At 43.7% G+C, this 115,343-nt stretch carries 109 protein-coding genes and 2 pseudogenes (1 of these 111 running past the window's edge); 45 read left to right on the forward strand and 66 right to left on the reverse strand.

Annotation, left to right across the window (positions count from 1 at the left end; all coding sequences use genetic code 11):
• Positions 1 to 609: 609 nt before the first annotated feature.
• Complete coding sequence (locus tag NI455_RS07745; protein ID WP_228305192.1) at positions 610 to 1,413, reverse strand: hypothetical protein; 804 nt, start codon at positions 1,411 to 1,413, stop codon at positions 610 to 612.
• A 91-nt stretch (positions 1,414 to 1,504) separates the two neighbouring features.
• Entirely contained in the window at positions 1,505 to 1,621 is a 117-nt protein-coding gene (locus NI455_RS07750) for a hypothetical protein (protein ID WP_086044934.1), read from the reverse strand.
• A 268-nt stretch (positions 1,622 to 1,889) separates the two neighbouring features.
• Between NI455_RS07750 and NI455_RS07755 the strand changes: the two genes are divergently transcribed.
• Both NI455_RS07755 and NI455_RS07760 read left to right on the forward strand, forming a co-directional pair.
• Entirely contained in the window at positions 1,890 to 2,870 is a 981-nt protein-coding gene (locus tag NI455_RS07755) for an MBL fold metallo-hydrolase (protein ID WP_191112549.1), read from the forward strand.
• 448 nt (positions 2,871 to 3,318) lie between these two features.
• A complete protein-coding gene (locus NI455_RS07760; RefSeq protein WP_243475188.1) occupies positions 3,319 to 4,506 on the forward strand; it encodes an ammonium transporter in 1,188 nt (395 codons plus the stop codon).
• A 69-nt stretch (positions 4,507 to 4,575) separates the two neighbouring features.
• On the opposite strand, the gene NI455_RS07765 is transcribed toward NI455_RS07760, so the two are convergent.
• A complete protein-coding gene (locus NI455_RS07765) occupies positions 4,576 to 5,199 on the reverse strand; it encodes a LysE family translocator (RefSeq protein WP_004645862.1) in 624 nt (207 codons plus the stop codon).
• A gap of 103 nt (positions 5,200 to 5,302) precedes the next feature.
• Positions 5,303 to 5,485, reverse strand: coding sequence for an NF038215 family lipoprotein (locus NI455_RS07770; protein ID WP_243475187.1), 183 nt, complete (start codon positions 5,483 to 5,485; stop codon positions 5,303 to 5,305).
• 180 nt (positions 5,486 to 5,665) lie between these two features.
• Between NI455_RS07770 and NI455_RS07775 the strand changes: the two genes are divergently transcribed.
• Positions 5,666 to 6,547: a 1-aminocyclopropane-1-carboxylate deaminase/D-cysteine desulfhydrase gene (locus NI455_RS07775; RefSeq protein WP_253113424.1), complete on the forward strand. Its 882-nt coding sequence runs from the start codon at positions 5,666 to 5,668 to the stop codon at positions 6,545 to 6,547.
• Here NI455_RS07775 and NI455_RS07780 read toward each other — a convergent pair.
• Entirely contained in the window at positions 6,544 to 6,867 is a 324-nt protein-coding gene (locus NI455_RS07780) for a DUF4870 family protein (RefSeq protein WP_253113426.1), read from the reverse strand. The two genes, NI455_RS07775 and NI455_RS07780, sit on opposite strands and share 4 nt — an antisense overlap.
• A gap of 187 nt (positions 6,868 to 7,054) precedes the next feature.
• Here NI455_RS07780 and NI455_RS07785 point away from each other — a divergent pair, with 187 nt between their 5' ends.
• Positions 7,055 to 8,254 carry a BaiN/RdsA family NAD(P)/FAD-dependent oxidoreductase gene (locus tag NI455_RS07785; protein WP_253113428.1) on the forward strand — a complete coding sequence of 400 codons (1,200 nt, stop codon included), beginning with the start codon at positions 7,055 to 7,057 and terminating at the stop codon, positions 8,252 to 8,254.
• Between the two features lie 29 nt (positions 8,255 to 8,283).
• Here NI455_RS07785 and NI455_RS07790 read toward each other — a convergent pair whose 3' ends face one another.
• From NI455_RS07790 to eat, 7 genes and pseudogenes are all read right to left on the reverse strand, one after another.
• A complete protein-coding gene (locus NI455_RS07790; RefSeq protein WP_253113429.1) occupies positions 8,284 to 8,433 on the reverse strand; it encodes a hypothetical protein in 150 nt (49 codons plus the stop codon).
• A gap of 129 nt (positions 8,434 to 8,562) precedes the next feature.
• Entirely contained in the window at positions 8,563 to 8,730 is a 168-nt protein-coding gene (locus NI455_RS07795; protein WP_005106221.1) for a hypothetical protein, read from the reverse strand.
• A gap of 68 nt (positions 8,731 to 8,798) precedes the next feature.
• The gene (locus NI455_RS07800; protein WP_253113430.1) at positions 8,799 to 10,745 is read right to left on the reverse strand and encodes a mechanosensitive ion channel; all 1,947 of its coding nucleotides are present in this window, start codon (positions 10,743 to 10,745) and stop codon (positions 8,799 to 8,801) included.
• Positions 10,746 to 10,946: 201 nt separating this feature from the next.
• The gene (locus NI455_RS07805; RefSeq protein ID WP_253113431.1) at positions 10,947 to 11,279 is read right to left on the reverse strand and encodes a hypothetical protein; all 333 of its coding nucleotides are present in this window, start codon (positions 11,277 to 11,279) and stop codon (positions 10,947 to 10,949) included.
• A 138-nt stretch (positions 11,280 to 11,417) separates the two neighbouring features.
• Positions 11,418 to 12,233, reverse strand: a complete 816-nt coding sequence (gene eutC / locus NI455_RS07810) for an ethanolamine ammonia-lyase subunit EutC (protein WP_253113432.1) — start codon at positions 12,231 to 12,233, stop codon at positions 11,418 to 11,420.
• Positions 12,234 to 12,242: 9 nt separating this feature from the next.
• Positions 12,243 to 13,628: an ethanolamine ammonia-lyase subunit EutB gene (locus NI455_RS07815; protein WP_253113433.1), complete on the reverse strand. Its 1,386-nt coding sequence runs from the start codon at positions 13,626 to 13,628 to the stop codon at positions 12,243 to 12,245.
• A 25-nt stretch (positions 13,629 to 13,653) separates the two neighbouring features.
• A pseudogene (eat, locus tag NI455_RS07820) lies at positions 13,654 to 15,088 on the reverse strand (ethanolamine permease).
• A gap of 149 nt (positions 15,089 to 15,237) precedes the next feature.
• Between eat and NI455_RS07825 the strand changes: the two are divergent.
• The 5 genes from NI455_RS07825 to NI455_RS07845 all read left to right on the forward strand — a co-directional run bounded on the left by NI455_RS07825 (position 15,238) and on the right by NI455_RS07845 (position 19,102).
• A complete protein-coding gene (locus NI455_RS07825; protein WP_004280758.1) occupies positions 15,238 to 15,660 on the forward strand; it encodes a hypothetical protein in 423 nt (140 codons plus the stop codon).
• Between the two features lie 280 nt (positions 15,661 to 15,940).
• Positions 15,941 to 16,873, forward strand: a complete 933-nt coding sequence (locus NI455_RS07830; protein WP_253113434.1) for a transporter substrate-binding domain-containing protein — start codon at positions 15,941 to 15,943, stop codon at positions 16,871 to 16,873.
• Positions 16,874 to 16,935: 62 nt separating this feature from the next.
• Positions 16,936 to 17,679, forward strand: coding sequence for an amino acid ABC transporter permease (locus NI455_RS07835; protein WP_253113435.1), 744 nt, complete (start codon positions 16,936 to 16,938; stop codon positions 17,677 to 17,679).
• Positions 17,679 to 18,362: an ABC transporter permease subunit gene (locus tag NI455_RS07840; protein WP_219308631.1), complete on the forward strand. Its 684-nt coding sequence runs from the start codon at positions 17,679 to 17,681 to the stop codon at positions 18,360 to 18,362. The genes NI455_RS07835 and NI455_RS07840 overlap by 1 nt, the downstream gene beginning before the upstream one ends.
• A gap of 14 nt (positions 18,363 to 18,376) precedes the next feature.
• Positions 18,377 to 19,102: an amino acid ABC transporter ATP-binding protein gene (locus NI455_RS07845; protein WP_219310128.1), complete on the forward strand. Its 726-nt coding sequence runs from the start codon at positions 18,377 to 18,379 to the stop codon at positions 19,100 to 19,102.
• Positions 19,103 to 19,177: 75 nt separating this feature from the next.
• On the opposite strand, the gene NI455_RS07850 is transcribed toward NI455_RS07845, so the two are convergent.
• Positions 19,178 to 19,939, reverse strand: coding sequence for a ferredoxin--NADP reductase (locus tag NI455_RS07850; RefSeq protein WP_253113436.1), 762 nt, complete (start codon positions 19,937 to 19,939; stop codon positions 19,178 to 19,180).
• A gap of 85 nt (positions 19,940 to 20,024) precedes the next feature.
• Here NI455_RS07850 and gigC point away from each other — a divergent pair, with 85 nt between their 5' ends.
• On the forward strand, positions 20,025 to 20,903 hold the full coding sequence (gigC, locus tag NI455_RS07855; protein ID WP_004280761.1) for a LysR family transcriptional regulator GigC: 879 nt from the start codon (positions 20,025 to 20,027) through the stop codon (positions 20,901 to 20,903).
• 39 nt (positions 20,904 to 20,942) lie between these two features.
• On the opposite strand, the gene NI455_RS07860 is transcribed toward gigC, so the two are convergent.
• The 17 genes from NI455_RS07860 to ndhC all read right to left on the reverse strand — a co-directional run bounded on the left by NI455_RS07860 (position 20,943) and on the right by ndhC (position 38,632).
• A complete protein-coding gene (locus NI455_RS07860) occupies positions 20,943 to 21,665 on the reverse strand; it encodes a cold shock domain-containing protein (RefSeq protein ID WP_044111069.1) in 723 nt (240 codons plus the stop codon).
• A 161-nt stretch (positions 21,666 to 21,826) separates the two neighbouring features.
• Complete coding sequence (locus NI455_RS07865; protein WP_180101196.1) at positions 21,827 to 22,186, reverse strand: hypothetical protein; 360 nt, start codon at positions 22,184 to 22,186, stop codon at positions 21,827 to 21,829.
• A 193-nt stretch (positions 22,187 to 22,379) separates the two neighbouring features.
• On the reverse strand, positions 22,380 to 22,673 hold the full coding sequence (locus NI455_RS07870; RefSeq protein ID WP_004732065.1) for a cold shock domain-containing protein: 294 nt from the start codon (positions 22,671 to 22,673) through the stop codon (positions 22,380 to 22,382).
• A gap of 84 nt (positions 22,674 to 22,757) precedes the next feature.
• Positions 22,758 to 23,393, reverse strand: a complete 636-nt coding sequence (upp, locus tag NI455_RS07875) for a uracil phosphoribosyltransferase (protein ID WP_004280765.1) — start codon at positions 23,391 to 23,393, stop codon at positions 22,758 to 22,760.
• A 123-nt stretch (positions 23,394 to 23,516) separates the two neighbouring features.
• Positions 23,517 to 25,061: an NADH-quinone oxidoreductase subunit NuoN gene (gene nuoN, locus NI455_RS07880; RefSeq protein ID WP_005247890.1), complete on the reverse strand. Its 1,545-nt coding sequence runs from the start codon at positions 25,059 to 25,061 to the stop codon at positions 23,517 to 23,519.
• Positions 25,062 to 25,064: 3 nt separating this feature from the next.
• Positions 25,065 to 26,678, reverse strand: coding sequence for an NADH-quinone oxidoreductase subunit M (gene nuoM, locus NI455_RS07885; protein WP_004280767.1), 1,614 nt, complete (start codon positions 26,676 to 26,678; stop codon positions 25,065 to 25,067).
• Position 26,679: 1 nt separating this feature from the next.
• Positions 26,680 to 28,575: an NADH-quinone oxidoreductase subunit L gene (nuoL, locus tag NI455_RS07890; RefSeq protein ID WP_253113438.1), complete on the reverse strand. Its 1,896-nt coding sequence runs from the start codon at positions 28,573 to 28,575 to the stop codon at positions 26,680 to 26,682.
• A complete protein-coding gene (gene nuoK, locus NI455_RS07895; RefSeq protein WP_004280769.1) occupies positions 28,572 to 28,880 on the reverse strand; it encodes an NADH-quinone oxidoreductase subunit NuoK in 309 nt (102 codons plus the stop codon). The genes nuoL and nuoK overlap by 4 nt, the downstream gene beginning before the upstream one ends.
• Positions 28,880 to 29,398 carry an NADH-quinone oxidoreductase subunit J gene (gene nuoJ / locus NI455_RS07900; protein WP_253113535.1) on the reverse strand — a complete coding sequence of 173 codons (519 nt, stop codon included), beginning with the start codon at positions 29,396 to 29,398 and terminating at the stop codon, positions 28,880 to 28,882. The genes nuoK and nuoJ overlap by 1 nt, the downstream gene beginning before the upstream one ends.
• Complete coding sequence (nuoI, locus tag NI455_RS07905; protein WP_004280771.1) at positions 29,398 to 29,940, reverse strand: NADH-quinone oxidoreductase subunit NuoI; 543 nt, start codon at positions 29,938 to 29,940, stop codon at positions 29,398 to 29,400. Before nuoI ends, nuoJ begins: the two co-directional genes overlap by 1 nt.
• 18 nt (positions 29,941 to 29,958) lie before the next feature.
• The gene (gene nuoH / locus NI455_RS07910) at positions 29,959 to 30,975 is read right to left on the reverse strand and encodes an NADH-quinone oxidoreductase subunit NuoH (RefSeq protein WP_004280772.1); all 1,017 of its coding nucleotides are present in this window, start codon (positions 30,973 to 30,975) and stop codon (positions 29,959 to 29,961) included.
• A 3-nt stretch (positions 30,976 to 30,978) separates the two neighbouring features.
• Entirely contained in the window at positions 30,979 to 33,657 is a 2,679-nt protein-coding gene (nuoG, locus tag NI455_RS07915) for an NADH-quinone oxidoreductase subunit NuoG (protein ID WP_213687597.1), read from the reverse strand.
• 11 nt (positions 33,658 to 33,668) lie between these two features.
• Complete coding sequence (gene nuoF, locus NI455_RS07920) at positions 33,669 to 35,000, reverse strand: NADH-quinone oxidoreductase subunit NuoF (RefSeq protein ID WP_005106202.1); 1,332 nt, start codon at positions 34,998 to 35,000, stop codon at positions 33,669 to 33,671.
• The gene (nuoE, locus tag NI455_RS07925; protein ID WP_004280775.1) at positions 34,997 to 35,506 is read right to left on the reverse strand and encodes an NADH-quinone oxidoreductase subunit NuoE; all 510 of its coding nucleotides are present in this window, start codon (positions 35,504 to 35,506) and stop codon (positions 34,997 to 34,999) included. The genes nuoF and nuoE overlap by 4 nt, the downstream gene beginning before the upstream one ends.
• Before the next feature lie 14 nt (positions 35,507 to 35,520).
• Positions 35,521 to 37,308, reverse strand: a complete 1,788-nt coding sequence (gene nuoC / locus NI455_RS07930) for an NADH-quinone oxidoreductase subunit C/D (protein ID WP_253113440.1) — start codon at positions 37,306 to 37,308, stop codon at positions 35,521 to 35,523.
• Positions 37,309 to 37,399: 91 nt separating this feature from the next.
• Positions 37,400 to 38,080 (reverse strand): NuoB/complex I 20 kDa subunit family protein, encoded by a 681-nt coding sequence (locus NI455_RS07935; RefSeq protein WP_253113442.1) that lies wholly within the window; start codon positions 38,078 to 38,080, stop codon positions 37,400 to 37,402.
• Positions 38,081 to 38,086: 6 nt separating this feature from the next.
• Positions 38,087 to 38,632 (reverse strand): NADH-quinone oxidoreductase subunit A, encoded by a 546-nt coding sequence (gene ndhC, locus NI455_RS07940; protein ID WP_004280779.1) that lies wholly within the window; start codon positions 38,630 to 38,632, stop codon positions 38,087 to 38,089.
• A 572-nt stretch (positions 38,633 to 39,204) separates the two neighbouring features.
• Here ndhC and NI455_RS07945 point away from each other — a divergent pair.
• Positions 39,205 to 39,561: a hypothetical protein gene (locus NI455_RS07945; RefSeq protein ID WP_180039025.1), complete on the forward strand. Its 357-nt coding sequence runs from the start codon at positions 39,205 to 39,207 to the stop codon at positions 39,559 to 39,561.
• A gap of 68 nt (positions 39,562 to 39,629) precedes the next feature.
• On the opposite strand, the gene bfmS is transcribed toward NI455_RS07945, so the two are convergent.
• Both bfmS and bfmR read right to left on the reverse strand, forming a co-directional pair.
• A complete protein-coding gene (gene bfmS / locus NI455_RS07950; protein ID WP_253113444.1) occupies positions 39,630 to 41,303 on the reverse strand; it encodes a sensor histidine kinase BfmS in 1,674 nt (557 codons plus the stop codon).
• A gap of 42 nt (positions 41,304 to 41,345) precedes the next feature.
• Complete coding sequence (gene bfmR / locus NI455_RS07955; RefSeq protein WP_004280782.1) at positions 41,346 to 42,062, reverse strand: response regulator transcription factor BfmR; 717 nt, start codon at positions 42,060 to 42,062, stop codon at positions 41,346 to 41,348.
• Positions 42,063 to 42,629: 567 nt separating this feature from the next.
• Between bfmR and NI455_RS07960 the strand changes: the two genes are divergently transcribed.
• The 4 genes from NI455_RS07960 to NI455_RS07975 all read left to right on the forward strand — a co-directional run bounded on the left by NI455_RS07960 (position 42,630) and on the right by NI455_RS07975 (position 47,803).
• The gene (locus tag NI455_RS07960) at positions 42,630 to 45,467 is read left to right on the forward strand and encodes a ribonucleoside-diphosphate reductase subunit alpha (protein ID WP_180086405.1); all 2,838 of its coding nucleotides are present in this window, start codon (positions 42,630 to 42,632) and stop codon (positions 45,465 to 45,467) included.
• Between the two features lie 143 nt (positions 45,468 to 45,610).
• Positions 45,611 to 45,739: a hypothetical protein gene (locus tag NI455_RS15605; RefSeq protein WP_257225578.1), complete on the forward strand. Its 129-nt coding sequence runs from the start codon at positions 45,611 to 45,613 to the stop codon at positions 45,737 to 45,739.
• A 226-nt stretch (positions 45,740 to 45,965) separates the two neighbouring features.
• Positions 45,966 to 46,202 carry a DUF2188 domain-containing protein gene (locus NI455_RS07970; protein ID WP_219308621.1) on the forward strand — a complete coding sequence of 79 codons (237 nt, stop codon included), beginning with the start codon at positions 45,966 to 45,968 and terminating at the stop codon, positions 46,200 to 46,202.
• A gap of 317 nt (positions 46,203 to 46,519) precedes the next feature.
• Entirely contained in the window at positions 46,520 to 47,803 is a 1,284-nt protein-coding gene (locus NI455_RS07975) for a ribonucleotide-diphosphate reductase subunit beta (RefSeq protein ID WP_004645882.1), read from the forward strand.
• A gap of 99 nt (positions 47,804 to 47,902) precedes the next feature.
• Here the strand turns inward: NI455_RS07975 and NI455_RS07980 are convergent, their stop codons facing one another.
• The 3 genes from NI455_RS07980 to NI455_RS07990 all read right to left on the reverse strand — a co-directional run bounded on the left by NI455_RS07980 (position 47,903) and on the right by NI455_RS07990 (position 54,251).
• Positions 47,903 to 50,044: a TonB-dependent receptor gene (locus NI455_RS07980; protein ID WP_253113447.1), complete on the reverse strand. Its 2,142-nt coding sequence runs from the start codon at positions 50,042 to 50,044 to the stop codon at positions 47,903 to 47,905.
• A 392-nt stretch (positions 50,045 to 50,436) separates the two neighbouring features.
• Entirely contained in the window at positions 50,437 to 52,839 is a 2,403-nt protein-coding gene (locus NI455_RS07985; protein WP_004645898.1) for a glucose/quinate/shikimate family membrane-bound PQQ-dependent dehydrogenase, read from the reverse strand.
• A gap of 170 nt (positions 52,840 to 53,009) precedes the next feature.
• The gene (locus tag NI455_RS07990; RefSeq protein ID WP_100357948.1) at positions 53,010 to 54,251 is read right to left on the reverse strand and encodes a carbohydrate porin; all 1,242 of its coding nucleotides are present in this window, start codon (positions 54,249 to 54,251) and stop codon (positions 53,010 to 53,012) included.
• 482 nt (positions 54,252 to 54,733) lie between these two features.
• Between NI455_RS07990 and NI455_RS07995 the strand changes: the two genes are divergently transcribed.
• Positions 54,734 to 55,342 carry a DUF805 domain-containing protein gene (locus NI455_RS07995; protein WP_253099954.1) on the forward strand — a complete coding sequence of 203 codons (609 nt, stop codon included), beginning with the start codon at positions 54,734 to 54,736 and terminating at the stop codon, positions 55,340 to 55,342.
• 24 nt (positions 55,343 to 55,366) lie between these two features.
• Positions 55,367 to 55,882: a hypothetical protein gene (locus NI455_RS08000; RefSeq protein WP_004645901.1), complete on the forward strand. Its 516-nt coding sequence runs from the start codon at positions 55,367 to 55,369 to the stop codon at positions 55,880 to 55,882.
• A gap of 148 nt (positions 55,883 to 56,030) precedes the next feature.
• On the opposite strand, the gene NI455_RS08005 is transcribed toward NI455_RS08000, so the two are convergent.
• Positions 56,031 to 56,678, reverse strand: a complete 648-nt coding sequence (locus tag NI455_RS08005) for an HAD-IA family hydrolase (protein WP_004281744.1) — start codon at positions 56,676 to 56,678, stop codon at positions 56,031 to 56,033.
• 98 nt (positions 56,679 to 56,776) lie between these two features.
• Here NI455_RS08005 and NI455_RS08010 point away from each other — a divergent pair, with 98 nt between their 5' ends.
• Positions 56,777 to 57,544 (forward strand): hydroxymethylpyrimidine/phosphomethylpyrimidine kinase, encoded by a 768-nt coding sequence (locus tag NI455_RS08010; RefSeq protein ID WP_004281743.1) that lies wholly within the window; start codon positions 56,777 to 56,779, stop codon positions 57,542 to 57,544.
• A 78-nt stretch (positions 57,545 to 57,622) separates the two neighbouring features.
• Here NI455_RS08010 and NI455_RS08015 read toward each other — a convergent pair whose 3' ends face one another.
• The 15 genes from NI455_RS08015 to acnD form a co-directional block, all read right to left on the reverse strand.
• Positions 57,623 to 58,681 carry a DUF1176 domain-containing protein gene (locus tag NI455_RS08015; RefSeq protein ID WP_005252694.1) on the reverse strand — a complete coding sequence of 353 codons (1,059 nt, stop codon included), beginning with the start codon at positions 58,679 to 58,681 and terminating at the stop codon, positions 57,623 to 57,625.
• Positions 58,682 to 58,684: 3 nt separating this feature from the next.
• On the reverse strand, positions 58,685 to 61,123 hold the full coding sequence (locus NI455_RS08020; protein ID WP_253113450.1) for an AI-2E family transporter: 2,439 nt from the start codon (positions 61,121 to 61,123) through the stop codon (positions 58,685 to 58,687).
• A 121-nt stretch (positions 61,124 to 61,244) separates the two neighbouring features.
• Complete coding sequence (locus tag NI455_RS08025; protein ID WP_253113453.1) at positions 61,245 to 61,685, reverse strand: YybH family protein; 441 nt, start codon at positions 61,683 to 61,685, stop codon at positions 61,245 to 61,247.
• A 426-nt stretch (positions 61,686 to 62,111) separates the two neighbouring features.
• Positions 62,112 to 62,474 (reverse strand): 5-carboxymethyl-2-hydroxymuconate Delta-isomerase, encoded by a 363-nt coding sequence (locus NI455_RS08030; protein ID WP_253113456.1) that lies wholly within the window; start codon positions 62,472 to 62,474, stop codon positions 62,112 to 62,114.
• A 134-nt stretch (positions 62,475 to 62,608) separates the two neighbouring features.
• Positions 62,609 to 62,947, reverse strand: coding sequence for a zinc ribbon domain-containing protein YjdM (locus NI455_RS08035; RefSeq protein ID WP_005247934.1), 339 nt, complete (start codon positions 62,945 to 62,947; stop codon positions 62,609 to 62,611).
• A gap of 124 nt (positions 62,948 to 63,071) precedes the next feature.
• Positions 63,072 to 63,518 (reverse strand): SRPBCC domain-containing protein, encoded by a 447-nt coding sequence (locus tag NI455_RS08040; protein WP_004732106.1) that lies wholly within the window; start codon positions 63,516 to 63,518, stop codon positions 63,072 to 63,074.
• A 250-nt stretch (positions 63,519 to 63,768) separates the two neighbouring features.
• The gene (locus tag NI455_RS08045) at positions 63,769 to 64,158 is read right to left on the reverse strand and encodes a ribonuclease E inhibitor RraB (RefSeq protein WP_004645916.1); all 390 of its coding nucleotides are present in this window, start codon (positions 64,156 to 64,158) and stop codon (positions 63,769 to 63,771) included.
• 261 nt (positions 64,159 to 64,419) lie between these two features.
• Positions 64,420 to 65,352, reverse strand: coding sequence for an SNIPE associated domain-containing protein (locus tag NI455_RS08050; protein ID WP_253113459.1), 933 nt, complete (start codon positions 65,350 to 65,352; stop codon positions 64,420 to 64,422).
• 585 nt (positions 65,353 to 65,937) lie between these two features.
• The gene (locus NI455_RS08055) at positions 65,938 to 66,603 is read right to left on the reverse strand and encodes a pseudouridine synthase (RefSeq protein ID WP_253113462.1); all 666 of its coding nucleotides are present in this window, start codon (positions 66,601 to 66,603) and stop codon (positions 65,938 to 65,940) included.
• An 84-nt stretch (positions 66,604 to 66,687) separates the two neighbouring features.
• Positions 66,688 to 67,401, reverse strand: a complete 714-nt coding sequence (locus NI455_RS08060) for an SIMPL domain-containing protein (protein ID WP_253113464.1) — start codon at positions 67,399 to 67,401, stop codon at positions 66,688 to 66,690.
• A gap of 122 nt (positions 67,402 to 67,523) precedes the next feature.
• A complete protein-coding gene (locus NI455_RS08065) occupies positions 67,524 to 67,772 on the reverse strand; it encodes a DUF6868 family protein (RefSeq protein ID WP_004645921.1) in 249 nt (82 codons plus the stop codon).
• A 531-nt stretch (positions 67,773 to 68,303) separates the two neighbouring features.
• Entirely contained in the window at positions 68,304 to 68,567 is a 264-nt protein-coding gene (locus NI455_RS08070; protein WP_253113467.1) for a hypothetical protein, read from the reverse strand.
• 113 nt (positions 68,568 to 68,680) lie between these two features.
• Positions 68,681 to 68,902 (reverse strand): hypothetical protein, encoded by a 222-nt coding sequence (locus NI455_RS08075; protein ID WP_004732115.1) that lies wholly within the window; start codon positions 68,900 to 68,902, stop codon positions 68,681 to 68,683.
• Positions 68,903 to 69,066: 164 nt separating this feature from the next.
• Positions 69,067 to 69,210: a zinc ribbon-containing protein gene (locus tag NI455_RS08080; RefSeq protein ID WP_004645925.1), complete on the reverse strand. Its 144-nt coding sequence runs from the start codon at positions 69,208 to 69,210 to the stop codon at positions 69,067 to 69,069.
• A gap of 503 nt (positions 69,211 to 69,713) precedes the next feature.
• Positions 69,714 to 72,332: a Fe/S-dependent 2-methylisocitrate dehydratase AcnD gene (acnD, locus tag NI455_RS08085; protein ID WP_253113471.1), complete on the reverse strand. Its 2,619-nt coding sequence runs from the start codon at positions 72,330 to 72,332 to the stop codon at positions 69,714 to 69,716.
• A gap of 514 nt (positions 72,333 to 72,846) precedes the next feature.
• On the opposite strand from acnD, the pseudogene NI455_RS08090 reads away from it, so the two are divergent.
• Both NI455_RS08090 and ygfZ read left to right on the forward strand, forming a co-directional pair.
• Positions 72,847 to 74,979: pseudogene (locus tag NI455_RS08090) on the forward strand (multicopper oxidase family protein).
• A gap of 114 nt (positions 74,980 to 75,093) precedes the next feature.
• Entirely contained in the window at positions 75,094 to 75,819 is a 726-nt protein-coding gene (ygfZ, locus tag NI455_RS08100; protein WP_005266014.1) for a CAF17-like 4Fe-4S cluster assembly/insertion protein YgfZ, read from the forward strand.
• A gap of 51 nt (positions 75,820 to 75,870) precedes the next feature.
• On the opposite strand, the gene NI455_RS08105 is transcribed toward ygfZ, so the two are convergent.
• Positions 75,871 to 76,116 carry a hypothetical protein gene (locus NI455_RS08105; RefSeq protein ID WP_004645929.1) on the reverse strand — a complete coding sequence of 82 codons (246 nt, stop codon included), beginning with the start codon at positions 76,114 to 76,116 and terminating at the stop codon, positions 75,871 to 75,873.
• A 263-nt stretch (positions 76,117 to 76,379) separates the two neighbouring features.
• Here NI455_RS08105 and NI455_RS08110 point away from each other — a divergent pair, with 263 nt between their 5' ends.
• The gene (locus NI455_RS08110) at positions 76,380 to 77,177 is read left to right on the forward strand and encodes a tetratricopeptide repeat protein (RefSeq protein ID WP_005104142.1); all 798 of its coding nucleotides are present in this window, start codon (positions 76,380 to 76,382) and stop codon (positions 77,175 to 77,177) included.
• Positions 77,178 to 77,258: 81 nt separating this feature from the next.
• Here the strand turns inward: NI455_RS08110 and NI455_RS08115 are convergent, their stop codons facing one another.
• The 3 genes from NI455_RS08115 to NI455_RS08125 form a co-directional block, all read right to left on the reverse strand.
• Positions 77,259 to 78,185, reverse strand: a complete 927-nt coding sequence (locus NI455_RS08115) for an AEC family transporter (RefSeq protein WP_004732131.1) — start codon at positions 78,183 to 78,185, stop codon at positions 77,259 to 77,261.
• Positions 78,186 to 78,245: 60 nt separating this feature from the next.
• Positions 78,246 to 79,355: an NADH:flavin oxidoreductase/NADH oxidase gene (locus tag NI455_RS08120; RefSeq protein WP_253113480.1), complete on the reverse strand. Its 1,110-nt coding sequence runs from the start codon at positions 79,353 to 79,355 to the stop codon at positions 78,246 to 78,248.
• A 92-nt stretch (positions 79,356 to 79,447) separates the two neighbouring features.
• On the reverse strand, positions 79,448 to 80,716 hold the full coding sequence (locus tag NI455_RS08125; RefSeq protein ID WP_253113482.1) for a carbohydrate porin: 1,269 nt from the start codon (positions 80,714 to 80,716) through the stop codon (positions 79,448 to 79,450).
• A gap of 400 nt (positions 80,717 to 81,116) precedes the next feature.
• On the opposite strand from NI455_RS08125, the gene mutM reads away from it, so the two are divergent.
• Both mutM and NI455_RS08135 read left to right on the forward strand, forming a co-directional pair.
• On the forward strand, positions 81,117 to 81,977 hold the full coding sequence (mutM, locus tag NI455_RS08130) for a bifunctional DNA-formamidopyrimidine glycosylase/DNA-(apurinic or apyrimidinic site) lyase (RefSeq protein ID WP_129717587.1): 861 nt from the start codon (positions 81,117 to 81,119) through the stop codon (positions 81,975 to 81,977).
• Positions 81,974 to 82,258 carry a peptidylprolyl isomerase gene (locus NI455_RS08135; RefSeq protein ID WP_004281718.1) on the forward strand — a complete coding sequence of 95 codons (285 nt, stop codon included), beginning with the start codon at positions 81,974 to 81,976 and terminating at the stop codon, positions 82,256 to 82,258. The genes mutM and NI455_RS08135 overlap by 4 nt, the downstream gene beginning before the upstream one ends.
• A 163-nt stretch (positions 82,259 to 82,421) precedes the next feature.
• On the opposite strand, the gene mscL is transcribed toward NI455_RS08135, so the two are convergent.
• Together mscL and typA are read right to left on the reverse strand one after the other, a co-directional pair.
• On the reverse strand, positions 82,422 to 82,859 hold the full coding sequence (gene mscL / locus NI455_RS08140) for a large conductance mechanosensitive channel protein MscL (protein WP_253113485.1): 438 nt from the start codon (positions 82,857 to 82,859) through the stop codon (positions 82,422 to 82,424).
• Between the two features lie 176 nt (positions 82,860 to 83,035).
• Positions 83,036 to 84,874, reverse strand: a complete 1,839-nt coding sequence (typA, locus tag NI455_RS08145; protein WP_004281716.1) for a translational GTPase TypA — start codon at positions 84,872 to 84,874, stop codon at positions 83,036 to 83,038.
• Between the two features lie 174 nt (positions 84,875 to 85,048).
• Between typA and NI455_RS08150 the strand changes: the two genes are divergently transcribed.
• The 3 genes from NI455_RS08150 to NI455_RS08160 all read left to right on the forward strand — a co-directional run bounded on the left by NI455_RS08150 (position 85,049) and on the right by NI455_RS08160 (position 88,983).
• Positions 85,049 to 86,419 (forward strand): uracil-xanthine permease family protein, encoded by a 1,371-nt coding sequence (locus NI455_RS08150; RefSeq protein ID WP_253113487.1) that lies wholly within the window; start codon positions 85,049 to 85,051, stop codon positions 86,417 to 86,419.
• A gap of 66 nt (positions 86,420 to 86,485) precedes the next feature.
• Positions 86,486 to 87,520: a methyltransferase gene (locus tag NI455_RS08155; protein ID WP_253113489.1), complete on the forward strand. Its 1,035-nt coding sequence runs from the start codon at positions 86,486 to 86,488 to the stop codon at positions 87,518 to 87,520.
• Entirely contained in the window at positions 87,520 to 88,983 is a 1,464-nt protein-coding gene (locus tag NI455_RS08160; protein ID WP_121980021.1) for an amino acid permease, read from the forward strand. Before NI455_RS08155 ends, NI455_RS08160 begins: the two co-directional genes overlap by 1 nt.
• A 51-nt stretch (positions 88,984 to 89,034) precedes the next feature.
• Here the strand turns inward: NI455_RS08160 and NI455_RS08165 are convergent, their stop codons facing one another.
• Positions 89,035 to 89,568: a cysteine peptidase family C39 domain-containing protein gene (locus NI455_RS08165; RefSeq protein WP_253113491.1), complete on the reverse strand. Its 534-nt coding sequence runs from the start codon at positions 89,566 to 89,568 to the stop codon at positions 89,035 to 89,037.
• Positions 89,569 to 89,672: 104 nt separating this feature from the next.
• Positions 89,673 to 90,809, reverse strand: a complete 1,137-nt coding sequence (gene omp38, locus NI455_RS08170) for an outer membrane protein Omp38 (RefSeq protein WP_253113493.1) — start codon at positions 90,807 to 90,809, stop codon at positions 89,673 to 89,675.
• 375 nt (positions 90,810 to 91,184) lie between these two features.
• Between omp38 and NI455_RS08175 the strand changes: the two genes are divergently transcribed.
• From NI455_RS08175 to NI455_RS08185, 3 genes are all read left to right on the forward strand, one after another.
• A complete protein-coding gene (locus NI455_RS08175; protein WP_253113496.1) occupies positions 91,185 to 91,706 on the forward strand; it encodes a GspH/FimT family pseudopilin in 522 nt (173 codons plus the stop codon).
• Positions 91,707 to 91,817: 111 nt separating this feature from the next.
• Entirely contained in the window at positions 91,818 to 92,993 is a 1,176-nt protein-coding gene (locus tag NI455_RS08180) for a thiolase family protein (protein WP_253113497.1), read from the forward strand.
• Between the two features lie 159 nt (positions 92,994 to 93,152).
• Positions 93,153 to 93,602 carry a VOC family protein gene (locus NI455_RS08185; RefSeq protein ID WP_253113500.1) on the forward strand — a complete coding sequence of 150 codons (450 nt, stop codon included), beginning with the start codon at positions 93,153 to 93,155 and terminating at the stop codon, positions 93,600 to 93,602.
• A gap of 64 nt (positions 93,603 to 93,666) precedes the next feature.
• Here NI455_RS08185 and NI455_RS08190 read toward each other — a convergent pair whose 3' ends face one another.
• The 3 genes from NI455_RS08190 to NI455_RS08200 form a co-directional block, all read right to left on the reverse strand.
• Positions 93,667 to 94,152: a DUF934 domain-containing protein gene (locus NI455_RS08190; protein ID WP_005106136.1), complete on the reverse strand. Its 486-nt coding sequence runs from the start codon at positions 94,150 to 94,152 to the stop codon at positions 93,667 to 93,669.
• The gene (locus tag NI455_RS08195) at positions 94,145 to 95,788 is read right to left on the reverse strand and encodes a nitrite/sulfite reductase (protein WP_005106135.1); all 1,644 of its coding nucleotides are present in this window, start codon (positions 95,786 to 95,788) and stop codon (positions 94,145 to 94,147) included. Before NI455_RS08195 ends, NI455_RS08190 begins: the two co-directional genes overlap by 8 nt.
• Positions 95,789 to 96,042: 254 nt before the next feature.
• Positions 96,043 to 97,164 carry a CaiB/BaiF CoA transferase family protein gene (locus NI455_RS08200; protein WP_213687620.1) on the reverse strand — a complete coding sequence of 374 codons (1,122 nt, stop codon included), beginning with the start codon at positions 97,162 to 97,164 and terminating at the stop codon, positions 96,043 to 96,045.
• A 213-nt stretch (positions 97,165 to 97,377) separates the two neighbouring features.
• Between NI455_RS08200 and NI455_RS08205 the strand changes: the two genes are divergently transcribed.
• The 4 genes from NI455_RS08205 (at position 97,378) to NI455_RS08220 (ending at position 102,447) form a co-directional block, all read left to right on the forward strand.
• A complete protein-coding gene (locus tag NI455_RS08205; RefSeq protein WP_004645946.1) occupies positions 97,378 to 98,388 on the forward strand; it encodes an AraC family transcriptional regulator in 1,011 nt (336 codons plus the stop codon).
• A 197-nt stretch (positions 98,389 to 98,585) separates the two neighbouring features.
• A complete protein-coding gene (locus NI455_RS08210) occupies positions 98,586 to 99,791 on the forward strand; it encodes an acetyl-CoA C-acetyltransferase (protein ID WP_253113501.1) in 1,206 nt (401 codons plus the stop codon).
• Between the two features lie 11 nt (positions 99,792 to 99,802).
• Positions 99,803 to 101,938 (forward strand): 3-hydroxyacyl-CoA dehydrogenase NAD-binding domain-containing protein, encoded by a 2,136-nt coding sequence (locus NI455_RS08215; RefSeq protein ID WP_253113503.1) that lies wholly within the window; start codon positions 99,803 to 99,805, stop codon positions 101,936 to 101,938.
• Positions 101,939 to 102,099: 161 nt separating this feature from the next.
• Complete coding sequence (locus NI455_RS08220) at positions 102,100 to 102,447, forward strand: hypothetical protein (RefSeq protein WP_253113505.1); 348 nt, start codon at positions 102,100 to 102,102, stop codon at positions 102,445 to 102,447.
• 69 nt (positions 102,448 to 102,516) lie between these two features.
• Here NI455_RS08220 and NI455_RS08225 read toward each other — a convergent pair whose 3' ends face one another.
• Both NI455_RS08225 and NI455_RS08230 read right to left on the reverse strand, forming a co-directional pair.
• Entirely contained in the window at positions 102,517 to 102,948 is a 432-nt protein-coding gene (locus NI455_RS08225) for a GNAT family N-acetyltransferase (RefSeq protein ID WP_253113507.1), read from the reverse strand.
• Positions 102,942 to 104,165: a class I SAM-dependent methyltransferase gene (locus NI455_RS08230; RefSeq protein WP_219308553.1), complete on the reverse strand. Its 1,224-nt coding sequence runs from the start codon at positions 104,163 to 104,165 to the stop codon at positions 102,942 to 102,944. The genes NI455_RS08225 and NI455_RS08230 overlap by 7 nt, the downstream gene beginning before the upstream one ends.
• A 102-nt stretch (positions 104,166 to 104,267) precedes the next feature.
• Here NI455_RS08230 and trhA point away from each other — a divergent pair, with 102 nt between their 5' ends.
• The 3 genes from trhA to NI455_RS08245 all read left to right on the forward strand — a co-directional run bounded on the left by trhA (position 104,268) and on the right by NI455_RS08245 (position 106,896).
• Positions 104,268 to 104,912, forward strand: a complete 645-nt coding sequence (trhA, locus tag NI455_RS08235) for a PAQR family membrane homeostasis protein TrhA (RefSeq protein ID WP_153566436.1) — start codon at positions 104,268 to 104,270, stop codon at positions 104,910 to 104,912.
• 142 nt (positions 104,913 to 105,054) lie between these two features.
• Positions 105,055 to 106,362 carry an MFS transporter gene (locus NI455_RS08240; protein WP_004281697.1) on the forward strand — a complete coding sequence of 436 codons (1,308 nt, stop codon included), beginning with the start codon at positions 105,055 to 105,057 and terminating at the stop codon, positions 106,360 to 106,362.
• A gap of 132 nt (positions 106,363 to 106,494) precedes the next feature.
• Complete coding sequence (locus tag NI455_RS08245; protein ID WP_253113512.1) at positions 106,495 to 106,896, forward strand: hypothetical protein; 402 nt, start codon at positions 106,495 to 106,497, stop codon at positions 106,894 to 106,896.
• A gap of 24 nt (positions 106,897 to 106,920) precedes the next feature.
• Here the strand turns inward: NI455_RS08245 and NI455_RS08250 are convergent, their stop codons facing one another.
• On the reverse strand, positions 106,921 to 107,931 hold the full coding sequence (locus NI455_RS08250; RefSeq protein ID WP_253113516.1) for a metallophosphoesterase: 1,011 nt from the start codon (positions 107,929 to 107,931) through the stop codon (positions 106,921 to 106,923).
• A 101-nt stretch (positions 107,932 to 108,032) separates the two neighbouring features.
• On the opposite strand from NI455_RS08250, the gene NI455_RS08255 reads away from it, so the two are divergent.
• Entirely contained in the window at positions 108,033 to 109,667 is a 1,635-nt protein-coding gene (locus NI455_RS08255; protein WP_253113517.1) for a phospholipase D family protein, read from the forward strand.
• A gap of 36 nt (positions 109,668 to 109,703) precedes the next feature.
• Here NI455_RS08255 and NI455_RS08260 read toward each other — a convergent pair whose 3' ends face one another.
• Positions 109,704 to 110,513: a lysophospholipid acyltransferase family protein gene (locus NI455_RS08260; RefSeq protein WP_005106120.1), complete on the reverse strand. Its 810-nt coding sequence runs from the start codon at positions 110,511 to 110,513 to the stop codon at positions 109,704 to 109,706.
• 189 nt (positions 110,514 to 110,702) lie between these two features.
• Between NI455_RS08260 and NI455_RS15495 the strand changes: the two genes are divergently transcribed.
• The 8 genes from NI455_RS15495 to NI455_RS08295 all read left to right on the forward strand — a co-directional run.
• Positions 110,703 to 110,834 (forward strand): hypothetical protein, encoded by a 132-nt coding sequence (locus NI455_RS15495; RefSeq protein WP_004645957.1) that lies wholly within the window; start codon positions 110,703 to 110,705, stop codon positions 110,832 to 110,834.
• 77 nt (positions 110,835 to 110,911) lie between these two features.
• A complete protein-coding gene (gene hflX, locus NI455_RS08265) occupies positions 110,912 to 112,252 on the forward strand; it encodes a ribosome rescue GTPase HflX (RefSeq protein ID WP_253113520.1) in 1,341 nt (446 codons plus the stop codon).
• Between the two features lie 40 nt (positions 112,253 to 112,292).
• On the forward strand, positions 112,293 to 112,664 hold the full coding sequence (locus NI455_RS08270) for a hypothetical protein (protein ID WP_004281691.1): 372 nt from the start codon (positions 112,293 to 112,295) through the stop codon (positions 112,662 to 112,664).
• Positions 112,665 to 112,673: 9 nt separating this feature from the next.
• Positions 112,674 to 113,348, forward strand: a complete 675-nt coding sequence (locus NI455_RS08275; protein WP_253113522.1) for an LrgB family protein — start codon at positions 112,674 to 112,676, stop codon at positions 113,346 to 113,348.
• A gap of 86 nt (positions 113,349 to 113,434) precedes the next feature.
• Positions 113,435 to 113,881: a DUF2147 domain-containing protein gene (locus NI455_RS08280; RefSeq protein WP_005106118.1), complete on the forward strand. Its 447-nt coding sequence runs from the start codon at positions 113,435 to 113,437 to the stop codon at positions 113,879 to 113,881.
• A 204-nt stretch (positions 113,882 to 114,085) separates the two neighbouring features.
• Positions 114,086 to 114,535: a DUF2147 domain-containing protein gene (locus tag NI455_RS08285; RefSeq protein WP_253113524.1), complete on the forward strand. Its 450-nt coding sequence runs from the start codon at positions 114,086 to 114,088 to the stop codon at positions 114,533 to 114,535.
• A gap of 60 nt (positions 114,536 to 114,595) precedes the next feature.
• Entirely contained in the window at positions 114,596 to 115,045 is a 450-nt protein-coding gene (locus tag NI455_RS08290; RefSeq protein ID WP_253113526.1) for a DUF2147 domain-containing protein, read from the forward strand.
• A gap of 148 nt (positions 115,046 to 115,193) precedes the next feature.
• Positions 115,194 to 115,343, forward strand: the 5' portion of a protein-coding gene (locus NI455_RS08295) for a DUF2147 domain-containing protein (RefSeq protein WP_005266049.1). 297 nt of this gene lie beyond the right edge of the window; 150 of the gene's 447 nt are visible here — the first part of the coding sequence; its start codon is at positions 115,194 to 115,196; its stop codon lies off the right edge, out of view.

The following is a 115,343-nucleotide window of genomic DNA, read 5'->3' on the forward strand; positions in this document are numbered from 1 at the left end:
CCGATTTGATAAGCTTGCACGAAATTACCAGTCTATGATTTACATTGCTTGCATATTTATTTGGTGTAAAGCCAAATGAGGACACGCCCTAAATAAATTTTTGTGTAGTTCCCTCTCCTTATAGGAGAGGGTTAGGGAGAGGTCAGAAACTATTGCCTTACTTTTGAAAGATCAAAAGTAACAAAAATCTTTTGTTAACTTGATGATACTTCCATGTATCACAAGTGAACGGCGACATCCATGTCGCCTCCAACTAAATTAATACCATCATTAAGTCAACTTTTTTATTACATCGAACAGACCAGATGTTTAAATAAAGTATTGGCTTAACACTATTTTTAGTTTGAAATCATTTTAATTTGAGCCAAAAAACTTGAGTTGCAATATTTAAATACTCATATGCAACATTAGTTTTTTGCGCAAAGGCTTCATCACGAGTGATTAGATATTCACAAAAACAACCATAAGATGCATGTGACATGTCACTGAATGATACAATAAAACGCTTTTCTTTATGTAATCCTTCATCTTGATAATAACCGATCAGATTTAATATAGTATAAATTTGATTTACTTTTTGAAAAATATAGTATTCCTGCTCTGAACCAATTAAATTTTCAATTGAAAGAAGTCATCTAACTCATTATTTTCCAATTCAGGATTGTTTTCTTGAAGTAATTTCCATATTTGATTTAAAGCATTTGGTAATTTAATTTTTTGTAAGTTATCATGATTGATATTCAATGATTCTCGTAAAGATTTATGAGATGATTTTTCTTTATTAGACTCTTCTAAATGCCTTACCGATCTCTGAATATATGATTTATATTTATCTCGCTGATTCATTAGGTTCGGGATTTTAACTTTAAATTTTTCTATTTCTGATAAAAGATAGTCATCTTTGTATGTACTGTTCTTAAGATCACTTAAAGATTTTTCTAAAAATAGTAATAAATTATCAAAAGCTTCAATTTGTTTGTATTCAAAAGTTTTAAAATCCTTTACACCACCATATAAAGCAAATAAATTCTTAGTTGATGGATTAATCATTTTGTTTAAAAAATTATTTTCAATATAATTATTAAAATGAACTAGTGGATCATCCCAGGATCTAAAAATAGTATTTGTTAAAGTCCCATGCTCATTAGTAGTTAAGGCGATATAGTGTGCATTTAACTCCCTTAAGATATCTAAAAACTCGACACAATATTTACTGCTTTTCCCCTTTATTACTGATCTGTAAATTTCTTCTAAAGTAATGGGTGAATAAACAGCTTGTACTTCTTCTTTTAAATATCTAAAAAAATCTGAATCTCTACTAAGCAATGGCTTTTCTTTATATTCACTAAATAAGTCTAGAATATTTTGATCTAAATAAGCTAGAGGTTTTCCTGAGTGCTCTGGTTCGCTCATACAATGCTCTCATTAAGTAATTATCTATTTTCTTCGAAATAATCCATCAAAAAAGCCTCTATCTCTAGAGGCTTTTTTATTGCTGGGTCACTTAGCCTTGCAACACAAATTCCCAAATCACATAGCCCAGTCCAAAACCAAGTAGTGAATATAAGGTAATAATGAAAAATACAAAGCTGGCATTGTTTTTTCTTTTCCAAAAACTCATCGCGACACCCAAAGCTTGTTCGTAATACCCCATGTTAACGAGCTTTTCATAAAAAGTGAAATGTATCTAAGCATTTTATTTATAATAATATTTTAATTAAAAATAAATTCTTTACTTTCAAAAAATCAATATACAGATTCAGACTGATTTTTTAGTACAGATGACAAATCAGCACTTCCATTTTAAAAAATGGTAAATATATTCATATTCTTTTTTGCTGGCATCCGTGCTAATACATAGAATTGACTTTAATTACATAAGAATAGCTATGAAATACTTCACTTCTTCTCTCGTCGTGTCATTGCTTGCTTTAGGTTCAATGGCGGGTATCTCTCAAACACATGCACAATCCGTTTCTAGCACCCAACAACAAAAACAGGTTCCCGGTTATTATCAACATAACTTCGGGGATTACCAAATTACTGCCCTGCTAGATGGCACCAATTATCTGTCCAAAGCCTTATTTAAAGATATTCCAGCAGCTCAAGCAGACCAGATATTGAAAAAATACTACGTCGATCAAGCTAAAGGCATCCAAACCTCCGTGAATGCCTTTCTGGTCAATACAGCCAAGGAAATGGTTCTGGTCGATAGCGGGACTTCAAGCTGTAATGGTCCACACCTAGGTTCAGTGTATTCCAATTTAAAGGCTTCAGGGCATAAACCTGAACAGGTCAATGCCATCCTGCTCACGCATTTACATCCAGACCATGTATGCGGTATAAGTAATAATAGTGTTGCCAATTTTCCCAATGCCAACATTTATGTGTCTCAAGCTGAACTGGATTTCTGGATAAATCCCACAACGGTAGAAAAATTACCAAAAGCCAAGCAGGCAGGTTTTTTGGGCACAGTCGATAAAATCAAGAAAGCCATTGCACCCTATCAGGCCAAGAATCAGCTCAAAACCTTTAAAACTGGCGATCAAATCCATGCTTTCGATGTTATCAGTTCGGCTGGACATACACCGGGGCATTTTGGTTTTAGCTTAAAATCTAAAGGTCAGCAGATGGTGTTTATTGGAGATATTGTGCACTCACATACGCTGCAGTTTGATCGCCCACAGACCGGCGTTGACTTTGATGTCGATCCGAAAAAGGCGATCGAAACCCGCTTAAAATATTTTGCTGAATATGCGAAAAATGGTCAGACGGTAGCAGCACCACATTTGCCATTTCCGGGGATTGGACATATTTATTCTAAAGACAATAAAAGCTATCAATGGATTCCGGTACATTTTAAAGATTAATTGAATACTTCAATAATTTTATCTAAGCATGAAACCCTAATTTTTTAGGGTTTCATTTATTTTAAATATCCTTCAGCCAGATTCCCTATGACTTGGTAAATTTAAAACTTGAATGACGCTTTGAAATTTAAAAGCAATAGTTTCGTTTATTTTTAAATTTTTTCTTAAAAATCTTTTACTTTTTACGTGCACCTTTAGCATGCTTTTTTAGCACCGTTTTTCTTACGATAAATATAAACACCTAAAAATATAATATAAATCTGAATTTTATGAACTCTCGCCATGTCTTAGTTTGGTGCAAAAAAATAGTAACGTGCTTTATATCGAGTCTTATCAATTTCAAGAAATTCTTCATCAAAATTTCCCTTGCTTAGCCCTCTTCTACAATCAATTTGCCTCTATATACTGATTTTCTTTTGTGATCCCGCGCACTAAATTGGAACGCACCATGCAAAATATAGACTTATTATTTCTTCTTCTCGGTGCAGTTCTAGTGCTTGCCATGCATGCTGGATTTGCTTTTTTAGAGCTTGGAACAGTTCGACATAAAAACCAGGTCAATGCCCTAAGTAAAATTCTAACCGACTTTGCCATCTCCGCCATCGCCTATTTTTTAGTGGGCTACTATATTGCCTACGGTCAGCACTTTTTCCATGATGCTGCAACCTTGTCTGCCGATCATGGCTACAATCTGATGCGCTGTTTTTTCCTGTTGACTTTTGCTGCAGCAATTCCAGCGATTATCTCTGGAGGGATTGCAGAGCGTGCCAAAATGCGTTCACAGGCTTTAGCGACATTATTTCTGGTTGCGCTGATCTATCCGTTTTTTGAGGGTATGATCTGGAATGGCAACCTTGGTTTTCAGGATTGGCTGACCCATGCATTTGGTGCAAGTTTTCATGATTTTGCCGGTTCAGTTGTCGTTCATGCAATGGGCGGCTGGATCGCACTGGCCGCAATAATCCTACTTGGTGCGCGTCATGGCCGTTACAAAAAAGATGGCCGGATCACCGCGCATCCTCCTTCATCAATTCCTTTTTTGGCTTTGGGTTCCTGGATTCTGATTGTGGGATGGTTCGGCTTCAATGTCATGAGCGCGCAGCGGCTGGATGCCATTTCTGGACTGGTCGCCATTAACTCTTTGATGGCCATGGTTGGTGGAACAATAGCAGCCAAAGTTGCGGGGAAAGATGACCCGGGCTTCCTGCATAATGGTCCCTTAGCAGGTCTGGTGGCGATTTGTGCCGGATCAGATGTTGTTCATCCCTTGGGTGCTTTTTTTATCGGGATCAGCGCCGGTATTATTTTTGTGAAACTTTTTACCTATACCCAAAATAAACTTAGAGTGGATGATGTATTGGGAGTCTGGCCTTTACATGGTGTTTGTGGTGCTTTTGGTGGATTAGCTGTGGGTATCTTCGGTCAGCAATGGCTTGGAGGAATGGGAGGAGTGTCTTTAATTTCACAACTCATAGGTACAGTGCTGGCGATTGTCATTGCTTTGGCGGGTGGTTTTTTGGTGTATGGCCTGCTTAAGGTTTTGATGGGTATTCGCCTGACTGAGGAAGAAGAGTTCAATGGTGCAGACTTGTCGATTCATCGTATTTCTGCTAATTCGGAAGAAAATACTTTTTAATAGACATAAAAAAAGCCTCTACGACTATGGGCTTTTTTTATTTATAAGCAGCACGTCTATACGAGATAATTACTTCATACCAAAGATCAGTTTTAAACCAAGTACCGTCATAACTGCGCCTGCGGCGCGGTCAAACAAAGCTTTAAACTTCAAATAAACACGACGTGGCTTTTCCGCAGATAATGCAACTGCGACCAGTGAACACCAGCCCGCATCAATAAAGAAACATAAGACAGGTAAAACAAAATAAAAATACGTTGGAATTTCTTTGGGCAATAACGCGGTAAAAATACTGGCCAGCACAATCGCAATTTTAGGATTGGACAACTGTGTAATTAAACCTGTGGTAAAGGCACGGCGTAAAGACATCTGTTTGGCAATGGCGACATCCGCTTCGATCGGATCTTTGGCATGTTTAATAATTTTAAACGCCAGCCAAAGCAAATATAAACCACCACAAATTTTTAAGGCCAGATAAGCCGAAGGTACAGCCAGCAAAAATGCCTGCAAACCCAGTACTGCCAGCAGACCAAAAATCGCTGCACCGAGACCAGTACCCAATGCAGTAAATAAACCATGTTTACGTGAAATGGCAATTGAATTTTTTGCCACATAAATAGAAGTCGGCCCGGGACTCATTGCACCTAACATCAGGGCAAAAGCAATCGAACCTAAAATCCAGAATGATTCCACGAGATAACCTGACTTAAAAATTGAAGAACTATTTTAAGCACAAACCTGAAAATTTGCTGTAAAAATTTCTGGATTTGTCATGAATTTTAACTATTGCAATTACTTAAGGTTTCAACTGGTCCTGAGCACTCAAATGCTTGTCTAGCAGTTGATAATCCTGCTCATGTACAGGTACGCCACCAATAATCATGGTGCGGGTTTCTGTTTTAGGCTTATTCATTGCATCATCACAGCCCGACAGACTGAGCAGCATGCCGACCAACACAGCACAGGATAATATTTTCATTATTCTACCCTCCTCAGGGTTTCCTCTGTTTAGATTAGCATTATTGTTTAAATAATCAGCGGAATATTTGTGACAATCTACGACCAATTCGATGGTGATCAGCTAATAATGGGCTATTCAAAAGCTCTGATTTTTAGCACTTCCGCTATAATGCTTACATCATGAACTTTGCGAAATTTTATGTTTGAAACCATTGCCCAAAATATTCCAGATCAACAAATTAATTTTCACGATATTACTTTAACAATACGTCGTCTGGATCTGGTGCATCCGCAAATTTCGGGCAACAAGTTTTTTAAACTGAAATACAATTTTCTTGAAGCCAAAAGACAGGATTATCAGCATATTCTGAGTTTTGGAGGTGCTTATTCCAATCATATTGCCGCTACTGCATTTGCCGCACAGCAGTTTGGTTTTCAGAGTGTTGGTATGATTCGAGGTGAAGAACTGGCTGATCGACCATTGAATCCAACATTAGCCACCGCCCAGCAATTCGGGATGCAGTTGCATTTCGTCAGTCGTGATGAATATCGACGCAAGCAACAGCCTGAGTATTTGGCCGAACTCGCTCGACAATTTCCTGAACATTATATTATTCCTGAAGGTGGAACCAATGCTTTGGCGATTCAAGGTTGTCAGGAAATATTAAAAGATGGCGATGCGCAATTTGATGTGATTTGTTGTGCAGTAGGCACCGGTGGCACCATCAGTGGATTGATCGAAGCCAGTCATGGGCATCAACAGGTTTTAGGATTTTCTGCACTGAAAGGTTCATTTTTAAAAGATGAAATCGCTCAACTAACGAATAAAACCAACTGGAATATTCTCGATGATTATTGCTGTGGTGGCTATGCCAAAACCAGTGCAGCCTTAGTGCAGTTTATCCGGGATTTTGAAGCTGAATTTTCAATTCCACTGGAGCAGGTCTATACGGCTAAAATGCTGATGGGGATTTTTGATTTGATCGAGAAAAATTATTTTCCAGATGGATCAAAACTGTTGGTGATTCATACTGGTGGTCTGCAAGGCCGTAATATTCCCTTTGGTTTTACAGCAACCTAAGCTTCAATCGGTTGATTATTATTTAAGGCAATTAACCCTTTGACCAAGCGGTAGATATGCCAGATAAAGACCAGAAATACAATCAGGAAACCAATCAAGATCACAGTCAATAAGCCACCGACGATATAGCACAGCAAACTGATCCAGAAGGTTTTAATTTGCCAGTCGACATGACTTTCCAGCCAGGTACCGCGCATTTCATCACGCTTGATATAATTCATCACAATCGCAATAAATGGGGTCAGACCAAGAAAAAATCCTAAAATATAAAGAATATAAGTAATGAGATTATATTGTTTTAAATCTTCCGCGCTTGCCATTCGCTTTTCCTTGTTATTATGTTTTTAGTTTGTACAAAAACTATGCATGAGTTTTAGACAGCTTTCAAATATTTTATGTTTAAAATCCACTGTGAATCTGCAATCACGGAACTGATTTTTCTGGAATAGAGAAAGCTGAAATAAAATTGTCTATAATGCTTCCCTTTTCTTCTCCCTTGAGTGTGTGATGTCTTCCAAGCAATACGATGTTCTAGTCATAGGTGCCGGTGCCTCAGGTTTAATGACGGCGTATATGGCTGCGCAACGTGGGCGTAAAGTCGTGGTAGTGGAAAAAGCCAATAAGGTTGGCAAAAAAATCCTGATGTCTGGCGGTGGTAAATGTAATTTCACCAATCTGGAAGTCGAATCGAGCAATTATATTTCACACAATCCACATTTTGTGATTTCAGCTTTAACGCGTTATACCAACTGGGACTTTATCGGCTTGGTATGTGAATATGGCATTGCCTATGAAGAGCGCAAACATGGGCAGCTATTTACCTTAAATGGTGCAAAAGATATCTTGTCGATGCTGCTAGCGGAATGTGACAAAACTGGGCTGGTTGATATTAAAACCAGCTGCGAAGTGAAAGCAGTGAATCCAGTCGATAATCAAGGCTTTCAGGTGGCGACCTCACTGGGATATTTTGAAGTTGAATCTGTAGTCGTCGCATCCGGTGGTTTATCGATTCCTACGCTTGGCGGTTCAGGCATTGGCTATGAGATTGCAAAACAGTTTGGACATCACGTCTATCCAACCCGTGCCGGACTGGTTCCATTTACCTTCTCTGACGGATTTAAAGAAGTCACCACGCGCTTAAGCGGTAATGCCGTAGAAGCAACACTCTCCAATGAACTCAACAGCTTTACCGAAGCACTACTATTTACCCATCGCGGTTTAAGTGGGCCAAGTTCCCTGCAACTTTCCAATTACTGGAATGTCGGGCAGAGCTTTAAGGTAGATTTTCTTCCAAGTGTTGATCTGTTGGATTTCTTCAAATCCAAAAAACAAAGCCAGCCCAAAGTCTTGTTACGTACACTACTCAATGAATATTTACCGAAAAGTGTGGTGGCTGAATTACAAAGTCTGATCTGGACTGAAAGCGCTGAAACTGCCATTGGTAATATCAGCGATGACAAGCTGGAACAGATTGCGGCACGCCTGCATGGCTTTGAAGTAAAACCTTCAGGAACTGAAGGCTATCGTACAGCGGAAGTGACTTTGGGTGGTGTAGACACCACGGAAGTATCCTCAAAAACCATGGAAAGTAAAAAGCAGAAAGGCTTGTATTTTATTGGTGAAGTACTGGATGTTACCGGACATTTGGGCGGTTATAATTTCCAATGGGCATGGTCATCGGCACATGCCGCATCGGAATATATTTAATCAATAGATAATCTGGATTGCTACTTAACTCATTCCAGATAATCTGTTTTAAACAGGTTAAGATTGGCCGTATTGGTTAGACGGTCAATCGCCAGCTGCATTTTTTGCGCTTCTCGCAGACATAGCGGCACTTCATTTGCTGAAAATGCCATGAATTTATGTTGCAGTGCTTTCCACATATTGTTGATCTCCTTTTCTTTATATTTTTAATGCAAGAAAAATACCAAAATCATTTTAGTATTCACTTGAATATTCTATATTTTTTAAAAAATAAATTCTATTCCTAGCGACTGAGCAGGATTGACTTCTCAGTTAAATTCGTCTGCCTCTGGTATTTTCTTATCCAGCTCCCGCTCAGACTGCTCGTCCTGCTTGCTCTTTACAAAAATAAATCGATAGGCAGCGGTAAAAAAGCCAATCGTAATTCCTGCAATGACTAAAGGCGCCAGAACTTTGTTAGGTTTCTTGGTATTCATTCATTTTTCCTTATGACTGAACAAAATCGACCACATGAGCGTGGTCGATTTTGCTTAAAAATAAAAGGTTATTTCAGGTCATCTTTTTTCTGAGTTGAACGGTCAATATCGACATCTGGCTCTTTTTCTCCGGTTGAACCAAATGGATTATTGGCTGGTGGATGAGTCGGATCGACTTTTACTGAATCTGGTACGGCCTGATCCGCATCCGGATTGACAGGATCAATACCTAATGACTCATCATCCTGTGGTGCAGTGGTAAGGATTGCCGGGGTAGTATGGGATAAATCCGTACTCATAGGCGTACTCTTGTCTGAATCCTGATTTGGCACGATGCCTGCTCCTGGAGTTGTGATTGAGGAATCGCTAGTACCCGTAGCAGTTTGCGAACCACCAGAGGACTGGCTCATTGAGCTATCTGTAGAACTCATACCCATCGCCGCACCTGTAGTACCTGACATGTCGGCTGCACTTGTACCTGTGGTCTTGCTACCTAATCCAGAAAATATGCTGTTCTCAGCTTTTTCTTTGACTGGATTGGGTTCTTTAGCTTCTCGTTTGGCTTTATCAATCAAATCTGTGAGTACACGCTCCGCAGGTTGACGACCACCCAAACCAAATGCCAAGGCAAATGCCACTGCTACAGCACCCAAAGTTAGACCAAATGCCAAGTTAACAATTGAATCGGCAATACCCATGGCACGCAGACCCATTGCCACAACGAGTCCCATGATCAGAACACGAACCAGATTGGCTAACCAGCGTGAGCTGTTATATTCACCACGTTGTACGATATTCGCAACAATATTTGCCAGCCAGAAACCGATTACCAGAATCACCGCACCGAGCAGGATATTGGCACCGAAGTAGATGAACATTGCAATAAGACCACTGATCTGTTCAAAGCCCAGACGGTTCGCTGCTTCAGATACCGCAAATAGCATGGTGAATAAAACGATCAGGAAACCGACTACACTGGAAAGTTTAGTCGTGCCTAAAAAACGCTGGATATCCAGTTTGGCAGGAATTTCATCAACACCTGTACCGGCAACTACTTCAACTACCAGACGTGCTACCAGTTTAGACACCACATACGCCAGAATCAGAATCAACGCAGCAGCGATGATATTCGGAATGGCATTCATGATTTCATACAGCATGGCTGTAGCAGGCTGAGAAATGGCCTCGATACCCAATGCTTCAAATGCAATGATCAGTGCGGTAATGATCACCACGGCGAAGATAAATGAACCAACTACCTGAGAAATATTTGAGCTTTTGAAGATACCTACTTTTTCAGCATGTTGCTGTACATTCAGACTGTTTAATAGCCCTTCAACAATACCGCGCACAATTTTCGCCAGGATATAACCGACAAAAATGATCACTGCAGCAATAAAGATGTTTGGTAAGTAACTTACGACATCGGTCAGCATATTTTGAACTGGTAACAGCAGACCGTTGAGACCCAGAATAGACAGCACGATTGGCAAGAACAGCAATAAAATTAACCAGTAAGCAATTTCACTGATGTTTTTACTAATCGGACTAACACCGACTTCAGCACTGAGTTTTTCATCGAGTTGCGTTCGATCCAGCAGCTTTTGTAGCCCTATCTTGACCAAATTGGCCACAATCCAACCTATGAATCCGACTGCAATTGCACCTAGTAACTGCGGGATAAATAACAGGAACTGCTGGATCATATTACTGAATGGACCGCTGACACTGGTAAGATTGAGCACGTTCAGCGCACCAATCACGGCAATAATCAGAATAATCCAGAACACGACGCGGGCGATAATGCTCTCCACATTGGAGTGATGACCTGTCGCCGTATTTAAATGTGTATTGGTGCCCAGTTTTTGCAAGAGCTTTTTAACGCCTGCCGAGACCAGTAACGCAATGATCCAGCCAATTACTAATATGGCAATTGCACTAAGAATGGGATGGAACTGATCCCAGTAGTACATGGCATCGAAGCCACCACGCGGGCTTCTCATATAATCATTCATGTTGTTCTACCCTCTTTGTTATTAAGCTATTTATCTGAAATCGGGGGCATCTCCCTGAAACAATCAGCCCCTTCTTCTTCCGGATTCATATTAGATTTGATGTTTTCAGACTCAAGCCAGGTAGATGGCACTACCTTAAAACATCACCATCCATTGCAAAAAAGCCCCAGTGGTTCACTAGAGCTTTTCAGGTATTTTCAGTTATTGAGTCGCCTGTCCATCAGTCGCAGTTGCTGTTGCTTCTGTGCCATCACCCACGGTTGCTGTAGCTTCCGTTCCATCATTCATGGTGGCGGTGCCTTGTGTAGACTCACCGACCGGAGTTGAATTATTTGGGGTAGCAGGCTGTACATTCGGATTTGGATGTCCTGCAGGAGCATCATTCGCATCTGGATTCATGTCAGCAAACATATAGAACAGTAGTGCGAGTAAAAAAATACCGACCAAAATCAAGATATAAACAGGGATACGCTTTTTCTGCGTCACGTCTGTCTGATGATTTAAAGGTGGTTTTTTATTGAAATCATCGACCATAACCATCCTCACTCTTTGTTATTCATAAGTAGATTTTTAGAATAACAAGCTGTGAATAGGGCTTCTGTGACAAAACATGGTGAGATGGTGACGGGATGTAAGTCACTAATCCATCAGAATTCTCTGCTGGATGCTGCTTTAAAATAGCCGTTTGGCCGGGCTATGCTGCATGTCGACTGGGGTTTGGTGTTCATCTTTCAACTGCACCCCTGAGAGCTGTAACTCACAGGATTTACGCATCAATGCCACCAGTCGCTGGATGGCAATTGGATAGGCCAAGCCCGCAGGACGGACATTGGAAATACAGTTACGCAAGGCATCATGACAGCCCTTAAAAGCATTATAAGTGTAGTAAATTCCCATACTGTCCGGTGAGCTCAAACCTGGCCGTTCGCCAATCAGCATGACCAGCATTTTTGCCTGTAAAATTTCTGCCACTTCATCGCCTAGTGCCACACGACTGCCACGGGCAATCATTAAGGGGGCAATCTGCCAACCTTGTTCTTTGTATGCCTCCAGCAACGCTGGAATAAAATGCAAGCTGTTTTCCTCAATGGCACGTGCCGACAGCCCATCTCCTACAATGATGACCACATCCCAATGTTGCTGATGTTCGGCCCGGTATTGCCGCAACATCATTTTGGATTGTTCTGAAAGCACACGCCCAAGATCGGGACGTTTAAGATAAAGGTCCTTTTCCACAGCCTGACTTTCAATATCCAGAATGGGTAGTCCTGTTTTACTCAAACCAGCTTTTAAAGATTCAACATCAAGTGGCTTCAGTACCGCATCTTTGGCTTGCGCATGTGCCAACTGAAATTCCAGACTTGGTCGAGTCGGCAAGCTGCCCCCAGTTCGGCCCATGGCAATCCGCGCATCGGTAAAAGCTTTTAACTTCTGCCAAGGATTATCCTGTAATTGGGACTCAAATTTCACATCGGCAATCAGTTTCATAGTACTTCCTCAAGACAGGATTAGACGTGAAAATTGCTTCGGTAGCTCGGTCGGCCAATGCAGCTGATTGGACTGTTGTGCCAAAATGCCTTGCTGTTGTAGCCAGTGGTCAAATTCAGGAGCTGATTTTAATCCCAGTAATTGCCGGATGTAGAGCGCATCATGAAAGGAGGTCGTCTGATAATTCAGCATCACATCATCTGAACCGGGAATACCCATGATAAAATGCAGTCCGGCATTGGCGAGTAAGGTCAACATTACATCCATATCATCCTGATCGGCATCGGCATGATTGGTATAGCAGATATCGCAACCCATTGGCACACCGAGCAGCTTGCCACAGAAATGATCTTCCAGCCCGGCCCGGATAATCTGCTTGCCGTTATATAGATATTCCGGCCCGATAAAGCCGACTACAGTATTGACCAGCAAGGGATTAAACTTACGCGCTACAGCGTAGGCACGCGCTTCCACGGTCTGCTGGTCCACGCCATGATGGCCATTGCTGGATAAGACACTGCCCTGTCCGGTTTCAAAATACATGACATTTTGGCCCACGGTGCCGCGTTGCAGGCTTAAAGCGGCCTCATAACCTTCCTGCAACAGCGCCAGATTGATCCCGAAACCGGTATTGGCTTTTTCGGTTCCCGCAATGGACTGGAACATCAGATCAATCGGAACATTTTTATTTGCCAGCTGAATGCCAGAAGTAATATGGGTCAAAACACAAGATTGAGTCGGAATCTCATATTCCTGAATAACGTGATCGAGCAGTTTGAGCAGCTCAGTCAAATTCTGCAGATTATCTGTGGCCGGATTAATCCCGATGACCGCATCTCCATTACCGTACATCAGCCCATCCAGAATAGATGCAGAAATTCCCATCAAATCATCAGTCGGATGGTTCGGCTGCAAACGTGTCGACAGATGACCTTCCAGACCAATGGTGTTTCTAAACCGCGTCACCACGCGGCATTTTTTCGCTACCAGAATCAGATCCTGATTGCGCATAATTTTGCTCACTGCCGCGACCATTTCCGGAATCAGGCCCATTTTTAAGGCCGTAATCTTTTCTGTGGTGGCATCTGCACTGAGCAGCCAGTTACGAAAATCCCCCACAGTAAAATGCGAGATCGGATAAAAGACATCAGCATCATGTTCATCCATAATCAGGCGGGTGATTTCATCCTCTTCATAAGGAACCACAGCTTCTTGCAAAAACTGCTGTAATGGTACTTCTGCCAGACACATTTGTGCAGCAACACGCTCGGTTGCATCAGTGGCCACAATCCCTGCCAGCTGATCGCCAGAACGTTCAGGCGTAGCCTTGGCCAACAGGGTTTTTAAATCCTCAAAGACATAATGCTGACTGGCCACATTAATCTGATACAACATAAGCAAGTTCTCCCTGCTAGATAATTTATTTCAATTCCTTTTCTGCTGCCTCGATACGGGCAAATTCTTCTTCCGGTGTCCCGGCCACCAGATGATGGCGGCTATACAGCAGAAAATAGAGAATCAGTGCAACGTAAATGGCAGCTGCCATTAACCAGACTTTTGGATCGACCAGAAAGCCTGCCACCACGGCAATCGCAGCAAGTACCAGCGCAATGGACGCAGTCACAATACCGCCCGGTGCCTGATAAGGACGTACCAGATTCGGCCGGGACAATTTCAGTTTGATATAAGACATCATCATCAAAACATAGGAAATGGTGGCACCAAAGACCGCCATCAGAATCAGCAGATCACCTTCACCTGAAAGGGACAGCAGGAAGCCAATAATCCCCGGAATAATGATGGCCAAATAAGGTGCATGATTGCTGTTGGTTAAAGAGAGTTTTTTCGGTAAATAACCGGCACGTGAGAGTGCAAAAATTTGACGGGAATAGGCATAGATAACCGAGAAGAAACTAGCGATCAGACCTGCCAGCCCGACAAAATTCACAAAACTCGCCATCCAGGTATTGGCCCCATAAACCGCTACTAAAGCATCAACCAGTGGCGCACCGGAATCTTTCAGCGTATCTGCACCTGCTGCGCCAGGACCGAGCAGCAAAATACTCAGGGCAAAGAATGCCAGAATCAGCATGGAACCAATCAGGCCACGCGGCAAGGATTTGGCTGGCTCTTTGGCCTCCTCGGCTGCCAGTGGCACCCCTTCAACTGCCAGAAAAAACCAGATCGCATAAGGCACTGCTGCCCAGATAACCCAATGGCAGGAAACTGCTTGCACCTGCAGCTTCTGTACTGACCGCAATATCAAACAGGTTTGTACTATTAAAATGAGGCAACATGCCAAAGATAAACACCATCAAGGCAACCGCAGCAATTGCGGTAATCACGAACATGATTTTGAGTGCCTCACCAGCACCTTTCAGATGCAAGCCCATAAACACTAAATAGCTCACCAGATAAATGATCCAGCCGCCAATGCCAAACAGGGCTTCGCAATAAGCGCCAATGAAACACGCAATTGCTGCTGGAGCGATGGCATATTCAATCAGAATGGCACTTCCGGTCAGATAGCCGCCAAAGGGACCAAAAGCAGTCCGGGCAAAACTGTAACCCCCGCCCGCAGTCGGCAGCATGGTCGACATTTCCGACATGGCTAGGCACATACACAAATACATAAATGCCACCACAATAGTCGCAATAAACATGCCTCCCCAACCCGCCTGTGCCAGACCGAAATTCCAGCCGGCAAAGTCACCGGAAATCACATACGCGACCCCCAGACCGACGAGAAGCAGCCAACCTACGGCGCCTTTCTTGAGCTGGCGCAAGGCAAAATAATCTTCTTGTACTGCTGTTTCAGTCACACTGGTATCAATCACACTTTTTGACTCTGACATAGCAACCTCGTTGTTTTTATCGTTGTTCTCTGAAGATATGCATAAGCCATACCAGTTCCGCAGGCTTTAGTGAAGACGGTTGAGACGCTGCCTTTCAGCGATGAAATGCGTTATAATTATCCACCTTCTCATTTATACACCCGAGTTATATGGCGTATCGTCAACAAAGTGTATCGCTTGATCTTGATACTGACGTCACACATCAATGTACGCTGCACTACAGCCGTGATCAGCATCTGATTGGAATTATTGAATTTAGCAAGCCAAGCTTCCTGCTTCGCTGGCAGGATCTGGAATATTTCCGTCGTCGTACCGAAGAATTTTCCGTGATGCCTTTTCCGGACTGTGTGAATGCGATGATTATCGATATTCGAGATGTGACAGCATGGCTGGATAATGAAGTGCCGATTATTCCATGGCGCTTATTGGAAGAAGACTGTCCGGTGCGTCTGGTGGTGCCTGCAGACCGTATTGAGCACTATGCCGGATTCTTTGAACCGACTTGGCTCAGCCCCGATGTCGAAACCGCCATTCAGGAAATCCGTGAATCCATGGATATGTTTGTGCATTAAGCTTGAATCGAAAAAACCTCCGAAATGGAGGTTTTTTTATGGCTTATTCTTTTTTCATCTTTTTAGCTTAATCCCTTTATCTATTTGTACGAAGCCATTTTTCAGCAGATTTTCTTTGCTGATTCAGTAACATTTCAGCAATAAATTCAGCTTGAGTCATGCTGGATTTATCCCCTAAGATGAATATAAACGAGCACTTAGACTTTATAGCAATAATCCCAATACAGTCTCAGCACTAGAAACCGGCTCAAGCATAATAATTGAAAAATGGAGTTTTACGATGAAATCAAAATATCAGTTCGCCACGCTGCTGTGTGCCAGTGCCCTGACCTTGGGACTGAGTGCCTGTAGTGATAATCAGGCGCCAAATCATCAGCAAAGTGGCGAGAAGGCTTCTGGCACACTGAATAAAATCAAGCAGTCCGGCACCATTGTTCTAGGTTATCGTGACTCCTCGATTCCATTTTCCTATATTGCCGACAACCCGAATCAGCCGGTTGGCTATGCGCATGACCTGCAACTGAAAGTGGTCGAAGCCGTTAAACAGAAGCTGAATCTTCCTGATTTAAAAATCCGTTATAACCTGGTGACCAGCCAGAACCGGATTCCACTGGTCTCCAACGGTACAGTCGATCTGGAATGTGGTTCGACGACCAACAATAAGGAACGTCAGCAACAGGTCGATTTCTCGGTCGGCTTCTTTGAAGTGGGTTCCCGCCTGTTAACCGCAACCGATTCCGGAATCAAGGACTTTAGCGATCTGAAAGGCAAAAAGTTGGTGACCACTGCCGGCACCACTTCGGAACGTTACATCCGTCAGCATGAAAAAGAATTGGGCATTGGTGAAATCATTTCCGCCAAAGATCATGCAGAATCTTTTTTAATGCTACAAAGTGGCCGTGCTGCAGCCTTCATGATGGATGACATTCTGCTGGCCGGAGAAAAATCCAAAGCTAAAAATCCAGAGCAATGGGAGATTGTCGGGACTGCGCCAATCAATGAAATTTACGGCTGTATGCTGCGTAAAGGCGATACCGAATTTAAGCAGGTGGTCGATGACGCGATTAAAGCCACGTATAGCTCAGGTGAAATCAACAATATGTATAAAAAATGGTTCCAATCGCCCATTCCACCGAAAAATATCAATCTAAACTTTGCCATGTCAGACGACTTAAAAAGCTTGATTAGCAACCCGCATGACCGTGATCAATAAGTTCTAAATCTTATCCACCTTGCTTGGGCATGATTTGCCTGAGCATACTTGTTGGAGTTGCGATGAATTACAGCTGGAATTGGAGTGTCTTATTACAGCCGACCGGGATTGGCGATAGCACCTATCTCAACTGGATCATGACCGGCATCGGCTGGTTGGCCGTGATTGCGATTGTGGCCTGGTCGATTGCCATGTTCCTGGGTAGCCTTCTGGGCATCATGCGGACCTTACCCAGTCCTACGGCTCGAGCAATTGGAACTACTTACGTCACCATTTTCCGTAATATACCTTTACTCATCCAGTTATTTATCTGGTTTTATGTGGTGCCCGACTTTCTACCGGACAGCATTCATAACTGGTGGATCAATGATTTAGGCGCCAATACCACGGCGCTAATTTCTGCCAGTATCGGCTTGGGGCTGTTTACCGCAGCGCGGGTTTGCGAACAGGTACGTACCGGAATTGAAGCCATCCCACCTGGGCAGGTCAATGCGGGCTATGCCATGGGTTTTAATACCGCACAATTATACCGCTATGTGATTTTACCGCAGTCTTTCCGCATGATCTTGCCACCGCTCAGTTCTGAACTGACCAACTGCGTCAAGAATACTTCGGTGGCTTCACTGGTTGGGGTTGCAGAAATCATTTCCCAGATGAAAACCATCAGCGAATATACCCAAAATACCATTGAGATTTATACCTACGTCACGCTGATTTTTATCCTGATTAATGTCTGCTTAATAGGCTTGATGAACTTCCTGGAAAAGCGATTTCAGGTGCCTGGTCTGATTGCAGGAGTGAAATAATGGAATGGTTCACTGCGTTTTTTCAGGATTTACAGTTATCGGCACCGGCCCTCTGGCATGGTTTCAGTATCACCTTAAAAGTTTTATGTTTTGCCACGGTTGGCGGAGTTTTGATTGGTACCTTACTCGCCTTGATGCGGCTGTCTTCAATCCGAATATTGAACTGGATTGCCAAAGGCTATGTGAATCTGTTCCGTTCGATTCCCCTGCTGTTGGTGCTGATGTGGTTCTATTTCGCTGTGCCCTTTATCTATACCGGGGTGACTGGAAACTACCTGACCATGGATACGGCATTGGTGTCCAGTATTGTCGCCTTTATGCTGTTTGAAGCCGCCTATTTTTCCGAAATTGTCCGTGCCGGGATTCAGTCTATTCCCAAGGGACAAACCGATGCCGCCTCTGCACTGGGCATGAGCTATAGCCAGTCCATGCGGCTGATTGTGCTGCCTCAGGCTTTTCGCAAGATGACACCCCTGTTATTGCAACAGACCATTATTTTGTTTCAGGATTCCACCATGGTCTATGCGATTGGCCTGCTGGACTTTTTCCGTACCAATTATGTCCGGGGTGATCTGATGTCTTTACTGACTCAATATATTCTTTTTGCCGGTTTGGTGTATTTCATCGTCAGCATGATCGCTACATATATCGTGAAAAAATTACAACAGAGGTTAACTGTATGAGCGAAGCTAAAGTCATGATTGACCTCCAGCATGTCAGCAAATGGTATAAGGATTTCCAGGTACTGACCGACTGCACGACGCAGATCCGACAAGGTGAAGTGGTTGTGGTTTGTGGTCCTTCAGGTTCAGGAAAATCTACCCTGATTAAAACCGTCAATGGCCTAGAACCTGTCCAGCAAGGCAATATTCTGGTGGATGGGATCAAAATTAATGATCCGAAAACCAATTTAAATAAATTGCGCAGTCGCGTTGGCATGGTCTTTCAGCATTTTGAGTTGTTCCCGCATCTCAGCATTATGGAGAACCTGAGCATTGCACAAATCAAAGTATTAGGTCGTTCTGAAGCCGAGGCCAAGCAGAAAGGGCTTGCCTATCTGGATCGTGTCGGCTTAAGTACACAGGCCAATAAATATCCGGCACAGCTTTCTGGAGGACAGCAGCAACGTGTTGCGATTGCCCGTGCACTGAGTATGGATCCGATTGCCATGTTATTTGATGAACCGACTTCTGCACTTGATCCTGAGATGATTAATGAAGTGCTTGATGTCATGGTCGGACTGGCCCAAGAAGGCATGACCATGATGTGTGTCACGCATGAAATGGGCTTTGCACGACAAGTCGCCAATCGGGTGATCTTCATGGATCAGGGTAAAATTGTGGAAGATTGCAGTAAAGACGACTTCTTCAATACACCGCGTGGTGAGCGTGCCCAGCAATTCTTAAACAAGATTCTGCACTAAGCTATCGTCCTTAAATAGGATCATTCACAAAAAAGCTCATCTTGGGATGAGCTTTTGACGAGGCTAGATTCAGCCTTACCAGTAATTCTCGACCGCGATATTACCTTCACCACGACGGTTCATGGTCAGGCCACGGGCTTTTAAGGCTTCTTTGGTGTCATCGACCATATCCGGGTTACCACAAAGCATGACATGCGTTGTTTCCGGATTAAGCGCTATACCTGCTGCTTTTTCCAGCTCACCATTGGCAATCAGAATGGGTAAACGGTCGTGTAAAGGTGCATCGGGTTCACGGGTAATAATCGGGATAAATTTAAAACCGGTATGCCCTTCACCAAAGGTCTCGGCGATTTCCTGAATCCGGTCAACATAAGCGAGTTCTGCCCGGGTGCGTACACTATAAACCAGATTGATTTTTTCGTATTTGCTCCAGGTCTCAAAGTCTTGCAACATACAAATAAACGGTGCCAGCCCCGTGCCAGTACCCAGTAACCACAAGTCTTTAGGCAAAGGCAATTGATAACGTGCCAGAGTCAGATAACCATAAGGAATTTTTTCCAGATGCAGCACATCCCCGACTTTGAGGTGCTGTAAATTGGAAGTAAATTTACCTTCTGGAACGACAATCGAGAAAAACTCCAGAGTTTCATCAAAAGGAGATGACACTACCGAATAGGCACGAACCACCAGTTCATCCCCCACTTGCAAACCAATACGCGCAAACTGCCCTGCGGTAAACTTAAAATGTGCCGGGCGTGTCATCGTAAAACTAAATAATGTATTGGTCCAACGGTGTACAGATAAAACTTTTTCTCGGGTAAATTTTTCAATTGACATGATTTCAACGTGGCATGAAAGACTGTGCTCATGGTAGCATGGCAACATAATTTATTAATATTTTTTAAATGTTAAGGCTCTACTCATGCGCATGACTTTACGCCAATTGGCTGTTTTTGTAGCAGTGGCACAAGAGGGTACCGTAACGAAGGCTAGCGATGCCGTCAAGCTTACACAAAGTGCGGCTAGTATGGCTTTAGCAGATCTGGAAGATGGTCTGGGTGCTCCACTATTTGACCGTCTAGGCAAACGTTTACAGCTGAATGACCTGGGGCGCTTTCTTCTCCCTCAAGCCCTGGAAATTTTAGGTCGTTGTGAATCTTTTGAACAAGTCGCTAAAGGTGAGCTTCAAAGTATCGATTTACGTTTAGGTGCAACCCTGACGATTTCAGATTACCTGATTCCTGACCTAATGGCCGATTTCTTGAAAATCAAGCCGCAAGCACATTTACAGCTTCAAGTCGGTAATACCCGTCAAATGATTGAAGCGGTGAATCAGTTCCAGCTGGATCTTGCCTTAATTGAAGGTTCATGTCATTTGCCACAGCTCCAATGTATCCATTGGCGTGATGATGAGCTGGCTGTGTGCTGTGCGCCAGACCACCCTCTTGCGCAATTGAACCGTGAACTAACCGCTGAAGATTTCAAATCTGTAGAATGGATTTTGCGTGAAGAAGGTTCAGGTACCCGTGAGGTGTTTGACAATGCCATCTTGAAAGATGTACCAGATGCCAATATCCGTCTAACACTCGGTCATAATGAAGCGATTTTAAAAATTGTAGCGGGCGGAATTGGTATGTCCTGCATTTCCAAACTTGCGATTGAGCCTTTACGTGAAAAAGGTCAACTGGTAATTCTGGATACACCATTCTGGTCGCTGACTCGTCCGCTGTTCATGCTGGTACATCGCCAGAAATATCAGGGTCCAGGTCTGAGAGCCTTTATGAATTTTTGTGAAAGCTAAAATATTAGAAGCACCTTCAGGTGCTTTTTTTAGGATTCATCAAAACTGACTTTCACATGGTATCCCATCGCCGTCACCATCCATTTTAGTATTTGGACAGTTACGAATGAAAAATAATGCTTCCTCATAAGAACCCATCTGACTACAGTGTTCTCGACCATCGCATTTAAATTGAGATACAGATGGCGAAGTCGTTTCTGAAGTTTTCGAATTAACTGGGTTACTTTGGCTTCTTAACTCAGTGCCTTGATTTTCCAGGTTCTTCCTGCCCTGCTCAGATAATCCTTGCATAGGTAGATCACCTTGCGCTGCTCGCTGTTCAGCGACAATTCGTTGCTGCTCTACCATCAGTCCTTCCAGCTTTTGCTGTTTTTGAACTTGGTAGCTTTGGTATTTGTTATAAACAAGAACAGCAAGAATCACCATAATCACCAGTCCTGATATTGTGATTATTTTTGATGTAGTTGATGATTTTTTCTTTTCATAACGTAGAGAAGCTCTGGTTTCAGTATCTCCATGTAGATCATTGTTTTGTGTAACAGGAACTTCTTGCTTAATATCCAAGCGAATAATATGGTTTGCCTTAAACTTTCCATTATCTTCCACAATCAAAAACTTTAATTTTTCCCCCATTTTTGGCGGAATATTTTTATTGGGAAAGTCTTTGACATGGAAAAATAAATCTTTGGATTGCCCTTCGATCTGAATAAAACCAAAACCACGATCTTCGTTATAGGTTTTGATTTTCCCCTCTTGAAACATAATTCGCTCTTATCTTTAATATTTTTTATGATTGTAATCAAAAAGAGACTGAAAATCTTTTGTAAAATTCTCTAAAGCAGAAACACAAAAACTAGAAGGGCATCTTATGGCGGAAGAATAGATCCTAAGTTAAAAGTAAAAAATTAAAATTTCTTTTTTATTTATACTTCGCCAAAAATCATAAAGCCAACAACTGATACCAATGCCAGCCATAGGGTCGGACTAAAGAAAAGTGAATTACGTACCGGAACAGGCACTGTAGGTGCCAAGGATTGCAAGGCGACGACTTCTGGCACAAATTCATCCTGCACTTTAATATCCAGACGTACTATGTTGTCTAAGGTCATGCTTTCTTGTTGGGAAATTATTCTAAATTTAAGCCGCTCTCCAATTTGTGGCTCAATTTCAGGCGAAGGTAAATCCTGTAGCTTGAAACTTAACTCTTGAGCTTCCCCTATCAACTCCAAAGTACCCATACCACGTTCGGAATCGTAAGTTTTAATTTTCCCATCCGTAAACATGACATTTATCTCTATAGAATTCATTTAATTTGTATTCTAAGCCAAAGGAAATGTTCAGCATTGTTGCTGTTTGGTGGATTTTTTATGTGTTATCTGTCTCTTTGAATATATAAGCGGTGATGCTATAAAAAAAGAGGCTCGAAAGCCTCTTTTTAAATGTGATCAAAACTATTTTTAGTGTGAAGATTATCCATTAACCACGGAAGTTGTTTAACAATGCCGATGTAATTGATTTATTGTGTGTTGCTACTTTGGTTTTTTTAGCTTTCTTTGAGTTGTCTTCGACACGTTCAATCTTAATCGCTTTATACTTATCGCCATTTTCAACAACATTAAATTTCACGCGTTCATTGCGTTTTGGCTCGCCTTCTGCCGCAGGGAAGTCTGAAATATGGAAGAATACATCTCCCTCAGCGCAGCCAATAAAACCGAAACCTTTGGCAGGGTCATACTGTTTGATTTTGCCCTGATACAATTCATCTTTCATGCTATTGTCCTATCCTGAAAATGCCCTGTCTACATTATATAAAAAAGAGGCTGTAGTAGCCCCTTTTTTCATCATATTCAAAAATTAGTCTTTTTGAACTGAACCAAAGATTTTATCGCCAGCATCGCCAAGACCTGGAACGATATAACCATTTTCATTTAAGCCATTATCGATAGAAGCAGTAAAAATCACAACATCCGGATGCGTAGCTTCTACACGCTTAATGCCTTCTGGAGCAGCAACCAGAACCATCACACGAATGTCTTTACAGCCGCTGGCTTTCAATACATCAATTGCAGCCACTAAAGAAGAACCTGTCGCCAACATTGGATCAATGATCATCGCGATACGGTTTTGTACATCTGGAACCAGTTTTTTATAATAGGTACGTGCTTCCAGAGTTTCTTCATCACGCTCTAAACCAAGTACCGATACTTTTGCACTTGGAATCAGGTTCAGGAAACCGTCGAGCATGCCAATACCGGCACGTAGAATTGGCACAACCGTGATTTTTTTACCCGCAATACGGTCAACTGTAACAGCACCATTCCAGCCATCAATATCATGTTCAACCATTGGCAGGTCTTTAGTTGCTTCATAAGTTAGAAGCATGGTCACTTCTTGAGCTAACTCACGGAAATTCTTGGTACTAATATCTGCACGACGGAGTAAACCAAGCTTATGTCGAATGAGTGGATGACGGATTTCATGGATTGCCACGGGAGAACACCTAAAAGGTTAAAGATAAATTTCCGCTATTATAAAGGCTTTTATTGATTTGTATAAATAAAAAAGCCCCCAATCATGGAGGCTTTTTTGTAATAACGTCAATCTTTGCAGATATTAGTTAAAACCACTTTGAACCAAAGTGAAAATGAACTGTTGCAATTCAGGTGACATGGCAAAGAATGCATATTTAGATACTGCAATTACTGGATCTGGGTAGACACCGATCACAAGTACCGCAAGCGCAGCAAGAAGTACCATGATACCGCCCACTTTTTGACCCCAATGATTCACCGCATCTAAACGTGGTGTTTCAGGTGGTGTCATGTAAAGCACAACCATCACACGTAGGTAGTAGTATAGACCGATACCAGAACCCAAGATAACCATCGCAGTCAGGAACCAGGCTTCGCCTGCAACCGCAGTTTTAATCACCAGGAACTTACCGATAAAGCCGGCAGTTAAAGGAATACCTGCAAGAGACAGCATCATCACCGTCAATACAGCAGTCAAGACTGGACGGCGCCAGAACAGACCACGGTATTCAGCCAAGCTACCCGCTTCGTCGGTATTATTATACGGACTAGACATCAGCGTAACGACACCGAACGCACCGATCGTGGTTAATACATAGGTAATCACGTAGACGTTTACACTTTCAAAAGTCGCGAAACCTTGAACCTGTAAGAAATCCGTATTACGTGAACTTACGATGGCAACCAGCAAATAACCAAAGTGTGCAATTGAAGAGTATGCCAAGATACGTTTCAAGTTCACCTGGCGAACCGCCAGCAAGTTACCTGCAAGGATAGACAGAACCGCAATAATCGAAATGATGGTGACGAAGCTGTCTGCCAAAATTAAACCTGAAGACAATGCATAACGAACAAAAAGACCAATCATCGCCACTTTTGCAACTGTCGCAAGGAAAGTCGCGATTGGCGCTGGTGCACCAGCGTATACGTCTGGTGTCCATTTGTGGAATGGTGCAAGCGATAATTTAAATGCCACAGCAAATACAATTAAAGCCAGACCAATCACGACAGCCGGTTGACTGAATACGGTAAACAGTTTGCCTGGTTCAGCAACGAAACTTAAAGTACCTGTATATGCATAAATATATGCCATACCCATGAGCAGCATTGCAGACGCAGTTGCTGAAAGCACCAGATATTTCACACCCGCTTCAAGCGATTGAGAACGTTGATGTGTATATGCCAACAAGCCATATACAGGAATCGACATTAACTCAAGGCTAATAAAGAATGATGCATAGTGTGAGCTAGCTACCATTAGCATGGCACCCGCAACGGATGTCAGCATCAGGATATACAGCTCTTCACGGTTATCTTTATAGGTTTCGATATACGCGTGAGATAGCGTTGCACATGCAAGTGCAGCAACCAGGATCACAAACTGGTACAGCATCGTAAATGGATCTACGATGAACAGATTCATCACGTTGGCAGGTGCAAACACGCCTGCCAACAAAACGAAAATGATATAGAACGCAGCAAGGTTTAAACCAATCACCGTGGTGGTAGCCACCAAGTTATGGTTACGCTTGATTGCGGTCAGCAACATCACGACGATCGCAGTTAACGACACGATCATCACAGGTGCTAGAGGCATAAGCTCAGAAAAAGACATTGTGAAGTTCATGGCTTATTGGATCTCCACATTTTCAAGTTGAGTCGTTACTTGATCAGCAACTTCAACCACTTCTTGAACTGGAATGTAGCTATTCGCTAACCACGCCATGCTTGAGTTAGAAACGTCGAGGAAGCTTTGTGGATATAGACCAAGCCAAAGTAGACCAAACGCACAGATCAACAATAATGCGATTTCACGTGCATTTAGATCTTTTAACGGATTTGTATAGTGCTGCTGTTGCGCTTCATTTGGTACACCAAACAAGGCTTTGTGAATCAGGATCAGACCGTACAGACCCGCAAATACCAAGCTGATTGCCGCAAGAATGGTAAACGCCGGGAATTTCGCATAAGCACCCATCAGGATCAGGAACTCACCAATGAAGTTACCTAGACCTGGAATACCAACCAACGCCGCAACGAAGAACATCAGGAAGAATGCAAGATACGGGAATTGACCACGCATACCACCCATCAAACGCATATCACGCGTATGCACACGCTCATATACCTGACCACACATAATGAACAGTGCAGCAGATGAAATACCATGTGCCAACATCATGATCATCAGACCTTGGAAGGTCAGGATGTTACCTGCGTAGATCGCAAGTAAAACGAAGCCCATGTGTGAAATAGAGGTATAAGCCAACAGGCGTTTCATGTCGGTTTGCTGGAAAGCACACCAAGCACCGTAGAAAATACCGATTAAACCAAGAATGATTGCGAAGTCTGCAAACTGTGCAGACGCTGCCGGGAAGAACGGAATCACGAAACGTAATAAACCGTACGCCGCAGTCTTAATCAAGATACCTGCAAGATCGACAGAACCCGCTGTTGGTGCTTGCGCATGCGCATCTGGTAACCAGCCGTGTAATGGGAAAACTGGAAGTTTTACCGCAAAACCGATGAATAAACAGATCATGAATGCATAAGCCACCGCTGGCGCCTGAGCGTCAAGCGTATTCGCCACACCTAATAGATAGTTGTAGTCGAAACGGATTTCGCCAGTCATGGTATAGCCCACAGTCACCAGACCAAGGATACCAATCAGCATCACCAAACCGGCAACCTGCGTGTAAATGAAGAACTTGTTAGCTGCATAAACACGTGACTTGCCTTCTGCCCCTTTATGACCCCAAAGGGCAATCAGGAAGTAGATCGGTACCAGCATCATCTCCCAGAAGAAGAAGAACAGGAATAAGTCAATCGCCAGAAACACACCGATGACACCACCTAAAGACCATAAAAGGTTCAAGTGGAAGAAACCAACGTTCTTTTGAATCTCGCCCCATGAACAGCCTACTGCCAATACACCCAGGAGTGCAGTCAAGCCAACCATAAGAAGTGATAAACCATCCACTGCTAAGTGAATGTTAATGCCCAGGGTTTGAATCCAAGGCAATTTGAATTCGGCAGCCCACGAAGGTGTAGCACCGCCTAATTCATAGTTGTAAGTACCAGTCTGCCAAAGGACTATGGTCAAGACCAAGGTCACCAGCATACCGATCAGCGCGATATAACGCGGCAAGTGTTGGTCGAGTTTATCGACCAACCAGCATATGAAACCTGCAATGAACGGAATGAGGATCAGAGCCGGCAAAATAATATTGTTTGGAGCTTCCATTTTATTTCCCCACGACCTGAATCACGATCAAGATCATCAGTAGGACAACGACACCGAGCCCCATACTAGATGCATATTCACGCAGTGAACCGGTTTGACGTGAACTTGTAAAGCTGTGACCACCTTTAACAAGTGCAGGAAGTACCAGCCATAGGCCATCAATTGGATCACGACCAAAGATCTTCGCGAACATTAAATATGGCTTCACGAAAATGAGGTCATACAGCGTATCGAAACCTAATGCGTTACGGCAGATGTTGACCAGGCCAGCACCTACAGAAGTGGCTGCAAAACGTTTGACTGCATTGTAAGCAAAAGCGAACAGCACGACACCGACTGCAAGACCTGTTAAAGCAACAGCGATTGCGATGTATTCAGCACCATGTGCACCTGCTTCAAGCGCTTCAGGAATAATGAAGGCTGGAATTTGGGCTGCATCCAGAATGCTCATTACCGGTGCTTTCAGGACGATCGCCAGACCTGTTGAAAGTACAGCAAGAATTGCCAGTGGCGCCCAGTAAGTTGCACCTTGGATTTCATGATAAGGTGTGTTTTCTTTGCCAAAGAATACAACCCAAATTAAACGGAATGTATAAATAGAGGTTAAGAATGCACCTGCAACACCGACCCAGTACAGCGTGTTATACACTGGTAAACCAGCAATATGACTTTGCGTCCAGACTGCAGCAAGAATCGCATCTTTTGAGAAGAAACCAATTGTCAGGAATGGAATCGCTGCCAATGCACCGCCACCAATCGCGAAACATGCAAACAGGAATTTGTTCTTGTAGAACAGACCGCCCATCTTGAAGATGTTTTGTTCGTGATGATAAGCCAGAATCACTGCACCAGACGACAAGAACAAGAGTGCCTTGAAGAATGCGTGAGTCAGCATATGGAACAGACCTGCCTGGTATGCTTCAGCACCTACCGCCATAAACATATAACCGAGCTGACTCATGGTTGAGTATGCCAGAATACGTTTGATGTCGGTTTGAACCAGTGCAGCAAAACCAGCCACAAGCAAGGTCACCGCACCTGTGATCGAAATAAATACCATCACTTCTGGTGCAAGTTCAAAGACTGCGAACAGACGGCAGCACAGGTAAACACCGGCTGTTACCATTGTTGCAGCATGGATCAATGCAGAAACAGGTGTCGGACCTGCCATCGCATCGGCTAACCATGTTTGTAACGGGATCTGTGCAGATTTACCTGCCGCACCCAAGAACAATAACAATGCTGTCCAGATAGTCAAAGATGAACTTTGGGTCATTACAGTCGCTGCATTTTCAACGATGTACTGAATGTTCAAGGTACCGAATTGCTGGAAGATCAGGAACATGGCAATCAGCAAGAATACGTCACCGATACGGGTCACGGTAAATGCCTTGATTGCCGCCAGACCGTTTGCAGGGTTCTGGTAGTAATAACCGATCAGCAGGTATGAACACAGACCTACGCCTTCCCAACCCAGGAATAACAACGCCAGGTTGTCACCCAATACCAGCAATAACATGCTTGCAACGAACAGGTTGAAGTAAGAGAAGAAACGTGCGAAGTCTTCTTCACCGCGCATATACCATGATGCAAAGATGTGAATTAAGAAACCCACACCAGTGACCATGCCCAGCATCAATAAAGACAAGCCATCCAGCTGCAAGCTGATGCCCGGAGCAAAACTGCCAACATTGAACCAAGTCCAAAGATGTTGTACTACTGCAGTTGAACCATTGTTAACAAAGTCCATACCTGCAATCAGTGCGAACAGTGCAGATAAACCGACTGCACCCACACCAATCATCGCTGCAACAGATTCCGGAAGCTTGTTGCGCCCCGCCGCTAACAGGACAAAACCAATGAGCGGAAATAAAATTGTTAGATATAAATAACTCATCCGCGCATCTCACTAGCAGCATCCACATCCAGGTGATGGAAGCGATGATAGAACTGAAGGACGATCGCAAGACCAATACAAGCCTCTGCCGCAGCAAGCGTCAGGATCAGGATAAACATGATCTGACCATCTGGCTGTGCCCATGCACTGCCCGCCAGGACGAACGCTAAAGCAGCAGCGTTCATCATGATTTCAAGGCTCATTAAAATAAATAGTAGGTTGCGTCGCACCATTACACCGTAAAAACCCAGTGCAAAGAGAATAGATGCAACGATCAAACCATGCTCTAAAGGGATGTTGCCCATTATTCTTTTTCCTCTTCTGCATCTGGTTCACGTTTACCCAAATGGAATGCAGCTACCAAGGCAGCAAGCAATAACATCGCGGCAACTTCAACCAACAACAAGTATTGCGTAAAGAGTGCTTGACCCACTGCTTTCGGGCCCACCATTTCTGTACCCATTACCAGTGAAGCTTGTGTGTAATCAGAGTTTAATACCCATACCAGCACCAAACCGATCAGGAAGCTCATCAACGCCGGATAAGCCCAAGCCGATGAAGTCAACCATTTACGTTCTTGTTCAACGGTCTGCTCACCCAGGTTCAGTATCATTACCACGAACACGAACAACACCATGATCGCGCCCGCATAAACGATCACTTCCAGCGCACCAGCGAATGGCGCACCGACGATCAGGAACATGCCTGCGACTGCAAGCAATGACACGATCAGGCTTAATAAAGCATGTACCGGATTCGCGTTAGTAACAACGCGAACCGTAGAGACAATGGCCACGAGGGCCATTAAATAAAATGGCCACATCATGGTAATAGACTCCGTACATCAACAGGTGCACTTTCACGCTGTGCTTGACCTTTGTCCTTGCCTGCAACTGCCATACCGGTTACACGGTAGAAGTTATAGTCAGGATATTTACCAGGACCAGAAATCAGCAGGTGTTCTTTTTCATAGACCAAGTCCTGACGAACATATTCGCCAAGCTCGAAGTCCGGGGTCATCTGAATCGCAGTGGTTGGACACGCTTCTTCACACATACCGCAGAAAATACAACGCGAGAAGTTGATACGGAAAAATTCCGGATACCAGCGACCATCTTCACGTTCTGCTTTTTGTAGTGAAATACAGCCTACCGGACAGGCAACCGCACACAGGTTACATGCCACACAGCGTTCTTCGCCATCAGGGTCGCGCGTCAATACGATACGACCACGGAAGCGTGGTGGCACAATTTCTTCGGCCGGCACTTCCGGATATAAAATGGTGTCACGTTTACGTGTTGCGTGGCTGAACACCATCCACAACGAACGAACGATTGACCCGAATCCAGCTAGAAATTTAAACATTTTGTTCTCCCTGCTGTCTTAGGCCTGATTCATCAGAATCACAGCACCAGTTACCAAAAGGTTAACCAACGCCAATGGCAAGCAAATTTTCCAACCAAAGTTCATCACCTGGTCATAACGTGGACGCATTAATGAACCACGCGCCAGTACAAACATCATTACAAAGAATGCTGTTTTGATAATGAACCAGAATGCTGCTGGAAGGAACGGAATATCAAGGTTGAATGGCGCAAGCCAGCCACCGAAGAATAAAGTCACGATCAATGCAGAGATCAGTACCACGTTGACGTATTCCGCAACGAAGAACATCCCCCATTTCATACCGCCGTATTCGACATGGTAACCTTCTGCTAGTTCCTGTTCTGCTTCTGGTTGGTCAAATGGGTGACGATGCGTTACCGCCACACCTGCAACCACGAAGATCAAGAAACCTAGGAACTGAGGAATCACAAACCAGACATCTTTTTGCGCTTCAACGATTTCACGCATGTTGAATGAACCGGCAATTGCCACCACACCCATCAACGAGATACCCAAGAATACTTCATACGAAATGGTTTGAGCTGCAGAACGTAAACCGCCCAGTAAGGCATATTTGTTGTTTGATGACCAGCCACCGAACAGGACTGCATAAACTGCAATACCCGCCATTGCCATAAAGAACAACAGGCCGATGTTCATGTCTGCTACACCTAAATAAGGTGATACAGGAATAACCATGAACGACAGCACCGCAGTTGCCATCGCAACTGCTGGCGCCATACGGAACGTCAATTTGTCAGCAAATTTTGGTGTCCAGTCTTCCTTGAACATGATTTTCAGCATGTCGGCAACAATCTGGAACATACCGCCCGGACCAACACGGTTCGGACCGTAACGGTCTTGCCACAAGCCGAGTAAACGACGTTCAATAAAAGACATCAACGCAGCGATCAGTACTACAACCAGCAAGATCACAATCGCTTGAATGACTGAATAGGCAATTGGCCAGTTTTCAGCCCACAGCGGCGTTTGACGGATTAATTCTTGTTCCATGAATTACACTCCTACCGCGACTGAAACAGGCTCTGCAAGAGATACCGTCGGTGCCAGACCGATTGGGTAGCCAATATAACCTGTCGGTAAATATTCAATCACTTGAACTGGAAGAACGATTGACGTTTCACCTGCTTTCACCGTGATTGTCTGACCATCTTGAACATTCAGGCGCGCTGCATCCTGCTCACCCACTGCAAATACCGCTTCAGGAATACGCGTTTCCATCGCTGGTGTTTTTACCGTGAATTCACCTGAACCAAAGATATGGTGCATTGGTACCAGACGGAAGCTTTCAGCATTGACCAGAACAGGTGCCGGTGCCACGAAGGTACGTGCCGGACGTTTTGCCAAACGGTCGAATAAACGAACGCCTGAATCACCACCTTTCAGTGAACCACCCACAGTTTCCTGGAACTTGTTCCAAGCTTGTGGCGAGTTCCAGCCTGCAGACCATGCAAATGGAACCAGTGGAGATGGAGTCTGGTCTCCGACATAACCTTCCATCGAGAATGTTAATGCAGAGTCTTTATCTGTAGGCTGTTTCGGCTCATGTACAGACAATGGCGAACGCATTGAAGTACGACCTGAGTAACGACGTGGTTCACGTGCCACTTTCAAGCCATGAACACGGAAGCCCGCATCAGGTGCAACATCCAGAATGCCTTCAAGCGCAGGAACGTTTTTCGCCACTGACTCGATCACATCATCCAGTAAAGTCCAAGAAATCGCTTTGCCTTTTACGCCTGTTTCCAGAGCGTGTAACCAGCGCCAAGATTCCTTGATCGCCAATTCAGGATTGTAGTAGCTTGGGTCATACACTTGGTAGAAACGTTGTGCACGGCCTTCTTGAGAAACGACAGTACCATCACCTTCAGCAAACGATGCAGCAGAAAGTACGATGTCGGCTTTTTTCACTGTTGCAGTTTCAGAGTGATCCAGTACGATCACATCTTTACCTGCAAGTGCAGCATCGACCTGTGCAGCAGGAAGACGACGGTAAAGGTCGTTTTCAACCACAATCACAGTATCGTAATCTTGTGCAAATGCTTGCTCTAGGCTTTGACCACCAAAGATTGCCATACCCATCGAGTTCACTTCAGGAACCGTCAAAGTCAGACCTGCATTACCCAGATTCTGTGCAACTTGTACAGCAGCTTCCATAATGGCAGGATCTTGCAAGCTTGTACCCGAGATAATCAGTGGTTTCTTCGCAGCTTTTAAAGTGTCCGCAATGGTTTGTGCAAATGCTTTGGCATCGTCATCTAAACCAAGAATCGTTTCACCAGCAACTGCTGCAGCAACCGCAAAACCTAAACGCGCGATGTCGTTTGGAGAAGCAACCACTTCGCCTTCAGCAACATCAGACAAACGGGTTTGTGTCGCAGCCAGGATGTAAATCGGAGATTTTGCATCTTGGGCAATACGTTGTACCGGCTCAGCTAACCATTCTTGCGTACGGCGCTCTGCCGCCATCTCTTTGCCTTTATTTTTCGCAGCCTGGCGAACAGATAAAGCCATACGTGGCGCAGTTTGTGTGAGGTCTTCACCCAAAATTAACACAGCATCGTAGCTTTCAATTTCACGCATGTTCGGGTTGTAAACACCCTCGGTTTGCATGATAGAAGCTGCCAACTCAACCAGATTCTGTTCTTTTTGAGATAGACCTGTTGAGAAGTTCTCTTGACCCACCAACTCACGAAGTGCGAAGTTTGATTCAAGTGATGCACGCGGTGAACCAATACCCAATACTTTTTTGCCCTGGATATTTGCAATGACCGTGTCTAGTGCTGCATCCACTGAAACAGTTTCAACAGTTGCACCTTGACGGAATTGTGGTTGACGCGGACGGTCCTCACGGTTCACATAACCTGTACCGAAACGGCCTTTGTCGCATAGGAAGTACTGGTTGACTTCACCGTTATAACGGTTTTCTACGCGGCGAAGTTCGCCATAACGCTCACCCGGAGAGATGTTACAACCTGAAGAACAGCCTTGGCATACGCTTGGCGCATACTGCATGTCCCATTTACGGTTGTAGCGAGCCGAATGAGTTTTGTCGGTGAATACACCTGTTGGACATACTTCAGTCAGGTTGCCCGAGAATTCAGACTCTAAAGTACCTGATTCAGGACGACCGAAGTACACACGTGATGCATTGGCATACACGCCGAAGTCCGTACCACCTGCGTAGTCTTTGTAATAACGCACACAACGGTAACACGCGATACAACGGTTCATTTCGTGAGAAATGAATGAGCCAAGCTCCTGGTTGTAATGGGTACGCTTCGTGAAACGGTAGCGACGACGGTCATGCTGCGTCATTACAGTCATATCTTGTAAATGACAGTGACCCCCTTCTTCACAGACTGGACAGTCGTGCGGATGGTTGGTCATCAAGAATTCAACAATCGAAGCACGGAAATCTTTGGCTTCTTTGTCTTCAATCGAGATGTAGGTATTGTCAGATGCTGGCGTCATACATGACATGACTAAACGGCCACGCGTATCTTCTGGATTCGCGTACTGAGTCACGGCACATTGACGGCAAGAACCGACAGAACCTAAGGATGGATGCCAACAAAAATATGGGATATCAATGCCAAGACTCAAACATGCTTGTAGCAAGTTTTCCGAGCCGTTGACTTCATACGATTTGCCATCGACATGAATTGTAGCCATAGTCGAATTCCTTAAGCTTGTTCTACGTTGCTGGTTTGAGCGGCGGCATTCACAACCTTCGCTTCAAATTCGCCACGGAAATATTTGAGTGCGCCCATAAGCGGCTCCATTGCACCCGGTGCGTGGGCACAGAAAGTTTTACCAATCCAAAGCTTACGAGTCAGTTCTTGTAAGTGATCGATATCTTCTTTCTTACCTGTGCCATCTTCCAGTGCTTTCAGCGCTTTCACAGCCCAAGGTAAGCCATCACGGCAAGGCGTACAGAAACCACATGATTCGCGTGCAAAGAATTCTTCGAGGTTACGTGTCGCTGAAACCATACATTGGGTTTCATCTACCACCATCAGTAAGCAAGTCCCTAAACGCGAACCTGCCTTCATGATGCTTTCCGCATCCATAGGAAGATCAATATGCTCAGCAGCCAGGAAGTCAGTCGATGCACCACCCGGTAACCATGCTTTCAGTTTCAAACCGTCACGCATACCACCAGCATGGTCTTCAATCACTTCACGTGCTGTCGTACCAAATGGAAGCTCCCATAGACCCGGGAATTTTACTTTACCTGATGCACCATAAATCTTGGTGCCTGGATCTTTCGACTTACCCGCAGATAAGTTGATGTACCATTCAGGACCACGCAGCATGATTGCCGGTAAGTTGTTGTAGGTCTCTACGTTGTTCACAATCGTAGGACGACCCCAAGCACCTGCAACTTGCGGGAATGGCGGTTTAGTACGCGGGTTGGCACGGCGACCTTCTAGCGAGTTAATCAATGCAGTTTCTTCACCGCAGATATAACGACCCGCACCGGTATGCACGTGTAACTCGAAGTTCCAGCCTGTACCAAGGATGTTATCCCCTAAGTAACCTTTGGCACGAACTTGCTCAAGTGCTTCATTTAAGTACTGAGCAGCTTCAATGTACTCGCCACGGATAAAGATATAACCGTGTGTTGCTTCAAGCGTATAGCCTGCAATCAGCATGCCTTCGATCAATTGATGCGGAAGATCTTCCATCAACAAACGGTCTTTAAAGGTACCTGGTTCCATCTCATCGGCATTACAAATCAGGTAACGTGGACCTGAGTTGTCGTTTGGCGCCATCAAAGACCATTTGATACCTGCCGGGAAGCCTGCACCACCACGACCTTTTACAGTCGCTGCCTTAACCACTTCCAATACATCTTTAGGCGACATGCTCAGTGCTTTTTTAAAGCCTGCATAACCTTCCAGCGCTTCGTAATCATCTGCATTACGTACGTTGGCTTGTTTGCTTAAACGCCATGTTAATGGATGCGTTTCCGGGTTACCGTCGCCATAAATTGGTTTTGGTTCAGTATTCATACATACTTCTCCAACAGCTGTTTCACCGAAGTCACTTCAACCAGACCGTGCGTGTCTTCATCAATCATTAAGGTTGGACCTTTGTCACAGTTGCCCAGACAGCAAATTGGCAGCAAAGTGAAACGACCATCTGCAGTCGTTTGACCAAACTGGATTCCTAATTCGCGCTGGAATGCTTCTGCCAAAGTTTCCGCACCCATCAAGAAACACGCAATCGAATCACATAATAAAATTACGTGACGACCGACCGGCTGACGGTAAATACGGTTATAGAACGTTGCCACACCTTCCAGGTCTGCAACGCTCATGCTCAGCATTTGTGCGATGGCATTCATTTGCGCATCATCTACCCAGCCATTACGGCGTTGTACACACTTCAGCGCATCTAGACACGCTGCACGTGGGTATGGGTAGTGCCCCATGTGATGTTCGATATCGTGAATTTCGTCCGCAGTCAAAATCCCTTCAACATTCACACGTGGCTTTTTATCAGTCAAAATCATCATAATGCGATTACCCCTTAGCGATCCACGTCAGCCATTACGACGTCAATGGTCGCTAAATAAATGATTAAGTCAGACATTAAGCTGCCGTTAATCACAGAAGGCATTTGCTGTAAATGCGTGAAGGTTGGTGTACGGATACGGGTACGGTAACTCATGGTTGACTTGTCTGAAGTCAAGTAGTAGTTCGACGCGCCTTTCACCACTTCCGCCATCACAGATGCTTCACCCGCCGGCATTACAGGACCCCAAGATACGCTCAGGAAGTGCGTAATCAAGGTTTCAATATCTTGTAATGTCTTGTCTTTTGGTGGTGGAACAGCCAGTGGATGGTCTGCTTTGTACGCACCAGACGGCATATTATCTAAACATTGTTTGATAATTTTCAGTGATTCTTCGATTTCACGGTAGTGAACGATGACACGTGCATAGGCATCGCCTTCGTACTCAACCGGCACTTCGAAGTCATAATTTTCATAACCGCTATATGGGCGGTATTTACGTACATCAAAGTCGATACCTGTAGCGCGTAGACCTGTACCTGTTACACCCCAAGCCAATGCAGATTTTGCATCGTATTGCGCAACATTACGGGTACGACCCACAAATACTGAGTTTTTCAGCGCTGCAGTATGATATTCCTTCAAACGTTTCGGCATCCAGTCCAGGATTTCACGAATCAGGTGCTGCCAGTTGTTTGGAAGGTCGTGTGCGGTACCACCGATACGGAACCATGCCGGATGCATACGGTAACCGGTGATCGCTTCAATTGCGTCATAGATTTTCTGACGGTCAGCAAACATGTAGAAGACTGGCGTCATACCGCCGGCATCCTGAATCGCAGTACCAATGAACAGCAAGTGGTTATTGATACGGAACAGTTCAGACATCATCACGCGGATACATTGCGCACGGTCAGGTACAGTAATACCCGCCATTTGCTCTACGCCAAGCACATAAGGCATGTTTTGCGCACAACCACCGAGGTAGTCGACACGGTCTGTATACGGAATGAATGAATGCCAGGTTTGACGTTCAGCCATCTTTTCCACACCACGGTGGTGATAACCAATATCAGGCACACAGTCTTTCACTTCTTCACCGTCCAGCTGCAAGATCACACGGAACGCACCGTGCGCAGATGGATGGTTCGGACCCAAGTTCAGGAACATGAAGTCCTCATCGGCATTGCCGCGCTTCATACCCCAATCTTCAGGGACGAAACGAAGATGTTCCTGTTCGTAGTCCTGTTTGGCTTTATCTTGCAAATACGGCGTATATTCAGTCGCACGTGCAGAATATTCTTTACGTAGCGGATGACCTTCCCAATAGGTTGGCAACAAGATACGACGGAGCATTGGATGCCCTTCGAAATTGATCCCGAACATATCGTAAGCTTCGCGTTCGTACCAGTTGGCATTTGGCCAAATATTGGTTGCCGTTGGAAGATTCAAATCGCTTTCAGCTAAAGCAACTTTAATACGAATGTCAGTATTACGCTCGAGCGACAACAGGTGATAGAACACGGTGAAGTCAGACGCAGGTAAACCGTCGCGGTGCGTACGCAGACGCTCATCTACCGCTGACAGGTCGAACAACATCACGTAAGGACGTGACACTGTACGCAAGAACATTAAAACTTCTTGTACACGTGCGCGCTCAACCCAGACTGTCGGGAAATCCTCGAAAGTCGTTTGCACAAAGAAGTTCTCACCAAATTTGATTTTGAGTTCTTCAATGATGGCAAATGCTGGGCGTGAATCAACAGGCGTTGATTCTGGCATAGCAATGTCAGTTTCAGCCATTGGCTTGGCTTCCTATTTAATACAAATTCAGTCAACCTAAACGACAATTACACCCATAGCGGGTGCACAACAAAACAACCTGTCGTTTAAATTATTTAATTTCATCCATAGAGCGTAAGTTCTTCACAGCAACACGCTGGTCTTTCTTACGGTCACGTTCCGGCATCATCTTTGGCTTATACACTGGCTTAAGATCATCACCGATCACCGCAGAAAGCGGACGACGCTCTAGTTGAATCTGGTCTTGCAACAGCATCAATGCCTGAATCAAAGCTTCAGGACGTGGTGGGCAACCTGGAATATACACATCGACCGGGATGATTTTATCCACACCTTGTACGACTGAATAAATATCGTACATACCACCTGAGTTGGCACATGCACCCATTGAAATGACCCATTTTGGTTCAAGCATCTGTTCGTACAGACGCTGAATTACTGGCGCCATTTTTACGAAGCAAGTACCCGCTACAATCATTAAGTCCGCCTGACGCGGTGAAGCACGGATAACCTCGGCACCAAAACGTGACAAGTCATGCACGCCGGTCAAGGTCGTTGCATATTCTACGTAGCAGCAAGATGTACCAAAGTTAAATGGCCAAACTGAGTTTTTACGACCCCAGTTGACTGCTGTATGTACCACATCCTCTAAGCGAGTCATGAATACATTTTTATTCACTTCTTCTTCTAGCAACGGATCATCTACAACAATACGTTCCTGAAGTGGATATTGGTCAGCATTCGGATTCGCACGGGTTAATGTATATTTCATCCCGTCTTACTCCTTATCAGATAATTGAGTTTGTGACTTTTTCACAAAACCAGATGATTGAGCCGGGATTTGACCCGTTGGATCCATCACCAATTCTTCAATCGAGTTGAAGCGCGTAATTTCTGCAAGATCCATATTTGGCGAACCAATCTTAGCTTTAATTCCTGCTGCCTTACGTCTGTCTGAAGGTGCCCAATTGAGTGCGCCTGTCGATAATTCGTAAATCAAACCAACAAGTAAAACTATGATAAAGATAGCTGCAGTTGCAAAACCAATCCAACCTACCTCACGAACAGAAACTGCCCATGCATATAGATAAAGTGCTTCTAAATCAAACACCACAAAGAAAATTGCAACTAAATAGAACTTTGCAGACAAGCGGATACGAGCTCCACCTGCGCTAACTACACCTGACTCAAACTGCTCCTGCTTGGCACGGCCCCATGATTTACCCCCGAGGAGTAATGGGACAGTCAGCATAAAGACGCATAAAAATGTAACGCCGATCACGAAGGCAATAATTGCCCATTCGTATGGAGTAATAGCACTCATGCGGGGATAACTCCTGGCAGGCCTATTTGTTAACAAAGAATGTATGTATTGGCCTTCAAATACACCAAACACAAAATTAATCCCGCCAATTGTACCTGATTTTGGATTTCACTTGCTAGTTTATAAGCCTTAGTCTTTGGGATGATTTTTTAGACATTTCAGCATTTAATTTGACTTTAATCATTCAGAATTCGTTTTAATCGTTTTCCTAAATTAAATTTTAATTATCCATTAATTTTTCTATAAAGAGCACTTCCAGAAAATAGGCTGATCGATGAGCTGCTTTTCTCGCCCACCCATTTAGATATAGTCCTTTTCACTATTGAATCCAAGTTAAATCGGATAAAAACTTATTTTAACAACTATTTTTTCTTTCAAACTATTTGATTTAACTTGATATTTAATGTGATTTTTTACATCTAACTGTTGCTTTACCCCCTGCAGCTACTTGGTAATCTTGGATTGGCAATTGTGTCTTTTTGCAACATGCTCAACGGACTGATTCAGAATATGTTATTTCTATTTCTAAACCACATCATGACATTAATAAAGTAACAATAAGGAGTCCTTGCATGTCTCTACGCTTTTCCCATAAGCCGAATTATTTTTTATTTGCTCAATTACTGGTTCGACATATAGAAAATTACATCCAGAAAAATCCTAATATAAGCCAGGCAGCTTTTGACTTACGTGACATCCACGCACTTTTTCAAGAGGATCACGCTTCCTCCAGCATCAATCTGGATGGCATTATGAATATCGCTGACGAATATAAAGTCGAAACCTTATCAGGTGACCAGAAACTGATTCAGCGCTATAACGTCGATGCGAAAAACACCAAACTATTGATCGACTTTAATCCTGAAGCGCTACAAAGCTTAAAAGAGGGCAAATCCCTCATTGAACCTGATGCGACCATTCAGGAATAAAATTTCTCCCAATAAAAAAACGATGCCGATGCATCGTTTTTTTTATGACTAAAATCATTCCCACAATATCAAGCCAAATGATCACTCGCTTCCTCAGGCTTTTTTTCTAGCATCTTGCGCTTACTCTTCTTGACATAACGCTGTGCCGGCCAGGTCATGGTAAAACGCGCGCCACCCAGGGTCGGACTTTGATCAACCTGAATCGTGCCACCAAACCAGTACGCAATCCGACTGACAATCGACAAACCTAAACCATAACCACCCGAAGCACGGGTACGGCTATCATCCAGTCGGGCAAAGGCTTCAAAAATTCGGGCACGATCTATTTCCGGAATCCCCGGCCCGTCATCTTCTACACAGACATAGGCTTGACCGTCCTGATCCAGACCGCCACTAATCAAGATCTTGTTATCGCAATAACGGATGGCATTCCCCACCAGATTCTGAATTACACGATGCAGATAACGACGCTCCGCCTCTACCGTGACCGCAACAGGCATTGGATGTAATTCAATGATTTTTTGGGTTTTTAGTGCCTCAGTTTCTTGTGCCACCTGATTCAGTACGTCATACAGATCAATTTGCTCAAACTCAATCGACGGCATGCCCTGTTCCAGTTTGGCATAGGTCATGATCTCATCAATCAAGGTATTCAGCGCTTCAATGTCTTTATCAATCTGTTCAACCTGTTGCAGACGATAATCATAGTCATCTTCATCCGCCATCATTTCCACACCAAAGCGGATCCGTGCCACCGGTGTACGCAACTCATGCGACACCGCACGCATCAGCTCACGCTGTGCTTCGATCAAACGCTGGATATGATCTGACATATTGTTATAGCTAGAGGCCAGTGTAGACATCTCATCACTACCTTCTACAGGCAGACGCAATGACATGTTACCCGATTTCATTTTGTTTAAGGCATAGCTGACTTCACGCAACTTACGCTGCATTGGCACAAGTAGACCATAAACACCCAGACTCAACACAAACAGGCTTAATAAGGTAATACCGGTCGCCAACTGGAATGGCATCCAGTTAAACAAGGGTACCGGCCCCATGACCAATACTTGCGAGGTCGAACCAGGAATCGGTGAAATAATTGAAATTGTGGTACCACGAATAGAGGCATTGTCGCGGTATAAAATGATGCTGTGATCCAGACGCAGACGTCCGATTTGCTCGGAGTCTAAAGGTAGATTCTGGACATTTTCGATAGAAACCGGATAAGAAAAATAATCCTGAATACGAGCCAGATATTCTTTTTCCTGACCTGGATAGTAGACCAGATAGTCCAGGATAAAGACTGGTAAGGCCTTCATCTGGCGCTCAGTAATACTGTCGGCCTTAATATAAAGGTAATGACCCGGGTCATCGCGCAGCCCAACCACAATATAGGCAATACCTGATTCGGCGTCCCAACGCACCACCGCCTTACGTTCGGCAATACGGCGCCCTTCAGCACGGGTAATGTCGACCTTGCTGGCTTCTACATAGTGAATGGGCAATTCCAGCAAATCGGAGGCATCAGAAACCCAATCCATTTTTTGCTGGAGATTTGGCTGGCGTGCAACCCCCTCACTGATGATATATGCCATACCATCAGTCAGGGATTCGCGATATTCTTGCGCACGCTGATAGTTGATAATCTGTACCAACAAATAGCCGAACACCGCCACCAAGACGACAAGGATGACGAGTCCTGCGTATATACGCAAAAATATACTGTGTTTAAACACCTATAATTTATCCTGCTTGTTCAAGCAACAAACCACATTTGCTTAAAGACCATTGGTCTCTTTAACAAAAAGATAACCCTTACTACGTACTGTTTTAATACGCTTCGGATTTTCTGGATCGTCACCGATTTTTGGACGGATACGAGAAATACGCACATCGATTGAACGGTCTTGGCCATCATATTCGATACCACGTAAACGCTCGAAAATATCTTCGCGAGAGAGAATACGGCCAGCATTCGATGCAAGCAACCATAACAGGTCATATTCTGCGCTAGTAAAATCAACCAGATCGCCATTTAAGGTCACTGAACGACCGCCGTTGTCGATGACCAGATCATCAAATTCGATGCGCTGTGCCACTTCATCTTCAGGTACCTTATCAGTACGGCGCAATAATGCACGAATACGTGCCAGCAATACACGCGGCTGAACAGGCTTAGCGACATAGTCATCTGCACCCATTTCCAGACCTAAAACCTGATCCATGTCTTCAGTACGCGCAGTCAACATCAAAATCGGCTGATGATAATGTGGACGCACTTCACGGCAAATGGTCAAGCCATCAGCACCTGGTAACATTACATCCAGCACCACCATATCTGGCTGCTCGGCAATAATCCGACGAATGGCACGGTTACCATCCGGCTCTACCCCCACCTCAAGTCCGTTACGGATGAGGTATTCTTGCGTTAAACGAGCAAGACGCTCGTCATCTTCAACAATTAAAATCTTGGGTAACTTTTCTTCTTGGCTCATGTATTGCCCCTTATTTGGTGGATCTACGCTATAGGCGTATCCTTTTGAAATCCAATAGATACGTTTTTAATATGCTTGCAATATACACACGTTTACATTGTAAACAAGATAGCGTTCACCAAACTGATACATCAAGATAGCATTTTGTAATATTTTATCGTGCATTTTTTGGACAATTATGCTTGAAACAGTGGCTTAGATCTGATTTGCGATTTACACAACTATTACATGGACAAAATATGACTGCTTGATTCAGCACTTTTTAGTTATCCACAGTGTTATCTATAAGCACTTTCTTTTGACTTTGTTATGCTATGCCTTGCCTGATAAGGCTTATACAAAAATCAATAAAAATAGCGATATTTTTACAAGGATTAAAGCACAACTTAAGAAAAATATTTAGCTAAATGTCAATATTGATCTACCCTAAATTTTCCCGTATCTTGTGTTCAATTAATTTTAAAACCACTAGGTCTTGTGTTTATTCCTCAAACACTGTGGCATGAATTTTGCCCAGTTCAAACGGTCTATAAACATAAAAATAGATGACAACGGAGCTATGCTAACATGAGCGTAATCACTTCAACTCCTGGTCAACTTCAGGTGATTAAACGCACCGGTGATGTTGCCGCTTTTGATGCAGAAAAAATTTCTGTCGCAATTGGTAAAGCGTTTTTGGCGGTTGAAGGCCAACAAAGCGCTGACTCGAGCCGGATCCATGATCGTATCGAGCAACTGACGGAAATGGTATTAAATACCTTTAAACGTCGTTTACCTTCTGGCGGAACGATTCATATTGAAGAAATTCAAGACCAAGTTGAACTTGCGCTAATGCGTACGGGCGAACAGAAAGTTGCACGCTCTTATGTCATTTACCGTGAACAACGTTCTGAAGCACGTAAACAGTTAGGTGCTCATCATCACCCGACCCTGCAAATTACTGATGCTGAAGGCAAACTCAAGCCACTAGATTTAAGTGCTTTAACTGCGCATGTTACTAAAGCAGCAGAAGGCCTTGAAGGGATTGATGTACAAGCGATTGTCGATGAGACCGTGAAAAACTTGTACAACGGCGTAAAAGAGTCTGACATCTCGACCACGATGATGATGGCGACCCGTACCCGTATCGAGCAAGAACCTAACTATACATATGTGACTGCACGTTTATTGCGTGATGACCTGGTTGCGACTGGTTTGAAATTCCTGGGTCTACCTGTAGATACAGTTGAAGGTGATGCGCTAGAAACTTACCTGAAAAAAGGGATTGAGCTTGAGCTTCTTTCTCCAGAGTTGTTGAACTTTGACCTGGCGAAACTGGCTGCTGCGATTCAACCGGAACGCTCTAACCAGTTTACTTACTTGGGTCTGCAAACTTTATTTGACCGTTACTTCATCCATTCAGATGGTGTACGTTTCGAACTTCCGCAATTGTTCTTTATGCGTGTTTCTATGGGCTTGTCGCTCAATGAAGAAAACCGCGAAGACCGCGCGATTGAGTTCTATAACTTATTGTCTAGCTTCGACTACATGGCTTCTACGCCGACCCTGTTTAACTCAGGTACGCTACGTCCACAGTTATCGAGCTGTTACTTGACTACAATTGATGATGACCTGTACGACATCTATGGCGCAATGCGTGATAACGCAATGCTGTCTAAATGGGCAGGTGGTTTAGGTAATGACTGGACGCCAGTTCGTGCCTTGAACTCATACATCAAAGGTACAAATGGTAAGTCGCAAGGTGTTGTTCCGTTCCTGAAAGTGGCGAACGATACAGCTGTTGCGGTGAACCAGGGCGGCAAGCGTAAAGGTGCAGTTTGTGCATACTTAGAAACTTGGCACCTCGACATCGAAGAATTCCTTGAACTGCGTAAGAACACTGGTGATGACCGTCGTCGTACCCACGACATGAACACTGCGAACTGGGTTCCTGACCTGTTCATGCAACGTGTATTCGAAGATGCAGAATGGACTTTATTCACGCCTTCTGAAACACCTGATCTGCATGATTTGACCGGTGCAGAATTCGCTGAGCGTTATGCACATTACGAAGCGATTGCCAAAGAAACAAACATGTTGCACAAGAAAATCCGTGCAAAAGATTTGTGGCGCAAAATGCTGTCTATGCTGTTTGAAACTGGTCATCCGTGGATCACATTCAAAGACGTATGTAACCTGCGCTCACCACAGCAACACGTAGGTGTAGTTCACTCGTCTAACTTATGTACAGAAATTACGCTGAACACCAGCAAAGAAGAAATCGCGGTATGTAACCTTGGTTCGATCAACCTGGTACAACACGTTCAAGGTGGTGTTCTTGATCGTGAAAAACTGGCACGCACGGTTAAAACTGCGGTTCGTATGCTCGACAACGTGATTGACATCAACTACTACGCTGTTCCACAAGCACGTAACTCGAACCTGAAACACCGTCCGGTCGGTATGGGTATCATGGGCTTCCAGGATGCGTTATACGAAATGAACCTTGCCTATGGTTCTGATGCTGCAGTTGAGTTTGCTGATGAATCTATGGAAGTGATTTCGTACTACGCGATTTCAACATCTAGCGATTTGGCTGTTGAACGTGGTACATACGAAACCTTCAAAGGTTCATTGTGGGATCAAGGTATCCTGCCAATCGACTCGCTTGATCTGGTTGCGAAAACCCGTCCAGAACGCATGTTCGAAGTAGACCGTACTCAACGTCTGGACTGGGATACTTTACGTGCCAAAGTTCAAAAAGATGGTATGCGTAACTCGAACGTGATGGCAATTGCACCGACTGCAACGATTTCAAACATCTGTGGCGTGTCTCAATCTATTGAGCCAACCTTCCAGAACTTGTATGTGAAATCAAACCTGTCTGGCGAATTCACCGTGATTAACCCGTACCTGGTACGTGCGTTAAAAGAACGTGGTCTTTGGGATGCGGTAATGGTCAATGACCTGAAACACTTCGAAGGTTCTGTTCAGAAGATTTCCCGTATTCCTGAAGAGCTTAAAGCAATCTTCGCGACTGCGTTTGAAGTTGAAACTCGGTGGATCGTAGATGCTGCTTCACGTCGTCAAAAATGGATCGACCAAGCGCAGTCTCTTAACCTTTACATCGCTGGTGCAAACGGTAAGAAACTGGACATCACTTACAAAATGGCCTGGTTACGTGGTCTTAAGACGACTTACTACCTACGTGCATTGGGTGCGACTTCTGCCGAGAAATCAACCATTAACACTGGCGCATTGAATGCAGTTAAACCTGCAACTGTTGCGGCTCCTGTTGTAGCAGCAGCTCCTGTCGTTGAAGCGCAAAAACCGGAAGCTCCTGCAGAGGAAGAAGGTTTTGCGCAAGCGGCTCCAGTGCCAATGGCATGTTCAATTGACAACCCTGATTGTGAGGCTTGTCAGTAATTGACGAGTTTCTAGAATCCCCCTAAATCCCCCTTTTATAAAGGGGGACTTCCAGAAATCAAAATAGGTGGATGGAAGCCCCTCCTTTATTAAAGGAGGGGTTTGGGGAGGATTTAGAATTTAATACAAATAAGGAAACCTCAATGCCCCATATGACTCACAACTACATGTTAGGACTTGCGGCATTGCTGATTTCCTTTGGCATTACCTTTTATTTACCAATTGCTTATTTCTGGCTCAAAGTTCGCCAGCAGCGTAAACAAAATAAGTAGTTTTCTTTAGACGAATTACTTCTTTTGATTATGTCAGCAGATTAGCTGATTGTCGAAAATGAAAAAAGGGAACACCGCGTCAACGATGCTCCCCTTTTCCCTAAAGATCATTAGGCTGTCTTTAGGGCGATAACTTTTTTACCAAAAAGCTAGGGAATATTCTGAACTAGTTTAAAGCAATCGTCAAATTAGCCTTTGTTGAAAGCTCAAATTTAGGAGTATTCTCATGAGCAAATCAAATGACCGCATGGTATATCAACGTGGAAATGAATGGGTAAATAAAGCAAATGGTAATTCTACCGCTTCATCCATTCACTCAACACAACGTGATGCAATAAACTCAGCTAAAACTATGTTAAAAAACTCTGGCGGAGGAGAATTGACAATCAAAGGTACTAATCAATTGATTCGTCAAAAAGACACAATTTCCCCAGGAAATGATCCAAGAAACATAAAAGGCTAATTTATCTCTTAAAAAACAACCTCGATTTAATCGGGGTTGTTCTGTTTTTAAAAAACTATAACCGATTGATTTTATTATTTTTTTCAACGGAAAAACCAATAAAGAAATTCTACTTAAAAAACAAAAGAATAGAAGAACCATAGTCGTTTTTTCATCAAAAAAAATCTTATTACCTATTAAATTTTCGCGATCAAAACTACAATACATTCCAAATTTATTAAAAACTAAATCGCCTCGCTTAACAAATGTTCGTTGTTTCTTTAAACACCAGATAGTCCAATGTACATAAGTGAAGCGTATAATTTGAGAGAATTGATATGTCTATCCTAAGTTGGGACGATTTCGAAGATGATTCGCAAAAACCGGCTGCACCTGAACAGCAGCCTGCGCCCGTCGAGCCGCAAAAAGCGACTAATTCACAGATGGTATCTGATGCAGGCAACGCATCGCCGGATGTGGCAGCTGCACAACCCCTTAGAGCCACTCAAAACCGAGGATCAAATCCAACCGATTCGCTGGCAAGAGCATCTGCTTCCCTAGAGCAGCTTGATGTTGCACCGGGTCTGGAAGAGCTTGAAATGGGTGCGCAACGCGTTCAGGTTGATGACAAGGCGATGATCAACTGTCGTGCAGACTTGAACCAGCTTGTTCCATTCAAATACGAATGGGCTTGGCAGAAGTATCTGGACGGATGTGCAAACCACTGGATGCCACAAGAAGTGAACATGAACCACGACATTGCGTTGTGGAAGTCTGAAAATGGCTTGACTGAAGATGAACGTACCATTGTGATGCGTTCACTTGGTTTCTTCTCGACTGCCGATTCACTGGTTGCAAACAATCTGGTACTGGCGATTTACCGTCATATTACCAACCCTGAATGCCGTCAGTACATCTTGCGTCAAGCGTTTGAAGAAGCGATTCACACACACGCTTACCAGTACTGTATCGAGTCGTTAGGCATGGATGAAGGCGAAGTCTTCAACATGTACCGTGAAGTACCGTCAGTTGCACGTAAAGCTGCGTGGGGCCTGAAATATACTCAGTCTTTAAGTGATCCTACATTCAAAACCGGCACACCTGAAAATGACCAGATCCTGCTTCGCAACCTGATCGCGTTCTACTGTGTTCTTGAAGGTATTTTCTTCTACTGTGGTTTCAGCCAGATCCTGTCTATGGGCCGTCGTAACAAGATGAATGGTGTTGCCGAGCAGTTCCAGTACATCCTGCGTGACGAGTCGATGCACCTGAACTTTGGTATCGACATGATCAACCAGATCAAGATCGAAAACCCAGGTTTATGGACCACTGAATTCCAAGAAGAAATCATTCAGATGATTCTTGAAGGCACCATGCTGGAAATCGAATACGCACGTGACACGATGCCACGCGGCGTACTTGGCATGAATGCGGGCATGATGGAAGAATACCTGAAGTTCATTGCTAACCGTCGTCTGGCGCAGTTAGGCTTGCCTGAACAGTTTGCTGGTGTGAACAACCCGTTCCAGTGGATGTCAGAAATGATGGACTTGCGTAAAGAGAAGAATTTCTTCGAGACGCGTGTAACAGATTACCAAACTGGCGGTGCGTTAAGCTGGTAAGGTTTTTTACCGTCACGCGACACATAAGTTGTCATTTACGACTCATAGTTTGTCATAAAAAACCGCCAATACTGGCGGTTTTTTTACATCACATAACAATTAAAATTCTTTTGTCACACTCAGACCAGCACTCCAGTTCCGCCCTTCTGCCGGCTCATAATAACGTCCTTCTGGTCTACTACTTTCATTAACAATCACCGAACCAGAATAATCTTTATCAAACAGGTTATCGACACGCGCAAAAGTATTCACCGCCCAATCTTGCATTTTCCAGTGATAACCTACATTGGCACCAGCGACTGTGTAGCTTGGTGCAGTATCAGAATTTAAGTCGTTCACATAAATCTTATCGGAGTAACGTACATCGAGTCCTGCGTGTAAGCCACTTTCAGGCTTCCAGCCCATACTTATAAATGCCTGATTTTTGGCAATCCCCGGAATATAGTTTCCGGCTGCAATAGCGGCAACCGTACCGATTGCGGGAATTTCAGCATCAAAAGTAGCATCTATATAGCTATAGCTAGCTTGAGCAGTGAGATCACGCCAAAGGTTTTTGTTCCAGGAGAGTTCAACACCTTCTCTTAAAGTTTTATCGGCATTACGGAAAGTCGCACGTCCTCCCTCACTTCCTGCCGAGACAATGTCATTTTTAGTTTGGGTCTGAAAAACTGCAACAGTAAAATCACCTAATATATTTGCAGACTTCAACCCCATCTCATAGGTTTCACTTTCTGCTGCTTTTAAATTAAATGTGCGGCTACTACCATCCGCTGGATAAGCCATTTCCGTAAAAGTTGGAGTTTCAAAGCCTTGGGCATAGCTGGTATAGGCCATAAGTTCAGGTAGAATTTGCCAACTTAGAGCCAGTGAAGGTAGTAATTTCTCATAAGTAGTTTTACCTGAGTTATTACCATTTCTATCGTCTTCCTCATCAGCATCAACGATATAGTAATCTTTGGTTTTGAAATGCACATTGCTATAACGTAGCCCTGCATCTAAAGTCCAATCGGGAGCAAAGTGATAAGAAGCTTGCAAATACGGATCTAAATTCCACAGGGTATTATCTTCATCTCGACGCAGTTCACCTTTAACCCCCAAGCGATCACCTAAAAAGTTTTGATAGCCTTTACGGTCTTCGGTCATGGCATCTACGGCGACACCTGCAATCAGTTTGGTATTGGGCAGAATATCTTTACCCGTCCAGCGTAAATCTGTCCCATAAAAATTACGGTCAAAATCAATCACGCCACCCGCATGATTAACTCCACCTTGTGCTGTACGAGGAATCGACTGATATTGCGTGACTGCGCGCTGTCCCCAGTAGGCCATACCATACAGTTCATGCTGATCATTGATCGGTTTATTCCAGGTCAAACCTGTTTGCAGCTGTTCAATGTCTTTACGTGCATTATAAAGAAGGACGTTGGTCGCGACCTGTCGGGGATTGACCTTCCACTGTTCTCGGGTTAAACCGCCCGGATCATCCGCTGCAATTTTAACGTAGTTATTCATCCAGTTGATTTTAGAACCATCTTCCAGATCCCAAGTCAGCTTGGCATTATGCAGAACTTTATGTGCACTGCTGTGGTCACGGTAACCATTGGTATCAAAATAAGAGGAGCTAATGACATAGCTTGGCTCTGAAGCATTCTCTGAACCGCCTTGCAAAACCAGCTTGGTCTGCCCTTTGTTCTGGCTCCCTGCAGAATGCCCCAGTTCAATTGAGTCAGCGCCTTGCCCTTCCCTTGTGGTGGTTAAAATCGTTCCTCCGGAAGAGTTGCCATACAGTGATGAAAATCCACCACCCAATACTTCAATATGGTCCAGACTATTCAAGTCAATATTCGAGGTTTGCCCCTGTCCATCCGGCATTGTTGCAGGGATTCCATCTACATATAAACGCACACCACGCACACCAAAACTGGAACGTGCCCCAAAGCCTCGCATCGAAATTTGTAGGTCTTGGGCATAGTTTTCACGATTGTTTAACTGTAATCCCGGAACGCCTTTTAATGTTTCCGAAAGATTCACATTCATGCTGTTATCTTGTTCTTGATTCAGATAATACACTGACGCCGGTGTGGTCAATCGCTCCCGATCTGTACGGGTCGCTTGAATGACAATCGTGTCTAACCTTTGGACTTCTTGTGTATCATTTTCTGCATAAATATGCTGACCTACGCAAGCAATCAGGCAGGACAAGGTCGATCTCACGAATGGAAATTTCGGGCTTTGATACATAAATGACAGGCCTTATTTGAAAGTGGTTTAATGCGGCAAATACCTTATCGAGATGGCGTACATCTCATGATTCAATTCATTTTGTTTTAAGCATCGATATCCAATAAATGCGCTGATTCGATGACATATAGTTCGCTCAATGAATAGGAATATTTTGAGCTTAAAAATTCTGTGTTCGATAAATTTAGACTTAATTAATCCTTTATCTGAATTTCGCTTAAAATCAGCCATATACAAAGCATATTATTTTAATGCGATCTGAATGAAATTGAGCTTTCAGCAACAAATCAACATCATTTCTCTGTGTCCTTAAAACTCGATGTAGGCATTCAACAATAGCGTATAAAAAAGCCTGACGAATCAGGCTTCTTCATACTTAATTAGAGATTCAACTATTTATTGTCTGGCAAGGCATAAGCCACCAGAGAGTCACCCATTTTAGTCCCAAAGGAACCATGACCACCCGCCATAATGACCACATACTGCTTTCCATTGGCTTCATAGGTCATTGGTGTAGCCTGGCCACCTGCAGGTAGACGGCCTTTCCACAACTCATCACCGTTGTTCACGTTAATGGCACGGATGTAGTTATCTTGAGTTCCACCCACAAACATCACGTTGCCCGCAGTTGAAATAGGGCCACCCAGCATCGGCACACCCATTTTGAATGGTGGCAATGGAATGCCCGGCATACTATCACGAATGGTACCGATGCGGCGTTTCCATGCCACTTCATGAGTATTTAGATCCACACCTGCAACAAAGCCCCATGATGGCTGTTTACACGGCAGTCCAAATGGAGACAGGAACGCACTGATTTCAACGCCATAAGGCACACCATACATCGGTTGAACACCTGCTTCTGTACCTGCACCTTTAGCCGTCTTAGGACGGTTCGGATCTTGAGGAATTAGTTTTGATACAAATGGCAGGCCAATCGGGTTGGTTAATGCAATTTGACGGTCCGGATTCACTGACATACCACCCCATTCAAACACACCTAGGTTACCCGGGAAGACCAGCGTGCCATTTTCAGAAGGTGGGGTATAAATGCCATCGTAATTCAGTTTGTGGAACGCAACACGGCAGACCAACTGGTCAAACATGGTCGCACCCCACATCTGTTTATCGGTCAATTTATCTTGTGGCGCCAGATTAAAGTCAGAGAAAGGTTGAGTTTTAGAATAGAACTCGCCTTTGGTCTGAGGTCCGCGTTTCACAGATTGTGGTACCGGTTTCTCGGTAATTGGCACAATCGCTTTACCATTACGGCGGTCTAGCACAAAAGCATTACCCGTTTTGGTCAAGACATAAATGGCTGGAACCATATTGCCGTTTTTGTCTTTAATCTCGGTCAATGTTGGCTGTGAAGGTACGTCCATATCCCACAAATCGTGATGGGTAGTCTGGAAGTTCCATACCAGTTTGCCGGTCGTCGCATTCAAGGCCAGCATCGAGTTGGCATAACGCTCGTCCAGTTCAGTACGATGACCACCGTAAATATCCGGTGTACCGACACCCGTTGGTACGTAGACGATATCTAGCTCTGCATCATAGGCCAAAGGTGCCCAGGCATTTGGAGAGTTGTGTACAAATTTTTGACCCGGTGCAGGAATCAAATTCGGATCTTCAGCGCCTGTGTCAAATACCCAAAGCAGTTCACCGGTATTGACATCATAACCACGGATCACACCCGACGGTTCTTCAGTTGAATAGTTATCTGTGGTTGAACCCGCAATAATAATGGTGGTGCCGGTTACTACAGGCGGTGAGGTTGGAATATAACCACCTGGATATGGGAATGGCATATCTTTTTGCAGATCAACTTCACCATTTTTACCAAAGTCAGAGCAGACTTTACCGGTGGTTGCGTTTACCGCAACCAGACGCCCATCATTGACCGGTAAAATCACTTTTTGTGGACATTCAGCAGAGCTGCTTTTTTTCGCAGCGAGACTGCTTTCAAAACCAGCCGTATTGTTGACATCATAATAAGATACGCCACGGCAGGTTAAATGCTGATAGGTATGATCAGCTTTTAATTTCGGATCATAGGTCCATTTCGCCTTACCGGTTGCCGGATCAAGCGCTGTCAATTTCTGGTGAGTGGTACAGATGTACATGTTGTCACCCACCTTGATTGGGGTAACCTGATTGGTGGTTTCACCCGAGTCATTTTCAGTCTTGAATTCGCCCGTGTGATATTCCCAAGCCACCTGCAAATCTTTGACATTTTCAGTATTAATCTGCTTCAACGGCGAATAACGTAAACCCGACTGGGTACGGCCATAAGCTGGCCAGTCTTCATCTGCCACACCGGGAATTGGCTGGTGGGTTGCGGGCTGCTGAGATTTTAATTCACCGCGAATTTCTTGCGGGTCATTAAATACAGCATAAATCATGACGGCAATAGTAATGGCCAATGAAGCACCCAAGGCAATTTTCGCACCTTTGCTTTGATCAAAGCCACGTGTTACTGCCGGAATCAGCAGGGCCAGACCAAACAGCCCTAAAATATCTAAACGCGGCGCAAGTGCAAAGAAATCTGAACCGACTTCCCACAGCCCCCACACCACTGTCGCCAAAACGAATATGGCATAAACAAGGAGTGCAGCACTTTTTCGTTTATACAAGAGAACTGCGGTCGCAATAAAGAGAATACCTGCAATGATGTAGTACCAAGACCCACCCAGCACTGCAAGATAAATCCCTCCAATCAGCAGTCCTATACCGAAAACAGCGGCAATGACCGCTAAAATCGTTTTCAGTACTGAACCTGATGATGAAGTATTCATATTGAACACCTATAAAAGTTTTTTTGAAAGTCCATGCACATGACAGGCATGAGCACCCTTATTGTTAAATTCTGAGTTATAAATACATCAATGTCTTAAGCAAGCATTGCCCATTACTGCAACAAAGCACCTAGAGATTCAATAGTGTATTTGCAACTAAAAACTATATTTTAAAATGACGTATTAAACTTGATTCCGCCCACCCAGACATTTTCACCATCTTTATATGCACCGACGTGACGCACATATTGCACATTCGGGCGAATGGTGAGCCAATTAGTGGCATGTAAGCCATAATAAATTTCTGCATCGATTTCTTGATGACGGTCAGCACTGACATCGTCATTCATGTTGATGCGTGCAATACCAAATGCGATTTCATCTTGAGGGCGTGAATCCATTGCACCCTTATAAACCAGCCCGATATTTTGCATATCACTGACATTATTGGTTTTGGAGTCATGCACTGTCGCATTCACAAAGCCGGTCAAACCACGCGAAGCATCTCCGTCATGTGCAGTTAATTGTTGCTTGGCAACGATCCAGCCACCATGGTGATGATCGGTTTGATCTGGATTGGAAATGACTTCAGCTTCCGCCGTGCTGTAGTAATAACCGGCGCGGTATTCACCTGGCAATTTTTGTGTGCCCAGTTTAGGCGTCCAGACCACTTCTGCAGGAAGCATTGCCCCTTTGGAGCCGTCCGTACTCAGATTAAACCCTTTACCACGTTCCAGATTCTCAGGGTTGTATTCATAAACACCGACCTGAGCATAAAATTCAGGGTTAATGTTGTATTTGACTCGTGCAGCCCATTGGCTTACTGGCCAGTTGTACCACTGATCGCCAACCCAATTCCCGACTTGTGAACCGCATAGGGCCAGATTCTGGAAATCGCAGTCAAAACTGTTGAAGTCTTCACCCTCACCAAAGCGTCCGACTTTCACATCCAGTTTTTGTTCCAGGAATTTTTTCTTGATCCATAAATCAGTCAGACGCCAGGTTTGACCACGGCCCCAGACCTCTTGCACTGAACTCAGATGGTCGTTTAAAGCAGCAGTGCTTTGAGACAGTGACTGACCGTTACGCTGGGTCACTGTTATTTGTGCTTCGGTGTCTTGCCAGCCTGCAATTTTTGCCAGATCCAGATGTGCCCCAAAAACAAACTGGTCCGCATATTCAGTTCTATGGCTTGAAGATCTTTGCGCATCAATCAAGCTTGCCATTTCACCCGTATAACCAAAACTGAAATCATAGCCCTGATTTTGGAGTGCTGTACGTTGCCCGTTCCAGTCACCGAGCATCCACGGGCTTTCCGAACTGAAAGCAGCTTCAGCATGCACAGTGGTCGTGGTTAAGATGAAAGAGGCACAGCAAAGGTAAACGGCCTTCGATAATGGGGAGAGATACATTGAATGTGATACCTTCATCACAATATGAAGCTTTTTATTATACGCCTGTTGATTTTAAAAAATCGTTACTAATAGATAAAAAATATGAATAAAATGTTATATTTATTGGTATTATTATATGCTTTTTGTAAATTTAAAATTTATAAGTATCTGTTTATCATTATATTAAATTTAACAACATCAAACCATAGTTCCAAAGAAAAATTTGATATTCATCAGATAGATTTAGCTTTAATTTCTTATAAAAGATTCAGAGATAAATCAGCTTCATTACTATTTAATTTTCTTCATTTCAAATCATGCAACGCTACATTTTTTGTTGATTGAATACTGAATCACTATTGCGATAAGGCTTTTAAAAACATGAAAAAATTATTGTCATTTCACCATAAACTTTTAAAAATTAGATTATGCTAAAGTTATTCTGATAAGAAATTGCGTCGCTTTAAAACAATAATCTAGCTTAATAGACGAGAACAAGCATGAAAGGTTCAATCCTTGATTTTTCTATTCAACACAATACCGGTTTTATCTCGGGGGATGATAATCAGCGCTATAGCTTTAATGGCGCAGACTGGCGTAGTGAGCGTCCACCTTCACGCGGTGATCGGGTCGATTTTATCGTCAATACTACAGGTGAAGCCTCTGAGATTTATCTGGCCTTAGGCAGTTCTATTTATCTGGGAGAAAAAATTTCCAGTCAGCTCGGCAAATATTCCAATCTGGATCAAGCCGAGGAAAACTACAGCAGCATTGACTGGTTTGTAAAATGTCTGACCAACTATGCAAACTTTTCCGGCCGCGCACGCCGTAAAGAATTTTGGTTCTTTATGCTGTTTTGTGTAATTTTAGGCATTATTGCTGAGGTAATTGATACAGTTTTAGGCACTAAACCGCTGGTGAATAGCCTGCTTAATCTGGCACTTCTAGTCCCAAGTCTGGCCGTTGGCGCGCGTCGCTTGCATGATGTAGGACGCTCTGGTTGGTGGCAATTACTGACGCTTACCGTGATTGGTATACTGGTACTGATCTGGTGGTGGGCAACTGAAACCAAGCAACAAAACAATGAATATGGTGCTCCTGCCAAATAACCGAACCTTACAAATCCCGTCTTGATGCGGGATTTGTTTATCGATTATTTAATGACTAAATATCAGCAAAATCAGACTTTCTCCATGCTGCAAGATCAATTAGTGAAATTTCCAGATGCTGTATGGGTGCAAATCTATAAAGATAAAATGCAGCTGATGAATATAGATGGCACGATTACGCATACTCTGCTACCCGATGTGCCTTATGCCCATCCGCGGAGTATTATTGCCGACTTTGATGCAGCCGCGGTGACGCTGAAACGGCTGTTACCATCGTCAATGATGAAGAAACTATTTAGCTCTATAGCACTGCTGCAAATTATGGATCTGCCTGAAGACGGTTTAACCGAAGTTGAAAAGCGCGCGTTACTCGAACTCGGTTATGAAAGTAGCGTGCAAAATGTCATCCTGTTTGACCATGCAGGAAATGCACTGACCAAAGCCAGAGTTCCACCCCAACATCGAATGACGATCATCAATATTTTACTGGTGATTATCATTATGGTGGTGTTGGCATCGACCTGGTTTTTGACGCTTTAAATGTTCTTGTAAGAGCAAAAATCCCGCACGCTGCGGGATTTTTATTGAGATAACAATCTAATAAGAGAGTTGATCTGTATAGATGTAGCAGCTTATAGACAAAATATCTCTAAAAATCAGCTCAAATAAAATAAGCAAAAATTAGGGTTTATTTAAAATAATCTAGCAACTGATTAAAGCGGTCTATTTGATATTTAGGCTGTGCCAGTGCTAACTCTTCCTGACTACCATAACCATAATTTACCGCAATAGTATCAATACCATTTTGACGGGCACCAAAAATGTCATGCTCGCGATCACCGACCATCATGCATTGATCGGCCTGTAATTTTTGTTGCGCTAAAATATACTGAATCAGCTCGGCTTTATTGGTTCGGTCACCATTCAGCTCACTGCCATGAATGTCGGTAAAATACTGGGCCAGATCAAAATGTTCCAGAATCTGTTTGGCATACACTGTCGGTTTTGCTGTAGCGACAAACAAGCGATAACCACGGCGTTTCAGTTCTGCCAGCGTTTCTGCTACACCCTCAAAAACATGATTTTCATAGAGACCCTTGACTGCAAAGCGCTCCCGATAACCCATCAAGGCCTGTTCAGCCAGAACATGATCGGCCTCAACATTTAAAATTTTGGCAAGCGAGGCTTTTAAGGGCGGACCAATAATCCAGTCGATATTGATCTCGTCACTAATCGGATGACCAATTTTTTCCAGACCATAGCGTGCAGACGTCGTAATCCCCACTTTCGGATCGGTTAATGTCCCATCCAGATCAATTAAAATATTCTTAATCACCGCCTATCCCCTCTCATCAGCACCGATATAAATTAATATCGAGAGTTCATTCAAATTTGCCTATACTAATGCAATTTTAGTGAATGAAGGACATCATTTTGCGCCCTACCGTACTTTGCTTTTCCGGTTTAGACCCTTCAGGTGGAGCCGGCCTTCAAGCAGATATTGAAGCTATTGGTCAAAGTGGTGCACATGCGGCAATTGCCTGCACAGCCCTCACTATTCAAAATTCACAGCAGGTTTTTGGTTTCGAAGCCACTTCCAGAGAATTGCTATTGGCACAGGCCAATGCGGTGGTCAATGACCTGCCCATTCGTTGCGTAAAATCTGGCATGTTAGGCACCACAGACAATATCGTGGCTCTGGCCGAGTTTCTGACTGTACATCCAGATTATCTGTATGTGCTGGATCCGGTTTTGGTCGCCAATAGTGGCGGCTCGCTGGGTAATCAGGAAACGCTGGTCAAAGCATTTACCCAGCTGATTCCATTGGCCACCATTTTAACGCCAAATACGGTTGAACTACGCGCCCTGACGGGTGAGCAAGACCTCAAACTGGCCACTCAAAAATTATTTGAAATGGGTGCACAGGCAGTTTTGGTCAAAGGTGGCCATGAAGATACGCCAGATTACATTCAGAACAGCCTATATATCGCAGGTGAGCTGGTCAACGAAACTCGCTGTCCACGTCTGCCAGGTGAATATCATGGTTCAGGCTGTTCACTGGCCAGTTTCATTGCCGGACGTCTGGCCATGGGTGATCAGTTGAAAACTGCGGTACAGCATGCTGAAACCTGGTTATTTGGGGTATTAAAAAATGCTGAAATTCCTGTTCCAAATGGCCAGAGAATTCCAAAGCGTTTTTAAGATCACACTTCTTAAAATCAAAACTAAAAAAGCCTGAGTCATTCAGGCTTTTTTATCACTGATATTTTATAAACAATACTATTTGGCCTGATAAATGATTTTGCTTACATAGGTCGGTAAATTCCAAGCACCACCGGCGAAGCCTTTGCATTGTACGGTCAGACCACTGAAGCTTTTGACAAATTTCTTGCCATTCCAGGCCCATTCGTTCTGACTCAGACAATCGCCCAAACCACGCACTTTATGCCCGGAAAATATCTGGCCTTGGTTAAATGTTTCTCCCGAGGTCGTCACCAACTGTTTAAATTGCTTGTTTCGATCCATCAGCCAGAAGCCACTACCCATATTATAAGCCCCACGCCAGCATGGAATCTGAATCAGTTGATTCTGGGCATTAATGGGATAAATGGTCATAACATCATCATCCAGAAAACGCTGGCTAAACAGCAAATCACATTGATCTTCCTTGGTGGTGGCTTGCAGTTTTCGAATCATCTGCTGACTTGTTGCCGTATTCAGTTTTGCTTGAGTGACTTTGCCTGACTGATATTTTGGTATCTGAATTTTCGGTATCGCTGCAGCTTTGAGCACCGCCTGATTGGATTTTTTCCCCGGCCTGATCAAGGCTGAGGGCGTAGAAAGTCGACGCTGAAATTCATCCATCTTGAGTAAAACGGCACTGGCACCGGAAGTCGACAGGTTCCAGCGTGATTGCGTATTCTTAAATACAACCGGAGCTGTTCCCTGTACAGCTTTTAGCAAGGCTCGCGTTTGATCAGTACTGAGGTGCCCTATTCCCTCCCGATTCAGACCAATCACACCATAAGGTGTGCTGGCAATTTGTAGCTGAAGCTGTCGTGTAGGTGTGGCAGCAGCTAAGGGTAAAATCTGGACTTGGGCTTTGATACTACTGTTTGCACCCGCAGCACGCTCTAGTAGCACCGAAACCGGCTGATCAATATCTTGATCCGATTGATAACCGGCAGCGCGGCAGGTGCCGGTATTATCACAGGAAATTTCCCAGTCTTTATGTAAAAAATGCAGTCCCTGAATAGCAGCCAGACTCCATGAACTGATACTGGCTAGACCAAATGTGATACTCATGATTTTGATGCTGTAAATCCATTTTTGTTTCATCATTTAGTCCTTATTTAAAACGCTTGCCGAGGTAGCAGGCTGCATCTGCTCAATCTGCTTCTGTTTATCTTTTTTCTTGAGCTCATTGCTCAGGGTCGCCATTAAATCCTGCGCCAAAGCCTTAAGCAGAATCATATCTTCGGCCTGCATCTGTCTCGGTTGTTTATCCAGCAGACATAGACTCCCAACCGCAATTCCATTTTTATCTTTTAAAGGCACACCAGCATAGAAACGGATATGATGCTGTCTTAATTCTGACAGATGTGGAAAGCGCGGGTCACGCTGCAAGTCTTCTATCACCAAAGGCTCATTCTGATAGAGCAAATGGGTGCAGACTGAATCCTTGCACATTTGTCGGGTTGCAACAGGCTCCTGAGTAAAAGGACTGATTGGAATATACATTTCATGCTGATTCAGCCAGGAAATTTGTGCGTAATCAACGTCAAAGGCTTGACGGGCTTCTTCAATATATTGTTTATAAAGGGTCTGATGACGATGATCCAATAACCCCAATTCATTTAAAGCCTGCTGCCGTTCTTTTTCATTCTTGATCTCCAGATTCTCAAACCAGCTTTCGCCTTCATTCAAGGTATAAGTTTCGATAGTCAGAATCAGATCATCGACATTATTGACCAATGCCTCCAGCTCAAAACGTTGTTGCAGTTCATCCAGAAGCTTCAGCTGCATCACGCCCCAAGTCGCAAAAATGATTTTCAGCTCAGGATATTGCTGCGCCAGTCTATATTTCAGCAGCCGAATCTGTGCCGCAGGCGCATGATGAAAAATCGACACACATAAAATCTTGATCGAAGCTGGCAGTACAATACCCTTTCCTGATTCACTCGATTGAATCAATACATCCGGATCATTTCGGGCAGCAATATTTTTGAGATTCAGCGCGTGTGCCAACATGGCAGAAATCTGGGTGTCAATTTCCCAACGTGCACCAACGCAATAGACTTCGGGCTGCTCGGCACTCATCTTACTCGGATAGGCTTTTTGAAACGCATGATTAAAGAACTGCAAGCCCTGATAAAGACGCAACCGGTGTTCGGCAGTGACATCGGCATCATGTCCTTGAGAATAAATCCGAATGGCTGGAATGGCCACTTCGCCATAGAACATTTGTACCCGACGGGCCACCTCCTCTTCACTGGGCTTTTTCGGTAATTGTGCACAGATGTAATCATTGGCTACCTGCATTGCATCATTGACTTCATCAGCCACCAGTCGTTGGTAAAAGCGTTCGGAGGGTGACAATACTGGCGTACTGCCAAGTAAGGTTTTGACAAAACCCAGTGCCGGTACATAATTGGACAAAACCAGCAGGCAGGCAGTCAAAGGCGTCGACAAGATCAGCCCTACCGGTCCCCAGAGGGTGGTCCAGAACGTAGCAGCCAGAATAATTGCCAAAGTAGACAGACCGGTACTTTCCCCATAGAGCCACGGTTCAATCACGTTATTGCTGATGAGTTCCAGCACCAGTATCAAGGCCACAGTCCAGAGCACCATGTCCCAGCCCGGATCAACGGCGAAAGCCAGTGTAATCGGGAAAATAGCTGAAACGATCGGGCCAACATAGGGTACAAAACGCATAACCACCGCGACCAGCCCCCACATGATCGCTGCCGGCACGCCAATCAATAACAGCCCAATCGCCATGGGAATACCATAAGTGACATTGACCAGCAGCTGCATGCGCAAATAGGTTCCGATACTTTTTCCGGCATCATCCAGCGCATCGGTGCCGATATTCAGATTACCGCCCAAGAGTTTCAGAAAACGGTCATGCAAGTCTTTGCCATTGAATAAAATCAATACCATAAACAGGAACACAATCCCGATAATCGCCAACGGATTCAGGATTTTATTCAACCAGTCTAGGGCAGCTTCTTCACTCGTTGGTTCCAAACCGACCACTTTGACATTCTGCACATTTGGGTCTTCTGTTTCCTGTTCTGGGGTGTCTATCGAATCTTCGACTGTGTCAAAGGTCTGGATCGCACCGTCCCACATACTCGGTCCCTGACGATAGTTTTCGAGCATTTTCAGTTTTTGCTGGATGGTGTCCTGATATTGCGGCAGTTCCTGACTTAGCTTGCCAAGTTGCACCCCCAGATAAGTTGCAGTGCCACCCAGAAATGACAAGGTCAGGCACATGACCAGGCCAATCGCCGCCCATTGGGGACAGCCCCAGCGCTTTAAACGGGAAACCAGAGGAGAAAGTAAAAATGCCAGCAGAATGGCCAAAGCCAGCGGAATAAAAATATCACGGCCAAAATACAACGCCGTCATGACCACAGCAGCAATTACAAAGCCTGCCATCATTCTGAGTGCATGTTGGGTGCGCTGCCGCTCGGACTGATCCGGCATCAATACTTCAGTCTGTTGTTGCAGGTTGGCCTGTCTTGGTTTTACTTGACTGTTCTTGTTGTTATCCACCTGAAAAGTCCTAAAATATTATTCCTTCAACATAATTTAGGACTTTCTATATTTTTGTTACAAAGGTATTCCTGTAATCATTTGCAAAGATATTTCACTTAAATCTTTTCAGGTAAATAGATTAACTCACGCTTTTGATCCGGCGCATTTTCCGGGTTTCGAGTTGCACAGGGACTGAAGTATGTTGATGCAGCAATTGCCATTTGCCCTGCTGCTTGCTCAGGCACATGCTGACCCGACACCAGCCCAACTGGAAAATCGGTTCAATCACCGCATAACTCACCCGTACATAACCATCGACTACAGCCAGATCAGAAGTGACATGAATGTTCATATTCTGCCGCTCTACACGTATTCCTTCGGGCATAAAGTGCCGATATTGTTGCCAGAGGGCCTGATAGGCTTCGACGCCTTTAACCTCCATACTGACATCAACCAGACGGATCTCCGGTCGGCACAATTCAATAATATCCTGAATATCGAGTCTGGCTATGGCATTGTCCCACTCTCGAAGAAATGCCATGACCTCCCGAGCCAATTGTTCATCCCCAAAAATCTGCATTAAATTTTCCTCAATCGGACAAGTCAGACCTGAAATCTGGGATTCAATCAACTCACCCGATTTCTGATCTTTTGTTCTTATTATTTTGCCTATGCTAAAGCGTTATTCGCTTTGCTCTCCCCACTGCCTGATTGGATACAGCTCACCTGAAGATTATTTTTTAAATTATTTTTATTTCAATCAGGATGAATATGCTGTTTCTAGATTGGATGATTCAAAAATCAGCAGCGATTAAAATCTACTTTAGAACTTTTATTGCATGCCTGTAAATGACATAAAGCGTCATTTAAAAATAGAAATAATTTTAGATCTGAATAAGATAGCGAGCTGTTACAGACCAAGTCGATCTGTTTATAAATTTACTACGGCGTTGATGAAGTTTTAAGGCATTTGATCCATGTGATATCAGCAGATAAAAGCCATCATTCAGATAATGGCTTTACTATAGGTCTGCTTTGGCATTTCAATGATTTCGACACAAAGCTGTATTTTGAATTCAGGTTGTGGCGCAATATATTGCTGCATGACGTTGAGCACCAATTCGGAAATCGCCTGACGAACTTCGACACTGCGCCCACTCAACAGTGAAACTTTGGCATGCACATAGGCCTGATCTGTAACAGCATTCAGTCCAATCACATAATCCCGCTGCATAATCGCACGACTTTTTAAATCATTGGGATCGGTGACATGGCCGGCGTTAAAAAGTGCCTGATGAATCGCGACCAATAAGGGTTTGATCTCGATATGTTGCAGATTGTCAGAATATTCCAGATGCAGGTGCGGCATTAAAGGGATCTCAAATCGAAATGTGAGGATCAGGCGACAGGAAAATGATCAGCCCCGAATTTCAGCAATAATGAGAATAATACGATTAATCAACCGTATTATTCTCTCGTCAGAATTTTAGTCTAAGGCTAAATTTAAGCTTTCTTGACATATTCGGATTTCAATTTCATCGGGCCGATCCCCTCGATTTTACAATCGATATCATGCCCATCGGCAGCATCAGGCAACAAACGGATACTTTTGACTTTAGTGCCCACTTTCACCACTGAAGATGAACCTTTGATTTTCAGGTCTTTAATCACCGTGACGCTATCACCGTCCGCCAGCACATTGCCGTTGGCATCCTTGATGATCACTTGTTCTTCAGTGACTTCACCTTCTTTCCACTCATGTGCACATTCAGGACAGATCAGTAGATCGCCATCTGTATAGGTATATTCAGATTGACATTTTGGACAGTTTGGCAGACCCATAAAAACCTCGAAAAAAAGAGAAAAATAAAATAAATGAAACAAATAAGCTCACAGTATAGCATTTTTGTCAGGCGCGCTGATGGAGAGGACATTGGGATGAAACCAACACAGGAGATCCAAGGAATTAATTGTCTGAAATCTGCGGATTAACCAGCAAAGACAGGAGTTGCAGTGATTCCTGCCAACTCAAATGACATACCGCTGGCGGCACCACATCCGGATAACCCACCTGAATAATGTGTAAACCGGTACCGATTGACACTTTTTCAAAGATGATCGTGACCTCTATTTCACCCTGCAAGTCGGGGGTAGAAAACTGATCGGTATAGCGCAGCAGCTGATTGGGAATGACCTCATGATAAATGCCATGAAAATGATGTTGGGTTCCGGTAGAAAAATTGGTAAAGGTCGTTTTATAGCTGCCGCCGGGTTTGACTTCCGCATGTTCTACTTTGGCAATAAAGCCATGTGGTGCCAGCCATTTGGCCAGTGCATCCGGATGTACAAAGGCACGATACACCCGCTCCGGTGGTGCACTAAACACACGATGCATTTTTAAGGTGTAACTCATTTTTTCTTGTCCTTTGTTCTTATTATTTTTTATTGCGGGATATTCCCTGCATTTGTTGTGACTAAATCCTCAGCATCATCAGCCTGAGTTAAGTACTCATTTGAGTTATTTTATCCAGTTTTGAGCTGGCTATATATAATGAGTATGTATCTATACTCAAGCTCAAACCTTCGTATAGCAATTAAAGAGTAATAAAAAAAACCCGGCAGCACCGGGTTTCTTACTTTAAATCATTTAAATACAAGCATGCTCAGCTACTACGCAGGCTGCTCTCTTCGTCATCCAGCTCATCATCATAGACATAGGCCATACAGCCCCAACCATCATATTCACCCTGAAATTGTGCAGCGATTTTGCTGAACCATTGTTCCAGATCCACGATATCTTCGTAGGCAGGCTCCATATATACATAAATCGTGATGATCCATTCCAAGGTATCGCTATCTTCGTCCTGAAACAGGCTAATTTTTTGCTCTTCTTTTAATAGATGCAAGGCACAACGATCTGCCTGCGCTTCATCCGCAAAGGCAATCGAAAATTCAATTTCGTGCGCTTCTTGCAAGTCGTCGCCATCCTGATGCATTTGCCACAGTACATTGCCATTTTCATCGTCAGGGAATTGATTGTAATCACGTGACATAGAAGTATCCTTATTATGATGCTGTTTTATTCTGCATTTAAGATTAGCTGATTTTTGTACAATTATCGAGATACAGACAAAAAATATTATCTTTTAACCATAAATAAACATATGATTTTTATAAATATAAAAATAAGTAAGGGGATCAATATATTCAAGATTCCTTAAGACCAAAAATCCTGAAAAATATCAGGATTTAAACCAACTTATGGCATTCAGAATACTCTGGTAAAAATCTTCTAGACCTATGAATGTCATGATCTACGCGATGTGTGAATGCGGATGATCCTGTTCCAATTGCAAAACCAGCGCAGCAAACTTGAGTTCTTCTAAACGCAGATCAAGATAGGATTCTTGAATCATCGCCTGACTCAGTGTCTGCCCGGTATAATTCAGCAAGACATAATCATCCTTTAAGGCCTGCAATATCTCGCCCAAATTTTCTGTGCTTAATTGAGAGAGATATAAATCTGCCTTACAGTTGAAAGCCAGACTAAGGATTTCAATAGTACTTCGACGGCGATTGTCGTCGACATAATTACAGCTCGCCACCTGCTGTTTTTCTATGGCCTGTTGAATTCTGTCACGGACATTGCGTAAATGCCGAACCGCATCCGTTTCGCTATAACCCTCAATCAGCTGCTCTAAAACCTGTGTTGCGGGAAGCTGCAAGCCGAAGCGCTGGGCCTGTATTTTATGCTGTAAAGCACTCAATACCTCTTGCAAGCGATGCTGTTGTTTGGCCTGTTCATAATAACCGTGCAAACTTTGTCGGGCCTCCTGCTCAACCTCGGCCACGGCCTGCGCCTGAAACTGGGCAAGATAATCTTTTACTCTTGCGATATAGGCTTTGAGATCATCGATCATGATCGAAGCATCCAGCTTGGTCGCTTCAACAAAGTTTTCGGCCTGCAAAGTCCGGTTAATAATATATTGCTCGATATCCCAGATATCCTGATATTTTTTATATTTATTCAGGGCAATGTTTAAACTGCCATTTTGTACCCGCAATTGGGTGATTTCATAATTCAATTCATCGACTTGAGTTTCATAATCTGCCAATTTGCTGCGGGAATGATCCAGGTTTTCCTGTAAAAACTGGATATTGCTGCGTAATGAAGCCTGTACCTTTAAGCTCCATAGCAATGCACATATTAAAATACTCGCGAGAACGAAGAGAGCCATACTGAGCATCGTTCTTTCCTTTAACCCCGGGCAGCGCCCTAAACCATCAAATTAAAAATTTATTATAAAGTCATGATTAATTTTGCATCACTTCGGCCAGATAATCAAAGCCGTTGATCAATACTAAGTCATTCATTCATTTTATTTTTCTACAAAATTTTTATGTGCAAGTCATGTATGACTGACTGCTTTCCGGCTCAAGACAAATCCATTCTGAAACAACTTACGATATTTTTTATATCAAAGGATATAATTTGAAAGTTTAAAAATAATAAAAGCAAAATTAAAAAACCTGAAAAATAAAGATATCAGGCCTATAGCGAGAGATAAAAGAATAAAAATTCTCTAAGCTCATCATCAAGAGATAAAACGAACATTAAAATTTATATTCGGTAGTGACAGCCGATCAGGCAATGGATCAGTAGAAAATTTCATTTGAACATGCTTGTAAAGCCACTCATTTCCAAGCTGCTATCGAAATAAATTCTCACACTTTTTTATTCGGGTTGCCCAGTTTAAGAGCTTGATCCTCATCATATTTATGAGCTTAAAAAGCATGTGTCCGGTTGGCTCTGATTATCAAGCAGAATCAAATTAGAATGGTATGTCTGCCTTTATTTCGACCGGGACACCACTCAAAGGCTGGGTAAAAGCCAAATAACTGGCATGCAAGGCCATGCGATTTAAAGGACTGCGCTGGGGTTTAGGATGATAAATTTTATCGCCAGTAATCGGATGACCGATATGCAGCATATGCACGCGTAGCTGATGGGAACGGCCGGTAATGGGGGTCAGCAACACTCGGCTAATGTCTTGCTGGGGTAGGTATTCTAAGGCCTGATACAAGGTTTTGGCGGCCTTGCCCAGTTCAAAATGCACCATCTGACGCGGACGGTTTTCCCAGTCGGTAATCAAAGGTACTTCGACACTGCCCTCACCTTCGAGTTTGCCCTGTACCAGCGCGACATAATTTTTAAGTACCGTGCGTGCCTGAAACATTTTACTCACTGCCACTTCTGCATCGCGGTGTTTGGCAAACATCAAAATACCTGAGGTGGCCATATCCAGACGATGGGTAATTTTAGCCTGCGGATACTGGTCCAAAACACGTAAGTAGGCACTGTCATGATGCTCAGGTAAACGCCCAGGAACCGACAATAATCCGGCCGGCTTTTCAATCACCACCAGATCGTCATCTTCATAAACAATATGTAGCGGTTCTTGCGGTGGACAATAGACAAAGTCATGGTTAATGGGCATTTTAAGGGTACAGCATCTGGAACAATGCGCGCAAAATAACAAGCGGCTTCTAGGCTGTCAATCACGATGCTTGGGCGAATTAAGCTAATCTGCCAGATAATAATCGACGGTCGAGACCACGCGCACTTTCTTCAAATACGGGGTATTGCTGTCTCGATCTTCAATGCTAAACAGCCCCTGATTGGCGGACTTGATTTTGCCCAGACTGCTTTTTGAATCTGCAGCAAATTTTTCTGCCACACTTCGGGCATTTTCGGTGGCTTGTTCAATCATCGCCGGCTTGATGTCATTCAGCTTGGTAAATAAATATTCCGTTCTTTGCCCAGAATCATCCCCTGCAAAGGCAATGCCTTTTCTGCCCAAGGCCACCAGGCGACTTTGTGCCGCGCGTACTGCATCTATTTTATGGGTATAGACTGTAATGGTCTGGCTGGCGGTGTAACGTAGCGCGACATTGGCATCCCCGCCATATTGCTGCGCATATTTGTCGGTGATACTCGGTGAAGCACTGGTAATTTCTTCCGTACTAAATCCTTCATTTTTTAAGAAGGTCTGAATTTCCTGGGTATTGGTTTGCATGGTATCGTACAGTTCAGCCAGATCCTGACTGCCGGCATTAAAGCGGATTGGCCATACCGCCACATCGGCTTTAACTTCACGTTCCGACAAGCCTTTGACCGAAACTATACGTTCATACTGTTTAATTTTCAGCGCGCTATTGCCCAGAATCCATCCTGCAATAATCATCCCTAAGCCGAGCAAGGCACCTAAAATTAGGGCCGGTTTGAATTGATTCATCCTTCAACTCCTTTGAAATCTTTTTTCGTTCTTATTAATCCTGTCACGCTATCAAGTAGCGATAAAATGATACTAATCCAATCCTATTTTTATCACTCGAAGATTTAATCACAACACCGCCCTTAGCCTTGATTCATCAGATAGATTGCAATTAACGGTGTCAGGTTAAACAGCAGAATGCCAATTTTATACACCGCCATACCCGAATAATGAATCACATCAAAACTGGTATCTGACAGCCGAAACCATTTTCCATGCACCTGCTTCATCCAGTTTCGGGCAAAGACAAAGACCATGAACCAGATCATGAGAATGACATAATTAATGAGTGTGCAAAACAGTAAAAAACGACACCAGATATCGAGATTCATGAGGATTCCCCTAGGGGGCAGCTGATGTTTTTAAAATAACAGATCATGTTGAGAAATGAAGGATTGATTTGTATCTTACTTGGATAAATATTTTTCTTAAATTTATGATTTATATTTATTTTAATTTTTTATTCTGCGTGTATCGCTAGAGAATTTTTTAGGGTGTTGGGAAAACTCGCAATGGTTTACTTCAACTATCATTCTTTGTAAGACCTGATCTTATAGCCTATAAACTTTTGGTCTATAGCGTCCTAAGCCGAATCGAGACCTTTTGGGTTCGTACTGCACTCGCGTTTTGCGCCGCTCACAGCATGCTACTCTTTCCGATCCCATCACACCCTTGAAAGCTATATTAGGCAAAGATGGACGGGATTAATTTCCTATGTTTTTTTTAATTTCCCATAAATATGAAAATTTATTTCATTATTAACCCCAATATAGAGAAATAAATTCCATTTCCAATTTTTTATGCTTTTTTATTCGCCAAAATGAGACTTTATTGCAATTTATATTCAGGACAGGATTGCTGTTTTATTGAAAGAATGTTCCCTGAATCCATTGCGCACTAAACCACCAGGCACTGATCGCGGACATCCCGCACAGAAGATTAGCCAAAACCTTGTTGAGTCTGGTCAGTTCAGAACTATAAATTTTCAGGTTAAGTAGATAGGCGATCACAGCATAAACCGAGCCAATCGCGCCCCCAAAAAGGATCAGGATCAGCGGCCATGCAGAATAGAAATGGGCTTTTTTATCTAACTTTCCTGACTCTGGTGCGTGCTGTTGAATATCCATAGGTGATAGCCCTCTTTTTAATATATGCACTTGCACTATTTCTAGGCAGATATTTACTCTTTAGAAAATATTTGCCTTCTAGGACTTTCATTGAAGCAAGAAGCAGACCAGTTTTAACGTACAAAAAGCTGTCGAGTATGATGATTGATATAGGCATTTAGCCCATCGCCATATTGGGCAAGCTGTTTCATGTTTTCGACATGCTGATAGCCGGCACTGCTATAGCTGTAGGTATAAACTTTCGAGGTTTTCTTAAATTGAACCCGAATAAACTCGTTACCAATCTCGTAATTGGCAACACCTGAGTCATGATTAAGATCAAGATAATGTTGCAATTAAGCTGCCCTAAACACGATGAATCTAGGGTTTTATATGGGGTTTTATTGATTATTTTTCAATCAATCTTAAACTATAAATAGGGATGTTTAAATAGCAAAAAGCCCTATCGAGTAATAGGGCTTTCATTCAAAACAGAGGGTAACTGTTTGAGTTGTTTTGCTTAGGCATTCTTATTGTTAAATTGATTGCCTTGGCATTTGGTACACGGTGGTAAACGATCAGTACCAATTTCTAAGTAGGTGCGGTGTCCGCATTGAACACAAAAATAGAAGCCTGTTCCGGGTTTTTCGCCAGCAGTAACCATCTTTGTTCTCCATGGTTTTAGAAATGGTCTGACTAGTATAACCCTCTGGTAATGAATGTCTATTGTCCATTTTTGTAAATGATAGTGTCGTTTGGGCAAAGTAGTATTTCTAATTATTATTTAGTAACTCATTAATTAAGTGATAATTTATTATTTTTTTTCAAGTTAAGTAGTTTAATAACATTGAGATAAGTGATGCATAAGGCCAAGTATAGCGCAGTGCGTTAATACAAAATTATCACCATAGCCATATGAAATTTTATATTCCCTTAAAGTTATAGACGTCTTTAATCATTGAGGAAGCTCAATTGCTTAAGTATAAAAAGAAAAGTACCTGTTTGTATTTTCTTGATAAAGACATTAATGCTCTAAATAAAAACCCCACTTCACAGTAGGGTCTTTTTTAAACAATATCAACAACTTTAATCCACTCCAACCCTCCTTAAAAAAGTAGGGAGTTCCCCTCTTTTTCAAAGAGGGGCTAGGGGTGATTAAAAAAAAGATTAAGCCACATTCCCTTCCAAGAAGTCTTGTGCAAAGCGCTGCAATACCCCACCCGCTTCATACACATGCACTTCTTCTTCAGTATCCAAACGGCAAGTCACAGGCACTTCAACAATCTGGTTCTTACCATCATCGGTCGAACGCTCAATTACTAAAGTCAACGTCGAACGTGGCGCGATATTACCAATCACGCTATACAGCTCAGTACCATCAAGACCTAAAGTCTTACGATCTGTACCCGGCTTAAACTCAAGCGGTAAAACACCCATACCGACTAAATTAGTACGGTGAATACGCTCAAAACCTTCTGCCACAATCGCTTCTACACCTGCCAGACGCACACCTTTCGCTGCCCAGTCACGACTCGAACCCTGACCATAATCCTTACCGGCAATAATAATCAACGGTTGTTTACGGTTCATGTAGATCTCAATCGCTTCCCACATCCGCATTACTTCACCTTCAGGTTCCACACGCGCTTTCGAACCCTGCTTGATGGTGCCATCAGAACGCACTACCATCTCATTAAACAGTTTCGGGTTGGCAAAAGTCGCACGTTGCGTCGTGAGGTGATCACCGCGATGCGTTGCATAGGAGTTAAAGTCTTCCTCAGGCACACCCATTTTTTTCAGGTATTCACCTGAAGCACTGTCGAGCACAATGGCATTCGATGGTGATAAATGATCAGTGGTGATGTTATCGCCCAAGATCGCCAGCGGACGCATATTTGACAAGGTACGCGGTGCAGCCAAAGCCCCTTCCCAATACGGCGGACGGCGAATATACGTACTTTGCGGACGCCAGTCATACAACGGACTTGTTGCTTTTTCATTCACACCCAAGTCGAACATCGGAATATAGATTTTTTTGAATTGTTCTGGTTTTACAGCAACTTTCACCAGCGCATCAATTTCTTCATCCGATGGCCAGATATCTTTTAGATAAATCGGATTGCCGTCTTTGTCTGTACCTAAAGCATCTTTTTCGATGTCAAAACGAATCGTACCGGCAATTGCATACGCCACCACTAAAGGCGGTGAAGCCAAGAATGCCTGCTTCGCATATGGATGAATACGCCCATCGAAGTTACGGTTGCCCGAAAGCACCGCTGTTGCATACAGATCACGGTCGATAATTTCCTGCTGAATCTTTGGATCTAATGCGCCCGACATGCCGTTACAGGTCGTGCATGCATAGGCCACGATACCAAAGCCCAGTTTTTCTAAATCTTTAAGTACGCCTGCTTCTTCCAAATACAAAGCAGCCGCTTTAGAACCCGGTGCAAAAGAAGATTTCACCCAAGGTTTACGCACCAAGCCCAATTCATTGGCCTTACGTGCTAGCAAACCTGCCGCCACCGTATTACGTGGGTTGGAGGTATTGGTACAAGACGTAATCGCCGCGATAATCACCGCACCATCTGGCATCAAGCCTTCTGCTTCTTGCGCGCGAGCTGCTTCTAAATTACCGGCAATGCCTTTTTCTTTCAGGTCAGATGTCGAGACACGTGCATGTGGATTTGATGGCCCTGCAATATTACGTGTCACAGTCGATAAATCGAAACGCAATACACGTGGATATACTGCTTGGGTCATATCCGATGCCCAAAGCCCGATCTCTTTGGCATAAGTTTCGACCAGTTTGACTTGCTCAGGCTCACGACCGGTCAAAGTCAGATAATCAATGGTGTTCTGGTCGATATAGAACATCGCAGCGGTAGCGCCATATTCCGGGGTCATGTTGGAAATCGTGGCGCGATCACCCACTGACATGCTGTCAGCACCTTCACCAAAGAATTCTAAGTAAGCGCCAACCACACGCTCTTTACGCAGGAATTCAGTCAATGCTAATACGATATCGGTTGCAGTAATGCCCGGCTTGCGCTGACCCACCAATTCCACACCAATAATATCTGGCAGACGCATCCAAGATGCTCGGCCCAGCATCACGTTTTCAGCTTCCAAGCCGCCAACACCAATCGAGATCACGCCCAATGCATCTGTATGAGGCGTATGCGAATCTGTACCGACACAGGTGTCCGGGAATGCCAGACCATTACGGTTTTGAATCACCGGAGACATTTTCTCCAGATTGATCTGGTGCATGATGCCGTTGCCCGCAGGAATTACATCAACATTTTCGAACGCGGTTTTAGTCCATTCAATAAAATGGAAACGGTCTTCATTACGACGGTCTTCAATGGCACGGTTTTTTTCAAAGGCATCCGTATCAAAACCACCAAACTCAACCGCCAGTGAATGGTCGACAATCAATTGAGTTGGAACTACCGGATTGACTTTAGACGGGTCACCGCCCTGATCGGCAATCGCATCACGTAAACCGGCAAGGTCAACCAGTGCCGTTTGCCCCAAGATGTCATGACACACTACACGTGCCGGATACCACGGAAAATCATGTTCCTGTTTACGTTCAATCAGCTGGCGTAAAGACTGTTCCAGAATGGCAGGATCACAACGACGCACCAACTGCTCTGCCAGGACTTTGGAAGTATAAGGAAGTTTGGCATATGCGCCTGGCTGAATATCTTCTACGGCCTGTCGTACGTCATAATATTCCAGCTGGGTGGATTGCAGCGGTTTACGGTAGTTGTTGTTCATAAGCTTGCCTGCCCTCGTTTATCTCTATTTTTATTCATCAATAGATATTGATGAGTTACTTTTGTAATAGCAGCATTGTACGCTGCACAAATAGCATTTCCCAAATTATATATTTTTCAAATACTTAATTATAAAAATCGGTATTTTCGCAAAAATTTATTACATAGACTTTAGAATTTTTGCTTTAAAGCGGTCTTTTGCTAAAAAAATCTGAATAATTCGTCTTATTCTTTAGTCTTATGTTGCAAAATATTTCTCTAAATTTTTATTTTATTATTAATATAAACCACTAATATCATTAATAAATAATTAATTTTATATGCATTTTTTTAAAGATAAAAAAATATAGTCGCACCGGTTTTCATAGGCTTGTTTTGCCACCGCATTTAGCAAAATTTCAATCCCCTAATTTGGGATAGCAGATTTTCTAAAACTATCAGAAGCTCAGTGTGACGCATGTCACATTATTCGCAATCCTCACATTAAAACAATAACTATAACAGGTAGAACTGAAATGTTGAAAATCGCAATATTCGGAGCTATAGCCGCCATTTTGACGCTCTTAGCTCGCGGTTGGGATGGAACAAAAAATCCATCGCCGCCGTCAAATCCCTCTAACCCGTTCCAACCCTCTCATCCCTCACACCCAACACCTCCACCCAAACCCTCACATCCCGTTCCGACCACATCAGACAGCTTAATTAGCAACCCACCTCTGTTACCGAAAAGTGCCAAAGGCAAATATGAGCTGATCGTGGCTTATAAAACCAGCAAACTCTATAACCCTAGAAACGGATTATGGGATCAGGTACTGCTGAGAGGCTATTTAACCAAACCCAGTTTATTTGATAAGAAAAAAACCGGTGAATATGTCGAGGATCAGCTGGTCGGGCCACAGATTCGGGTCAAACAGGGTGAAACCATGGCACTTAACCTGAATAACCAGCTGCCATCCGAGTCAGAAACAACCTGTCCAACTCATGTTGAGAATGTAAATGAACCACACTGCTTTAATACCACCAACCTGCATACCCATGGCTTCTGGGTCAGTCCTCAAGGCAATAGCGATAATGTTTTCCTGAAATTCAAACCTCAGGAAAAATTTGATTATCAGTTCAAAATGGAACCGAATCATCCCGCAGGGACTTACTGGTATCACGCCCATCTGCATGGCTCAACTGCTCTTCAGGTGTCAAATGATATGGTAGGCCCATTGATTGTTGAAGGCTCAAGAACGCCAAAAGTCAAAAATGGCAAAGTCACCTCAACTGGAGATATGGATATTCTATGGAAAGAAAAAAACAGTTATCCGAACGAAAACATCCTGTTGTTCCAGCAAATCCAATATCGCTGTAGCAACCCCGATCCTAATGTCACATTCGCTGTTCCCAATAACTGTGAAGGTGTAGGTATAGGCATGCTAGAAAATTATAATGACCTGTCTATTGGCGGCTTTTGGACCAACCAGAATTACTACACGTCTATCAACGGTAAAATTGTGGGAGAAATGAAGGTTGAACAGAATGTATTTAACCGCTGGCGCATGATTCATGGCGGTGTACGCGATACTATTGGTTTAATCATTAAGGAAATTCCGGACTCCAGTAAGTTTACTGCAGAGCAAACCATTAAAGCCTGTTCAGCCTATCAGGAGGCAGACAAGAAAGCTGAATTTGAGAAGCTGAATAGCCTGAATGTGCATACCATCGCGCAAGATGGCTTAACCATGAATCATGTACAGACCAGAACCCTGTCCGTGTTCCATCCTGGTTATCGTCATGATGCAATGGTTGCCTTTCCGACCACCAATAGATACTGCCTTTTTGACACCAAATTGAATATCGATGATGAAATTAACGCGCCATTACCGAATGTAGGCCCTCAAATTGCTCCAAATCACCGCTTCAATGCCCAACTGCTGGGATGGGTCAATGTAAAAGCAACCAAGACCAAGGCTCAGACTGCTGCCCAGTTCCTGAAAGATCGGGCACAAAAAATTGGTTTAAGCAAAGACATCCAGAGCCAGTTATCTCAGCTTAATCTTTCTGCGTTTAGTGATCATCCATCACTGATGACACCGGAAATTGATAAAGTAGTTGCTGCCCGACCAAAATAATATAGTGCTTTTTCGCTCGGTCCCGACCCTAGAACTGGCGTATTCAAATTTGGCTTCCGGCATAAAAAAGATGGAGATACACTGAGTTTCGGAGATTTCTTTGATGGAGATGGTTCAGTGGATAGCGAATATGTCCGTCAATTACAAGTTGGACAGACTGATGAATGGGAACTGACCAGCGCTGGTTTTGGTGGTCATCCGTTCCATATTCATGTTAACCCGTTCCAGATTGTTAAAATTTTGAATCCTCAAGGTAAGGATGTCAGTGAGGCAGTGGCACCAGAAGATCCGGTGAATCCAGTTCTGGATGATGTGCAATACCGTGGCATGAAAGGACAGTTTAAGGACACGCTTTTTGTAAAACAAAACTATACCTATATTGTCCGCAGCCATTACAAGAAATTTGAAGGTGACTTCGTACAACATTGTCATATCCTCGACCATGAAGATCAGGGCATGATGGAAACCGTACGGGTCTGTGGAGGCAAATTCCCTTGTGATTCGTCATTACCGGCTAGCCATCACCACTAAAGATCCGCTCGCTAAAAGCCAATGATTTCGATTGTTGGCTTTTTTGTTTGCCTCTATTTGATGCTTGCTGCACAATAACTGCATTGATTTATAGTATTCAAACCGGGGCTTATTATGGCAGCGTCTCCTGCTTTTACATTGTTTAGTCTGAATGGTGTAGATGCACAAAAATTCCTTCAAGGTCAGGTGACTTTGAATACTGAAACTTTGGCGGAAAACCAGACACGCTATACTGCAATCTGTAGTCTGAAAGGACGCATCCAATTTGGCTTATGGCTTAAAAAAATCAGTCCGGAAAGCTTTGAAATCGTGAGCATTGCAGATCAGGCTACGGAACTGGCCAATCATATTAAAAAATTTGGCGCCTTTTCAAAAATGAAACTGGAACTGGTCGGTCCGGTTTATCCAGTCATTAATGGCATTCATACTGACTTCGTTACGACTGAAACCGATGCCACCCTTTGGGAGCAGCAAGCCATTGAATCAGGTCAGGCCTGGATCCAGGCGGCTACCGCCAATCTGTTTCAACCTCAGGAATTGCGTTTGCATCAACGCGAAGGCATTCACTATGACAAAGGCTGCTATCTGGGTCAGGAAGTGATTGCGCGCTTATGGTTTAAAGCCAAGCCAAAACACTGGTTACATCTGGTTCAAGGTACAGGTGCCACACCTGCTGTGGCGACAAAACTGAATAATGATGTAGAAGTCGTCAATAGCATCGCGATTGAAAATGGTTATAAAGCGCTAGTCGTGGCAAAACCTGAAGCATTGAACGAGCTAGGTCTCGAAGTTCTGGAGCTTCCCGAAGCTTTGAGCGGTGATGTAGCGCGTCCGCAATAATCACTGCATAACTCATAAAAAAGCCAAGATAAAATTCTTGGCTTTTTTATTTTAGAAGCCATGAAACAGCTTATTCATGTCTTTTACCACATAATCTTTAAAATGATAGGCCCGCGCATGTTTGGCATCAAACTTTGCCGTGAGTTCACCTTTTTGAAAGACATATACTCGGTCTTCCTGACTCATCAAAAACTCTGCACCAAGTTTCATCAGCAGCGCATCAATCTTGTCTTCATCGGCAATCGATTCATCAGCATTGATTCTGTCATAGTGACGTTTAATGGTTTTGACAAACATGGTTAAATCCTGGGAGTCTGATTCAAACCGAGATTTAATCAGAGAAGTCGGCTGAAGCAAAGTAATCCTTTTGATATCTGCAGGATTGATCAGAAACCTGTCCAAATCATGCATCGATTTAATCGGTATATTGTGCTTCGATGATTTGTATTTAGTGACAAATTGTATATTTACAAAGCACAAAATCCTTTTATGATGTAAGTGAAAATGATTAAAATCGCACCAAGGAATAAGGTGCCAGCAATAATAAGGTTATAGGAACCATGAAAAAATTAGTACTCGCTACAGTTCTTGCCCTTTCTGCGCAATTCGCTCTGGCAAATACCGTAAAAGATCAAGTCGATCCCCAATTCCAAAAAGTTGAGGCCATGGTCAAAGCCAATAATTTTAAAGGTGCCTATGACGCTTTGAATCAATTGGCCAGTCAGGGAAATGCCCAAGCTTTATATAACTTAGGCTATTTGACCCAAACCGGCCAAGGTACAACCAAGGACGAGAAAAAAGCCATTCAGCTTTACGAGCAGGCAGCCAGCAAAGGCTATCCGGTGGCCAATTATGTACTGGGTAAAAACTATGCAGCCGGCACACTCGGCCTCAAACAGGATTTGGCCAAAGCCAAACAGCATCTGGAACGCGCTTCAGCAGCCAAATTTGATGATGCCAGCATTGATCTGGCCATATTGCTATTTTCTGAAAATACGGCAGCGTCAAATAAAGCCGGACTACAAAAGCTGCAACCGCTGATCAGCAAAGGCAATATGCAGGCCATTCATGCCAAAGCCTTATATGACATCAGCAGCGGTTTCAAAAACAAAGATGAAAAACCGATTCAGCAAGGCCTAAGCAGCATTCAGGAACTGGCAAAAAAAGGTTATATTCCAGCGCTGATGGCAGTAGGTAATATGTTTGCCAATGGCAGTATTGTTCCGCAAAACCTGCCAGAAGCGAAGAAAATCTTTGCTGCATTGGCGCAGCAAAATGTTCCGCAGGCCAAGGAATCTTTGGCAGCAGTAGATAAAATGCTGGCTGAGCAGAAAAAAGTACCTGCGAAGAAAAGTTAAGTTAATTCCACAAAATTAAAATATAAAAAGCCCCATGCAATTTGGGGCTTTTTAATAGCAGAGCATTCATCTTCTAAAAGATTATCCCCACCACAAGGCAATTAAGCCACTGGTCACGATAAAACCGGCAATGGTACTCATCAACAATGGCGTTAAAGTTCGATCATTCAGACCATACGCCTGTCCCAACATGCCAAAAATCGTCGGCATCGGCAAAGCTGCAATGAGCGTACCAGCATGGACCATTTCCTGACTTAAATCAGTTAACTGGCTCAGTCCCAGATACATCAATAACGGCATCATGATATTGCTGGAAAATACCAGATAGAAACTTTGCAGATTGACATATTTCAGACTCATTCCTACGATCCCGCCGCCAATGGCAAACAAGGCCAATGGTGAGGCCGTCTGACCAATCAAGGCGAAGACCTGATCGAGATAGACTGGAATTTTAATCTGGAAAACCGCACAGGCCATGCCGAGCATGACCCCCATAAATAAGGGATTCTTCAGCAAGGTCAGCAGTACACTTTTCAAAATGGCGCCAAGATTTGCCTGATGTTGTGTGCCCAGCGCAGCCATGACCAGCACCAGCGGAATCAGCAACACGCTTTCAATGATGACCACCAGAGAGGTATAGGTCATCGCCTGTTGCCCGATCAATAAGCTGAGCACAGCCGTACCAATCAGGCCAGTATTTGACATTGCAGCGCCCAACGACAGCACTGCACTTTGCGAATGCGTATTCTGAAAATGACGGCGCATAATCCAGAAGCCGCTACCATAGAGCAGCAAGGTCACACTGCTATACACGGCAAAGTATTCAAAATACCAGATTTCATGCAGGTCTTTGGAGGCAAGGGACTGAAAGAACAGCAAGGGCAAGGCCACTTTAATGACAAAAGCACCGACCGTCCCCACCTGCTCTTTGCTTAACACTTGACTCTTTACAGTCAGATAACCCAGTGCCAATAATAAAAATATGGGCACAATGACCGCAAAAATCATAATGCAGTATCCTCTTGCCAGTGATATTCCATTATAAGAATTTCTGAGACTAAAGCAGTGTTAAAAAGGCTCAAACAGGTGATTCAAACCATGCGGTGCACAGCGCAGATATTGCGGTGAAATCTTAATTTTTTCCTCAAGTGCTGCCGCTGCATGCCAGGGCCAATGTGGATCATAAAGAATGGCACGAGCCAGTGCGATGGCATCAGCTTGACCTTTTTGCAAAATATCTTCTGCCTGCTTAGCTTCAGTAATCAAACCGACGGCAATCACGGGAATACTCACGACTTTCTTGATCGCATCTGCAAAAGGCACCTGATAATTCGGTTTCACATCAATGTTCTGTTTGGCATGTAAGCCGGCACTGGAAATATGAATATAGGCAGCACCCGCAGCTTCCAGTGCTTTGGACAATTCAATTGAAGAATCAATAGTCCAGCTATCTGGCTGATCCATCCAATCGCTGGCCGAAATACGTACTCCAATCGGATAACCTTCTGGAACCGCCGCTTTCATGGCTTGTAATACTTCCAGAGTCAGGCGAATCCGGTTCTCCAGTGAGCCGCCATACTGATCATTACGTTTATTTGAAAGTGGTGACATGAACTGATGCAGTAAATAACCATGCGCTGCATGCAGCTCAATTAGGTCAAAACCGGCCTCAACTGCACGTTTGGCACTTTCTGCAAAGTCAGCAACGACCTGCTCAATTTCCGACTGGCTTAAGGCCTTAGGTGGATGCTCATCTGCCTGAAAAGGAATATCACTGGCAGAAACAGTTTGCCAGCCATGTGCTTCATTCGGCTTAAACTGACCTTTACCTGCCCATGGTTTATCTGTTGAAGCTTTACGTCCGGCATGTGCGAGCTGAATGGCAAAAGGCATCGGGGAAATGGATTTAACTTTTTCCAGTAAGGTCTTGATCTGCTTCGCCTGTTCGTCATTCCACAAACCCAGATCGGCATAACTGATCCGGCCTTCTGGCTGTACCGCAGTCGCTTCGACGATACATAAACCTGCACCCGATAAGGCATAGTTGGCCCATTGCTGCTCGTGCCAATAGGTGATTTCCCCCTGCTCTGTTGCGGAGTACTGACACATCGGCGCAATTACGATTTTATTTTGAAGTTGCAGTGATCCAAATTGAATAGGTTGAAATAGTAATGCCACGCTGTATTTCCTCTTTTTATTGCCCAGTTTCACTCTAAAAATAAAAACAGGCTCTTAAGAGCCTGTTTAGTTATAACGTGAACGATCAAACTTTAGAAGATGATTCGTGTAGTCAAACCGAGTACCAGTGCATCATCCACATTGTTGCTTGAACCTGGATTAATGACATATTGCAGGTTTGGACGCAGCATCAGCCACTTTGTTGTGTTATAGCTATAGTTCAGTTCAATATTGTATTCTGCATCAGCATTGAAAGCTGGCCGTGAATCAGCAAAGCGATCATTCACATGCACACGGTTGACCGCCAGACCTAAAATGTCGTTCGGTTGACTGTCCGCAAGACCGATATATTTCAAACCGATTTGTTGTGAATTATCCACTTTATTGGTATCGCGGTCATGCCAGGTAAAGTTGGCAAATGAATGCAAACCCTGACGGCCCTGACCTGTAGACGTTAACTGTTGTTCTACAGCTAACCAGCCTGCAAAGGTACGGTTTTTGGCATCAGTAGGATTGGCAATATCTTTTTGGTTGGCAACATCATCGGCCGTATTGTACATCCCGCCAACCCGGTAGCTGCCTGGCAGGCCATTCACCCATGATTTCGGTGTCCAGATCACTTCTGCCGGAATCGTCACGCCATCGGCATGGTCGGTATCCAGACTCCAGCCCTGACCTTCTTTAGCGCCATTACCATTATCTGGATTAAACTCATACACACCGACTTGTACTGCAAGTTCAGGATTGAGTTGCTGCTTCACGCGCGCACCCCATTGTGCTACAGGCGTATTCATCCAGATATTGCCCTGCCATTTTCCCATTTGCGCTGCACAAAATGCAGTACTGGCAAAATCACAAGCCATGACATTAAAGTCCATGCCCAGACCAAGACGACCCGCCTTAATACTGAGTCCCTGCTCTTTATAATTCTTTTCAATAGACAGCTCGCTCAGACGGCTATCCTGATTACCACGTCCGAAAGTACCTTGTACATTGGCCAGTTGCGGTGCACTAGGATCCTGCAAGTCACGGACAGAGGTACTTTGACCCTGACGTGCACTCATCACGGCACGTACGGTGACGCCATTCCATCCTGCCAGCTTTTCCATGTCCAGTTGAGTACCTAGCCATAATTGGGCAGAAGTTAATGGATCTGCGCCCTCATTACGACCACCATCAGTAAGATAGGCGGTATCGGTTAACAGATTGGCTTCAAATTTAATTCCCTGTTGGGCCAGTTCTGTACGTTGACCATTCCAGTCACCCAGTAAATATTGACCTTGTGGATCAAATGCAGATTCCGCTTGAGCGGTTGTCATGGCAGCCATTAAAGGCAATAGAGCTAGACCTAAATATTTCATGTAAAACCTAAACATTCGGAGAGAAAAACAAGCAAGGTTTTTAAATTGCTATTAGGTGCATGAATTTACATAACTTTTCATATAAATTCCCAGCATTTTTTTTATTACTCATTAAACTTTTAGTTATGCCTTAAACATAAAAATATAATTTTTATTTTAATAAGCTTAAATTATTTATATATTTTTCATTAGTTTATAATTGTATTGATAATTTCCATTCGATTTCCTTCTAAGAAAATTCGCTATAAAAACATAGAAACCCAGTTTATTCTTTAAACAATTCCAGCTTAAATAAATATGAAATACCCAGTCATTTTCCAGCGATTTCACCCAGATTAACGCTTGCAATCCCAGCCAATTCACCCAATATTAGCTGCATCTCCCTCGCCACTGATGTGTTATGCCTGAATTACCAGAAGTTGAAACCACCAAAACCAGTTTATTGCCTTTATTAGAGCAACGCGTAAAACGTGTTGAAGTACGTCAGTCAAGTTTGCGCTGGCCTATTCCGGAGAATATAGAAAAGCTGGTGGGGCAAAAATTACTGAAGCTCACTCGCCGTTCTAAATATATTCTGGCGGAGTTTGAACACGACACCATGCTCTGGCATTTGGGCATGTCGGGAAGTTTCCGTCTATGCGATGGCAATGAAGAATTACGCAAACATGACCATCTAATCATTCAGTTTGATGATATCGAACTGCGTTATCATGACCCTCGCCGTTTTGGCTGCATTCTTTGGCTGGATGCACAATCACAAAGCAAATTGATTGACACGTTGGGGCCAGAACCTTTAAGCGAGAACTTTAATGCCGAGTATTTATTTGAAAAATTGAAGAATAAAAATGTTGGCACCAAAGTTGCAATTATGGATAACCATGTGGTGGTGGGCGTAGGCAATATTTATGCGACCGAAAGTCTGTTTAATCTGGGGATTCATCCGGCACAACCGGCCTCGACGTTAAGCTTGGTGCAGATTGAAAAGCTAGTGCTGGAAATCAAGCGTATCTTGAAACAGGCAATTGATCTGGGTGGTTCAACCTTAAGAGACTACACCAATGCCATGGGCGAAAATGGCTATTTTCAGCAAACCCTGCTGGCTTATGGCCGTGCCGGTGAAATGTGTGTGAACTGCGAGACCACACTTGAAAATATTAAATTGGGACAACGGGCTTCAGTTTTTTGTCCTGAGTGCCAACCTTTGAAAAAGATCCAGCTCCCTGTCAAAAAAGTGGCAACTGTACGAGGGAAAAAGTCATGAAAACAGCCATTGTGCGTCATATTCTGGTTAAAGATAAAGAAACCGCTGAGCAGCTTAAAAAGAAGATTTTAAGTGGTGCCGACTTTAATAAAATCGCAAAACAGTATTCAACCTGTAATTCTGCCAAACGTGGCGGTGAGCTAGGTGAAGTGAAGAAAGGCCAACTGGTTCCAGTGATTGATAAACTGGTATTTACTGCCGCTGAACGTGTATTACATGGCCCGGTTAAAAGCCAGTTTGGTTTTCATTTGGTCGAAATTAAGTTTCGGATGGATTTTTAAGCAATATTCCTTCCTCCTTTTAGGAGGAAGGAATATATTCCGCAAGGGGATGGAGGTTATTTTATTCTTAAAGAAATAGTTTCACCTCTCCCTAACCCTTTCCTAAAAGGAGAGAGAAAATAAGGAAAAACGGCGCTTAGGGCGCCGTTTTTGATACACTGAATTATGCTTGTGGACGCTTTTTCAATTCATCACGAATTTCACGCAGTAATTCAATATCGGCTGGGGTAGTCGGAGTTTCCTCGACTGGGCCTTCTTGTTTACGTAAACGGTTCATGAGTTTCACCAATAAAAATACGACCCAAGCCAAAATTAAGAAGTTAATTAAAATCGTTAAAAAGTTACCATAAGTCAGTACATTCACACCCGCCTTAGTCAAGGCATCCAAAGATTGTAAATTGTCTGGGTTTCTTCCTAAGATAAAGAATTTTTGCGTAAAATCGACGCCACCACCGGTGATCACGGTAATTAAAGGCATAATGATATCTTTCACCAATGAATCGATGATCTTGCTAAAAGCACCACCGATGATGACACCAATCGCCAGATCCATCATGTTGCCTTTGATCGCAAATTCTTTAAATTCTTGAATAATGCTCATAACTGCTCCCATATTTTATTTTCAAGTTTTGGGTCAAATTATACCTGACTAAATACTTTTAATTTTGACTTAGTTTAATGCGTTTTAGTAAATTGTGATCAAGCATAGCGTAAATATAAAAAAACCGTAATCTTCGAAAAGATTACGGTTTTTGAAAACCCGAAATAATCTAGAGATTATTTACCTGAACGGTTACGTTTACGTTCATTTTCAGTCAAGAAACGCTTACGGATACGGATTGACTTAGGTGTTACTTCTACTAGTTCATCATCTTCAATAAACTCAAGCGCTTGCTCAAGTGTATATTCAATCGCAGGAACAAGAGTCAACGCATCGTCAGTACCTGAAGCACGTACGTTCGTTAACTGTTTTGCTTTAGTCGGGTTAACTGTCATATCGTCTGAACGAGAGTTAATACCGATGATCATACCTTCATAAACTTCTAACTGTGGTTTCGCAAATAGACGACCACGGTCTTGAAGTGTGAACAGTGCATAGCCCAGGCAAGTACCTTGAACCATTGAAATCAACACACCGTTTTGACGTTTTGCAACAGTACCTTGCTTCATTGGACCGTAGTGCGAGAAGCTAGACGTCATGATCCCTGTACCAGAAGTCATGGTCAGGAATTCAGAACGGAAACCAATCAGACCGCGTGAAGGAACAGTTGCTTCAATACGGATACGGCCTTTACCGTCAACTTCCATATTGGTCATTTCACCTTTACGGTGACCCATTTGTTCCATTACAGCGCCTTGGTGCTGTTCTTCAACGTCAAAAGTAACGTTTTCGTATGGCTCTTGTTTTTCACCATCAATTTCTTTGATGATTACTTGTGGACGAGATACGCCCATTTCGAAGCCTTCACGACGCATGTTTTCAATAAGAACTGAAAGGTGAAGTTCACCACGACCAGATACTTTGAAACGGTCTGGGCTGTCAGTATCTTCAACACGTAATGCTACGTTGTGAATCAATTCGCGGTCTAGACGTTCACGGATATTACGTGAAGTTACGAACTTACCTTCTTTACCAGCAAACGGTGAGTTGTTTACCTGGAATGTCATCGATACTGTAGGTTCATCTACAGACAATGGAGGTAAAGCTTCAACATTTTTCGGATCACAGATGGTGTCAGAAATGTTGAGTGCATCGATACCCGTTACACAAACGATATCGCCTGCAGAAGCTTCTTCAACGTCAACGCGATCTAGACCATGATAACCCATGATTTTTAAGATACGGCCGTTACGTGTTTTGCCATCTTTATCGATTACAGTTACTTGTGTGTTTAATTTCACTGAACCGCGCTGGATACGACCAATACCGATAACGCCTACGAAGCTGTTATAGTCAAGTGAAGATACTTGCATTTGGAATGGGCCATCAACGTCAACCGCTGGTGGTTCAACGATATCTACAATCGTTTGAAACAACGGAGTCATGTCTTCAGCAAGTTCTTCTGGAGAAGGACCAGCAACACCACGAAGGCCTGAAGCATAAACAACCGGGAAGTCTAACTGTTCGTCAGAAGCACCTAAGTTATCGAACAGATCGAATACTTGGTCAATTACCCAGTCTGGACGCGCACTTGGCTTGTCTACTTTGTTAATAATCACGATTGGTTTCAAACCACGTGCGAACGCTTTTTGCGTTACGAAACGAGTTTGTGGCATCGGGCCTTCTTGTGAGTCTACAAGAAGAAGTACGCAGTCAACCATCGACATTACACGTTCAACTTCACCACCGAAGTCGGCGTGTCCCGGGGTGTCCACGATGTTAATGCGGTATTCAGTATTGGTACGTTCATCTAACCATTTGATTGCAGTGTTTTTTGCAAGAATGGTAATACCACGTTCGCTTTCAATAGCGCCAGAATCCATGACACGCTCGATCTCACCCGCGCGATCACCGAGAGCACCTGATTGTTGCAAAAGTTTGTCTACAAGAGTGGTTTTACCATGATCGACGTGCGCAATAATGGCGATGTTACGGAGAGTTTTAATATCTGACATGTAAATTCAATGCGTATGTAATTTGAGGGCAAATTATACAGAAAAATACAAAACTTTTATAGTCACTGTAACCACACTCCTCAACTTTTTTTGCTCCGTTGGGGCTTTTTTGATTTTGTAAAGACGTGTAACTCGATTAGAATAGCGCCACCCAGCCTTAATTTGCATTGACACATGTCTGATTTTAATCAATCTCCTCCTTCTAAAGATCAACTTGACCTGGTATACGGTCTGGAAGATCGACCAAAACCACTGATTGCTTTTTTAGCTGCATTCCAGCATTTATTAGCTATTATTGTCCCGATTGTGACACCTGGCCTGCTGATTTGTCTGGCGCTTGGTGTTTCCAAAGAAGACACCAACATGATTTTGTCCATGTCCCTGGTGATCTCGGGCATCGCGACTTTTTTACAGTCTAAAAAAGTGGGGCCATTTGGTGCCGGTCTGCTGATCGTTCAGGGAACCAGCTTTAACTTCATCGGTCCAATTATTGGTATTGGTTCAGCCATGGTGGCTGCAGGTACACCTGTAGAATCAGTCATGGCTTCTATTTTTGGTGTGGTGATTGCAGGTGCATTTATTGAAATGGGCGTGTCACAAATTCTGCCTTGGATCAAAAAACTGATTACCCCTTTGGTCACCGGGATTGTGGTGCTGCTGATTGGTTTAACCTTAATTAAAGAAGGTTTAATCAGTATGGGCGGTGGTTATCAGGCCATGAGCGATAAAACTTTTGCCAATGCTGACAACCTGATCATGTCTTGTACCGTCTTGGCGTTGATTATTATCCTGAACCGCATCCGGATTACCTGGATAAAAAGCTCTGCCATTTTAATCGCCTTGATCTGTGGTTATGTTCTGGCAGGCTTTATGGGGCATCTGGATTTCTCTGGTCTAAAAGATGCACCTCTGGTACAGATTCCAACCCCAATGCATTTCGGTTTAAGCTTCTCCTGGAGCCTGTTTATTCCGATGGCATTCATTTACCTGGTGACGTCTTTAGAAGCGATTGGTGATATCACTGCGACTTCAAAGCTTTCCAACCAGCCAGTTGATGGTCCAAAATGGATGAAGCGCATTAAAGGTGGTGTACTGGTGAATGGCGCGAATTCATTCCTTGCCGGTATTTTTAACACCTTCCCAAGTTCGGTATTTGCACAGAACAATGGTGTGATTCAGCTAACAGGTGTAGCGAGCCGTTATGTCGGCATCTGGATTGCTGCTTTGCTGGTTATTCTTGGTTTGCTGCCTGCAGTTGCTGGTATTATTCAGGCCGTTCCACAAGCGGTACTGGGTGGTGCAGTGATGGTGATGTTTGGTGCAGTCGCAGCATCTGGTATTAACATTCTGTCTGGTGTCCATCTGGACCGTCGTGCCCTGCTGATTATTGCGATTTCACTGGCGCTGGGTTTAGGTGTTGCACAAGTTCCACAAATTCTTGAGCATCTTCCTGAGTTATTCCGTAATATCTTTAGCTCAGGCGTTGCTACTGGTGGTATCGCTGCCCTTATTCTGAATGTAGTACTTCCTGAAACAAAGAAGTAATTTCATGTCCAAAGAACACTGTCTAGGTCAGACTTAGGCAGTGTTCTTTATATTGGAGAGATACCTATGGATCCTAAAAGCGAAGTTTTATTAAGACAATATGATTTTTTGTCGGGTCGCATCCTACTGATTAATGCACCGACAGATGATCTACTCGCTGAATTCGATGCCTCTATCAATCCCGCTGTCTGGACATGGAATTTTAACGATTTTCAATATTTCCAGTCACAACAAGCAGATGTGCATTTTGGTGCGGAGATGCCTGAAGCTGAGTTTGATCAGGCGGTTATTTTTGTACCCAAGTCTAAAGAACTGCTGAATTATTTACTGCACACCGTGGCAGCGCAGCTTAAACCGGGCAGCAGTATTTTCCTGGTCGGTGAAAAGAAAGGTGGGATAGAACGCGCAGCCAAACAGTTGCAGCCTTTTGGTAAAACACTCAAACTTGACAGCGCACGTCATTGCCAGCTTTGGCAATTGGTTCTAGACCATACGGTCGAGAAAAAAGCACTTGCAGACTGGGCACAGCGTTATACCGTATCGACACCAAATGGCGACCTGAATATTTGTGCACTTCCAGGCGTCTTTAGTCAAAACCGTTTGGATGTAGGAACTGCCACCCTATTACCTTATTTGTCACAAGTTACTTCAGGTAAGATTGCCGACTTTGGTTGTGGCGCAGGTGTAATTAGTGCGTATCTGGCAAAGTTGAATCCGAAAAACCGGATTTTTGCCATGGATGTTGATGCCTTTGCACTGGCTTCTACACAAATGACATTTGAAGAAAATCAGCTCACCCCTGAACAGATTGAAATCAAAGCGGTTACTGGGATTGAGGATGCACCCTTGTTCCTACATGCTATTGTCAGTAATCCGCCTTTTCATATGGGAATCGAGACCGATTACACAGCAAGCGAAACCTTGTGTAAAACCTCACGTCGTCATTTAAAATCGGGCGGCGAGCTTTGGATCGTGGCCAACCGTTTCTTGAACTACCCGACCCTGATTGAACAAAACTTTGGTCGCTGCACAGTAAAAGCGGATCAACAAGGCTTTAAAGTGCTCTTCGCCAGCACTCAAAAAAATGTTAAGGAATCATGATGAGCGAAACGCAAAACACGATGCAGCTGCAGCGTAAGCTGGGTGCTCGTCATCTGAATATGATCGCCATTGGCGGATCAATTGGTACAGGTCTATTCCTGGCCTCAGGGGCGACCATTGCCAATGCTGGACCAGGCGGTGCACTACTTGCATATGTACTGATTGGGATCATGATTTATTTCCTGATGACCAGCTTGGGTGAACTTGCCACGCACAATCCGACCTCAGGTGCATTTTTCACTTACGGCACCAAATATGTCGAAGGTGGTTTTGGTTTCGCTTTAGGTTGGAACTACTGGTACAACTGGGCTATTACCGTGGCTTTTGAGCTGGTTGCTGTTCAGTTCATTATGAAATTCTGGTTTCCAGATATTCCGGGCGTGTACTGGAGCGCCATTTTCCTTGCTATTATTTTCGGGATTAATGCACTGACGGTAAAAGGCTTTGGCGAATCTGAGTTTTTCTTTTCTCTGGTGAAAGTTCTCGCAATCATTGCCTTTATCATCATCGGAATCTGGATGATCGTGAAGATCATGCTCACCCCGGGTGCAGAAGCATTTGCCAACTGGAGCATTGGTGATGCACCCTTTGTCGGTGGTTTCCAGGCATTAATTGGCGTGGCCATGATTGCCGGATTCTCTTTCCAGGGTACCGAAATGGTCGGTGTCGCGGCAGGTGAATCGAAAGATCCAAAGAAAACCATTCCGGTCGCTATCAAACAGATTTTCTGGCGTATCCTGTTGTTTTATATCGTGTGTATTTTCATTATCGGCACCTTGATTGCCTATAATGACCCACGTTTATTACAGGCCGCTGCAACAGATAATATTGCGCTTTCGCCATTTACCCTACTCTATGAAAAAGCCGGTTTTGCCTTTGCCGCCAGTATTATGAATGCGGTGATCTTGACCGCTATTCTATCTGCAGGTAACTCGGGCATGTATTCATCTACCCGTATGTTGTTTGATATGGCGCGTAAAGGCAGTGCACCTAAAATGTTTGCGCGTCTGGACCCGCGTGGTGTGCCGATGAATGCACTCTATGCCACTACGGCGATCGCAGCTCTGTGCTTTCTGACCACTTTCTTTGGTGAACAGGAAGTCTTTAACTGGCTGCTAAACATGTCAGGGATGTGTGGCTTTATTGTCTGGCTCGGGATTGCCATTTCACATTACCGTTTCCGTAAAGGGTATCTGGCACAAGGATATAAACTGGAAGATCTGGCTTATCGCGCTAAATTCTTTCCTTTCGCCCCTTGGTTTGCGTTTATCCTGTGTGCGATTGTCGTCCTTGGACAGAACTATCAGGATGTTTTGGCCGGTCAATGGATGGGTGTGCTATCGACTTATATCAGTATTCCGCTATTCCTGGCCATCTGGTTCGGCTACAAATGGAAGAAAAAAACCAAACTGGTCTCTTATCAAGAGATGGATGTGCAGCCGATGAAACTTGATCAGGAATAAAAAATTATTCATTAAAAAATCAGCTTACGGGCTGATTTTTTATTTCTTGAATTAACTATGACGCATCACGAAATTGCGATCATCAATCACAATCACTTGCTGGCAAATTCCGTCTACCCGACGTTGCTGCTCAAACACATGCGCCGGCATTGCCTCAAAGCTATCAAAGAAGCTGATTTCATTTTCATCGATTGCATAAACTAATGAATGATTACCCACACCTTCTAGGGTATCGTAAAATACAATCACAAAACGGCCTGCTTCTACATTTTCCTGAATTTCTGTATAAGACAATGGCTGCTCTGTAACAGGAATATTTAAGCGATGGGCTTGTTGATAGAAATCGACTTCAATTGGCTGTTTATCTGCATCATGTTCAGTATAAAAATCGACATCCAGACCCAGTGTTTTTAAAGCAACCGCAAGTGCGATGCTGGAGCTTCCCATTTCAGGGTCATGTTGACAGAGCTGAGTTAAATCAGGAATATTCAAATCAATTCCATAATGATGAAAAATCATCCATATTGCAAAAATTCCACCATTGGCTTCCAGATTGTGCAAGTCTTCAGGAATTTCGACACTCATATTTTTACTCAACGACATCTTAACGGGCTAAGTGTAGTCAAAATACAGGTATAAAAAAAGCGACTCCAAAGAGCCGCCTTTTTTAATCAGTATTCAATAACGAATTATTGAGCTGGTTGTTCTACAACTGGCTGTTCAGCTAAAACAGTACGGCTACCAGTAATCGTCGCGAATACACGACGGTTCATAGCACGACCTTCTTTAGTGTTGTTGTCAGCAATCGGTTGATCCCAAGCGAAACCTTGAGTAGACAAACGAGATGCGTCAACGTTGTATTCGTTCACAAGTGAAGATTTAACAGAGTTAGCACGCGCTAGAGATAAACGTTCGTTTAATGCACGTGGACCAGTGTTATCAGTGTGACCTTCGATGCGAGCAGTAGCGTTTGGATATTCAACTAGCTTCTCAGCAACTTTCGCGATTTCTGGTTTGTATTGATCTTTGATGTTTGATTTGTTGGTATCAAAGAACACACGAAGTTCCATGTTCAGGTCTTCAGTCAACTCTTGTGGAGCTGGAGCAACTGGCGTTACTGGCTCAACTGGAGCAACTTCTACCACTGGAGCAGCTGGTTTCAAACGGCCACCTAGAACTACGTTAAGACCAGCAAGTGCTGTATAGTTCCAGAACTGTTCGTCGAAGTGATAAGTACCACGAGCTTCTGTACGGAGCGCCAATGCATCGTTAATGTGCCAGAATGCACCGATACCTGCATTACCTAGAGTACCTTCTTCAGTGTTACCACGGTCAATCGCATTTGCTGCATTTACAGAGTTCTCACGACCTACGCCATCAAATTTGTATTTGTAGTGACCGGCACCTGCTAATAGATAAGGCTTCACTTTGCTGTCATAGTTGCCAGTGATTAAATCAGAAGTAACATAGAAGTTACCATTGATTTGAGTTGATTTGTACTCAGCACCAGGTAGAACTTGTGTATCAGGACGTTGTTCACGATTACGCGAACCATTCATTTGGCTAACATCGCCTTTCACTTGGTTATATTCAGCTTCGAAACCTAACCATGGAGTTAGTTCAACACCAATCGCAGCGCCAACGAACAAGTCGTCTTTCATTTCGCCTTGACCAAGTTTTGAAGATAATAACTGTGATTGACCGTTGTTGTGTTTAGTGTCCTGCCAAGTATAACCAAGCATTAACGGAGTAACAGTTACGCCTGCATTGGCAGCAGCAAAAGGTGCAGCTACAAGCATAGCTAAAGCAATACGACTCATTTTCATGGATTTATCCTCCAGAGATAACAATTGTTGTTCAAGCTCAAGCCCGTAATTAGGCCATCCTGAGATAGGCTTTTTATTACCCCAGTATTATTCTTAAGCTATTCACATGGCATCATACAAACACTTTCTTCTTTTTCCAAGTGCTTGATAAATCTAATCAAGTAAATTATTGACAAAATTACTTACAATTTCCGTTGTAATTCGGTAAATTTTTACTCAATTTTTTATTCTGAATGACCTATTGTGATTGCCAATTATTTTTAACAGCTTTCTTGAAACTTAAGTAAGCACTGATTTACACGCTCAATAAAGCATAAAAAACGTATAATTAATAACATCTTTATTATAAAAATAATATATAAATCAGGTAACTCTATGTATAAAAAAATAACAAGAGCGTTCACTATTGTTGAGTTAATTATCTGTATTGCAATGATCGCAATTCTCGTCAGTATCGCCCTACCGTACTTCCATGAGTATCGATCGAAACAGGAAGCCAAAAGTATTCCGATCAAATTATCTCAAATTAATCGCTATGCACGCAGCCAGGCTGCAGTGTTTCACCAAAATATTGTGATCTGTCCCAGCCAAGATTCTCTGAGTTGCCAAGCCAATCAATGGAATAAGAACATGCTGGTTTTCATTGATAACAATAAAAACAGGCAAGTGGATGCAGGCGAACAAATTTTACATATTGATGCACTGAACCTCAAATACGGTAACCTAAGTTGGCGAGGAACTTTGAGTTTACCGAGTGTCACTTATCAAGCGCACACTGCCCTGCCGATTGGTTCAAATGGCAGTTTCTATTATTGTTCTACCCATCTTTCTAGCCAACAGCGTATTGTACTCAGCAAAATGGGCCATATCAGGATTGAAAGTCTCTCATCTTGCTAACAGAACTATCCAGTTTATGCTTCGCTGCGATTAAGGCTTCAATCCTGAGTTTTTTTCAATATACTGCTTAAGTTTGAAAAAATTGATTAAAACTCATACGGAGAGAGAACAATGACTGACATCGTAATTGTCAATGGTGCACGTACAGCCATGGGTGGCTTTCAGGGGAGTCTTGCAAGTGTAACTGCGCCCGAACTAGGTGCGGTCACCATTAAAGAAGCCATTGCCCGTGCGGATCTGCAACCAGCAGATATTGAAGAAGTCATTATGGGTTGTGTCCTTCCGGCAGGCTTAAAGCAAGGCCCTGCACGTCAAGCGATGCGTCAAGCTGGTCTTCCAGATTCTACTGGTGCTGTGACCATTAATAAATTATGTGGTTCAGGCATGAAAGCCGTCATGCAAGCGGCTGACATGATTAAAGCAGGTTCTGCTGATATTGTGGTTGCAGGTGGCATGGAATCCATGACCAATGCTCCTTATGTATTGCCAAAAGCACGTGGCGGTTTCCGTATGGGTCACGGTGAAATCAAGGACCATATGTTTCTGGATGGCTTGGAAGATGCTGAAACAGGTCGCTTGATGGGTTCATTTGCCCAAGATATGGCAAATACTAAAGGTTATACCCGCGAGCAGATGGATGATTTTGCGATTCGCTCATTAAAGCGTGCGCAAACTGCGGTCAATGAAGGCTACTTTGCTGATGAAATCGTGCCTGTAACAGTTAAAACCCGTAAAGGTGATGTAGTCGTTGATAAAGACGAACAGCCGTTCAATGCCAACATCGATAAAATTCCAACTTTGCGTCCTGCTTTCGCTAAAGACGGTACGATTACGGCGGCTAATGCCAGCTCGATTTCAGATGGTGCATCAGCTTTAGTAATTACCTCGGCTGACAATGCAGCAGCAAAAGGGTTGAATCCTTTGGCTAAAATTGTTGCCTATGCATCGAATTCGCAACATCCATCTGAATTTACCATTGCTCCAGTCGGTGCAATCCAAAAAGTACTGGATAAAACGGGTTGGACCGCTTCTGATGTCGATCTTTGGGAAATCAATGAAGCCTTTGCCATGGTCACCATGTGTCCAATCGATGAGTTCAAGCTGGATCCTGAAAAAGTCAACATTAACGGTGGTGCATGTGCACTCGGTCATCCTGTGGGTTCAACCGGTTCACGTATTATCCTGACTTTGATTCATGCACTAAAACGTACCGGTGGAAAAAAAGGGATTGCAGCCCTGTGTATTGGTGGTGGTGAAGCGACAGCTGTGGCGATTGAATTACTTTAACCTATTCTCTCACCCCATCCCTCGCCTATAGGGAGAGGGAGTTAAAAATCCTCCTGATCTGGAGGATTTTTTTCGCTTACATTTTGATAAAGCTTGCTCGCGCAAAATACCGCAAAGTGGCGTAGATTAAAGCAAGCAAAATAAAAAGGGAGTTCTCCCATGCAACTGAATCATTACCTCAATTTCCAAGGTCAGGCTGAAGCAGCCTTTAACTTTTATAAATTAGTTTTTGGAAGCGAATTTTCAAGTCTGAGTCGTTATGGTGAAATGCCAACTGAAGAAGGTGTCACACTCTCGGAAGCGGATCAAAATAAAATCCTGCATATCTCACTTCCCATTAACGAATTTACAGAACTGATGGCATCCGATACGAATGATCAATTTTGTGCACAAAACAATACCGTTTTCACTCAAGGTAATAACCACTATATTTCCATTAACTTAGATGCCAGCGAACAAGCTGAAGCACAACGACTCTTTGATGCTTTATCGGTGAATGGTCAAATTGAGATGCCGCTAGAAAAGACCTTTTGGGGCGCACTTTATGCTGCCTTTAGCGATCAGTTTGGAATTCACTGGATGATCAACTGTCAACTTGAAGAAAATTAAAGGTTTTTATCAAGATATAAAAAGCCGGAATCAATCCGGCTTTTTGACAGTAACTTAATTTAAATTATGCACCTGTTTGATAATGTGCCTGTGCAACCGCAGTCGATGCCTGATACGGATTTCTGAAATCATTCAAACCAGCAGCAGCTTCCTGAATATCCTTACCTTCTTTAATCACAAAAGTATCGAAACCAGAACGCTTCATGTAATTCAGTACATCTTTGAATACATCTCCAGTAGCACGCAATTCGCCCTGGAAACCCTGACGGCGAAGAAGTGCTGCAAATGAATAACCACGGCCATCATTAAAACCGGCAAACTCAATAAAGATTGCATCGAGCTGATCGAGCGGAAAATCATTGGTTTCAGGCGAAGCATCTACAGTTAAGTACAATGCTTTTTTGCCTGTCACATTGGTAATTTGATCTAACTGTTCAACAGTTAATACCACATCACCCTGAGGCAAAACACCATCTTCACCCATCAATTGATAGGTATTGTCTGCAATCGTGCCATCTTTAGAGAGTACTTGAAGTGCGGTATTAAGCATATGCACGCTCCTTAAATGGTTGAATGCCGACACGGCGATAAGTATCGATAAACTCTTCACCTTCCTGACGCAGGTCAAGATAAGTATTCAAAATTTCTTCTACGATATCTGGTACGACCTCGGCTGCAAATGATGGGCCAAGAATGTCACCAATCGACGCATCATGATCCGCATTTCCACCAAGCGTAATCTGGTAGAACTCAGCGCCTTTTTTGTCTACACCTAAAATACCGATGTTACCAACGTGGTGGTGACCACAGGCATTCATACAGCCTGAAATATTCAGATCCAGTTTACCTAGGTTATAAATCGTATCCAGATCATCAAAACGGCGTGAAATTGCTTCAGAAATCGGAATCGATTTCGCATTCGCCAATGAACAGAAATCACCGCCCGGGCAGCAAATAATGTCGGTCAAGAAACCGATATGCGCACGTGCCAGGTTGTTTTGGTCAAGGGTTTGCCATACAGCGAACAAATCTTTTTGTGGGACATCGACCAGGGAAATGTTTTGTTCATGCGTGGTACGCAGCTCACCGAAAGTGTACTGATCGGCAAGATCTGCAATCAGGTTCATTTCTTCTGTGCTGACATCACCCGGTGCAATCCCGGCACGTTTCAGTGAAATCGTCACGATACGATAACCTTTCACTTTATGTGCATTGGTATTGATGTTGAACCACTGTTTGAATTTTGGATATTGTGCAAATAGTTCAGTGAAATCTTCATCTGCATAATCTTGGTAGTCAAATGGCGTGAAGTTCTCATCCATTTTCGCCAAGGTGTCTGCATCGATTTTCAGTGTTTTAATCGTATGCGCAAATTCAGCTTCAACTTTCTCGGCAAATACTGCTGGTGTTAAAGCTTTTACCAGAATCTTGATACGTGCTTTATATTTGTTGTCGCGACGGCCATGCAAGTTATACACACGAAGGACTGCTTCCAGATAAGCAATCAGGTCTTCACGCGGCAAGAACTCACGGATAAAGCTACCAATCACTGGCGTACGGCCGAGACCACCACCGACTTTGATTTTATAGCCCATTTCGCCTGCTTCATTACGCACAATATACACACCGATATCGTGGAATGCAGTGGCTGCACGGTCAGTTTCTTCAAGCGCAGAGACTGCAATCTTGAATTTACGTGGCAAGAAAGCAAATTCCGGATGGAAGGTTGACCATTGACGGATCAATTCACAAGTCGGACGTGGATCGGCAATTTCACCTGCAACCACACCTGCATACTGATCCGTCGTGGTATTACGGATACAGTTACCTGAGGTCTGAATCGCATGCATTTGCACAGTGGCCAGTTCAGCCAGCATATCCGGCACATTTTCCAGCGCAGGCCAGTTAAACTGGATGTTTTGACGGGTCGAAATATGCGCGTAGCCACGGTCATATTCTTTTGCCAAATCAGCCACTTTACGAAGTTGTTTTGAGTTCATCAAACCATATGGCACGGCAATACGTAACATTGGCGCATAACGCTGTACGTACAGACCATTTTGCAGACGAAGCGGACGATACTCATCTTCAGTGAGTTTACCGGCTAAATAACGTTCCGTTTGGTCACGGAACTGTGCAACACGTTCATTAATCAGTTGCTGATCAAAATCAGTATATAAATACATGGCGTACAGCTAGTAGTTTCTATTATATCGCCGGCAAGGATAGCGAGATTGAACCTATCAATAAAATGCTTTTTATACATATTTCATAGCGGTTTTATTGATAAGCCTGACAAAGTTTCACGGATCTCGGTATTTACAGCACTGGATTAAATTTAAAGTAATAATGATGAAAATCTTCAATTATTATTACTTATTTTCATATAGGAAAAATTTCCTCTCATTTCATTAATAATCTAATTAACACGTTAAGAATATTACCAATTTTGACTTTCTCCCAATTGCTGTCCTACAAACTCATAGCGTATCGTAGAACGTGAAAATTTAATCGGACAAGCCAATTGTGCTTCGGTCTGCTGACTGCTGGATTTGAGTGGCACCTGTACTATCCATCCCCGCTGCTGAGCCAGATCAGAATGTAACGCTTCCTCAAGTCTGAGCACCGGTTCGACACAGACATCCAGCGCGGCAAACAGCATTTGCCATTCAGCTAATGACTTGGTCTTGATTTTATTCTGAATCGCCTGCTTCACCACAGCATGATCTTCAGCGGCATAAGAAGCGCCTTTGTCCAGGAGAATCGGCAGCTCTAAAGCCTGTGCCAGCCCCTGCATAAATGGTGGTTCCAGACTACCAATCGACAAATAACGCCCATCCTGGGTTTCATAATAATCATAGAAAGTTCCACCATTCAGATAGCCGGATTCTGGAGATTGATGCTGATTGCCAGCCAGACTGGCAGAAGCTGCCAGATTGCTCATCGTTACCACACAATCGGTCATGGAAATGTCAATGTACTGGCCTTTGCCACTTTGTTGGCGTTCAATCACCGCGGCCAGAATCGCAATCACGGCATGCATGGAACCACCTGCAACATCGGCGACCTGAATTCCCAAGGCTGGTGGACCATTTTCAATCCGGCCACTGTGTCCGGCAATTCCGGACAAAGCCAGATAATTAATGTCGTGCCCTGCCTTATCTTTATATGTGCCAGTTTGGCCGTAACCGGTAATGGAACAGTAAATCAGTTTCGGATTAATTTCGCTTAAGGTTTGATAGTCTAGCCCAAGACGTTGCATTACACCGGGACGGAATTGCTCAATCACAATGTCATAATCTGCAATCTTGGATTTAACCAGTTCAATATTCGCAGGATCTTTCAAATCCAGTGCAACCGATTGCTTGTTTCGGTTCAAATAACTTTGTGAAGTGGCCTGTCCATTGGCAAAGGGTGGCATTAATCGCAACAGGTCCGGTCGGGTTGGTGATTCAATATGCACAACTTCTGCACCTAAATCAGCAAGATATAATGTGGCAAACGGGCCGGGTAAAAGTGTAGAAAAATCTAGGATTTTCAATCCTTTTAATGCATATGACATTGGAGTATTTGCTCTACTTATATTGCTTTTTTCAGCATCTTAGGCACATAAATGCATAAAAACAATGTCATGTTCAGCCATTTACCTTGATAGTTTCGGCAATCTAATATGTAAGAAAATGGCAAAGGTATTCTTGTAAATTGCCATTGCTTTATTATTTTTCGTCATTTAGGTCAATTATTAGTGAACATTAAAGAGACTGAAGGATTAAACATGAGTCGTGATACGATCAGTATCCATTTCGTCAATGCAGCTCTATCTGGCGTTAAACGTCTGGGCATGGATGTCGATACTTTATTGTCTCACGTCGGGATTGAAGCAGAGCTGCTGCATCAGCCCAAAGCCCGTATTTCGCCTGAACAATATACCCGCTTTATAAAAATGTTGTGGATGGTGACCCAAGACGAGCATGTCGGCTTTGACAAACAGCAACGCCGTTTGGGTACGTTTGCGATCATGTGCCAGCTGATTATTCATGCCAAAACTCTGGGTGATGCACTGGAACTGTCTTCCCAGTTCTACAAACTCTTTGGTGATGACTGGTCGGTGACTCTGGAACGCGACAAACACGAAGCCCGTCTGGTACCACTCATTCCAAACGCAATGGATCCGGATCATTTCATTACTGAAAGCATGCTGATGATCTGGCATGGCTTAGCGTCTTGGCTCATTGAACGTCGCCTGCCACTGGAACGCGTGCATTTTAGCTATCCTCGTCCAGACCATGCCGATGAATATGATGCCTTATTCTTTGCGCCGGTAATGCAGTTCGATATGCCACGTACCGAAATCACTTTTGCTGCGGATTATCTGGATTTGCCAATTCGCCAGAATGAAGAAACTCTGGAAGAATTTTTGAAAGCAGCGCCGGCCCAACTGCTGGTGAAATTCAAAAATACCAACTCACTGACTTCACGTATTCGTGATGTACTGAAAAGCCAGATTGGCGAAGAAATGCCGACATTAAACGATGTCGCGTCGATGCTTTATCTATCACCGCAAACTTTGCGTCGCCGTCTGGCAGCCGAAGGTAAAAGCTATCAAGGTGTGAAAGATGCCCTGCGCCGTGATGCCGCGATTCACTTATTACTTAATCCGGATCTGACCCTTGAAGATGTCGCACAACAAGTCGGTTTCAGTGAAACCAGTACTTTCCACCGTGCCTTCAAGAAATGGACTGGTGTAACCCCGGGTCTGTATCGTCAATTACATGGCTATCATTAATCAAATGATGTTGCGAAATAACATTTAATAATAAAACCAGTTCTCTCCGCCTAAGCCTTCGCTTAGGCTTTTTTATAACTAAAATTGGCTAAATCGCTCAAATGATCTGACTCGTTCTCGTCATTGCACTTCAAAAATTAAGTATTACACTCGAGTCATTAGAATAATTTTCATCAAATCAATAAAAGGGACATGCTATGAGCGAGGCATATATTATTGACGCCATTCGTACGCCACGCGGAAAAGGCAAAAAAGATGGATCTTTACATCAGGTAAAACCCATTTCATTACTGACTGGTTTACTCAACGAACTTCAGGCACGTCATCAATTTGATACCTCAAAAGTGGATGATATCGTGCTCGGTTGTGTCACCCCAATTGGTGATCAGGGTGCCGATATTGCCAAAACAGCTGCCATCGCTGCCGGCTGGGACAATGATGTAGCGGGTGTGCAAATTAACCGTTTTTGCGCTTCCGGTCTGGAAGCGGTTAATCTGGCCGCACAAAAAGTCCGTTCGGGCTGGGAAGATCTGGTCGTTGCAGGTGGAGTCGAATCCATGTCCCGCGTGCCAATGGGTTCCGACGGTGGGCCTTGGGCACTGGACCCTGAAACCAATATGGCCTGTGACTTTATTCCGCAAGGCATAGGCGCAGATTTGATTGCCACGATTGACGGTTATAGCCGTGCAGATGTAGATCAGTTTGCCGAACAATCACAAAAGAAAGCAGCTGCTGCTCAAGCCAATGGTTATTTCAACGCCTCTGTTATCCCGGTAAAAGACAAAGCTGGTGTAATAATTCTGGACAAAGATGAATTTATCAAACCGACAACGACCGCAGAAGGCTTGGGCAAACTCAATCCAAGTTTCGCCATCATGGGGCAAATGGGCTTTGATGCAATTGCCCTGCAAAAATATCCTGAAGTCGGTGCTATCAATCATGTGCATCATGCCGGGAATTCTTCAGGCATTGTCGATGGTGCAGCGGTGGTTTTGATCGCATCGGAACAAGCAGTAAAAGAACAAGGTCTGAAGCCACGTGCCAAAGTGCTGGCCACTGCACTGGTCGGTGCAGATCCAACCATTATGCTGACTGGCCCTGCCCCGGCTGCTCGTAAGGCCTTGGCTAAGGCGGGTTTAACCATTGATGATATTGACCTGTTTGAAGTTAATGAAGCCTTTGCTGCAGTGGTGATGCGCTTTATCAATGAGATGAAGGTTGATTCTGCTAAGGTGAATGTCAACGGCGGTGCAATTGCCATGGGACATCCACTCGGTGCGACTGGAGCCATGATTTTAGGCACTTTGCTGGATGAGCTGGAACGCCAGGGGAAAAAACGCGGTCTGGCTACACTTTGTGTCGGTGGCGGCATGGGCATCGCCACCATTATTGAACTGGTTTAAGGAGAAAAACAATGAGCGCAATTCAGTTTGAAAAAAATGCCGACAATATTGTTATTTTAACTTTTGATTCTCCAAACCAGTCTGCCAATACCATGAATGCAGATTTTCGTGCTGCCTTGGCTGAAACTGTAGAAAAACTTAAAGCCGATGAAAACATTAGCGGTATCATTTTCCGGTCTGCGAAAAAAACCTTCTTTGCTGGCGGCGATCTGGATGAACTGATTCAAGCCACGCCTGAGCATGCGACTGAATTCTTCAACATGATTGAAGAGATGAAAGCACAAATGCGCTATATCGAAACTCGTGGCATTCCTGTCGTTGCTGCCTTGAATGGTACGGCGCTTGGCGGTGGCTGGGAAATTGCCCTGTGTGCCCATTATCGTATTGCCCTGAATGACCCTAAAAGCAAATTTGGCCTGCCTGAAGTCACACTCGGATTATTACCTGGTGGTGGTGGTATCGTCCGCATGATCCGTCTGCTCGGTCTGCAAAATGCCTTTCCCTTATTGATAGAAGGCAAACAGTTTGGAGTCGATAAAACCAGATCTTTAGGGTTGATTCATGAGATCGCAGACAGTACAGATGAATTGCTAGAAAAGGCCATTGCCTGGATCAAAGCCAATCCAAAATCTCAGCAGCCATTCGATGTAAAAGGCTATAAAATTCCGGGTGGTAGCCCTTCGACACCAGCAGTTGCACAGATGCTGGCAATTGCTCCGGCGATGCTGCGCGATAAAACCAAAGGCTGCTACCCTGCACCTGAAGCGATCATGTCGGCTGCGGTAGAAGGTGCACAGGTCGATGTCGATACTGCCCTGACCATTGAATCGCGTTACTTTACTTATTTGGCGACCGGTCAAATTTCTAAAAATATGATTGGCACTTTCTGGCATGGTCTGAATGCAATCAAGTCCGGCGCCAGTCGCCCTCAAGGTCTTGAAAGGTGGAAAGCCACTAAAGTCGGTATTCTAGGTGCGGGTATGATGGGTGCTGGGATCGCCTATGCCACTGCCAGCAAAGGCATTCCTGTAGTATTAAAAGATATTTCAATTGAAGCAGCTGAAAAAGGCAAAGCCTATAGCCAGAAACTGCTGGATAAAAAATTCGCTCAAGGGCGTTTATCAGCCGAGAAACGAGATCAGGTTTTAAGCCTGATTCAAACAACTGCATCTAATGCAGATCTAGCCGGTTGCGACCTGATCATTGAAGCAGTTTTTGAAAATCCCGCACTCAAGGCTCAAGTTACGCAAGAGGCAGAACAATATCTTGCCAGCAACGGCGTAATGGCTTCGAATACCTCGACCCTGCCAATTACAGAGTTAGCCCAGGCTTCAAAAAATGATCAGAACTTTATCGGCCTGCATTTCTTCAGTCCGGTCGATAAAATGCAGTTGGTGGAAATTATCAAAGGTAAAAATACCTCGGCAGAAACGCTGGCCAAAGCTTTCGATTTCGTGCAGCAGATTGGCAAATTACCGATTGTGGTGAATGACAGCCGGGGATTCTTTACCAGCCGCGTGTTTGGTACCTTTGTGCAGGAAGGTTTACGCCTGCTGGCAGAAGGTGTACATCCGGCGCGAATTGAAATGGCTGCACTCAAAGCCGGTATGCCGGTGGGCCCGTTGGCGATTCAGGATGAAGTGTCCTTGACCCTGTCTGAACATGTAGCCAATGAAAGATACAAAGCTTTAGAAGTACAAGGTCAGACCATCACTAAATCACCTGCGGATGAGGTGATTTATAGCATGATTCACGAATTTAACCGTAAAGGTAAGGCTTCAGGCGCAGGTTTTTATGATTATCCGGCCGATGCCAAAAAGCAGCTCTGGTCTGGTCTCAGCCACTGGAAAAAAGACAACGATATTTCTGAACAGGAAATGATTGACCGTTTCCTGTTTGTACAGGCACTGGATACGGTTCGCTGTCTGGAAGAAGGTGTCCTGGAATCTGTGGTCGATGCCAATGTGGGTTCCATTTTTGGTATTGGCTTTGCCGCCTGGACGGGCGGTGCAGTACAATTCCTGAATCAGTATGGTTTGGCCAAAGCCGTGACCCGTGCCAAGGTACTTGAAAATAAATATGGCGAACGCTTCAAAGCCCCACAACTCCTCAAAGATAGCGCAGCACACGCCCAGCCGATTCAATAATTTGAGCACTTAAATAAAAAGAGGAACGTGTTTCCTCTTTTTTATCTTCTGGATTTGCTTCATGCACTGGATAGACTCATCTGACGACAGATTTCGATCTGCTTTTTGATCAATTTATGTTATAAAGTTACATAAGTTTGATATCCACGTGGGTAAGACCTATGACTGATCACAGTTCACCTGAAAAATCTCCTTGGGGTTGGAAAGCACTTATTATCTTCTGTATTTTAGGTGGATTATTCATGCTTATTTTTTGGCTCGCGATAAGTAATGAGCCGGATTACATGCCAAGCCAGCAAAATAAACAGACTACCCAGCAACACGCTTTTAAAAATGCGCCTACGATGTCTCCAGAAGCCATTGCCAAAGCTCAGGCGGATCGTGAAGCACGTGAAGCTGCCAATGTGGCTCCTACAGATACGACAGCCGCTGAGCATCATATGTCAGCTGAAGAACATGCCAACATGGATAATGCCGAGCACAGCTCAAATCCAGCACATGGCCACTGATCCAGATTCAGGCTATGCATCAAAAAGCGAGGTCAATGCCTCGCTTTTTTATATTTGAATGGCTGAAAATTAAAGCTTTAAATACATATCAATATGTGGAATGCCACAATCCAGATATTCCTCGCCTTGAGCTTTAAATCCCAGCGCTTGATAGAAGCCAATGGCATGTACTTGTGAAGACAGCTTGACCAACTCACGCTGCTCGGTACGCGCATAGTCAATCACGGCCTGCATCAAGCGCTGACCAACACCTAAACCGCGTGCTGTGGTTAGGACTGCAACCCGACCGATACTATTATTTGACAATAATCGTGCTGTAGCAATCGCCTGATCCTGCTGAAAAACAATGAAATGTACAGCAACCGCATCTTCAGCATCCCACTCATCTTCAGCTGCAATATGCTGTTCTTGAATAAACACAGCTTCACGAATCACTTTGGCATATTCTGCCAAATCCTTCCAGCTCCCGAAAATTATTTTAAGTTCTGGACTATTTAGCATTTAGATCCGATTCCCTGCTGATCCCATTGATCATTAAGCAACAATTCCAGTGAATGTTTCTGGATCCCATACATCTCTTTTAAGGCCTGGATTTGTGCCAGAACCGCCTGATCAGGTTGTTGATAGTCTTTGCGTTTTGTCGCCAGAATCATTTTATTTTTACTGGTATGTTCTAGCGCCACAAATTCAAAAACTTTGGTTTCATAACCATAAGCTTTGAGTAGTAAAGCACGTATGGTATCGGTCAGCATTTCGGCCTGCTGTCCCGCATGAATACCGAATTGCAACATCGGACTGAGGACTTTCGGTGCTTGTAATTGTGGACGCAATTCCTTATGACAACACGGTGCACACATGATCATCTGCGCATTCAGGCGAATGCCACTATGAATCGCAAAATCTGTTGCTACATCACAGGCATGTAAGGCAATCATCACATCCAGACGTTCTGGCGCATAAGTACGCACATCCCCCTGGAAAAAGTCCAGCTGATCAAAACCAGATTGCTGCGCGACATTCTGGCAGAATTCAACCATTTTCGGATTAAGCTCTACCCCCGTGACATGCGGCGTTTGACCATGTTTTTGCATATAGTCATATAAAGCACAGGTCAGATAGCCTTTACCCGAACCAAAATCCACCACGCGCAGGCCTTCGGCTTGTGGCTTAATCTGCGCCAGGGCACCTGAGAAAATTTCCACAAACTTATTAATCTGCTTCCATTTGCGCGCCATGCTCGGAATAATTTGCGCTTTTTGATCGGTAATCCCGAGATGCTGGAGAAAGATACTGTCCTGATCGACAAAACGTTGTTTAATCCGGTCATGACCTTGTTCAGCAGGCTTCGCCTGATTCATCGCTACTTTATGTTTACTGCGCGTTAACATGGCTTTTTTCTTGTTTTTTTTCAGCTGTAATTCTTCATCGACGGTGATCAGATTGGCTTGTTTGCAACACGCCAGTAGTGAAGTAACCTGAAATAATGCTTCATCCAAAGGATAATTCTTGGTGACATCCTGCGTCTTGTAACGATACAGGCAGCTCAATACGCGCTGTTCATTTAATGTAATGACTCGCAAGGTCATTTTTTCTAAATCCTGCAGTTCACCTTTATACTGGCTTAAGATCAGGCGATCAAATTGATCCCTTTCAACAGCTTGCTGAAAGGTGTCCAAGAATTGCTGTTCCTGATCTGAGAGAGTTGCCAACGTTGACATAGATAAAACCTGAAATGAATTGCGCATCAAGTTTAAATCTTCTTAACCTAAAAGCAAAATTGAATTACTATACAAGTGTATATTTGAAGAAGAATGACAATCATGCAGAATGCTCCACTGGTTCCAGATTATGATCAAAATGAGGAACGGATTAACTATATTAGTCATGGCGTAGGTGCCGGGCTATCCATTGTTGCTGGTATTCTTTTGATTATTAAAGGGTCTTACCTAAGTACTGGACAATGGATTGGACTGTGGGTTTATGCACTGAGCATGATTCTGCTGTTTTCTGCTTCTATGCTCTATCACATGGCCACTGCAGCAGACCGCCGTTATTTTTATAAAAAAGTCGATCATACTGCGATATATTATTTAATCGCCGGAACCTATACCCCTTTCCTGTCAATTGCCATTCCGACCGCCAAAGCCCAGTATTTATTGATTGCGCTGTGGGTGATTGCCCTTCTTGGCACACTTTTCAAGTTCGTTTTCATTCATCGTTTCCAGAAACTTTCTTTGGCGGCTTATCTGGCCATGGGCTGGCTGGCGCTGCTGGTGATTGATGACATGCAGCAATATTTAAGTGCTCAATCTTTAACCTTTCTCATCATTGGTGGACTCGCTTATACCGTGGGTGCATTGTTTTACGCTTTAAAAAGAGTAAGATATACCCACGCTATCTGGCACATATTTGTATTGATAGGCGCAGGATCACATTTTCTGTCTATCTATCTTTACGTGATTTAATCATCTCCTTTTTCATTTCAGTGACCCTGAGCGAGTTGAAGCGAGAAGATTGCAGTTGTTTTTTTAAAAAATTACGCCTTTTTTAAAAAGATTACGCTTTTAAAACTAAGTTTTTTTATTTTTAGTAAGTGTAAGGTTTTCCATGGCGTCGTCTAATTCTGCTGCTCAGCCAGCACAAAATTCAAAATTTCGCGTTTTAACAGCAAGCTTGGTAGGCACCACAATCGAATTCTTCGATTTTTATATTTATGCCACCGCTGCTGTCATTATTTTTCCGTATCTGTTCTTCCCTACTAGTACAGATCCAATGACCGCAACCATTCAGTCTCTTGCGACTTTTGCCATTGCATTTATTGCCCGTCCGATTGGTGCAGCATTATTTGGTCATTTAGGTGACCGGATCGGACGAAAAGCCACCTTGGTTGCAGCTTTGCTAACTATGGGGATTTCAACCGTTGCGATTGGCCTGTTACCAACTTATGCGCAAATCGGAATTGCTGCGCCATTGTTACTTGCACTGTGCCGTTTAGGTCAGGGCTTGGGTCTAGGTGGTGAATGGTCAGGTGCTGTACTTCTTGCAACTGAAAATGCCCCTGAAGGCAAGCGTGCCTGGTATGGCATGTTCCCGCAACTGGGTGCTCCAATCGGCTTTATTCTGGCAACAGGTTCTTTCCTGACGCTTGGCGCTTTCATGTCTGAAGCTGACTTTATGGCTTGGGGCTGGCGTATTCCGTTTATCTCAAGTGCCTTGTTGGTAATTGTGGGTTTATGGATTCGTTTAAAATTGCATGAAACACCTGCTTTCCAAAAAGTGCTGGATAAACAGAAAGAAGTGAATGTTCCTTTTGTTCAGGTATTCAAAAAGCATTCCCGCATGCTGGTTCTGGGTACGATTGCTGCAATCTGTACTTTCGTTGTGTTCTATCTTACTACGGTATTTGCGCTGCAATGGGGAACCAAACAACTTGGTTATTCTCGTGAAGAATTCCTGCAATTGCAGTTAGTTGCAACTCTGTGTTTTGCTGCATTCATCCCGCTTTCAGCAGTATTGGCAGAGAAATTTGGCCGTAAGACTACTTCGATTGCGGTATGTGTCATTTCTGCGATCTTCGGTATCTTCTTTGCAGATATGCTTGAATCTGGCAGCACCTTGGTGGTGTTCCTGTTCTTGTGTATTGGTCTGGCGATCATGGGCTTAACTTATGGGCCAATCGGTACGGTATTGTCTGAAATCTTCCCGACTTCAGTACGATATACGGGTTCTGCATTAACCTTTAACTTGGCAGGCATCTTCGGTGCATCATTTGCACCGCTAATCGCAACCAAGCTGGCAACGGCCTATGGTTTGTCTGCAGTCGGTTATTACCTGACCGCAGCATCTATCCTGTCGCTTGTCGCGTTTTTACTGATTCGTGAAACCAAAAATGATGATGTAAACAATCAGATCTAAGATTTTAGATTGATTCAAAAGCCAGCACTCGATGCTGGCTTTTTTATGATTTCACAACAAAATTCGGCTACTTATCTTGTTAAATTTGCTCAACAATCAAATGAACTCAATTTAAAAAAATGAGGCAAGGCCATGCAGGATCTTATTGAATACCTCTCGCAGGAGCAGTTGGTCAATATCATTATTTTGCTGGAAGATGATAAAAAATTAGAAGCTGTTCGCTATATCACCGAGAATACACCCTTGGATGAAGCTCAGGCGCTGCAAGTGATTGATGAAATTGTGCAGGAACATGATGTGGTCATGAAGCATGAGAGTACCGGTCCACGCTTTAGTGATGATGCCGGTGATATCGACCTGGTGACACCGCCACTGGAAATCCCCACCCATCCTAGTTTGAGCACATCCACAGAAGCTGAAATCACTGCGCAACAATTACGTGAAAATGTGCCAACCCGAAAAATTGAAAAGAAAATCTGGATGATGGCGGCCGTCGCAGTGGTCTTGCTGATTCTGGTCTGGATCATCAGTTAACGCGGTACAGAATGCCGGCTGAATTTAAATCAGTTCAATAATATCAATGGTAGGCGGCACCCGGAAACGGAAAGGTACACCGACCAAACCGGTACCGACAGTCACGAACACATCTGCATGTTCATGACGGTACATGCCCTTTTTATGTCCCAAAATTGAAACCTTTTTCATGACGTAATCGGTCAGCCAAGGCAGCTCCACCTGTCCGCCATGGGTATGCCCGGACAGCATTAAAGGACGTGTCGGCAGTTTCGGAATCATATCGACCGTATCCGGGTTATGCGAAAGAATGACCCAAGGCTTGTCCTGAGGCAAGTCTGGCAAACTGCGCATGTCGGCTTTTCCAGCCCAGAGATCACCCACGCCCAAAAGTCGGAATTCATCAAATTCGACAATTTGACCTTCAATATCCATGACCTGATTGACTTGTAGTGCATAGTGCAACAGTTCCCGAATCGGCGGTCCGGGATATTGTTCGTCATGATTGCCATTGACCGAATAGACCGGAGCGTGAATCTCTTTTAAAACCGCCAGTTCCTGTGCCAGTTTATTTTCTGGCTCGTAAGTCCAGTCGCCAGCAACCACCACCAAATCAGGTTGAATATGATTTAATTTGTGTACAATTTGTCGCAACTGCCGCTCATGGCCCGAAAACAGACCGATATGCAAATCTGCAATCAGGGCGATTTTTACTGGCTGCTTTAAACGTTTATCTGCATTGATCTGATATTGTGTCGTTTTCACTTGAATTAAATGCGGCTCGATAAAGCGTGCATAAGTCAAAACCCCACTAAGCAAAAATACAAAAATAGCTTCATGCAGCGAATAATACCCCGTCCATCCAGCATAAATACTGAAGAAAACCAAAGGGATTAATAAATAGGCAAGATAAAAAGCCAGCAAATGACCAAAAGCTTTAAAGGGATGAATGGTTTCGGTACGTGATTGGCTCGACCATGCCTGAGCCACAGCCCAGATGGCTAAAATCGCCATTCCCAAATAAAAATAAAACAGTACGGAATTCGAATCCCACATAAATTGGCCTTATTCAGTCGAGCAGCAGATTACTGGCTTTATATTTATCTTTTCATAGCTGGCAATTATACTCAATTCTAATTTTTCATTCTTCGACTTATATGGCCACTGCTCCCCGCGATCAAGTTCATCTTCAATCCTCAAGTTTTATACGTACTCATCGCTATAAAGCCGGCATTTTACTGAGCTGTAGTCTGGTTCTGGGTCTACCTGCGTGTAGCACCTTACCCAAGCAAACCGAACAGCCAAGCCAGATGGCATTTGAAACGGATACATCGCAAACCAGCCTGGCACAAATTGTTGAACCTTTACGTGATCAGAACATCGGGTTGACCGGTTATCGCGTGCTGTATGATCCGCTTGAAGCACTGGCTGCGCGGATTCAGCTGATTAATAAAGCGGAACGCAGTCTGGATCTGCAATATTACATCTGGGATAACGACCGGATCGGTGCCCTCGCCCTGCATGCGATTATTCAGGCAGCGGATCGTGGCGTAAAAGTGCGCCTGTTGATGGATGACAATAATGCCAAGAAAATGGAAGGGATTTATCTGGCCTTAAACCAGCATCAGAATATCGATGTCAAACTGTATAACCCCTATCGCTTCCGTAAATACCGCGCCATGGACATGGTTCTGGATTTAAAACGCATTAACCGCCGCATGCATAATAAAAGCTTTATTGCCGATAACCAGATTGCCTTGATTGGCGGGCGCAATATGAGCAACCAGTATTATAATGTCAGTGAAAGCTATCAGTTCTCTGATGTCGATGTGATGCTGGTCGGTGCAGCATCGGATGAAATCATTCATTCCTTCGATGAATACTGGAATGATGATTATGCCTATCCGGTACAAGAGGTTGTGGATCCACGGCATCATGGCTTACGTTTTCCAAGCTTAAAACAACAGCTAGAAACCCATAGTCAGGATCCAGCGACTCAAAATTATCTGGATCTGGCCAATCGTTCCAGAGCCTTTGACCAATGGTTGGAACAAAACATTCAGCTGGATTGGGTGGAAGCCGAAGTGGTCAAAGATCCACCGAGCAAAATCAAAGCCAAGGCCAAAACCGAAGAACACCTGAATTTCCAGTTATTACAGCGTCTGGAAAAACCTGAACAAAGTGTCGATATTGTCTCTGCCTATTTTGTTCCGGAAAAAAATGGTGCAGACCGTTTAAAGAAACTGGCGAATGAGAATATCAAAGTTCGCGTCCTGACCAACTCTTTTAAGGCCAATGACGTTGCCGTGGTGCATGCCTTTTATGCTAAATATCGTCAGGATCTATTGGAAAATGGCGTGCAGCTTTATGAGTTTCTGGCAGCGCCAGAAGCCAATCACCTAAATGCCAATACTGAAGAAATTTCGAAAAAAGCCAAAGTCAGCCTGAAAGGACTGAGTCGTTCTAGCCTGCATGCCAAGTTGATGGCATTGGATCAAAAACAGGTGTTTATTGGTTCTTTTAATTTTGATCCGCGTTCGGCTTATCTAAATACTGAAATTGGCGTATTGCTAAACAGTCCGTCTTTGGCACGTGCAGTACATGACACCATGGACAAAAATCTGAGTAAATATGCGTATAAACTTGTGCTGGATGCGAATCAGAACATTAACTGGAAAATCAAGAAAGCCAATGGTGACGTTCAAACATTTACCAAAGAACCAAAAATGAAATGGTATCAGAAAGCTGGCCTTAAGCTGTTGTCTTGGCTGCCAATTGAAGGTTTTATGTAAGCTTGATTCTTTGAATAGAAACCATAAAAAAGCCTCTTATTGAGGCTTTTTTAATACCCGTGACTGAAGTTCAACCAGGCCAGTCTGCATTTTTTCCTGGACCACACGGGTCAGGCTTTCAACCGTATGCCCTTCCGTGGCAATTGCAGGTAAAGCCACTAAATGTGCAATGACTTGCGGCATTTTCAGTACTTTTTTGACATGGGCAGCAAAACTGATGTCATTGACAAACGGTGCAACCATATCCAGTTCGCCCTGCTGATTCACATAACAAATCAGACAGATTTGTACAGGACGCTGCGCTTCAATCGCGGCGCCTAAAATCCGGCCATGTACTTTTTTGATGGCTCGCCCATCAGAAGTTGTCGCTTCAGGAAAGAACAGCACCGGAATATTCTGTTTGAGAAAACCGGTAATTTGTTCACGGATCCTGACGGAATCTCCTGAACCTCTTTTAATAAATAAGGTACCTCCGCCCTTGGCCAATTTGCCTAGAATCGGCCAGTTCTCAATTTCTGCTTTTGCCAGAAAAAATACGCGCGCTCCGGAACCCAGAACTGCAATATCGAGCCAGGACACATGGTTACTGACCCATAAGGCGGGTTCACGCGGAATCTCGCCATGCACCTGCACTTCGATATTGAATACTTTGCATAACTGGCGGCAAAAATGTTGCACATAGCGGGTATTGGTCGGGTTGTTCGGATTTTTATATAAGCCATGACGAAAAACCAAGTAAAACCCTTCACTAATGGTAGCCAATGAAGCTGTGATTTTCCGGCTATACAGGAAAAACTTGGCCAAGCCTTCGATATCTGGAGTCTGGTTTTGTACAGTTGAGTTCATAAAAACGTCATTAAATCCTAAGCGAGATACAGGGAATATCCACGAATTAAACTCATTCTATACTGTTCATCCGCAACTTGCATTGATAATAAAAATCGGCCAATAACATCTATATCTTCAATTTTAATTGGATTAAAAAATCATTCAAAATAAAACTATCGAAATATTAGATTGAAAAGGATCGTAGCCATGCCAGATCAAACCCAGCCCGCGAACGACACACCTCAGCCTTTACAAGTGCTCAAATATATTTTGGGCGGCACTTTCATCTATGCCGTGGTACTGGTAACACTTGCACAACTGTTTATCAGCGCACTTTAAACCAAAGCCGCGCTAATTCAGTATCTGCTCAGCCCTTTTTCAACTACACTAAAGTTTTCAAGTGGAGATTGGCCTGAGTGGAATATTTACAACAACATCGAGGGAAAGAGCGCGTCATTCTGGTGAGTGTCAGCGTACAAATGCTGGATGACCTTGATGCTGAAGAGTTTCGTTTGCTGGCCCAGTCTGCAGATACTGAAATTCTCGAACATATTTATGCTCAGCGGGTGAAACCCGATGCCAAATTTTTTATCGGCTCCGGCAAGGCAGAAGAAATTGCTGAACGTGTTGAAGAACTGGAGGCCAATTTGGTCATTTTTGACCATGCCCTGACCCCGGCCCAAGCCCGAAATCTGGAACAGGTGATCAAATGCCGCGTGGTCGATCGTACTGAACTGATTCTGGATATTTTTGCCCAGCGTGCCCGTACCTATGAAGGTAAGCTGCAAGTCGAACTGGCACAGTTACAACATTTATCTTCACGTTTAATTCGTAGTCGTGGCAATCTCGACAGCCAGAAAGGCGGGATTGGTTTACGTGGCCCGGGTGAAACCCTGCTGGAAACAGACCGCCGTTTGCTGCGTATCCGTATGGGACAGCTCAAGGCACGCATTGATAAAGTCCGCCAGACCCGGATGCAAGGCCGTGTTGCTCGTCAAAAAGCGGCTGTGCCGACGGTATCTTTGGTGGGTTATACCAATGCTGGTAAGTCTACCCTGTTTAATTTACTCGCCAACAGCGATGTCTATGCAGCCGATCAGCTGTTTGCAACCTTGGACCCTACTTTACGGCGTCTGGAATGGGATGGGATCGGCAATCTGGTGCTGGCCGATACGGTCGGTTTTGTCCGTAATCTTTCACATTCTCTGGTGGAATCCTTTAAAGCAACTTTGGAGGAAACCGTAGAAGCCACGCTGTTACTGCATGTCATTGATTCAAGCAGCCCAGAAATGCTGGAGCAGATTGAAGCTGTAGAAAAAGTGCTGAAAGAAATTGGAGCCGATGTTCCGATCCTGCAGGTTTACAATAAAATTGACTGTAGCGGTGAAGAAGCCAAAATTATTTATCGACGTCCAGGTGAACCGGAACGGGTCTATGTTTCGGCACATAGTGGCGAAGGTATCGACCTGCTGCGTAAAGCGGTACATGAGTCCTTGATGGGGCAACTACAGTCCTTCGATTTAATCCTGAAACCCGCTTATGGCAAGCTGCGTAACCAGCTCTATAGTTTGAATGTGATCCAGTCTGAACATTATGATGATGAAGGTCAGCTACATCTGCATATTCGAATTGCCCCACAAAAACTGGAACAGTTGATTAAACAGGCGCATTTACCTGTAGATGAAATTCTAGGCAAACAGGCGCAGCAATTTCAGCGTCCACTGGAAGCGTTTGAAATCCAGTCAAAGATCGAGTAAAACTTGATAAGTAAACTTATTAATATTAATGATCATAGCAATGAACTGGATAAAACGAATAGATTGGCCAGCATGGATTGGCACCCTGTTACTGATTATTGTCTTTCGGGAAGCTTCGGTCTGGTTAATGACCCAACTGAATCATCCTGAATTAGGCAATCTGGTCGGGTTATTGAGCCTTTTAATTGCGCTGTTTACCTGGCGCTACTTCGGCAAACTCCCCGCCCGCCTCGTAGATACCAATAACAAACTGATGAAGGAAAGTGCCTTTGCTTTCCTGCCTGTCAGTGCAGGTGCACTGATGATGCTGGTACATATGGGCCAGAAAATTCCGGCCTTTCTGTTCATCATGTTTTTCAGCACCCTGATTCCTTTATGGATTTACGCCAAAATGGCCAAGCGCTGGTTATAGGAGTTCCGCATGTTATCTATTTTGTATGGCTTTGCGGTTACGCTCAGCGCCTATCTGATTGCCAAACCCTGTAACCGGTTCATACCGCAAATTCCCGTCATCGTGTTCAGCATGTTCTTTGTACTGGTGATTTTATTTGTGCTGGGCATTCCCTATGAAAATTACATGGATGAAGTTAATCCGCTTTTCAACCATTTACTCGGCTATGTGACCGTCGCCCTGGCTATCCCTCTGGCCGCGATGCGCTACGATGACTTGCCGCTCAAAGCCATTATCGGCATTTTGGTTTTTGCCAGTATCAGTGCTGTCGCCTTACCGATGGGACTGGCTTATCTGCTGCATATGTCCTCTGCAGACATTATGGCGTTTGCTACCCGTGCCGTGACTACTCCAATTGCGATTAATATTGCCACCCTGCTGGATGCACCCATCAGCATGGTGATTCTGATTGTGATTCTTTCTGGCGTGATTGGTGCAGCCTTTTCGCCATTTATTCTCAAACATATTAATGATGAGCGCGCTTCTGGACTGGCTTTAGGACTAGCCGCACATGCCATTGGTACAGCTCAGGCCTGGCAGCGTGGCAGTATTGCAGGACGTTATGCCGCATTTGGTATGGCCGTCAATGCAGTCTTTACCGCGGTCTGGTTGCCTACGTTTATACTTTATTTGCAAAAAATGTGACTAGTGAATCAAATTAATCATTTGTTTTATAGGGTAATCGTTCTTACTATAGAGTAAGAACACTAATCTCACCTAGGAACAGATATATGAAAAAGGTTCAATTCTTTTCAACTTTACTTTTAGCCTCTTTCAGCCATCTGGCTTTGGCCTCTGACCTTTCAGGGACATGGAGAAATATTGACGACAAAACTGGTTCACCTAAAGCATTCCTCGAAATTCGTGAGACGGCTTCCGGCGTCTATGCTGCCAAGATCACAAAAATCACCCCGCGTCCTGGATATACCCCGAAAGAAAACTGTGTGTCCTGTCCTGCACCTTATACCAATAAACCTATTCTCGGCCTGGATGTGCTCACTGGCTTAAAGCACGTCGGCAATAACAGTTTTGCTCAAGGCAAGCTGCTTGATCCATTATCAGGGAATCTTTATAACACCAAAGCAAAATTAAGTGCTAATGGGAAACGTCTGATCCTACGCGGCTATATCGGCGTTTCAGCACTAGGCCGTAGTCAAACCTGGATTAAGCAGGATTAATTCCTGCTTTATTAAATAAAATGTGACGGGGTTATGCTTTAGTAGATAGAAGCTTGCATTTTAATGCATTAAGTTGTATGAATATTAAACATATGCTTTTTTCATGCAATATAGATTATGAAAGTGCATTAACGTAGTTTGCGTCAACATTCACCACATGGAATTAGGTGAATGTTCATAAAAAAATAAGGATAAGGATATCGCATGTATAAAATCGCAATTTTAACTGTTTTTTCAGCTTCTTTATTCACAGGCTCTATGGCCTTTGCTCAGGAGTTATCTGGTCTCTGGCAACAGATTGATGATAAAACCGGCTCACCTAAAGCATTGATTGACATGAAAATGCAGGCTGATGGCTCGTATACCGGAACGATTAATAAAGTCACACCTCGCCCAGGTTATACGCCACGGGAAAAATGTGTCAAATGTCCACCTCCTTATACAGATAAACCGATTTTGGGATTAGACGTCATTAAAGGACTGAAACCCACCACTACAAATAACTATGCACATGGCCGGGTACTCGATCCATTAACCGGTAAAATTTATGATTTAAAAGGGCGGATTTCTGCCAATGGGAAACGACTGACTTTACGTGGATATATCGGAATATCTGCGATTGGTCGCACACAAACCTGGATTCGCCAGGATTAATAAAAACAGCACTTTTGTGTTGAGGATATTTTATTCATCTATAAAAAAGGAATAAATATAATGAAACAAACTAAATTAGGATTACTGTTCATCGCTGCACTGATGACTGAGACTGCTTATGCGCAGGATCTGACTGGCATCTGGCAGCAAATTGATGATAAAACCGGCTCACCAAAAGCGATTATTGAAATTCGTCAAAATGATAATGGGACTTTTGCTGGAAAAATTATTAAAGTAACTCCACGTCCAGGCTATACCCCACAGAAAACCTGTAGTAAATGTCCTGCACCTTATACCAACCAGCCGATCTTGGGCATGGATGTATTGACTGGCTTAAAACATGTGGAAGGCACCAATAATTATGAGAAAGGTAAAGTGATTGATCCATTGGCAGGTAAAATTTATGATGCTCGAGTGCGTCTAAATGCCAATGGTAAACGTTTAACCTTGCGTGGTTATGTCGGTGTGTCCGCTTTAGGCCGTAGCCAGACCTGGATTCGCCAAGATTAGTACCTAATTCTCATTATTCAAAAAAGCTGCCAAATTGGCAGCTTTTTTTTAGTGTATCAACTCTATAGTATTCAGATAAGTGTTGACTATTTTAGTAAGATTTCTAACATGAGCGGGCGATGATAAAAATTCTTTGGAATGACTCTCTATGTTTAAAAAAATATTACTTGCCGCGCTTACAGCAGGATGCATGACCAGTCTTTGGGCAGACGATATTACTGGAACTTGGCAACAAATTGATGATAAAACGGGGGCGGCTAAAGCGATTATCGTCATTAGCAAAGAAGCAAATAATACC

The sequence above is a fragment of the Acinetobacter lwoffii genome (assembly GCF_024129435.1).
Taxonomy (GTDB): domain Bacteria; phylum Pseudomonadota; class Gammaproteobacteria; order Pseudomonadales; family Moraxellaceae; genus Acinetobacter; species Acinetobacter lwoffii_F.

What these genes read in the sequence shown, in the direction of transcription:
- ygfZ (WP_005266014.1), top strand. Translation starts at nt 75,094, where the DNA reads ATGGCAGCGTCTCCTGCTTTTACATTGTTTAGTCTGAATGGTGTAGAT.
- bfmR (WP_004280782.1), bottom strand. Translation starts at nt 42,062, where the DNA reads ATGAGCCAAGAAGAAAAGTTACCCAAGATTTTAATTGTTGAAGATGAC.
- NI455_RS07865 (WP_180101196.1), bottom strand. Translation starts at nt 22,186, where the DNA reads ATGTTTACGGATGGGAAAATTAAAACTTACGATTCCGAACGTGGTATG.
- NI455_RS08015 (WP_005252694.1), bottom strand. Translation starts at nt 58,681, where the DNA reads ATGAAACAAAAATGGATTTACAGCATCAAAATCATGAGTATCACATTT.
- NI455_RS08260 (WP_005106120.1), bottom strand. Translation starts at nt 110,513, where the DNA reads ATGAACTCAACTGTACAAAACCAGACTCCAGATATCGAAGGCTTGGCC.
- NI455_RS07935 (WP_253113442.1), bottom strand. Translation starts at nt 38,080, where the DNA reads ATGAAATATACATTAACCCGTGCGAATCCGAATGCTGACCAATATCCA.
- NI455_RS08065 (WP_004645921.1), bottom strand. Translation starts at nt 67,772, where the DNA reads ATGAATCTCGATATCTGGTGTCGTTTTTTACTGTTTTGCACACTCATT.
- NI455_RS07835 (WP_253113435.1), top strand. Translation starts at nt 16,936, where the DNA reads ATGAATTACAGCTGGAATTGGAGTGTCTTATTACAGCCGACCGGGATT.
- NI455_RS08050 (WP_253113459.1), bottom strand. Translation starts at nt 65,352, where the DNA reads ATGCTCAGTATGGCTCTCTTCGTTCTCGCGAGTATTTTAATATGTGCA.
- nuoE (WP_004280775.1), bottom strand. Translation starts at nt 35,506, where the DNA reads ATGATGATTTTGACTGATAAAAAGCCACGTGTGAATGTTGAAGGGATT.
- eutC (WP_253113432.1), bottom strand. Translation starts at nt 12,233, where the DNA reads ATGAAACTGATTGCCGATGTGAAATTTGAGTCCCAATTACAGGATAAT.
- NI455_RS07785 (WP_253113428.1), top strand. Translation starts at nt 7,055, where the DNA reads ATGTCTTCCAAGCAATACGATGTTCTAGTCATAGGTGCCGGTGCCTCA.
- NI455_RS07945 (WP_180039025.1), top strand. Translation starts at nt 39,205, where the DNA reads ATGTCTCTACGCTTTTCCCATAAGCCGAATTATTTTTTATTTGCTCAA.
- NI455_RS08055 (WP_253113462.1), bottom strand. Translation starts at nt 66,603, where the DNA reads ATGCCCATTAACCATGACTTTGTCTATTGTCCACCGCAAGAACCGCTA.
- NI455_RS08110 (WP_005104142.1), top strand. Translation starts at nt 76,380, where the DNA reads ATGAAAAAATTAGTACTCGCTACAGTTCTTGCCCTTTCTGCGCAATTC.
- omp38 (WP_253113493.1), bottom strand. Translation starts at nt 90,809, where the DNA reads ATGAAAATGAGTCGTATTGCTTTAGCTATGCTTGTAGCTGCACCTTTT.
- NI455_RS07985 (WP_004645898.1), bottom strand. Translation starts at nt 52,839, where the DNA reads ATGAATACTTCATCATCAGGTTCAGTACTGAAAACGATTTTAGCGGTC.
- gigC (WP_004280761.1), top strand. Translation starts at nt 20,025, where the DNA reads ATGCGCATGACTTTACGCCAATTGGCTGTTTTTGTAGCAGTGGCACAA.
- NI455_RS08080 (WP_004645925.1), bottom strand. Translation starts at nt 69,210, where the DNA reads ATGGTTACTGCTGGCGAAAAACCCGGAACAGGCTTCTATTTTTGTGTT.
- NI455_RS08000 (WP_004645901.1), top strand. Translation starts at nt 55,367, where the DNA reads ATGCGGGATTTGTTTATCGATTATTTAATGACTAAATATCAGCAAAAT.
- NI455_RS07815 (WP_253113433.1), bottom strand. Translation starts at nt 13,628, where the DNA reads ATGTTGTATCAGATTAATGTGGCCAGTCAGCATTATGTCTTTGAGGAT.
- NI455_RS08175 (WP_253113496.1), top strand. Translation starts at nt 91,185, where the DNA reads ATGTATAAAAAAATAACAAGAGCGTTCACTATTGTTGAGTTAATTATC.
- NI455_RS07745 (WP_228305192.1), bottom strand. Translation starts at nt 1,413, where the DNA reads ATGAGCGAACCAGAGCACTCAGGAAAACCTCTAGCTTATTTAGATCAA.
- NI455_RS07990 (WP_100357948.1), bottom strand. Translation starts at nt 54,251, where the DNA reads ATGTATCTCTCCCCATTATCGAAGGCCGTTTACCTTTGCTGTGCCTCT.
- NI455_RS07755 (WP_191112549.1), top strand. Translation starts at nt 1,890, where the DNA reads ATGAAATACTTCACTTCTTCTCTCGTCGTGTCATTGCTTGCTTTAGGT.
- NI455_RS07750 (WP_086044934.1), bottom strand. Translation starts at nt 1,621, where the DNA reads ATGAGTTTTTGGAAAAGAAAAAACAATGCCAGCTTTGTATTTTTCATT.
- NI455_RS08245 (WP_253113512.1), top strand. Translation starts at nt 106,495, where the DNA reads ATGCAGGATCTTATTGAATACCTCTCGCAGGAGCAGTTGGTCAATATC.
- ndhC (WP_004280779.1), bottom strand. Translation starts at nt 38,632, where the DNA reads ATGAGTGCTATTACTCCATACGAATGGGCAATTATTGCCTTCGTGATC.
- NI455_RS07795 (WP_005106221.1), bottom strand. Translation starts at nt 8,730, where the DNA reads ATGAATACCAAGAAACCTAACAAAGTTCTGGCGCCTTTAGTCATTGCA.
- nuoC (WP_253113440.1), bottom strand. Translation starts at nt 37,308, where the DNA reads ATGGCTGAAACTGACATTGCTATGCCAGAATCAACGCCTGTTGATTCA.
- NI455_RS08180 (WP_253113497.1), top strand. Translation starts at nt 91,818, where the DNA reads ATGACTGACATCGTAATTGTCAATGGTGCACGTACAGCCATGGGTGGC.
- NI455_RS08285 (WP_253113524.1), top strand. Translation starts at nt 114,086, where the DNA reads ATGTATAAAATCGCAATTTTAACTGTTTTTTCAGCTTCTTTATTCACA.
- NI455_RS08210 (WP_253113501.1), top strand. Translation starts at nt 98,586, where the DNA reads ATGAGCGAGGCATATATTATTGACGCCATTCGTACGCCACGCGGAAAA.
- NI455_RS08155 (WP_253113489.1), top strand. Translation starts at nt 86,486, where the DNA reads ATGGATCCTAAAAGCGAAGTTTTATTAAGACAATATGATTTTTTGTCG.
- NI455_RS07770 (WP_243475187.1), bottom strand. Translation starts at nt 5,485, where the DNA reads ATGAAAATATTATCCTGTGCTGTGTTGGTCGGCATGCTGCTCAGTCTG.
- NI455_RS07860 (WP_044111069.1), bottom strand. Translation starts at nt 21,665, where the DNA reads ATGTTTCAAGAGGGGAAAATCAAAACCTATAACGAAGATCGTGGTTTT.
- mutM (WP_129717587.1), top strand. Translation starts at nt 81,117, where the DNA reads ATGCCTGAATTACCAGAAGTTGAAACCACCAAAACCAGTTTATTGCCT.
- NI455_RS07840 (WP_219308631.1), top strand. Translation starts at nt 17,679, where the DNA reads ATGGAATGGTTCACTGCGTTTTTTCAGGATTTACAGTTATCGGCACCG.
- NI455_RS07980 (WP_253113447.1), bottom strand. Translation starts at nt 50,044, where the DNA reads ATGTATCAAAGCCCGAAATTTCCATTCGTGAGATCGACCTTGTCCTGC.
- NI455_RS08195 (WP_005106135.1), bottom strand. Translation starts at nt 95,788, where the DNA reads ATGTATTTATATACTGATTTTGATCAGCAACTGATTAATGAACGTGTT.
- NI455_RS07845 (WP_219310128.1), top strand. Translation starts at nt 18,377, where the DNA reads ATGATTGACCTCCAGCATGTCAGCAAATGGTATAAGGATTTCCAGGTA.
- NI455_RS08200 (WP_213687620.1), bottom strand. Translation starts at nt 97,164, where the DNA reads ATGTCATATGCATTAAAAGGATTGAAAATCCTAGATTTTTCTACACTT.
- nuoH (WP_004280772.1), bottom strand. Translation starts at nt 30,975, where the DNA reads ATGGAACAAGAATTAATCCGTCAAACGCCGCTGTGGGCTGAAAACTGG.
- NI455_RS08290 (WP_253113526.1), top strand. Translation starts at nt 114,596, where the DNA reads ATGAAACAAACTAAATTAGGATTACTGTTCATCGCTGCACTGATGACT.
- NI455_RS07960 (WP_180086405.1), top strand. Translation starts at nt 42,630, where the DNA reads ATGAGCGTAATCACTTCAACTCCTGGTCAACTTCAGGTGATTAAACGC.
- NI455_RS08215 (WP_253113503.1), top strand. Translation starts at nt 99,803, where the DNA reads ATGAGCGCAATTCAGTTTGAAAAAAATGCCGACAATATTGTTATTTTA.
- NI455_RS08030 (WP_253113456.1), bottom strand. Translation starts at nt 62,474, where the DNA reads ATGCCGCACCTGCATCTGGAATATTCTGACAATCTGCAACATATCGAG.
- NI455_RS08025 (WP_253113453.1), bottom strand. Translation starts at nt 61,685, where the DNA reads ATGCAGATTTTTGGGGATGAACAATTGGCTCGGGAGGTCATGGCATTT.
- NI455_RS08125 (WP_253113482.1), bottom strand. Translation starts at nt 80,716, where the DNA reads ATGAAATATTTAGGTCTAGCTCTATTGCCTTTAATGGCTGCCATGACA.
- NI455_RS07975 (WP_004645882.1), top strand. Translation starts at nt 46,520, where the DNA reads ATGTCTATCCTAAGTTGGGACGATTTCGAAGATGATTCGCAAAAACCG.
- NI455_RS07995 (WP_253099954.1), top strand. Translation starts at nt 54,734, where the DNA reads ATGAAAGGTTCAATCCTTGATTTTTCTATTCAACACAATACCGGTTTT.
- nuoN (WP_005247890.1), bottom strand. Translation starts at nt 25,061, where the DNA reads ATGAACTTCACAATGTCTTTTTCTGAGCTTATGCCTCTAGCACCTGTG.
- NI455_RS07780 (WP_253113426.1), bottom strand. Translation starts at nt 6,867, where the DNA reads ATGGCAAGCGCGGAAGATTTAAAACAATATAATCTCATTACTTATATT.
- NI455_RS15605 (WP_257225578.1), top strand. Translation starts at nt 45,611, where the DNA reads ATGCCCCATATGACTCACAACTACATGTTAGGACTTGCGGCATTGCTG.
- nuoI (WP_004280771.1), bottom strand. Translation starts at nt 29,940, where the DNA reads ATGTTTAAATTTCTAGCTGGATTCGGGTCAATCGTTCGTTCGTTGTGG.
- NI455_RS08070 (WP_253113467.1), bottom strand. Translation starts at nt 68,567, where the DNA reads ATGGATATTCAACAGCACGCACCAGAGTCAGGAAAGTTAGATAAAAAA.
- NI455_RS08060 (WP_253113464.1), bottom strand. Translation starts at nt 67,401, where the DNA reads ATGAATCAATTCAAACCGGCCCTAATTTTAGGTGCCTTGCTCGGCTTA.
- acnD (WP_253113471.1), bottom strand. Translation starts at nt 72,332, where the DNA reads ATGAACAACAACTACCGTAAACCGCTGCAATCCACCCAGCTGGAATAT.
- NI455_RS08040 (WP_004732106.1), bottom strand. Translation starts at nt 63,518, where the DNA reads ATGAGTTACACCTTAAAAATGCATCGTGTGTTTAGTGCACCACCGGAG.
- NI455_RS08255 (WP_253113517.1), top strand. Translation starts at nt 108,033, where the DNA reads ATGGCCACTGCTCCCCGCGATCAAGTTCATCTTCAATCCTCAAGTTTT.
- NI455_RS07850 (WP_253113436.1), bottom strand. Translation starts at nt 19,939, where the DNA reads ATGTCAATTGAAAAATTTACCCGAGAAAAAGTTTTATCTGTACACCGT.
- nuoK (WP_004280769.1), bottom strand. Translation starts at nt 28,880, where the DNA reads ATGGGCAACATCCCTTTAGAGCATGGTTTGATCGTTGCATCTATTCTC.
- NI455_RS08280 (WP_005106118.1), top strand. Translation starts at nt 113,435, where the DNA reads ATGAAAAAGGTTCAATTCTTTTCAACTTTACTTTTAGCCTCTTTCAGC.
- NI455_RS07970 (WP_219308621.1), top strand. Translation starts at nt 45,966, where the DNA reads ATGAGCAAATCAAATGACCGCATGGTATATCAACGTGGAAATGAATGG.
- NI455_RS08105 (WP_004645929.1), bottom strand. Translation starts at nt 76,116, where the DNA reads ATGTTTGTCAAAACCATTAAACGTCACTATGACAGAATCAATGCTGAT.
- NI455_RS08115 (WP_004732131.1), bottom strand. Translation starts at nt 78,185, where the DNA reads ATGATTTTTGCGGTCATTGTGCCCATATTTTTATTATTGGCACTGGGT.
- NI455_RS07805 (WP_253113431.1), bottom strand. Translation starts at nt 11,279, where the DNA reads ATGGTCGATGATTTCAATAAAAAACCACCTTTAAATCATCAGACAGAC.
- NI455_RS07790 (WP_253113429.1), bottom strand. Translation starts at nt 8,433, where the DNA reads ATGTGGAAAGCACTGCAACATAAATTCATGGCATTTTCAGCAAATGAA.
- NI455_RS07870 (WP_004732065.1), bottom strand. Translation starts at nt 22,673, where the DNA reads ATGAAAGATGAATTGTATCAGGGCAAAATCAAACAGTATGACCCTGCC.
- NI455_RS08165 (WP_253113491.1), bottom strand. Translation starts at nt 89,568, where the DNA reads ATGAGTGTCGAAATTCCTGAAGACTTGCACAATCTGGAAGCCAATGGT.
- NI455_RS08185 (WP_253113500.1), top strand. Translation starts at nt 93,153, where the DNA reads ATGCAACTGAATCATTACCTCAATTTCCAAGGTCAGGCTGAAGCAGCC.
- NI455_RS08190 (WP_005106136.1), bottom strand. Translation starts at nt 94,152, where the DNA reads ATGCTTAATACCGCACTTCAAGTACTCTCTAAAGATGGCACGATTGCA.
- NI455_RS08035 (WP_005247934.1), bottom strand. Translation starts at nt 62,947, where the DNA reads ATGGGTCTGCCAAACTGTCCAAAATGTCAATCTGAATATACCTATACA.
- NI455_RS07830 (WP_253113434.1), top strand. Translation starts at nt 15,941, where the DNA reads ATGAAATCAAAATATCAGTTCGCCACGCTGCTGTGTGCCAGTGCCCTG.
- NI455_RS08270 (WP_004281691.1), top strand. Translation starts at nt 112,293, where the DNA reads ATGAACTGGATAAAACGAATAGATTGGCCAGCATGGATTGGCACCCTG.
- NI455_RS08160 (WP_121980021.1), top strand. Translation starts at nt 87,520, where the DNA reads ATGAGCGAAACGCAAAACACGATGCAGCTGCAGCGTAAGCTGGGTGCT.
- NI455_RS08240 (WP_004281697.1), top strand. Translation starts at nt 105,055, where the DNA reads ATGGCGTCGTCTAATTCTGCTGCTCAGCCAGCACAAAATTCAAAATTT.
- NI455_RS08225 (WP_253113507.1), bottom strand. Translation starts at nt 102,948, where the DNA reads ATGCTAAATAGTCCAGAACTTAAAATAATTTTCGGGAGCTGGAAGGAT.
- NI455_RS08205 (WP_004645946.1), top strand. Translation starts at nt 97,378, where the DNA reads ATGAGTCGTGATACGATCAGTATCCATTTCGTCAATGCAGCTCTATCT.
- nuoL (WP_253113438.1), bottom strand. Translation starts at nt 28,575, where the DNA reads ATGAGTTATTTATATCTAACAATTTTATTTCCGCTCATTGGTTTTGTC.
- NI455_RS08135 (WP_004281718.1), top strand. Translation starts at nt 81,974, where the DNA reads ATGAAAACAGCCATTGTGCGTCATATTCTGGTTAAAGATAAAGAAACC.
- NI455_RS08250 (WP_253113516.1), bottom strand. Translation starts at nt 107,931, where the DNA reads ATGTGGGATTCGAATTCCGTACTGTTTTATTTTTATTTGGGAATGGCG.
- NI455_RS08045 (WP_004645916.1), bottom strand. Translation starts at nt 64,158, where the DNA reads ATGTCACGTGATTACAATCAATTCCCTGACGATGAAAATGGCAATGTA.
- NI455_RS08150 (WP_253113487.1), top strand. Translation starts at nt 85,049, where the DNA reads ATGTCTGATTTTAATCAATCTCCTCCTTCTAAAGATCAACTTGACCTG.
- nuoJ (WP_253113535.1), bottom strand. Translation starts at nt 29,398, where the DNA reads ATGTGGCCATTTTATTTAATGGCCCTCGTGGCCATTGTCTCTACGGTT.
- NI455_RS07825 (WP_004280758.1), top strand. Translation starts at nt 15,238, where the DNA reads ATGGCGTATCGTCAACAAAGTGTATCGCTTGATCTTGATACTGACGTC.
- NI455_RS07760 (WP_243475188.1), top strand. Translation starts at nt 3,319, where the DNA reads ATGCAAAATATAGACTTATTATTTCTTCTTCTCGGTGCAGTTCTAGTG.
- NI455_RS08275 (WP_253113522.1), top strand. Translation starts at nt 112,674, where the DNA reads ATGTTATCTATTTTGTATGGCTTTGCGGTTACGCTCAGCGCCTATCTG.
- NI455_RS15495 (WP_004645957.1), top strand. Translation starts at nt 110,703, where the DNA reads ATGCCAGATCAAACCCAGCCCGCGAACGACACACCTCAGCCTTTACAA.
- typA (WP_004281716.1), bottom strand. Translation starts at nt 84,874, where the DNA reads ATGTCAGATATTAAAACTCTCCGTAACATCGCCATTATTGCGCACGTC.
- nuoM (WP_004280767.1), bottom strand. Translation starts at nt 26,678, where the DNA reads ATGGAAGCTCCAAACAATATTATTTTGCCGGCTCTGATCCTCATTCCG.
- nuoF (WP_005106202.1), bottom strand. Translation starts at nt 35,000, where the DNA reads ATGAATACTGAACCAAAACCAATTTATGGCGACGGTAACCCGGAAACG.
- NI455_RS07800 (WP_253113430.1), bottom strand. Translation starts at nt 10,745, where the DNA reads ATGAATGATTATATGAGAAGCCCGCGTGGTGGCTTCGATGCCATGTAC.
- NI455_RS08220 (WP_253113505.1), top strand. Translation starts at nt 102,100, where the DNA reads ATGACTGATCACAGTTCACCTGAAAAATCTCCTTGGGGTTGGAAAGCA.
- mscL (WP_253113485.1), bottom strand. Translation starts at nt 82,859, where the DNA reads ATGAGCATTATTCAAGAATTTAAAGAATTTGCGATCAAAGGCAACATG.
- trhA (WP_153566436.1), top strand. Translation starts at nt 104,268, where the DNA reads ATGCAGAATGCTCCACTGGTTCCAGATTATGATCAAAATGAGGAACGG.
- NI455_RS07775 (WP_253113424.1), top strand. Translation starts at nt 5,666, where the DNA reads ATGTTTGAAACCATTGCCCAAAATATTCCAGATCAACAAATTAATTTT.
- nuoG (WP_213687597.1), bottom strand. Translation starts at nt 33,657, where the DNA reads ATGGCTACAATTCATGTCGATGGCAAATCGTATGAAGTCAACGGCTCG.
- NI455_RS08230 (WP_219308553.1), bottom strand. Translation starts at nt 104,165, where the DNA reads ATGTCAACGTTGGCAACTCTCTCAGATCAGGAACAGCAATTCTTGGAC.